The 114362-nt window shown below is 52.7% G+C and carries 110 protein-coding genes and 5 tRNA genes (2 of these 115 running past the window's edge); 62 read left to right on the top strand and 53 right to left on the bottom strand.

Going from position 1 to position 114362, the window contains the following annotated elements; translation table 11 throughout:
- The 23 genes from nrdA to ACW44H_RS09205 form a co-directional block, all read right to left on the bottom strand.
- On the bottom strand, positions 1-639 hold the 5' portion of the coding sequence (nrdA, locus tag ACW44H_RS09095; RefSeq protein ID WP_457508658.1) for a class 1a ribonucleoside-diphosphate reductase subunit alpha. The gene continues 1731 nt to the left of window position 1, outside the view; the window shows 639 of its 2370 coding nt (coding positions 1-639); the start codon lies at positions 637-639; its stop codon lies off the left edge, out of view.
- 127 nt (positions 640-766) lie between these two features.
- On the bottom strand, positions 767-1342 hold the full coding sequence (locus tag ACW44H_RS09100) for a hypothetical protein (RefSeq protein WP_457508660.1): 576 nt from the start codon (positions 1340-1342) through the stop codon (positions 767-769).
- An 8-nt stretch (positions 1343-1350) separates the two neighbouring features.
- Complete coding sequence (locus tag ACW44H_RS09105; RefSeq protein WP_457508662.1) at positions 1351-2076, bottom strand: hypothetical protein; 726 nt, start codon at positions 2074-2076, stop codon at positions 1351-1353.
- A 68-nt stretch (positions 2077-2144) separates the two neighbouring features.
- Positions 2145-2555 (bottom strand): hypothetical protein, encoded by a 411-nt coding sequence (locus ACW44H_RS09110; RefSeq protein WP_457508664.1) that lies wholly within the window; start codon positions 2553-2555, stop codon positions 2145-2147.
- Positions 2556-2559: 4 nt separating this feature from the next.
- Positions 2560-4473: an AAA family ATPase gene (locus ACW44H_RS09115; protein ID WP_457508666.1), complete on the bottom strand. Its 1914-nt coding sequence runs from the start codon at positions 4471-4473 to the stop codon at positions 2560-2562.
- Complete coding sequence (locus tag ACW44H_RS09120; protein ID WP_457508668.1) at positions 4463-5551, bottom strand: metallophosphoesterase; 1089 nt, start codon at positions 5549-5551, stop codon at positions 4463-4465. Before ACW44H_RS09120 ends, ACW44H_RS09115 begins: the two co-directional genes overlap by 11 nt.
- Before the next feature lie 13 nt (positions 5552-5564).
- A complete protein-coding gene (locus ACW44H_RS09125; RefSeq protein ID WP_457508670.1) occupies positions 5565-5966 on the bottom strand; it encodes a hypothetical protein in 402 nt (133 codons plus the stop codon).
- Positions 5967-6053: 87 nt separating this feature from the next.
- On the bottom strand, positions 6054-6272 hold the full coding sequence (locus tag ACW44H_RS09130; RefSeq protein WP_457508671.1) for a hypothetical protein: 219 nt from the start codon (positions 6270-6272) through the stop codon (positions 6054-6056).
- 24 nt (positions 6273-6296) lie between these two features.
- Positions 6297-6431: a hypothetical protein gene (locus ACW44H_RS09135; RefSeq protein WP_457508673.1), complete on the bottom strand. Its 135-nt coding sequence runs from the start codon at positions 6429-6431 to the stop codon at positions 6297-6299.
- Positions 6432-6444: 13 nt separating this feature from the next.
- The gene (locus ACW44H_RS09140; protein ID WP_457508675.1) at positions 6445-6852 is read right to left on the bottom strand and encodes a hypothetical protein; all 408 of its coding nucleotides are present in this window, start codon (positions 6850-6852) and stop codon (positions 6445-6447) included.
- The gene (locus ACW44H_RS09145; RefSeq protein WP_457508677.1) at positions 6800-7393 is read right to left on the bottom strand and encodes a hypothetical protein; all 594 of its coding nucleotides are present in this window, start codon (positions 7391-7393) and stop codon (positions 6800-6802) included. Before ACW44H_RS09145 ends, ACW44H_RS09140 begins: the two co-directional genes overlap by 53 nt.
- Before the next feature lie 68 nt (positions 7394-7461).
- Positions 7462-8532 carry a hypothetical protein gene (locus ACW44H_RS09150; protein ID WP_457508679.1) on the bottom strand — a complete coding sequence of 357 codons (1071 nt, stop codon included), beginning with the start codon at positions 8530-8532 and terminating at the stop codon, positions 7462-7464.
- Positions 8529-9488 carry a 5'-3' exonuclease H3TH domain-containing protein gene (locus ACW44H_RS09155; RefSeq protein ID WP_457508680.1) on the bottom strand — a complete coding sequence of 320 codons (960 nt, stop codon included), beginning with the start codon at positions 9486-9488 and terminating at the stop codon, positions 8529-8531. The genes ACW44H_RS09150 and ACW44H_RS09155 overlap by 4 nt, the downstream gene beginning before the upstream one ends.
- A 53-nt stretch (positions 9489-9541) precedes the next feature.
- A complete protein-coding gene (locus ACW44H_RS09160) occupies positions 9542-10603 on the bottom strand; it encodes a hypothetical protein (protein WP_457508682.1) in 1062 nt (353 codons plus the stop codon).
- Positions 10604-10703: 100 nt separating this feature from the next.
- Positions 10704-11228: a hypothetical protein gene (locus ACW44H_RS09165; protein ID WP_457508684.1), complete on the bottom strand. Its 525-nt coding sequence runs from the start codon at positions 11226-11228 to the stop codon at positions 10704-10706.
- A gap of 128 nt (positions 11229-11356) precedes the next feature.
- Entirely contained in the window at positions 11357-11752 is a 396-nt protein-coding gene (locus tag ACW44H_RS09170) for a hypothetical protein (RefSeq protein ID WP_457508686.1), read from the bottom strand.
- Complete coding sequence (locus tag ACW44H_RS09175) at positions 11749-12018, bottom strand: hypothetical protein (RefSeq protein WP_457508688.1); 270 nt, start codon at positions 12016-12018, stop codon at positions 11749-11751. Before ACW44H_RS09175 ends, ACW44H_RS09170 begins: the two co-directional genes overlap by 4 nt.
- A 279-nt stretch (positions 12019-12297) precedes the next feature.
- Positions 12298-12660, bottom strand: coding sequence for a hypothetical protein (locus ACW44H_RS09180; protein WP_457508690.1), 363 nt, complete (start codon positions 12658-12660; stop codon positions 12298-12300).
- Positions 12661-13095: 435 nt separating this feature from the next.
- Positions 13096-16443, bottom strand: coding sequence for a DNA polymerase III subunit alpha (gene dnaE, locus ACW44H_RS09185; RefSeq protein ID WP_457508692.1), 3348 nt, complete (start codon positions 16441-16443; stop codon positions 13096-13098).
- The gene (locus tag ACW44H_RS09190; protein ID WP_457508694.1) at positions 16427-16828 is read right to left on the bottom strand and encodes a hypothetical protein; all 402 of its coding nucleotides are present in this window, start codon (positions 16826-16828) and stop codon (positions 16427-16429) included. The genes dnaE and ACW44H_RS09190 overlap by 17 nt, the downstream gene beginning before the upstream one ends.
- 161 nt (positions 16829-16989) lie before the next feature.
- Positions 16990-18237, bottom strand: coding sequence for an AAA family ATPase (locus tag ACW44H_RS09195; protein ID WP_457508696.1), 1248 nt, complete (start codon positions 18235-18237; stop codon positions 16990-16992).
- 98 nt (positions 18238-18335) lie between these two features.
- A complete protein-coding gene (locus ACW44H_RS09200; RefSeq protein WP_457508698.1) occupies positions 18336-20696 on the bottom strand; it encodes a cobaltochelatase CobT-related protein in 2361 nt (786 codons plus the stop codon).
- Positions 20697-20805: 109 nt separating this feature from the next.
- Complete coding sequence (locus tag ACW44H_RS09205) at positions 20806-20976, bottom strand: hypothetical protein (RefSeq protein ID WP_457508700.1); 171 nt, start codon at positions 20974-20976, stop codon at positions 20806-20808.
- 372 nt (positions 20977-21348) lie between these two features.
- Here ACW44H_RS09205 and ACW44H_RS09210 point away from each other — a divergent pair, with 372 nt between their 5' ends.
- Complete coding sequence (locus ACW44H_RS09210; RefSeq protein WP_457508702.1) at positions 21349-21756, top strand: helix-turn-helix domain-containing protein; 408 nt, start codon at positions 21349-21351, stop codon at positions 21754-21756.
- Positions 21757-22144: 388 nt separating this feature from the next.
- Positions 22145-22221 (top strand) — tRNA-Pro (locus ACW44H_RS09215).
- Between the two features lie 757 nt (positions 22222-22978).
- Here ACW44H_RS09215 and ACW44H_RS09220 read toward each other — a convergent pair.
- Positions 22979-23998, bottom strand: a complete 1020-nt coding sequence (locus ACW44H_RS09220) for an SDR family oxidoreductase (protein ID WP_457508704.1) — start codon at positions 23996-23998, stop codon at positions 22979-22981.
- 1618 nt (positions 23999-25616) lie between these two features.
- Between ACW44H_RS09220 and ACW44H_RS09225 the strand changes: the two genes are divergently transcribed.
- Positions 25617-27908 (top strand): KAP family P-loop NTPase fold protein, encoded by a 2292-nt coding sequence (locus ACW44H_RS09225; protein WP_457508705.1) that lies wholly within the window; start codon positions 25617-25619, stop codon positions 27906-27908.
- Positions 27909-28265: 357 nt separating this feature from the next.
- On the opposite strand, the gene ACW44H_RS09230 is transcribed toward ACW44H_RS09225, so the two are convergent.
- The 8 genes from ACW44H_RS09230 to ACW44H_RS09265 form a co-directional block, all read right to left on the bottom strand.
- On the bottom strand, positions 28266-30395 hold the full coding sequence (locus tag ACW44H_RS09230; protein ID WP_457508707.1) for a M16 family metallopeptidase: 2130 nt from the start codon (positions 30393-30395) through the stop codon (positions 28266-28268).
- Between the two features lie 3 nt (positions 30396-30398).
- A complete protein-coding gene (locus ACW44H_RS09235) occupies positions 30399-32207 on the bottom strand; it encodes an alpha/beta hydrolase family protein (RefSeq protein WP_457508709.1) in 1809 nt (602 codons plus the stop codon).
- Between the two features lie 15 nt (positions 32208-32222).
- Positions 32223-33350, bottom strand: coding sequence for a pyrroloquinoline quinone biosynthesis protein PqqE (gene pqqE, locus ACW44H_RS09240; RefSeq protein WP_457508711.1), 1128 nt, complete (start codon positions 33348-33350; stop codon positions 32223-32225).
- 3 nt (positions 33351-33353) lie between these two features.
- Positions 33354-33626, bottom strand: coding sequence for a pyrroloquinoline quinone biosynthesis peptide chaperone PqqD (pqqD, locus tag ACW44H_RS09245; protein WP_457508713.1), 273 nt, complete (start codon positions 33624-33626; stop codon positions 33354-33356).
- The gene (gene pqqC / locus ACW44H_RS09250; protein ID WP_457508715.1) at positions 33616-34422 is read right to left on the bottom strand and encodes a pyrroloquinoline-quinone synthase PqqC; all 807 of its coding nucleotides are present in this window, start codon (positions 34420-34422) and stop codon (positions 33616-33618) included. The genes pqqD and pqqC overlap by 11 nt, the downstream gene beginning before the upstream one ends.
- 102 nt (positions 34423-34524) lie before the next feature.
- On the bottom strand, positions 34525-35451 hold the full coding sequence (gene pqqB, locus ACW44H_RS09255) for a pyrroloquinoline quinone biosynthesis protein PqqB (RefSeq protein WP_457508979.1): 927 nt from the start codon (positions 35449-35451) through the stop codon (positions 34525-34527).
- Between the two features lie 116 nt (positions 35452-35567).
- Positions 35568-35639: a pyrroloquinoline quinone precursor peptide PqqA gene (gene pqqA / locus ACW44H_RS09260; protein WP_113268409.1), complete on the bottom strand. Its 72-nt coding sequence runs from the start codon at positions 35637-35639 to the stop codon at positions 35568-35570.
- Positions 35640-35929: 290 nt separating this feature from the next.
- Positions 35930-36130 (bottom strand): hypothetical protein, encoded by a 201-nt coding sequence (locus ACW44H_RS09265; RefSeq protein WP_457508717.1) that lies wholly within the window; start codon positions 36128-36130, stop codon positions 35930-35932.
- 217 nt (positions 36131-36347) lie between these two features.
- Between ACW44H_RS09265 and ACW44H_RS09270 the strand changes: the two genes are divergently transcribed.
- From ACW44H_RS09270 to ACW44H_RS09280, 3 genes are all read left to right on the top strand, one after another.
- Entirely contained in the window at positions 36348-37535 is a 1188-nt protein-coding gene (locus ACW44H_RS09270; RefSeq protein WP_457508718.1) for an alpha/beta hydrolase family protein, read from the top strand.
- Positions 37536-37614: 79 nt separating this feature from the next.
- On the top strand, positions 37615-38403 hold the full coding sequence (mepA, locus tag ACW44H_RS09275; protein WP_457508720.1) for a penicillin-insensitive murein endopeptidase: 789 nt from the start codon (positions 37615-37617) through the stop codon (positions 38401-38403).
- Positions 38404-38510: 107 nt separating this feature from the next.
- Positions 38511-39347 (top strand): DUF6694 family lipoprotein, encoded by an 837-nt coding sequence (locus ACW44H_RS09280; protein WP_457508722.1) that lies wholly within the window; start codon positions 38511-38513, stop codon positions 39345-39347.
- Between the two features lie 76 nt (positions 39348-39423).
- On the opposite strand, the gene ACW44H_RS09285 is transcribed toward ACW44H_RS09280, so the two are convergent.
- Positions 39424-39624, bottom strand: a complete 201-nt coding sequence (locus ACW44H_RS09285) for a hypothetical protein (RefSeq protein ID WP_113267920.1) — start codon at positions 39622-39624, stop codon at positions 39424-39426.
- Between the two features lie 210 nt (positions 39625-39834).
- On the bottom strand, positions 39835-41217 hold the full coding sequence (gene ppnN / locus ACW44H_RS09290) for a nucleotide 5'-monophosphate nucleosidase PpnN (RefSeq protein WP_113267919.1): 1383 nt from the start codon (positions 41215-41217) through the stop codon (positions 39835-39837).
- Between the two features lie 268 nt (positions 41218-41485).
- Here ppnN and ACW44H_RS09295 point away from each other — a divergent pair, with 268 nt between their 5' ends.
- Complete coding sequence (locus ACW44H_RS09295; protein ID WP_457508725.1) at positions 41486-42394, top strand: LysR family transcriptional regulator; 909 nt, start codon at positions 41486-41488, stop codon at positions 42392-42394.
- 34 nt (positions 42395-42428) lie between these two features.
- On the opposite strand, the gene gcvP is transcribed toward ACW44H_RS09295, so the two are convergent.
- A complete protein-coding gene (gcvP, locus tag ACW44H_RS09300; RefSeq protein ID WP_457508727.1) occupies positions 42429-45323 on the bottom strand; it encodes an aminomethyl-transferring glycine dehydrogenase in 2895 nt (964 codons plus the stop codon).
- A gap of 84 nt (positions 45324-45407) precedes the next feature.
- The gene (gene gcvH, locus ACW44H_RS09305) at positions 45408-45797 is read right to left on the bottom strand and encodes a glycine cleavage system protein GcvH (protein ID WP_457508729.1); all 390 of its coding nucleotides are present in this window, start codon (positions 45795-45797) and stop codon (positions 45408-45410) included.
- A gap of 401 nt (positions 45798-46198) precedes the next feature.
- On the opposite strand from gcvH, the gene ACW44H_RS09310 reads away from it, so the two are divergent.
- The gene (locus ACW44H_RS09310) at positions 46199-47608 is read left to right on the top strand and encodes an alanine/glycine:cation symporter family protein (RefSeq protein ID WP_457508731.1); all 1410 of its coding nucleotides are present in this window, start codon (positions 46199-46201) and stop codon (positions 47606-47608) included.
- Positions 47609-47734: 126 nt separating this feature from the next.
- Complete coding sequence (gcvT, locus tag ACW44H_RS09315) at positions 47735-48847, top strand: glycine cleavage system aminomethyltransferase GcvT (RefSeq protein WP_457508733.1); 1113 nt, start codon at positions 47735-47737, stop codon at positions 48845-48847.
- A 91-nt stretch (positions 48848-48938) separates the two neighbouring features.
- Here the strand turns inward: gcvT and ACW44H_RS09320 are convergent, their stop codons facing one another.
- The 3 genes from ACW44H_RS09320 to ACW44H_RS09330 form a co-directional block, all read right to left on the bottom strand.
- Positions 48939-49739 (bottom strand): LysM peptidoglycan-binding domain-containing protein, encoded by an 801-nt coding sequence (locus tag ACW44H_RS09320; protein WP_457508981.1) that lies wholly within the window; start codon positions 49737-49739, stop codon positions 48939-48941.
- Positions 49740-49864: 125 nt separating this feature from the next.
- On the bottom strand, positions 49865-50746 hold the full coding sequence (locus tag ACW44H_RS09325) for an acyltransferase (protein ID WP_457508735.1): 882 nt from the start codon (positions 50744-50746) through the stop codon (positions 49865-49867).
- A gap of 111 nt (positions 50747-50857) precedes the next feature.
- Positions 50858-51748, bottom strand: coding sequence for a LysR family transcriptional regulator (locus tag ACW44H_RS09330; protein WP_457508737.1), 891 nt, complete (start codon positions 51746-51748; stop codon positions 50858-50860).
- Positions 51749-51912: 164 nt separating this feature from the next.
- Here ACW44H_RS09330 and ACW44H_RS09335 point away from each other — a divergent pair, with 164 nt between their 5' ends.
- Together ACW44H_RS09335 and ACW44H_RS09340 are read left to right on the top strand one after the other, a co-directional pair.
- Positions 51913-52611, top strand: coding sequence for a CoA transferase subunit A (locus ACW44H_RS09335; RefSeq protein WP_113267912.1), 699 nt, complete (start codon positions 51913-51915; stop codon positions 52609-52611).
- Positions 52612-52671: 60 nt separating this feature from the next.
- On the top strand, positions 52672-53337 hold the full coding sequence (locus ACW44H_RS09340; protein ID WP_457508739.1) for a CoA transferase subunit B: 666 nt from the start codon (positions 52672-52674) through the stop codon (positions 53335-53337).
- 71 nt (positions 53338-53408) lie between these two features.
- Here ACW44H_RS09340 and ACW44H_RS09345 read toward each other — a convergent pair whose 3' ends face one another.
- Together ACW44H_RS09345 and ACW44H_RS09350 are read right to left on the bottom strand one after the other, a co-directional pair.
- Positions 53409-54176 (bottom strand): DUF1338 domain-containing protein, encoded by a 768-nt coding sequence (locus tag ACW44H_RS09345; protein WP_457508741.1) that lies wholly within the window; start codon positions 54174-54176, stop codon positions 53409-53411.
- 155 nt (positions 54177-54331) lie between these two features.
- Positions 54332-54595: a GrxA family glutaredoxin gene (locus ACW44H_RS09350; protein ID WP_457508743.1), complete on the bottom strand. Its 264-nt coding sequence runs from the start codon at positions 54593-54595 to the stop codon at positions 54332-54334.
- A gap of 183 nt (positions 54596-54778) precedes the next feature.
- Here ACW44H_RS09350 and hybE point away from each other — a divergent pair, with 183 nt between their 5' ends.
- Together hybE and ACW44H_RS09360 are read left to right on the top strand one after the other, a co-directional pair.
- A complete protein-coding gene (gene hybE, locus ACW44H_RS09355; protein ID WP_457508745.1) occupies positions 54779-55204 on the top strand; it encodes a [NiFe]-hydrogenase assembly chaperone HybE in 426 nt (141 codons plus the stop codon).
- Positions 55205-55321: 117 nt separating this feature from the next.
- Complete coding sequence (locus ACW44H_RS09360) at positions 55322-56095, top strand: 3-hydroxybutyrate dehydrogenase (protein WP_113267907.1); 774 nt, start codon at positions 55322-55324, stop codon at positions 56093-56095.
- Between the two features lie 74 nt (positions 56096-56169).
- On the opposite strand, the gene ACW44H_RS09365 is transcribed toward ACW44H_RS09360, so the two are convergent.
- Genes ACW44H_RS09365 through ACW44H_RS09375 form a run of 3 tightly spaced genes read right to left on the bottom strand, consistent with a single transcriptional unit; the run spans position 56170 to position 58448 of the window.
- Positions 56170-56709 carry a response regulator transcription factor gene (locus tag ACW44H_RS09365; RefSeq protein WP_457508747.1) on the bottom strand — a complete coding sequence of 180 codons (540 nt, stop codon included), beginning with the start codon at positions 56707-56709 and terminating at the stop codon, positions 56170-56172.
- 43 nt (positions 56710-56752) lie between these two features.
- Positions 56753-58024 carry an ATP-binding protein gene (locus tag ACW44H_RS09370; RefSeq protein WP_113268406.1) on the bottom strand — a complete coding sequence of 424 codons (1272 nt, stop codon included), beginning with the start codon at positions 58022-58024 and terminating at the stop codon, positions 56753-56755.
- 7 nt (positions 58025-58031) lie between these two features.
- Positions 58032-58448 (bottom strand): hypothetical protein, encoded by a 417-nt coding sequence (locus tag ACW44H_RS09375; RefSeq protein ID WP_457508750.1) that lies wholly within the window; start codon positions 58446-58448, stop codon positions 58032-58034.
- Positions 58449-58617: 169 nt separating this feature from the next.
- Here ACW44H_RS09375 and pyrC point away from each other — a divergent pair, with 169 nt between their 5' ends.
- Complete coding sequence (gene pyrC, locus ACW44H_RS09380; RefSeq protein ID WP_457508752.1) at positions 58618-59655, top strand: dihydroorotase; 1038 nt, start codon at positions 58618-58620, stop codon at positions 59653-59655.
- A gap of 89 nt (positions 59656-59744) precedes the next feature.
- Here the strand turns inward: pyrC and mtnN are convergent, their stop codons facing one another.
- Together mtnN and folD are read right to left on the bottom strand one after the other, a co-directional pair.
- The gene (gene mtnN / locus ACW44H_RS09385; protein WP_113268405.1) at positions 59745-60452 is read right to left on the bottom strand and encodes a 5'-methylthioadenosine/S-adenosylhomocysteine nucleosidase; all 708 of its coding nucleotides are present in this window, start codon (positions 60450-60452) and stop codon (positions 59745-59747) included.
- 39 nt (positions 60453-60491) lie between these two features.
- Positions 60492-61364 (bottom strand): bifunctional methylenetetrahydrofolate dehydrogenase/methenyltetrahydrofolate cyclohydrolase FolD, encoded by an 873-nt coding sequence (gene folD / locus ACW44H_RS09390; RefSeq protein WP_457508754.1) that lies wholly within the window; start codon positions 61362-61364, stop codon positions 60492-60494.
- Positions 61365-61566: 202 nt separating this feature from the next.
- Here folD and ACW44H_RS09395 point away from each other — a divergent pair.
- The 8 genes from ACW44H_RS09395 (at position 61567) to ACW44H_RS09430 (ending at position 66633) form a co-directional block, all read left to right on the top strand.
- Positions 61567-61643: transfer RNA gene (locus ACW44H_RS09395), tRNA-Pro, on the top strand.
- 90 nt (positions 61644-61733) lie between these two features.
- Positions 61734-61810 (top strand) — tRNA-Arg (locus ACW44H_RS09400).
- A gap of 77 nt (positions 61811-61887) precedes the next feature.
- Positions 61888-61962 (top strand) — tRNA-His (locus ACW44H_RS09405).
- Between the two features lie 35 nt (positions 61963-61997).
- A tRNA-His gene (locus ACW44H_RS09410) sits at positions 61998-62072 on the top strand.
- A 372-nt stretch (positions 62073-62444) separates the two neighbouring features.
- The gene (locus ACW44H_RS09415; RefSeq protein ID WP_457508756.1) at positions 62445-63686 is read left to right on the top strand and encodes an NAD(P)/FAD-dependent oxidoreductase; all 1242 of its coding nucleotides are present in this window, start codon (positions 62445-62447) and stop codon (positions 63684-63686) included.
- A 141-nt stretch (positions 63687-63827) separates the two neighbouring features.
- On the top strand, positions 63828-64037 hold the full coding sequence (locus ACW44H_RS09420) for a putative motility protein (protein WP_113267902.1): 210 nt from the start codon (positions 63828-63830) through the stop codon (positions 64035-64037).
- Positions 64038-64276: 239 nt separating this feature from the next.
- Positions 64277-65866 carry a peptide chain release factor 3 gene (locus tag ACW44H_RS09425; protein ID WP_113267901.1) on the top strand — a complete coding sequence of 530 codons (1590 nt, stop codon included), beginning with the start codon at positions 64277-64279 and terminating at the stop codon, positions 65864-65866.
- Positions 65867-65874: 8 nt separating this feature from the next.
- Positions 65875-66633, top strand: a complete 759-nt coding sequence (locus tag ACW44H_RS09430) for a TatD family hydrolase (RefSeq protein ID WP_457508759.1) — start codon at positions 65875-65877, stop codon at positions 66631-66633.
- A 58-nt stretch (positions 66634-66691) separates the two neighbouring features.
- Here ACW44H_RS09430 and ygfZ read toward each other — a convergent pair whose 3' ends face one another.
- The gene (gene ygfZ, locus ACW44H_RS09435; protein WP_457508761.1) at positions 66692-67687 is read right to left on the bottom strand and encodes a CAF17-like 4Fe-4S cluster assembly/insertion protein YgfZ; all 996 of its coding nucleotides are present in this window, start codon (positions 67685-67687) and stop codon (positions 66692-66694) included.
- 163 nt (positions 67688-67850) lie between these two features.
- On the opposite strand from ygfZ, the gene ACW44H_RS09440 reads away from it, so the two are divergent.
- From ACW44H_RS09440 to ACW44H_RS09470, 7 genes are all read left to right on the top strand, one after another.
- Positions 67851-68048, top strand: a complete 198-nt coding sequence (locus ACW44H_RS09440) for a hypothetical protein (RefSeq protein ID WP_113267898.1) — start codon at positions 67851-67853, stop codon at positions 68046-68048.
- Positions 68048-68455: an OsmC family protein gene (locus tag ACW44H_RS09445; protein ID WP_457508763.1), complete on the top strand. Its 408-nt coding sequence runs from the start codon at positions 68048-68050 to the stop codon at positions 68453-68455. The genes ACW44H_RS09440 and ACW44H_RS09445 overlap by 1 nt, the downstream gene beginning before the upstream one ends.
- A gap of 50 nt (positions 68456-68505) precedes the next feature.
- On the top strand, positions 68506-70530 hold the full coding sequence (gene uvrB, locus ACW44H_RS09450; RefSeq protein WP_457508765.1) for an excinuclease ABC subunit UvrB: 2025 nt from the start codon (positions 68506-68508) through the stop codon (positions 70528-70530).
- Between the two features lie 237 nt (positions 70531-70767).
- Positions 70768-70821, top strand: a complete 54-nt coding sequence (locus tag ACW44H_RS09455) for a hypothetical protein (RefSeq protein WP_457508983.1) — start codon at positions 70768-70770, stop codon at positions 70819-70821.
- 220 nt (positions 70822-71041) lie between these two features.
- Positions 71042-72547, top strand: coding sequence for a fumarate hydratase (locus ACW44H_RS09460; protein WP_113267895.1), 1506 nt, complete (start codon positions 71042-71044; stop codon positions 72545-72547).
- A 109-nt stretch (positions 72548-72656) separates the two neighbouring features.
- Positions 72657-74075: a cardiolipin synthase gene (gene cls / locus ACW44H_RS09465; RefSeq protein WP_457508768.1), complete on the top strand. Its 1419-nt coding sequence runs from the start codon at positions 72657-72659 to the stop codon at positions 74073-74075.
- 62 nt (positions 74076-74137) lie between these two features.
- Complete coding sequence (locus ACW44H_RS09470) at positions 74138-75055, top strand: LysR substrate-binding domain-containing protein (RefSeq protein ID WP_113267893.1); 918 nt, start codon at positions 74138-74140, stop codon at positions 75053-75055.
- 53 nt (positions 75056-75108) lie between these two features.
- Here the strand turns inward: ACW44H_RS09470 and ACW44H_RS09475 are convergent, their stop codons facing one another.
- Positions 75109-76203, bottom strand: coding sequence for a bifunctional nicotinamide-nucleotide adenylyltransferase/Nudix hydroxylase (locus ACW44H_RS09475; RefSeq protein ID WP_457508770.1), 1095 nt, complete (start codon positions 76201-76203; stop codon positions 75109-75111).
- 140 nt (positions 76204-76343) lie between these two features.
- On the opposite strand from ACW44H_RS09475, the gene ACW44H_RS09480 reads away from it, so the two are divergent.
- Both ACW44H_RS09480 and ACW44H_RS09485 read left to right on the top strand, forming a co-directional pair.
- Positions 76344-77243 (top strand): YihY/virulence factor BrkB family protein, encoded by a 900-nt coding sequence (locus tag ACW44H_RS09480; protein WP_113267892.1) that lies wholly within the window; start codon positions 76344-76346, stop codon positions 77241-77243.
- A 23-nt stretch (positions 77244-77266) separates the two neighbouring features.
- Positions 77267-77542 carry an acylphosphatase gene (locus ACW44H_RS09485; RefSeq protein ID WP_113267891.1) on the top strand — a complete coding sequence of 92 codons (276 nt, stop codon included), beginning with the start codon at positions 77267-77269 and terminating at the stop codon, positions 77540-77542.
- 48 nt (positions 77543-77590) lie between these two features.
- On the opposite strand, the gene ACW44H_RS09490 is transcribed toward ACW44H_RS09485, so the two are convergent.
- Together ACW44H_RS09490 and ACW44H_RS09495 are read right to left on the bottom strand one after the other, a co-directional pair.
- On the bottom strand, positions 77591-78529 hold the full coding sequence (locus ACW44H_RS09490; protein WP_457508773.1) for a D-2-hydroxyacid dehydrogenase: 939 nt from the start codon (positions 78527-78529) through the stop codon (positions 77591-77593).
- 13 nt (positions 78530-78542) lie between these two features.
- Positions 78543-78698 (bottom strand): hypothetical protein, encoded by a 156-nt coding sequence (locus ACW44H_RS09495; RefSeq protein ID WP_457508775.1) that lies wholly within the window; start codon positions 78696-78698, stop codon positions 78543-78545.
- Between the two features lie 80 nt (positions 78699-78778).
- Here ACW44H_RS09495 and ACW44H_RS09500 point away from each other — a divergent pair, with 80 nt between their 5' ends.
- The 13 genes from ACW44H_RS09500 to ACW44H_RS09560 all read left to right on the top strand — a co-directional run bounded on the left by ACW44H_RS09500 (position 78779) and on the right by ACW44H_RS09560 (position 89759).
- Positions 78779-79078: an FmdB family zinc ribbon protein gene (locus ACW44H_RS09500; RefSeq protein WP_113267889.1), complete on the top strand. Its 300-nt coding sequence runs from the start codon at positions 78779-78781 to the stop codon at positions 79076-79078.
- 65 nt (positions 79079-79143) lie between these two features.
- Positions 79144-80925 (top strand): aspartate--tRNA ligase, encoded by a 1782-nt coding sequence (gene aspS, locus ACW44H_RS09505; RefSeq protein ID WP_447044181.1) that lies wholly within the window; start codon positions 79144-79146, stop codon positions 80923-80925.
- Between the two features lie 102 nt (positions 80926-81027).
- Positions 81028-81591, top strand: coding sequence for a crossover junction endodeoxyribonuclease RuvC (gene ruvC, locus ACW44H_RS09510; protein WP_457508777.1), 564 nt, complete (start codon positions 81028-81030; stop codon positions 81589-81591).
- A 106-nt stretch (positions 81592-81697) separates the two neighbouring features.
- The gene (gene ruvA / locus ACW44H_RS09515; RefSeq protein WP_447044183.1) at positions 81698-82306 is read left to right on the top strand and encodes a Holliday junction branch migration protein RuvA; all 609 of its coding nucleotides are present in this window, start codon (positions 81698-81700) and stop codon (positions 82304-82306) included.
- Between the two features lie 98 nt (positions 82307-82404).
- Positions 82405-83442: a Holliday junction branch migration DNA helicase RuvB gene (gene ruvB / locus ACW44H_RS09520; protein WP_447044184.1), complete on the top strand. Its 1038-nt coding sequence runs from the start codon at positions 82405-82407 to the stop codon at positions 83440-83442.
- A gap of 44 nt (positions 83443-83486) precedes the next feature.
- Positions 83487-83852, top strand: coding sequence for a tol-pal system-associated acyl-CoA thioesterase (gene ybgC / locus ACW44H_RS09525; RefSeq protein ID WP_457508985.1), 366 nt, complete (start codon positions 83487-83489; stop codon positions 83850-83852).
- Between the two features lie 58 nt (positions 83853-83910).
- Positions 83911-84606, top strand: a complete 696-nt coding sequence (tolQ, locus tag ACW44H_RS09530; RefSeq protein WP_113267885.1) for a protein TolQ — start codon at positions 83911-83913, stop codon at positions 84604-84606.
- 11 nt (positions 84607-84617) lie between these two features.
- Positions 84618-85055 carry a protein TolR gene (tolR, locus tag ACW44H_RS09535; protein WP_113267884.1) on the top strand — a complete coding sequence of 146 codons (438 nt, stop codon included), beginning with the start codon at positions 84618-84620 and terminating at the stop codon, positions 85053-85055.
- A gap of 13 nt (positions 85056-85068) precedes the next feature.
- A complete protein-coding gene (gene tolA, locus ACW44H_RS09540; protein WP_457508779.1) occupies positions 85069-86235 on the top strand; it encodes a cell envelope integrity protein TolA in 1167 nt (388 codons plus the stop codon).
- Positions 86235-87521, top strand: a complete 1287-nt coding sequence (tolB, locus tag ACW44H_RS09545) for a Tol-Pal system beta propeller repeat protein TolB (protein WP_457508781.1) — start codon at positions 86235-86237, stop codon at positions 87519-87521. Before tolA ends, tolB begins: the two co-directional genes overlap by 1 nt.
- Positions 87522-87574: 53 nt before the next feature.
- Entirely contained in the window at positions 87575-88114 is a 540-nt protein-coding gene (pal, locus tag ACW44H_RS09550; protein WP_113267881.1) for a peptidoglycan-associated lipoprotein Pal, read from the top strand.
- 47 nt (positions 88115-88161) lie between these two features.
- Positions 88162-88962 (top strand): tol-pal system protein YbgF, encoded by an 801-nt coding sequence (ybgF, locus tag ACW44H_RS09555; RefSeq protein WP_457508784.1) that lies wholly within the window; start codon positions 88162-88164, stop codon positions 88960-88962.
- A gap of 35 nt (positions 88963-88997) precedes the next feature.
- Positions 88998-89759: a YciK family oxidoreductase gene (locus tag ACW44H_RS09560; RefSeq protein WP_113267879.1), complete on the top strand. Its 762-nt coding sequence runs from the start codon at positions 88998-89000 to the stop codon at positions 89757-89759.
- 53 nt (positions 89760-89812) lie between these two features.
- Here the strand turns inward: ACW44H_RS09560 and ACW44H_RS09565 are convergent, their stop codons facing one another.
- On the bottom strand, positions 89813-90481 hold the full coding sequence (locus ACW44H_RS09565) for an HAD-IA family hydrolase (RefSeq protein WP_457508786.1): 669 nt from the start codon (positions 90479-90481) through the stop codon (positions 89813-89815).
- Positions 90482-91225: a bifunctional 2-polyprenyl-6-hydroxyphenol methylase/3-demethylubiquinol 3-O-methyltransferase UbiG gene (gene ubiG / locus ACW44H_RS09570; protein ID WP_113267877.1), complete on the bottom strand. Its 744-nt coding sequence runs from the start codon at positions 91223-91225 to the stop codon at positions 90482-90484. It lies immediately after the preceding gene.
- A gap of 272 nt (positions 91226-91497) precedes the next feature.
- Between ubiG and ACW44H_RS09575 the strand changes: the two genes are divergently transcribed.
- The 6 genes from ACW44H_RS09575 to ACW44H_RS09600 all read left to right on the top strand — a co-directional run bounded on the left by ACW44H_RS09575 (position 91498) and on the right by ACW44H_RS09600 (position 100785).
- On the top strand, positions 91498-92790 hold the full coding sequence (locus ACW44H_RS09575; RefSeq protein WP_457508788.1) for a nucleotide sugar dehydrogenase: 1293 nt from the start codon (positions 91498-91500) through the stop codon (positions 92788-92790).
- A gap of 9 nt (positions 92791-92799) precedes the next feature.
- Complete coding sequence (locus ACW44H_RS09580; RefSeq protein WP_457508790.1) at positions 92800-93621, top strand: hypothetical protein; 822 nt, start codon at positions 92800-92802, stop codon at positions 93619-93621.
- Between the two features lie 62 nt (positions 93622-93683).
- The gene (tamA, locus tag ACW44H_RS09585) at positions 93684-95537 is read left to right on the top strand and encodes an autotransporter assembly complex protein TamA (protein WP_457508792.1); all 1854 of its coding nucleotides are present in this window, start codon (positions 93684-93686) and stop codon (positions 95535-95537) included.
- Between the two features lie 9 nt (positions 95538-95546).
- Positions 95547-99596 carry an autotransporter assembly complex protein TamB gene (gene tamB / locus ACW44H_RS09590; protein WP_457508794.1) on the top strand — a complete coding sequence of 1350 codons (4050 nt, stop codon included), beginning with the start codon at positions 95547-95549 and terminating at the stop codon, positions 99594-99596.
- A gap of 11 nt (positions 99597-99607) precedes the next feature.
- Entirely contained in the window at positions 99608-100240 is a 633-nt protein-coding gene (msrA, locus tag ACW44H_RS09595; protein ID WP_457508796.1) for a peptide-methionine (S)-S-oxide reductase MsrA, read from the top strand.
- Complete coding sequence (locus ACW44H_RS09600; protein WP_457508797.1) at positions 100225-100785, top strand: c-type cytochrome; 561 nt, start codon at positions 100225-100227, stop codon at positions 100783-100785. The genes msrA and ACW44H_RS09600 overlap by 16 nt, the downstream gene beginning before the upstream one ends.
- A gap of 27 nt (positions 100786-100812) precedes the next feature.
- On the opposite strand, the gene can is transcribed toward ACW44H_RS09600, so the two are convergent.
- Positions 100813-101460 carry a carbonate dehydratase gene (gene can / locus ACW44H_RS09605; RefSeq protein ID WP_457508799.1) on the bottom strand — a complete coding sequence of 216 codons (648 nt, stop codon included), beginning with the start codon at positions 101458-101460 and terminating at the stop codon, positions 100813-100815.
- Positions 101461-101647: 187 nt separating this feature from the next.
- Between can and gorA the strand changes: the two genes are divergently transcribed.
- The 12 genes from gorA to hisI all read left to right on the top strand — a co-directional run.
- Complete coding sequence (gorA, locus tag ACW44H_RS09610) at positions 101648-103030, top strand: glutathione-disulfide reductase (RefSeq protein WP_457508801.1); 1383 nt, start codon at positions 101648-101650, stop codon at positions 103028-103030.
- Between the two features lie 256 nt (positions 103031-103286).
- Complete coding sequence (gene ectA / locus ACW44H_RS09615) at positions 103287-103865, top strand: diaminobutyrate acetyltransferase (protein WP_035579286.1); 579 nt, start codon at positions 103287-103289, stop codon at positions 103863-103865.
- A 105-nt stretch (positions 103866-103970) separates the two neighbouring features.
- The gene (gene ectB, locus ACW44H_RS09620) at positions 103971-105239 is read left to right on the top strand and encodes a diaminobutyrate--2-oxoglutarate transaminase (protein ID WP_457508803.1); all 1269 of its coding nucleotides are present in this window, start codon (positions 103971-103973) and stop codon (positions 105237-105239) included.
- Positions 105240-105331: 92 nt separating this feature from the next.
- Entirely contained in the window at positions 105332-105721 is a 390-nt protein-coding gene (locus ACW44H_RS09625; RefSeq protein WP_113267868.1) for an ectoine synthase, read from the top strand.
- A gap of 713 nt (positions 105722-106434) precedes the next feature.
- Positions 106435-107742 carry an ergothioneine biosynthesis protein EgtB gene (gene egtB / locus ACW44H_RS09630; RefSeq protein WP_457508805.1) on the top strand — a complete coding sequence of 436 codons (1308 nt, stop codon included), beginning with the start codon at positions 106435-106437 and terminating at the stop codon, positions 107740-107742.
- A gap of 2 nt (positions 107743-107744) precedes the next feature.
- On the top strand, positions 107745-108707 hold the full coding sequence (egtD, locus tag ACW44H_RS09635) for an L-histidine N(alpha)-methyltransferase (protein ID WP_457508807.1): 963 nt from the start codon (positions 107745-107747) through the stop codon (positions 108705-108707).
- Positions 108708-108921: 214 nt separating this feature from the next.
- Positions 108922-109662, top strand: a complete 741-nt coding sequence (locus ACW44H_RS09640; RefSeq protein WP_457508809.1) for a ZIP family metal transporter — start codon at positions 108922-108924, stop codon at positions 109660-109662.
- Between the two features lie 347 nt (positions 109663-110009).
- Positions 110010-110846, top strand: a complete 837-nt coding sequence (locus tag ACW44H_RS09645) for an ATP-dependent zinc protease family protein (RefSeq protein WP_457508811.1) — start codon at positions 110010-110012, stop codon at positions 110844-110846.
- Positions 110847-110884: 38 nt separating this feature from the next.
- A complete protein-coding gene (locus ACW44H_RS09650; protein WP_113267863.1) occupies positions 110885-112408 on the top strand; it encodes an inactive transglutaminase family protein in 1524 nt (507 codons plus the stop codon).
- Positions 112405-113403, top strand: a complete 999-nt coding sequence (locus ACW44H_RS09655) for an alpha-L-glutamate ligase-like protein (RefSeq protein ID WP_113267862.1) — start codon at positions 112405-112407, stop codon at positions 113401-113403. Before ACW44H_RS09650 ends, ACW44H_RS09655 begins: the two co-directional genes overlap by 4 nt.
- Before the next feature lie 54 nt (positions 113404-113457).
- Positions 113458-113898 (top strand): transcriptional repressor, encoded by a 441-nt coding sequence (locus ACW44H_RS09660; RefSeq protein WP_113267861.1) that lies wholly within the window; start codon positions 113458-113460, stop codon positions 113896-113898.
- 28 nt (positions 113899-113926) lie between these two features.
- Positions 113927-114362 carry the 5' portion of a phosphoribosyl-AMP cyclohydrolase gene (hisI, locus tag ACW44H_RS09665; protein WP_457508814.1) on the top strand. 41 nt of this gene lie beyond the right edge of the window, so 436 of the gene's 477 nt are visible here — the first part of the coding sequence; its start codon is at positions 113927-113929; its stop codon lies off the right edge, out of view.

Genomic DNA, 114362 nt, shown 5'->3' on the forward strand with positions numbered 1-114362 from the left:
ACCCCAGATAGGCGTTGGCAAAGAGCCTTCGAACGTCGACACCACGTCGTAGAAGTCTTTCACCTGTTGGATTAAATCGTCGCCCTGGTAGCGCGTCGGCAAAACAGCCATGCCAATCAACATAGCGGCGTGCTGAGGGGCGTCGTAGATGCGACCAGTTACCCGATTCTTGATCAGGTATTTGGTGGTCATCTGCATTGAACCCGCGTAATGGAAGTTCATATCGCGGTCAGAGCGCACGTAGGCGTTGAGTTCTTCGAGCTGGTCGTCGGTGAAGGGCTCAAGCAATTGCTTGTCGTAGATGCCCGCTTCAATCAGCTTTCGCGTGTGATGGGCGAGGTGCGGGTAGTCGTATTGACCGTAGGCTTCTTTGCGCGCCCGGAACATTTCTAACCGACCAGCCACGAGCGAGTAGCTTGGCGATTGGCCAGCTTCTACCCCGATAAGTTGGGCAGCGGCCTGTGTAACAACGGTGTGCAGTTGAGCGGTAGTGATACCGTCAAAGAGATTGGCTTCGGCGATATTAACGATCGCCTGGACGCTGGCATTTTTCAGCTCACCAACTGCCCAAAAAACGACACGCTCGATCTTTTCTCGATTGAATGGCAGACGGGCGCCGTCGCGTTTAATAACGTGCATGAAAATACTTCCTGATGATGGGTGGTGCGTCAATGATAAGTAAGTTGTTACTTACTAGCTAGGCTTGACAGCATAGAAATATGCCATCAAGCCCAATATCTTGTGTAAGAAGGGTGGTGCGGCTACCTCATGCAGCAGCCTTTAGGAAGGAGGCAATGCGCTGGAACTCTGCGGTGGCCATACCAGCATAGATGGCTGCGATTGCGTCAGCCATGTGCTCAGCCTTGCCCTCGATCACCGTGGAGACGCCTTTTTTCTTCTGCATGGGCCAGGGGGCTTCGGGGTGCTTGGCCATTGCCCAGGCGATCATTTCCTCTTTGGTGGCCGTCTTCTTGCCTACAGAGGTCACTTTGACTTCCGTCGGGGTCACTTCGAAGAACGGAGTGCCTGATGCTCGAAGTCCGCCCAGAACGCCCACACAGACGCCGTAGGACGCCATTGCTCGTGCGCTCTTGCTACCGACAGGGACTTCGACAAAACACGCCTTAGCGCCTAATCCAGCCGTTATAGCGCCTTCATAAAGCTGGCGTGCCACGTCAACATCAGTAGAGTTCTGACGCACCTGTTTACCTTCCAACTTGTTGGGCTGAATGACGTCGAGGTGGTCGATCGTCAGTGCGCCCGTGTTGAGGTTCAGTAGCCCAACGGCCAATCCCCAATTGCGCAACGATGGGTCTTGGCCCACCACTCGGATGATACTCATGGCTTCTCCTAAAATTTCAGAACGCCGTAGTTGGGGTTGATGTTGCGAAACTCGGCAACCTCAGCAGCAATTGAGTCGTCGAGTTCGGGAATGCTAACGTCCTCTTGGCTCGTGTTTACGTTGACCACGCAACCGTCCACCAAGAACGGTAGCTTCAGTTCAGTGAGAATACTTTCGGCGATAATCGAAGGGCTATGGTTGTTGAAGTTGACATTCATTGGGTGCAGAGAGTCCGAGAGGTCACGACTTATCGCCTGCGGCCAGATGAAGCCAGATTTCCGATACTTATCCTGCTGGACCCGGCTGATATAGGTCAGAAAGTCTTCCAAATTCCGACCGTCACCCATGCGACCCGAGTAGATGCGCTCTGCGTCATACTCGGTCAGGTAGATCAACTCGTTACCTCTTGTTCTGACTCCAAAAGCCAATTGCGGTGAATCCCCTACGCGCAAGTTGGCAGTAATGAACTCAAACCGCTCGATGTCGGAAACCATAATGGTCTTTTCGGTAACTGACTCCAGCCAAGGAGTCGACCCTTCCATCGAGGGGCTGTATGTCGAGGCGTCGACTCCAGGCAAGCGATAGATCATGTGCCGATCTAAGAGAAGGTTTCGGAACTGGTCGTTGAAGAACGGGTATTCGTCGAGCTTAACGCCTAGCATCAGCATCCATTTGAGAAAGCCGTTTGCATCCACATGTCGACGCTGTGATTCACGGGTTGGTGTATAGGGCATATCTTTACCAGAAGTAAGCTGTTACTTACATTATGACGCGCACGTAGAGGCTACGCACGCATCTTTTGCTAGGCCGACCGATACAGAGGGTCGGCGCCAATGAACACTTCTTCGGGTGCCTCCGGCCAATCTCTGCGAATGTCGTCAAAGTCAGCCTCATACCAGCAGCGCAAGAAGGCCAGACCGTCGTCGGTTTCGAGGGCGAACTTGATCGCCGCAACACAAGATTCGGTTCCCTGCGTGGCTTCCCCATCAAGGTCGAAATGTCCCGCCTCCAGCGCCTTCTTGCCTAGATGAGTGATCTGCCATGCTTTGCCCGTCTCCGGGTAACACACGTTGGCCAGCCCGTTATTGCACAGCGACTTAATGGTTGATCCGTTGGCTCCCACCTTAATCAGGTCAAAGTAGTCACATGGGCCGTCTTTCATTCTCTGAAGCCCGGCGAGCTGCGATGCGGTGAGCTGTTTTGTTTTGCTCATGGTATTAATCCTCAATACGGCTCAGGCCGTGTTCTTTGACGACGGTGATGGCGTCGGAAATGTAATGATTAAGATCGTTATGGCTGATGACCAACACGGTGCCGGACTTCGTTGCCTTTTCCTTCATGATCGACATCAGACGCTCAAGACCATTTGAATCCAGGGCGTGGTCAATCTCGTCGAAGATGAATAGCGGCAGAGACTTGGCCGAACGGGTAGCCACAAGGTCTTGCAAAGCCATTGCTGTCGCGATTCGCACTTTGCGCTTCTCGCCGCCAGACAGACCGCCGAACGACTTGGCTCCTTTGGTGTTGGTGACGTGGATCGCAAACTTATCGCGCAGCTCACCGGCTTTAGTCGCACTGATCGTTTGCCACGTAGCGGTGATCTCGCCTTCGGATAACTGCCCCAGGTAGTGACCGGTGCGGTCATTGAGAATGGGGGTGACGTGGTCGAGGATATGCGCTCGCACCCCGGACGTTCCCAGCACCTCGACAGCCAGGTTAGCGACACTAAGGCGACGCTCGACTTCGCTCATTTTGGCCACTTCGCCAGTGCGATCAGCCACCAGCTTCTCGATTGCCTCTTGCGTCTCAGCCAGCATCTTGGCGTAGGGGCTGGTTTCAGCCTGGATACGCTTAAACTCTGCGATTGCTGACTCGACTTGTCGCTTGAGCCCCGATGCGCGTGCTAAATCGCTATCAACAGCAGCCATCAGACTTCGAATTTCGCGTTCTAAGCTCGTTTCGTCTGCAATGCTAGTCATCGCATCTTCGAAGTTGGTAAGCGTCTCCTGAGCGATTTTTAAGCGTTCCCGCGTATCTTCCATCTTCGTCTGCAAAGACTTGTATTCAGCGACGGCTTCCGTGAGCGACTTTTTGCGGAGAGCGCGAGCGTCTTCCAGGTCGTTCTCGTGATAAGGCTTGCCACATTCGCCACACGGCTTGCCAGCCAATTCACCCACTTCCTGATAGGCTTTCTTACCAGCCTTGACTCGCTCACCGGAATAACGAATATCCGTATCGAGACTGGCGATTTGGCGATCTATCGTGGCGACTTTGGCTTGTAGGTCTTTCTGAACGTCGCGCTCTTTGCCAGTGGCATCGATGCGCTTACGCACTTCAGCAAGGCGCTTATCCAGTTCCTTCTTGCGATCCTGAATAGACTTCACATCGAGGGCATCAAACTGACCCTTTAGATCAACGGCGTCTTTTTTCACCGTCTCAGCTTTGGCTTTCTGGTCAACATGCCACTGCTTATTGGCCTCTTCGTAGCGGGTGAGCTGTTCACGCTGTCCCTGAAGGCGAATATCTAGCTTCTCGATGGCGGTTTGCTGCAATTCCGCTTCGCGTTTTACCAAGTTGGCTTTTTCGCGCTGAAGTTTATACGCCTCATTGAGTCGATCGATGCCCGCCGCTTCCTCAACCAGCGCTTTCAGTTCCTTGTCAGTGCGCATCGGAAGGTCGGGCATGGCCTCCTGTCCCGCGTAAACCGAGTTGGCGAACACCGACTCAGACGATCCGACGATCTTATTGACCAGCTCTTGGGTCTGCTTATCGGTGCCAAGCGTAATGTCCGTGCCGTTATGCTCAACGGTCAGGCGATTCTTGCCCTTGCTGTGCTTACGGTGCCGGGTGACGAGGTAAACGTCTGCGTCATCCTTGATGGTCAATATGACACGGCACTCTTTGCCAGCAGCGTCATTGATCACATCGTCGGTGCCCACGCCACGCGCTGTTTTGCCGTAGAGGCACCAGAACACGGCGTCCACCAGGGAAGACTTACCGGCACCGTTGGAACTGGCCCCGCCATTCTCTAAATTCTTTCCCTGAATCAGCATCAAGCCGCGATTGGCCAGGGAGACTTCCGCTTCACCAATGGAAAGGAAGTTTTCGATCTGTAGGTGATCAAACTGCATGGTCGACCTCCGCTAAAGTTGTAAGCACGGCGGCGTTCACATCGGCCTTGAGGTCGGCATCAATGGAGCTGCTTGCGGAAATGAAATGGGTAACGCTGTCTTCGAGGCGATCCAGGCTGGTCTTCGCTGCGCCCTTGCGGGTGACTGCCTTTTCCTTACGAACTGGCAGGATCAACGCAGCGGCAGCACCAAGCTCGTCGACTAACAGCTCGCGGTAAGCCACGACCTCTTTGTCTTCGTCGATTTCAATCCGAGCCCGAACGTAGTTGCCCGCGACACGGTCGGCGTCATCGACCTCTATGTCTTCCATATCAATGAACTTCGGTGCGTCGGTCTCGAAATGCTGAACGTCGCTGACGGTGCCCTTGTCTTGGACGATCAGGTAGCCCGCCTTGCTATTAACGTCGCCCCAGTTTTGATGCGTCAGCGCGCCTACAGAGAACACGCCAGGACGAACGCGCTTGAAGTTGTGGTAGTGACCAACGAAGACGTTCTTGAAGCCAAAGCAAGCCAGCACGTCTGGATCGATACCGTGATCCGGTAAGCCAGGGATGATCTCGTTGACGGGGGCGTGGATCATCAGCGTCACTTCCTCCGCCTTAACCCCAAAGCGAGCAGGTGCCTCCTTTAGCCACGCTTCGATGGTCGCCAGCAGGTCTTTCTGCTTCGCGTGCCAGGGGATCATCAAAACGTTGTGGACTGGCTGAAAGAAGGGCTCATCCGAAACAACAGTGATGCCATCGCCAGTCAGGGCAGTGCCCGAGTTGCCGATACGATTGGAGTTTTCGAATTCAAGGTCGTGGTTTCCGGCCAGGGCAAAGATCGGCATGCCTAACTCTTCAGCGATTTCTTTGAAGAGGTCAGCAACCGGATTAAGCACTGACGGAGCCACACGACCGCGGACATGGAAGATGTCGCCGCAGTGATAGAGTGCGGTGCATCCGGCGTCCTTCATGTGAACCGCTGCTTTGCGCGTTTCATCCATGGCGATCTGAAGACGGGAGTTGATCAACCCGTCCTGTTTCGCAAAGGCAGTGAAAGGGTGGTAGTGCGTGTCGGAAATTATTCCAAATTTCATGTTAATACCTAAGTCAGTTGTTACTTACTACTACAGGCAAAATTGTAAGCCCATAGTCTCGAATCAAACGCACCTCATCGGCAGCGTATTGATTAGCGTTGACCCGCAGGTCACTCAAAAACGTGGGAAGGGCGCGTCTGGAGAAGGTGCAATGAATATAAGAAGGGCGGGTGAGTCCGCGTGAGTCCTTGATGTTATAGGTCAGGTCTACGCGCATGCCGCTGTCTGTGAACCGCTTTCCTGCCCGGATCAATCGAAGTGAGTCACTTTCGTTCACGGTTCGATGTGCTGTATGCCAGCACGTTTTAATCTGACTATCGAAGTAGGCAAGGTAACGATCGCCATTGGCAAAGTAGCTACCGAACGCGAGTCCTACGGCAGCAGCGGTAACGATCAGTGGTGTCTTTAGTTTCATCGGAAAGCCCCTGTGTGGAATCGATCTTGTTGCTTGATGTAGTCATGCTAACGCGAGCGATACAGGGGCTCTACGCGCCGCTTATCGCTACTGTTGAGCCATCTCGTTAATGACGTTCAGGTCATCGCCTGCCCAGGTTTTTCCGTATACCTCCAAAAATTCCAGCATGGGTCTGTCGCCCACCCATTGTTCCTCTTCGCCGAAGTCGCAATCAGCGTAGGTGCTGGTTTTGACGCCATCTTTGTCTGTATAGCCAAACTCGATACTCAGGTCGCCGAAGTAGTTGGTGCCGACCTTCTGGACCATTCCCACCTTACCTTCCCGCATCACTTACTTGGCTGCATTCCAGCACTGCGCGCCGTGTGGATCGATATACGCCTTATAGCGGTCGTTATGTATTGCGAAGCCAGCGGCAGCAGTGGACAAAGTAAGTCCCGCAATCAGCACGATGGTCTTGATCTTCATGAAGTGATCCCCGTTAGAATTTTTTGACTACAGCTCTACGATATTTGAAATGTTGAAGGGGCAAAAATCGCTGAAGCGACCCCCCGCGAGCGCTGTAGTTGAGAATTCTAATCTTGGTTTTATCAAAGTAGTTATCAATTTTAGTGACGTAACGATCACCCGTATCACGCACAAAAACGCCCACGACAGTAATGCCGTGAGCGCGCATCATGCTGAGGGTGTCATCGTCCATTGCCCAGGCTGCCACTCCCTTCTTAATGGCTTCCCCGACTCTTACCTCACCAGCCCGGTATATCTCGCTTCGCTTGCGATACGCCATATAGACCTTCTGGCCGGTATCGAGCGTTACTATTGCGCCATAGAGACGCTTATCCTTCTTGACCAGCTCCAGATGCTTCTCTGGGCATAACACGTAAGCCATGTTCCAGTCTCCGCAAGTAGATAGCGGTTAGAGTGGAGTTCTCGCTGAGAAAGTGGCCGTGTGCCTTCTGCATGATATGCCCGACGTAGTCGACCGCAGACTGATTGGTGTCGCGGAAGGGAGCGCAGTGATTGAACGCTGCGTGCCGTTCGAGCATTTCACCGTAGACACCGTGATGCAGACGAGTGACTTCGGCATAGCCTTCGATTTCCGCCGTCTTGGTATTCACCATTGCCACTTTGTCACCTACCTTCAGTCGCTCATACCACCCTTTGCCTACTCGGAGAGTGTTGAACTGACGCTCAAGACCAACGATAGGGGGCATAAAACCAACGGAAGGAATGTATTTCTCACAGTGGCGGACTGACAGGGTGACGAAGTGATCAGCCTTATCCATCATTTGCCTCACGGGACACTGATCGTTGATACCGCAGGTGTCGCAAAGAAGAACCTCACGCTTCTTCTCTGAGGCGGTTTCAATGGTAAAGCGACCTGATTCGGTGCGCTTCACCCAGCGAGAACGCTTCAAGTTGATTGCCATGCCAAAATCCCGTTTTGATTGATCCTGGCATGACTATAAACGCCCTACTGATAAGGCATCCAGTTATTTCAGGCGGCTGTATCGTCTTCGTCAGCGGTCAAATCGATGTTGATGTCATCGACCGATGCGCCGTCTAACAACGCTTTTATCGCAGCCGCTACGGCGGGATCACTCTTGATCATGCCAGCGAGTTTCTTCTTGGTGATCTTCTCGCCTTCCCAGTAGCAATACGCCGACTTCTTGCCGCCACCCTGTAGGATTTCATGCTCGCACATATACTCGACCAGGGAGCCTTCAACATCGAAGTTGCCGGTGCCGTCGTCGTTGAACATGAAGTTCCACTTGCACTTACGGAAGGGCGCAGAGACCTTGTTCTTGATGCACTCGGCGCCAATCTGCTGGCCGACTTTCGTGCTATCGCTGGCCGACTTCTTGATCATGGTGCGACCCAGGCGAATACGCACTGAGGCGTAGAACTTCACCGCGTCACCGCCAGGGGTGGTAGTCGGATCACCGAACATCACGCCAATTTTGGTGCGGGTCTGGTTCAACACGATCAAAAGGCAGTTGTAGTCGTCACACGCCTGAGCGATCAGCTTGAATGACGCCGACGTTGCCCGAGCAAGCGCCGTGTTGTCGTTCATGTTCATGGCGTCGGCAGACTTATCGGCGATCTGCTTGGGCACCATGGACGCTAGCGAGTCCCAAACCACGACGATGGGTGCCTTCGCATCGATCAATTTCTTCTCACGAACCACGCGCAGCAGGTTGATCGTTTCGACCACCGTCTGCTCGTAGGTCACACCCTTTTTGTAGACGAAGCGCCCGGGTGTTAGATCAAGACCACTCTTCTCGGCCTGTTCGGTGTCGAAGCTACGCTCATGGTCGAAGAACGCAGCGATACCGCCAGTCTTCTGAGCAGACTTCATGCACTCATTGGCGATCGCAGTCTTACCCGAAGACTCTGGGCCTGACAGCTCGACAACACGGCCGCAAGGCATTCCGCCGTCGTAACGTCCGCTCACGTTGCGGTTGAGGGGAGGGAAGCCAGTGTCGAGCCATACGGAGACGGTGGACACTGCGTCGTTTGCGCCAATAGCGGCCATGATTTCTTTGGCTAAGTCGGGTGTTTTGCTCATGATGCTTTTCTCATGTGTGAACGGGGGTTGTGGTCAAGGAACGGCTCAACGAAAGCGTCGAAGTCCGCCAGGATTGAGTTAAAGGCGAACTCGCGGCAAAACTCTCGGAACCCATCAAGGTCAAGGCTGTTGCGATAAAGCACCTGAACGTTTTCAGGGGTTGGCCCGCTGAGTAGGTTCATCAGCTTGACGTTGCGCTTGAAGACCTCGATGCGTGTCAAATCAGGCTCTTTAGGCGAAGGTTCGCCCATCGCAAAGTCGCGGTAGGCTTTCGGCACTTTCCGCTTGGCTTCTACGTCCGCACGAATACGGGTGATGAAGTTCTTTACGTCGCCATACTGGGCGAGGATTTCCGGTGCTGACTTTTCACCGATACGACCAACGCCAGGTATTTCGTCAGAATTGTCGCCGTGAAGCGCTTTGCCTTGAACAAACGCCACTGGTGATAGGTAGCCGGTGTTTTCCGCGAAGGTGACGCTATGCACCATCCGGCCATCTTTGTGATTTACCCAGGTCGCGTTTTCCTTGATCAATTGCTTCCAGTCGTGGTCGCCTGTGATCATGAAAACTTCGTGACCTTGATTGGTGTAAACCTTCACTAAATGGCCGGCCAAATCGTCCGCTTCAAAGTCTTCGGCGTAGATCGATGGCACGCCAAGCAGACCCAGCCCGCGCTTAATGTCTTCGCGGCATTCACGGAAGCATTTGCGCATGTGCTGAACGCGGGGATCAGGCTCTTTACCGCGCTTGGCTTTGTAGTCAGGGAACAGGTCGTAACGCCACTTGGCCTTGCCATCCCACAGCATCAGGGGGCGAGCCTTTAGCTCAACGATGTGGCGGCGGACACTGCGGATCGAGCCAAAGATCGATTGAATCTCGCGATCACCGACTGTCAGCTTGGTTCCATCCTGGGCGGCGTATCCGATAGCGTGGCTATCGAACAAAACGTATCTCATAGGGTATCTCCCAACGAAAGAAGGGGGCCGATTGGCCCCCTTTCGTGTCGCGCTTAGAGGTCGTCCAAACCGTTCAGGATGTCGTCTAGGTCATCGTCGGAGGCGGCAATCTCAGCAGCAAGATCAACAGCCGGAGCTGGGGTAGCGGCAGGGGCAGGAGTCGCAGCAGCTACAGGAGCCGGGTCTTCTTCCCAGGGCGCCTCTTCCATCAGCTCGCCTTCCAGTGCTTCCAGTTCTGCTTCTGCGGTATCAGCAGCAGTGGCAGCAGTATTCAGAAGGGCAGCGCCGCCAGTAGCAGCGGCGGTAGTAACGGTCGCAGCAACACCCACAGCAGCAGGGGCAGAAGCAGCGGCACCTTCTGGCGGAGTGAAGAACCCAGCAGGGCCATCAGTTCCGGTCGCCGCTACAGCAGGTGCGCTAAGACGTGCCATTGCAGGGGCGGGCAGACCAGTGACCGCAGTTGTTGCACGAACTGCCTTCAGCAAGCCTTGCTCGGATTCCTGAGAGCAGTAAGCAGCAAGATCAGTCACCGCTGACTTATCGTATTCGACAGCCGTAGATTTCGGGGAGACAGCAACCGAGTATTCGGTATCGATACCAGAGCCAGTCTTGGTGACGATGAAGTCGTAGCCAGACGCAGGGTTGGTGATTTCTTCGCCTTCGTCCAGATAGACCATCATCTGATCGACCATGGAGTCAAACACGCCAGCGGGCAACTCAACGACCACAGGCTTGTTGGGTTCAGCGCTATCACGCATCAGCGCGTTAACCAGAACACGACCGGAGGCTTTCGCCTGACCCAGCAGCTTCTCCATGCCCAAGTTGCCGGTGTCTTTGGCAACCTTGATGCCTTCGTAAATCGCCGAGCAGACAGGGCATTCCTTACCGTAAGTCTTATCGGTGCAAACGTAGACCGCAGCCAGTTTGCTTTCCTTGTCTTTGACGTAGTGCATGCCAAAGTCGTGGTAGAACACGTCAGGCTCCTTCCAACCCGGCAGAACACGGATGCGGTTCTTACCAGCCTGGAAACGGACGGGTTTGATGTATTGCGCTTTCTTAGCAGCCTGCTCAGCTTTACGGTTGTTCAGGCGGTTTTTAAGATCAGCCAGTGACATTGCATTTACCTCTATTTCAGTGTGGTATTTCGTTTTTTTTATTTCCGCTTCAGCGGAGTGACAATAATAAGTCAGCGCTTACTGGTATAAAAGCGCAAATTTATTCCGTTGCGACGGCGTCTTCTCGCTTCTGTTGACGCATTGCATCGGCCAGTTGAGAGCGTTGCTCGTCACGGGCAGCGCCGGTAGCAGCACCGCCTTTGAAACTATCCCGCATCACCATTTGTTCAAGGTGGTGCTTCGAAGCCTGCACGATCATATCTCGGCGTTGACGTAACGCTTCCAGCGACGTCTTGGCGAGGTTCAGTATCAGCACAGCCTTGTTGTGGTTCTCGAACGCTTCCAACATACGGGGGTGACTGGCGACGAACTCTTTTACTGTGCCTTCGGTGACTTTGACACCAGTCTTAGGCAGTTCTTCGCGAGCTAACTTGCCCAGTTCCGCCTCGATGATGCTGAGTCGGTTCTTGAAAGCGTTCGCTTGGTGCTCGGCGCGTGCAGCGATCACCCCATAACGGACGTAAAGTCCGGCCTGGGTCGACCACATGCCGTCAAGGTCGGTAGCGTTAAATGCCACGTCAGCCTTGAGCTGCACCGCGTCGAGTAGGTTTTTCACCTCACTCATATAGGTCTCCTTGTTAAAGAGCAGGCTGGATGCTGTCTTGTTCCAGCGCTGCAATCTTATACTTACGCTATTGGGTAAGTCATCACTTACTTATATAATTGATGAAAAAAATATCCGCAGCCTCTCTATCAAGCCTCATAGCAGTAGATCGAGTAGCGATGCCAATCACCTGACTGTTTGGTGCCAATGCCGTCGCTATGGAGTTTCCAGTGGGTGTCACCGAACTTTTCATTGAAGTGGTCGTGAACCGCCTTGCGCTGATCTTCTTTGTTGAGGGACTTCACGCACTCACAGCTCACATGCTCTACACGGCGCGCTCTGCCGATATATTCGACATTTTCGCCATCTATGACTTGACGCAGATTGCCCTTGCAAAAGGAAAGGCCGGTCACGCAGTCACCGAACATTTCCGGCGTCATCGACACTTCCACGATTTGAAGACGCGAGGCTTCATCGGCAATACGAATGCTAATATCGCCATGATTTGACCGGCTGATGCTCACATTGAGAGTGGTTTCGCTCATTTATCTTTAGCCTTTGCTTTACTTTTACTGTTGCCATTCTGAGCAGCCCGCGCTCTTTGAATGTCCGCTTCAGTGACGTAGGGCTTCGATAGCAACTGGTCTATCGCGCCACTAAGTTCATCAATTCGGGCGTCACGCCATGCCAATTCAGCAGCTATGTCGGATTTATCATGGAGCTGCTCGCCGGTCATCGCGCTCAAGTGGCGGCTGTAGTAGTTACCCTGGCGATCCAGACCCATGATGTCGCGTTCGGTGTATTCGTCCATTAGTCGAGCATCCAATAGGTGGTGTGCATGTAGTGTTATCCCAGATACACGTTGCGAGTAAAGAGGCGTGGATTGGTTAGCGCCCCTAGTGAGCAAAAGCCAAGATATGAGATTTGTGTTGCCATAAAGCCTTCCTTCTAGCTCTTAAAAATCACACAGTGCTTATAGTAAGCTGTTACTTAATGGGCTGCATATTGAAAAGTTGCAGAGACGGTAAGGTTTTTCGAGCAGGCATGAAAAAGCCCGCATGGTAGCGGGCTTCTGGGGCTTATAGATAAGCTATGTGTTTTCCTTCGTCGATGGTCGATGACCGACGGTCGATCTCATTCTTTCGGTTTCGGTCTCTAAAAGCTCAAATGCACCAGTAAATATACCAACGGGTGGGAGGCCGGGATTAATGGCTTCCTCATCGCTTGTGGTTTGGGCGGGTTTGTAAGTCGCCGCCGTGTAGAAATAAGGTGATACTGATTCACCGATGCTTTCGGCATTTATGCCATGAGCGGCCTCGTTCCTCTTGCGCCTTTGAACGGCGACAAGTTTCGCGTATTTTTTATTGGCCTTAGTGACAACCGGAATTAGAGCCACTGCGACCAATAGCAGTAGTAGCATGGGTGAAATCATCAGCCAATTTTGAGCAGTCATGATCCGTCCTCTTTGGGTTTGGCCTTGCTGGCTTCGGTCTCAGTCTCTTCAGCCTTTCCGCTTAACACCTCTCGGACATTTTTCAGTATAGCGTCGACTCTATCTTTTAGATAACCGCCTACCAATATTGCAAACAGACCTATGCTTACGCCTGTCCAAGCCGCTGTTGACGTCATGGCGTTGGTTACAGGGGCTAGTAGGCCACCTATCACGCTTACTGCAACAATCGTGGCGCCAACTCTGTCGAGACCATCCAAAAAGACTCTCGCCAATAGCCATAGGCGTTCGTTTCTCCTGTGAGTCTTCATTGGGTCTTTAGACATATCGGCCGACCGGAAAGTTTAATTGCCTTGAGACTGCCACAGTGTAGCCGGTTAGCCAATAAACGAAGAGGGCAGGCTTACCAAAGCCACTGGATCGCCTGCCATTGGAACTTTAGATGCCTGCCGCCTCGATCACCTTGCTGAGACAGGCTTTCAGATCGGCGGCCATTTCTGGGTTAAAGTAGATGCGCCCCTGGCTGAAGCCGTAGACAATCGTGCGGTCAGCTCCGGCGTCATAGCGACTCTTGCCAATCAAATCACCTGCTTTCTTCTTCTGGTCGTCATTGAAGTGGCGAGTCGCAAGCGAACCCATCGACAGGATCACTGGCGGATCGAGTTCGGCGACTTCGCGGTCAAGAAACTCGGCACACGCGCTGATTTCGTCATTACTAAAGCCATCGACGTCACCTTCTTCTTGCGCTTTCGGCTTCACGAACTTCATCAACGTGGTGTAGTAGAAATTCTCGTGCGTCAGCCCGGCAGCCTTGATTGCCTCGTTCCATGAAGTGTAGGGCTTGCCCGACACCAGCTTGCCATCGTTCTCGTCCGACCAAGAGGGCGCATCGAAAACCACCATGATCTTTGACTTCTTGCCGATGCGGGGAACGCAGGTCCAGCGGTCGTCGAACAGGTCGGCATATTCGTTCACGATGCTCAGCAGCCGCGCATGAGTCCCTTTATCCACGATCATATCGCGGTCGATCGTGGCCACCTTCTGGATTACACCTGGCATTAGCGTTAGTTGGTCTTTAAGGCGTGATTTATCAGTAGCAGGGGGTGAGCCAGGGGTGATCGTTGCAAAGGCTCCTACGCGCTCCAAATGGTCGATAACGCGCTTGTTTACGATGCGACGATTAACCGAGAGGCTGAACTGCGTCATATCAGTGAAGTGGCCGCCAGCTTTGTCACGACCCTCGACAATCGCTGCCGCTCCCTTCTCGCTAATGTTGGCCACGGAGTTGAACGGGGCAACCAACATATCCTTACCGGAAACAGCATCACGGCGGACTTCGTAGCGGTGGGTCGATGTGTTGACGTCAGGTGGGCCAATGCGCAGATTGTATTTAGCCGCGTCACCTACCAGAGCAGGCATACGGTCGCTATCCAGCACCGACATACAGGAAGCGAAGAACTCCGCTGGGTAGCGCACCTTGAGCAGCATCGTCCAGTAGGAAAGCAGGGTGTAGGCAACGGAGTGACTGGCGTTAAAGCCGTAGCCAGCGAACTTCTCGATCTTGTCGAACAGCGCCTCAGAGTCCACCGCGATCATTCCTGAGTGGTCACGGCAGCCATCGACCCACTGTTGACGCACTTTGGCCATCATATCGGCGTCTTTCTTACCCATCGCTTTCCGCAACCCGTCGGCTTGAGCCATCGTGAACCCGGCAAGCTCCTGAGCGGCCTTCATGACCTGCTCCTGGTAAACAAATACCCCCTTTGTGCTTTCAAGCACTGGGATCAGGCTGGGGTGAGGGTAAGAGGGCGCTTCGAACCCCTTTGTGACCGAGACATATTGCTCCAACATGCCTGATTCCATTGGGCCAGGGCGATACAGAGCGGTCGCTGCGACCAGATTGTCGAACGTGAGGCGCCCAGCGTAAGCAAGGCTGGTCAGCAACCCCTTCATACCTGCCGATTCGAACTGGAAGATGGCGGTTGTCTGGCCAGCGGAGAACGCATCCAGCACGTCCGGCTGATCCAGCGGTTCACGCAGTAGGTTAATCTCAACCCCGTGCCGTGTTTTCACCCGCTCGACGGTCTGCTGAATGATGTCCAGGTTCGAGAGACCCAGAATATCCAGCTTCACCATGCCCATGTCCTCACAGACGCGCTTGTCCCAGTTAATGACTGGCTCACCGTCGCGGGATTCAACCACTGCCATTTCACGTAGGGGCCGGCCACCGACAATGACACCCGCAGCGTGTTTGCCGTAAGAGCGCATTGCTCCTTGTAACTTGACGCTATGGTCGAACAGAGCAGGATGAGCTTTGGCATACGCTTGAACTTCGGCAACTGCTTCGTAAGCGGATTCGAGCGTGGCGTCAGCGGGGATATGCTTTGAAACCGCAATCTCCATCGACGAAAGCCCATGGACACGGCCAACGTCACGCAATGCAGACGCCGCACCAAGCTGGGAGTAGTTACTGATACCAGCGACACGATCCATGCCGAACGTCTCACGCAAGTAGCGGATCACTTCATCACGGCGAGAACTCATAAAGTCGAGGTCAGCGTCGGGCAAGTCCAGACGGTCGGGGTTAATGAATCGTTCGAAGATCAGGCCAAAGCGGATCGGGTCGACGTCGGTGATGCCCACGAGATAAGCGACCAGCGAACCGCCCACAGAACCCCGTCCTGGCCCAACAGCGATGCCATTATCTTTTGACCAAGCCACGATCTGTCGCACCAGTAGGAAGTAACCGGCAAAGCCCATGCTACTGAGAACGTTCAGTTCGAACTTGAGGCGATCACGATAGACCGCGACTTCAGCTCCAGTAGGGCGATGGCCCATGACGGGCATCGAGAAGCGCTCTTTCCAGCCTTCTTTGCTGAGACGAACCAGCTCGGCGTTCTCATCTTCAGCCAGTGTGGGTAGCGAAATCGGCAGCTTGTGCCACTCATAGGTGACTTGTTCCTTCAGCCACTCATGATCACGTAACAGGGCGCTGTTGATCGTGCAGTCGGTGCGCTCTGAAAAGCTCTTGAGAGCGCCTGCTAGGTCACGAAGGGTTTTAGGGTGATGATCACGCACGTAGGGCTTCTTGGCCGCCCAGTGGTCAACTTGCGTGTTTTCAGTGACAACGCGGTAAACATCGCGTGCGTCCGCCTCGCCATCCTTGTAGTAGCTGGGCAAATACGCGATAACGCGCTGCCCCGTTGTCGCTGCTAACTCCATCACACGCCGATTGACGCTATCGTAATACGGAGTATGGATTGGGTGCAGTGCTAAAACGCTCAAATCTGCGTTCTGAGCGTTGGGAATTTGTGAGACTACTTCCGCATAGTTCGGAGCGTGAAACACGCTGTAAGAGTCGCTATTGAGCGATACCACGTTGCCCCGACCAATCACTGCGTTCAGCTCTGCAAATCCGGTGCGTGCTTTGTAGTAGAAGAACTCCTGGCTGTAGGCTTGCGACAGCATATCGAAAACGTCAACCAAGCCCTTGTCATTCTTGATGATCAGGTCGTGGTAGCTCTCTGGATTCGGCTTGTCTTCGTGGGTATCACCCTTCTTGGGCTTACGATGCCGTGGATCAGGCACAATGCGCACTCGAATACCGATCATCGGCTTGATTCCAGCGTCTTTGGCGGCCTTGGAAAAGGCAATCATGCCGCTGATATTCATGGTGTCGATTAAGCAGGCGGCGTCATAGCCGAGTGCTACGGCCCGGTCGACGATGTCTTTGGGCTTCAATGTCGACTCACCGACACTGAAATGGCTTCTACCGAACAGAATCATGGCTTTCCTTGATGGTTAGTGTGGCGATAAAGCGGGTAAGGGTTACGACGCCTAGAAGCACGCCAATTCCGAGGGCATCGGAGACGAGCCCTGATGCGGTGGAACGGCTGCAACGGTGCTTCTGCATGACGTTTTCCACGAGGTCTCGCTTACGAGCGGAGCCTTGCTGTAACAGGTCTCGGAATACGTCGGCATAGGCGGCTTGGGTGCGGAACTCTTCGAAAGGATTTTTGCCAGCGCGTAGTTGCTCGCGAGCATTGGCGAAGGTGAACCCCTTCCGATTGAGAAGTAGGGCTTGGTCTTTGATGCGATCACTGACATCGGCCAATGCAATGTGAATCTGGTCATCCTGATCGGGATTGACCGTCGCAAAACTGACTGACAAAAACGCCGCTCGAGCCTTTGGACGTAATAACTTTGTCCTGGTCTGAGCGGCGGTATGACAGCCCCCTTGACGGGGGCAGTTGCGACAGGTGCTCGATTCAGGCGAATAAACGACAGCGCTTGTGTGACAACCGAGCATAATAAGTCACCTATTACTTACTGTTAAGAACCGAAGATACGATCAGCAATTTCACTTACGGCCACTGATGACGTGGAAGGCATCTTGTTGATGAACGCCCGCATGATGCCTGCTTTAAAATCACCACCGAACAGGGCACCCAACTTGGCTGCGTAGAGCAGTTCGCGGGGGCCGATGGTGTTGGTGATCTCTCCGCGGTCATAGGACTGACGCACACGGTCGGCGAACGTCACCAGCTCTTTAGCTTTCGCCTCTGGAATCTTGGCTTTACGCTCCAGCATTTGAGCCTCGTCGTCCTTGTCCATGTAGCTGGTCTTAGTGACGATGCCGAAACGCGAGTAGTTAGCGGCGTTCTGGAGGTTGGTGCCTTGATACAGACCCGTCTCATCGCCAGCGCCGTTCGTGTTTCCAGTGGCAACAAAGCGGAACTGCGGGTGCGGATCAACACGACGCCAGTCATGGGGCGCTTCTTTGATGATTAACGGCTTACCTTCGAGAACGGGCTGATAAACGCCCAATACTTGTGGGAAAGCGAAGTCGTATTCGTCAGCCAAGTAAACCCAACCAAAGCGCATGGCCATTGCCAGTGGACCCGGCTCGAAGTAGGTGCCCGATTCGTTAGCAAGCATCTGGCCAATGATGTGTGCCTCTTCCGTGTTCGCGGTGTGCTGAATACGGATGAAGGGGCGGTTGGTGTAGGCTGCATACTGTTCCCAAGCAGTCGACTTACCCGTGCCAGCGTGACCCCAGAACATCGCAGGAATGTTGTGATCTAGCGCGGCGATACAGTCACGTAGTAGTTCCGGCATCCAGATAAACTCTTCATCAACCTCCGGCACCATATCCTGGGCATCGTGAGTCTCGAACACCGCAACTGGGATCGAAACAGAAGAGGGCAAGCCCTGGATATTGGGGATCAGCTTCACAACGTCCGCTGTGCGGATACCGTAGTCAGCACCGCGCTTCTTGAGCGGCACAACACGGGGAGAAGCTGGTGAAACGCCTGCCATGTGGGCTTTGATACCCTCACCGCTGGCCGCTTCTTCAGCCTTCTTCTTCTCCAGTGCCTTCTTAGCTTGCTCAGAGAGCATAGGGGCGCCTGGGAAGCGCTCTTGGTATTCCGACAGGCTCACTGAAGGGTGATTCTTCTTCAGGTAAGTCTGGATGATGTGAACAGCAGTGCCGTCCAACTGACAGATCGGCCGGCCATCCTCAGAAGTCAGAGGGTAAGGAAAGGCTTCAGAAGTAGCAGCAGTAGCAGTAGTGGTCATTGTGCGGGTCTCAAATAAGTAATGGGTGACTTATGTCGCGTTACAAGTGAATGATACGACACGCAGCGCTGGTGTAAAACGCTACGTGTCACGGTTACTCAATTCAGCAGCATTGCCGAGAGTTCGGTGATGATCTTCGTGGGCAGCTCGGACACGTTATCGATCACGATATGTTTTGGGTAATACTGCTTAACATCGTGGGTCTCGATGCCGATACCCAGTGTCTCAATACCCACGCTTTCAAGCTCAGTTACCACGTTCTTCAGGTGTTCATCTGCGCGTCCGTCATGGCCATAGGAAGTGTAAGCGGAAGCCATTGCGGGCTGACCATCTGAAAGCACAATCATGATCTTGCGTTCTTCCTGGCGTCCACGAAGGATATTACCGGCAATCTCCACGCTCTCACCGTCGGCGTTGTTACGCATCGAGACGTAGGGGATGGCGGCTACACGCATTTCCGCTGTGGGCGTTAGGCGTTCATCAAAAGATTTGAAGATGGGCATGAATAGCGGTTCGACACGATCAAAGCCACCAGCAAACTTGGGGTTCTTCTTCAGCACGGCTTCCAGTTGATTGTAAGCGTCACGGTGCATATCGCCGTCTGTGCCGGTGGTGAAGCCCATTACCTGTGTCTTGATATTAATGCGTTCCAGGGCGTGGCATAGGGCGTAGGCGGCGTCTCCCGCTTTGACGATTCGGTCACGCGAGTTCATCGAGCCTGAGCAGTCCACCAACAGCATGACAGCGGTGTTCTTGGTGCGAATCTCTTCCTTGCGGCGAAAAACCCGGGTGTCTCCTGTCTGGAGCTTGTAAAGCCCCGCGCTGTGCAGGCGTCCACTGCGGAAACCAGGCACAAACATCGAGCGGTTACGGGCGACCAGCAGTCGCTCCAGGGACTTCGACATTACCCCGATACGGTCGCTGTTTTCCTCGCGTAGTCTCCGCTGGCGGTTCTTGGCGTATTCTGTGCGAGCGGTAGGGATTTTGAAGGTTTCGATTACATCCTTCTCACTCGAAAAGGGCATATAGCCAGCTTGTTCCAGTGAGGATGCGGCCCCGTCGCTGATTACGCTTTCTAGTGCCGAGTCGTAGGTCTCAACCTTCTCGATTTCCTCTAACAGCTTTTCATGCTCGCCTTCGGTTCCATCATTGGTAACAAAGTCGGGCGTGGGTGGGGGAGAGCTGTCGGCGCGCTCGTGTTTATCCGTGGTGGATTTCTTGTCGCGGCTTTCGTCTTCGTCATCATCACCTTCGAAGTCGTCGTCATCATCGCCATCTTCATCATCGAATGAGCCCCAATCGCTATCGTCATCGTCAGGCTCACCCTCAGCGTCATCATCGCCATCAGACTCGGAGTCTTCTGCTTCGCCTTCTTCATCACTGTCGCCGCTTGAACTTGAGCCTGACGCATCAGCTTCCTCGTCGCCTTCCTCTTCGGAATCAGATTCGCCGTCCGAGTCACCATCGTCTTCACTTTCTTCAGGCTCATCGTCAGAATCACTTGAAGACCCACTGCCGCCAGAATGGTCGGACTTCTCGGTGGATTCTTCACAATCACTACCGTCGGACTTCTCAGGCTTTTCCTCGCTCTCTTTCTCAGGCTCATCAAAAATACTGTCGCCGGAGTAGCCTTCTGATTCTTCAGACTTCGATTCACCAGTAGTAGCACCAGGGGCGTCATCACCCTCGTCGCCTTCTTCGCCATCATCAGACTCGCTAGGCTTGGATGGCTTCTCCATCGGATCAGCTTTCTTGGCTTTCTCTTTCTTAGCCTTACGCTCGTTGGTTTCAACGTCTGCCAGAATCTCGCGGATCGTGTTGGCCAACTTGAGGGATTGCAGTGATGAATTGATGCTCTCCAGGCTTTCAGCGAGCGGAGCAAGACCCTCATACACCTCTGGAATCAGCTCCCATTTGTCAGCCATAAACTCTTGAGCGGCTTCCTGTCCAGACAATGCGCGAATGCCCGGTGTAGCAAGCGCACGAACGAAGAACCGAGCCTGTGAGCTATCATCAGCCTCCGTGTCGTAGCCCTTAATGTGCTTGTCGAAAGACCGCTGAAAGAAATGCTTAATGGCGAATTCCAGGGTCTTGTCGATGTTACGAGTGGAGCCAGCAAAGGCGTTCTTCATCTTCCGTTCAATGAAGGTGTCTTCTACGATATTGTGGAGATTGGCGATGCGCTCTTTGTGGGCACGTTCGATAATTTTGGCGTCAGTGAAGAGTAGGTGAGCGACCTCGTGATCGACAAAACCCTTGATCGCTGTCACCAATTCAGGGGGAGACTGATCGCTGATAGAGGGGATATTGACGCGCTTGGCTTCGAGGGTGCGTTCGTCGTATTCAACAAATGCCTGGATGCCAACCTGAGTCACTTTGATGCCCTTGTTAGCGAGCATCTTAACGACCAGCGCAAGTGAACTACGTAGCTCACCGATATTTGTGTGCTTCTTGGCCATGTCTTTTCCCGTTTTAGATAATTAAGTAATTTGTTACTTACTATCGATTATATAGAAAAAGGACTGGCGGAATACGCTCAGTCCTTTTGTCTATCCTATCCTGCGCCTCTTAGGAGGAGTAGATAAGGCATCCCTCACCTGATATAGCACTGAAATGAGCCACGCGACCCTCGCTCAGAATGGCGATCTGACCACCGTCTGACAAGAATACCATCTGCTCGGCTTCTTCCAGAAAGTCAATGAACTGCTCATGGTTGATGCTTGTTGTATCTTTCGCCATTCTTGCGGCCAACTCCAGTAGACCTATGGAAAAACAGAGTAAGCAATGACTTACTCATGTCACTTATAGTAAGACGTTTTAGGCAACGCTTGCAACGATTTTCTTAGCAAGAAAATACATTCAATTGAGGCGATTAGCTGTATGTATAAATGGCTTTCGGGCTCAAAAACTTAGACCCCTTTGTTAGCGCACAAACAAATTCCACTTGAAACGCAGCTCCCGAGACTAGATTTCTAATCATCATAATTAATTTTAATAAATATATGAAAAAATAAGTAACGGCTTCTTGACTCAGTAAGTCGTTACTATAAGAATAGATAACAAGCAGGGTGTCACGAGAACCCGGCCTATCAAACCTACGGGAGAAGAGCTATGGCAGCTCGCAAGAAGATCGAAGAGTTCATCACCGAGCGACAGCTAGACCTTGGACTCACCAATCAAGATATAGCGACAGGTATCGGTTACGCTAACCAGAATGTTATCAGCATGATCAAGAAGGGACGCACCAAGCTCCCGATCGACAAAGTAGAGAAGTTGGCCCGCGTGCTTTCAGTAGATGAAAGTAAGCTGATGCGAATGGCATTGAATGAATACATGCCCGACACCTTGAAAGTCATCGAGCGTTGCTTAGGCGCTACCGTAACTAAAAACGAATTGGCTCTTCTGGAAATATGGCGTGATGCTACTAACCACGAAGACCCCTCAATCCCTGAACATAAAATTCGCGGCTTACGTGCTGGCTTCGTCCAGACAATGGCAGATCAATCAGTCACCGAATAAGTCGACGTATATATAAAAGGCGGCCCTTGAGCCGCCTTTCTTTTATGGACGCTATTCTAAATAGTGTATCGCTTTGACGGCTATACGCGAAATCTGAGGAAGAAGTCGCGGCTAATTACCCAGAAATTCATCGTTGCAAGGGCCAAATAAAGGGGGGGTTGGATGAATCCAGTATTTACGTTTTTGAACATTTAAATCAATAGCTTACGGTCAAAGTCGTGAATCCCTCCTGAATCCAAAATCACTGAAAACCCCCTGTTTCAGGGCTGTGAATCCATCGTGAATCCGGTAATATGAGTGTAGGGCGCTTTGACAACTTATTTAGTTAAATCACGTAAACTATTGATTACCATTGTTTTGTGGTGAGAAGAGCGGCCAAGAAAGACAGCGGAGCGTGGCGCAGCTTGGTAGCGCGTTGCAATGGGGTTGCAAAGGTCGCAGGTTCGAATCCTGTCGCTCCGACCAAAAAATACATATAAAACGGCCACTTAGCTAATTGCTACAGTGGCCGTTTTTGTTTGGAAAAGTTCTAGCTGAGATATAGGTGACACTCCTCGGGCGGAGTTTTTTGATGAAGTCACTTCATCATTTACTAAAAAATCGGATCATGGTCTGTACGTTTTACTGCACAGAAAGCCCATAATCGTCACGACTCGGGGAACGCTTTTGGAGGGTGGCCTAAAGGTAAAGGCTTCAACGGCTTTATACGCAGCTGCCTGTAATCCTGGCGCTGCAACATTGCCAGCCCACATTAATAGACTATCCTCTGATTCGCCTTCACTAACTCTATCTCTAACCTCAATTGCCATTTCGGTAAGTTTCTGGCGATCCCTGCATTCGCTAATTGTTTGGCCGAAAGCTATAGAGGGCAATAAAACGAGACACAAGCCCATTATTAACTTTTTCTTCATCATTGCGCTCCACTTCAACCCCCCTGCGTACTTGGCCTTTTCAGGGCCCAAGCAGTGGATTGAATATTCTCGGCAGTAGTCAGTCACAACAAATTCCCCTTTAAGTCACGCCAGCAGGGAACGTATCGCACTTAGGTGAGGAATTACAGTGTTCAAACTCATGGAGTCAGTTCATTGGCGGGGTTTTTTATTCACCCGCAGGCAGATCGGTGCACGGAAAATGCAGCCGCCTAGTCTTGCTGTGCTGTTTTAACTGCCCACTGATAAAACCGTGGCGGCTGCCTGCGTAATGAACGATGCGCTATCGTGCGTCAGTTCTTCGAACCCCGCCCGGCCAGGGCAACGGCGCCGATCAATGCTCCAGCCAATACGGTCGTGGTCAGTACCGGGTGCATCGAGGCATTGGTGTATAAGCTGGTCTTGGAAACGTGGCGGGAGTAGCGGGTGCGTTCGCGCATATCGGTGGATGGCTCTTGCAGCGCGAAGTGGCGGCGATGCTCGGGGTTGTCGGTCTGCTGCTGTCCTATGACCTTCGCTGACATGATCTTGTCCATCAACCGTGGTGCGCAGTGTCCCATCGCGGCCATGAGCCTTCCGCCGCCACCGACATACATGTCACGTCGCGGGTGTTCGGCGCAGTAAAGGATGCTGCGCGCCACGATGCGGGGTTCATAGAGGGGTGGCGGGAGTGTCGGTTCCGTGTCCATCACGTTGCCAGCATGTTCGGGGTAGGGTGTAGCGATGCTGGCTGGCTTGATTAACGTGACCGAAATGGGCGCGCCAGCATGTTCAAGTTCCATGCGCAGGGCATCGGTGAAGCCCTTGACGGCATGCTTGGCGGCCGAATACATGCCCTGATAGGGAATGGCTTGGTCCGAGGCGACCGAACCGATATTGATGATTGCACCGGCGTAACCATCGCGGCGTTTGCTCAGGTAGCGTGCCGCTTCCAGCGAACCATACACGACGCCCCAGTAAGTCGTATCGAACAAGCGGTGGTAATCCTCCTCGTCGATATCGAGCATGTTGCCATAAAGGGATACGCCGGCATTGTTGATCCAGGTATCGAAGCCGCCGAACGTATTGATGGCGGTTTGCGTTATCCTGTGAACTTGCGCGTTATCGCCGACATCCACCGCAACGTGGACGGCCGAACCTCCGGCGTTGTTGATCTCGTCACAAAGCTCACGCAACGACTTCTCGTCACGTGCCACCAGAACTAGGCGTGCCCCATGCTCGGCGGCCATGCGCGCCGTTGCCAGGCCAATGCCCGAGGTTGCGCCTGTGATGATCACCCTCTGGTTTTCCAAGTTTTTCAAATGCAGTGCCATTTCGCGCTCCTTGCTTGTGTCTGCGGTTTTCGGTTAAGAACTGTTGAACTCAGCTTGTCAGTTCGAACCGTTCTCTCAGAATAGACGCTCTGCAAGGATTGCAACATGCGTTGACGCAACGGGCATGGGGCTGGAATCGGTACGAAAAGCGTGAAACGCAGCTATCAACGCTGACCGAGCTATCATGACGAACTTCGGTAAACGCAAGCGAAATGACGAGAGCAGGGACGCTTTAGCCTGTAATTAGCTATGGTTAGCGATGTGAAACGTCAACAGTCCTTAGGTGTTAAGGGTAAAACTATTACGATTCTGCACTTAGCGATGACGTAAGAAGATGTTAGATAAACACGTCACTCAATTACTACCTAAGCAACACCCCATCGTATATAGATTTGTCTGCTGCCACCTGGCGTCATGCCCATCTAGATAGTGCATTAACAGATACTTGGGACCAATGGGCTTTGGCATTGCATTTGTAAGCGTGCTGGAACATGCGATGTACGATCTAAAGGCAGAAAGCTCCACAACGAAGATGATCGCTCGCACCAGCTTGCTTGGCTTGCGGTTTATGACATCCACTCCAGCGCTGTGGGGCGTTCATAGGTTAGGGCTTAGCGAGAGAAGGGCAGCTGCTGAACGCGACCAAAGAACGATGTTGCCAACCTCATACCCGCAGCGACTCACGGCACGCACTCGACAGCTCACCAACGCGCTAAATGTGTTGGTTTTTATGCATCCCTGCACACGCCGCCAAGCTACGCTATTGCTGGGCTGGCTGGTGAAAAATAGGTGCATGACAATCATGCGGGTTTACGCACTGTAGTACGGTACGTGTGACTAATCAGGCTTGGAAGCTCGCTCTTACCTTACTGATAGCGAAAAAGAGCGTTCTTGAGCAGTCCTCGCAAAGCCTTACTGCACATTTCATAGGAAATGCTAGTAATTAAGTGTGGGGAATGTCTCTTTATGAGGCTTTGTTGTCATGGAGTAGGGGCAGTGCTTATGGCGGCATTCAAAGGTATTCTGAGAGTCTTCCATTGGCAATCCACAAGACCCTCGCCCAGCGCGCGTTGCCCCCTCGCCTGCGATGTTCGCTTGTCGGGCAGTTCTTCATACACGCTGAAAAATTTGCCAAAGCCCGCCATTACTGGGCTTTAGGTGGGTTTTTGCTGAATGGGAGTAATGCTAAATCATGCAGATTTATGTGTTTTTCATGTGCGATAGAAAGGCTAAGCCACAAAGCGAAAATTTTAATCTCCTGACAGCCAAGAAAGGCATTCCTGATAAAACCTTGTAGTGCTAAAGTGTTCCACAATGAGTAGGTATCAATTGATCTAAAGATTTAAAATATTAGGCAGTAAATTATCAAAGATATAGTTAATAAAAATGAATATTTAATAACTTTGGGCTGTATTTTATGAAAAATAGAAAAAATATAATTTATCTGGTTAAGTTGCTGAAGTTCCCGCATTTAGTTTTTTAATGAGGCAGGGTATTCAGCTGCAAAGATAGTATCTAACGGTCCAGTGATGCCAGTATAGTCGTCAGTAATTTTACGGTGGTCAGTTTGTTAAAGTGTATATCGGAGTGGTTAGCCCATCGCGCTAAAAAGTACTGCGTGAAGGATATAAAGATCGAACTGAATGATAGCGGAATTGGAGCAGAAGCGCCTATTCGTGCTGCGTCTCAAGATTGCTTAAGAAGGGTAAACTTCGCTGAGCGAATAGCGAACGTGCTCTCGGAAACCAATCTAAGTGAGGGCAGAGTGTTCGCAATCCGCGGGGGATGGGGATTTGGAAAGTCCTCTCTTAAAAATCTAATCACCGAAAAACTTGACGCTGAAAGTGATGGAGCGGACTGGCTTGATTTCAATCCTTGGCAATGGGGTGACAGCGATGCCATTGCCCGCGCGCTCTTTAGTCAGATCGCAGATCGTCTTGGGAGCGAACATTCGAAAGCAGCTCTCGCCCGAGCCAGAGCATTACGACGTTACGGCGCGGCTCTAACGGGAAGCAGTGCACCTCTCAAGAAAGCCGGGAACAAGTCCGGCGCTATCTCTGCAATACTGACTAATGGCTCGGTGATTGCAATCGCATCAGCCATTAGTTTAGATATCCCTACCGTAGCTAAAGTAGCAGCATTTCTTGCTTTACTTTCAGTAAGCGTATATTTGCTGGGTAGCATGCTGTCATATCTCGGGCGTGATCGTAGTGGTGATTCGCTCGATAAAATTCGCGAAGCATTAGAGTCTCGACTTCAAGAACTCGAACGGCCGCTTATCGTCTTTGTAGATGATATAGATCGGCTTGAGCCTGACCAGATTCGAATGCTTCTTCGACAAGTGAAGGCAAATGCTAACTTACCGAACATCATATTTGTGTTGTTGTTCCAACCGAGCATTGTTGAGCAAGCACTCGAACCGATCGCAAATGGAGATGGTCGCGCCTTTCTTGAGAAAATTGTACAAATTAGCTTCGACTTACCTGCAGTTCCTGTGGCGACTGTACATAATATCTTGGGGATGGAGCTCAGCAAGGTAGCGGGAGCTTATGCAACAGAGGCTAACGGGTTCTCGCACCAGCGATGGGGAAACGCTTTCGCCGGATGTATCCAGCCTCTAGTTCGTAACTTGCGCGACTCTCGGCGACTAATTTCTTCAATTGCTGCGCACCTGCCGATGCATTTAGCTGACGACGTTTTTGAAGTGAACATTGTCGACTTCCTTGTATTGGAAACACTTCGAGTTTTTGAGCCAAGGCTGCATGAGATATTGTTTCAAGAGAGAGAGCTGCTTTTACAGGAGCGACGGTTCCAAGGTGACGGTAAACACGATGCAGATAAGATCGCGGCCGGTCAGCTTCTTGAAATCGTATCTGAGAGCCGTCGTACCATCATTCAGGACATTCTCAAGGATCTTTTCCCGTCTTTCGAGCAAGCCTATGGGAGAGTAACTTACGATAGCGGTTTTCGTTCCATATGGTTAGCCCAAAAGCGGATTTGCACTTCAAGATACTTTCCAAGGTATTTCGAACTCCAAACAGCCGTAGGCGAAATGTCAGAACGTCGGTTCGTCGAATTCCTCGGTGCTACTGCGGATGAGCGCTCACTTTCAGAATCTATTAATGGTATAGAGGCAGACTGCTTGCTGCCCTCGCTCGCCGCAAGACTCGATGAGTCTGTTGATCGCCTCCCTGTTGATAACGCCGCCGTGTTACTTCCGGGAATGTTCCGAATTGCTGAGAAACTAGCAGGTTTAGGAGAAGCAGATCCATTTAGTTCGCCTTGGCTATCTGCATGGCGCTCTACTAGTTGGTTCTTGGCAAAAATTCCCCGGGAGCAAAATAGAGATCTTTTTTTAAAGGCTCTTCTTGAAACTAGAGCGCTAACCGTTGCTGTAATTTTGATCCATCTTAACGATCCATCAGATCAACCAGAGAACAGGACCGGCACATTTAATCCGTCATTGAGTGTTGAAGATATTGAGAAGATTAAGAGCGAATGGTTGCGATTAATCAGAGGCCTTGCTGAAAACGATGACTCACTAAAGGTTAAGCCAGATATCGTGTCCCTACTCTATGGATGGAGGAAATATTCAGGTTCACTGGAGGAACCGAGGGCTTGGGTGTCGCAAGCGATCAAGAACGACGAAGATTTTGTCAGCATGGTTGCACGTATGGTAAGCCGGGGCACTAGTCACTCAGCAGGTGATCGGGTCGCCACACCCCTTAACAAGTTCAACAGAGAAACGATAGCTGACTTCATCGGTATTGATGTGGCGAAAACTAGATGTGATGCGATTAACCCAGCCGAATATCCTGAGCACGAAGAAATCCTGAGGACATTGCATACTTCTCTTGAGGTATGGCTCGGGCTTAGAGAACCTAGCCCACTTGATCTTCCTTACCTTTGAGCATCTTGAGGCTTAGGCGGAAAATACTTATTGCTGGCTTTAAATCCGCAGTCGACTGGTCACTGCTTTTGGCCTTAAGTATTCCATGTGTGTGTCGCACAAGATAACCAAGGTTGAATGACTTCTAGCCGGAAACTGCGAATTAATTGCAAATATGGGTAATGGCATACTAGCTGGTATATTTTAATTACTAAAATGAATAGCTAAAGATTTTTTATGATCCTGTCAGGCCCATTTCACTTCTTTTACCCCTCTCAAGCCACAATTCCATGTTCTAGGCCTAAATCTCCCCAATACCCAGCCCACTAATCAGCCCCATCAGTAATACTCCGCAATCTCTATTACTGATTCAAGCCTTTACCCAGCTCGCTGCCACCACGTCCATAGGTCGGGGTCGGCAAGCCATCTTCGCCAATCGTCAACCAAAAAGCTTGAAGGAGCAGGGCGTGAGAGCTGGTAAAGCGGTGTATGGCTTGCGTTAAGGTGGGCGTGCCAGTGGGCGACCAGCACCGCGGTAGGTGTCTCGGGGATATCGAGCCCCGTAAACTCCTGACGGGATAGCGGCCACTCGGCGGCCAGGTCTGTCAGCAGTTGCGCCCATAAACGGTCGATCTCTTCCTGAATCAGCAATTTGGCTTGTGCGATGTCGGCCTGCGAGCACTGCACAATGTATGCCACGCTTGCCGGGTCGCCATCGATAAAGCGGACAGCGGCGATATAGCCCAGTTGGTGGGTTTGCCGCATGGTGTGAAAGAAAGGCGCGCTATGGCGTTTGGCCGCGAATGCCATTACCTGGCGATGGGTAGTGCTGCCCGGTAGCGTTAGCGTGCGCATCAACGTTACACGTTGTGACGGCGTGGCCGGGCCTTCAGCTGTACAGGGAGTGGGTACTTCGGGAAGCGCTGCCAGTAGCGGTGAAAGGGCGCGTGCTGCTTCGGTGCTGTCTGTCCAGAGAAGTGGCATGGCGGGGCTGGGCGTAAGCTCGGCAAGCAGGCGGTGCGCTTGCAAGCCCGTTGGCGCAGGCAGTGGCGTCAGCCAGGCTTTCAGCATTATCTGGCTTAGCGCATTGGCAAGCGGCTGTTCCCCATGGGCACACAGCCAGCTTCCATGCGCGGTGGTGTGCTGTAAAAGCCCGATACCCTGAGCGGCCAAGTGCTTTTGGGCAAGTGCTGGTAGCGCTATTTTTCTTTCAGGATAAAAACAGGCAAGCCAGTGCGCGGGCAGGCCAGTGCCGCCGCTATCGCCCACTTTACTGATGACACTGGCTGAAGGCGTGGTGGGGTTTTGAGTTGCCACCTTATGGGCCTTGGCATCCAGGGGCATGGTTAAAAGTGCGTAAGGGAACTGGTTGGCCAGCAGCCCCGGGCCGCTTATTTCTGATCCGGTAGCGCCAAATCGCTGGGCTAGGGCCTGCTGGCGCGTCTGGGTAAATAGCCACTCGGCAAGCGAGGGCCGGTCAACGGTGACCAGGGCGCGGTCGGTATGCGCTTCTAGCACGCGGTTAATCACTTGGGTAATGCCCGCGCTGCGCGTTAAAAGCTCACGCTGTTTATCTGCCGGTAGGTGAACCGTCACGGCAAGCGTATCGGTGGCGCCGCTTGGGCAAAGCGTTACTTCGTAGTCGTCGGCTACGTCGACCAACAGCTCTGTCAGGGCGCCTGCATTGAGAGCTTGCTCGCTTGCTTTCAACACCTCCATGTTGTGGGCAAGGCCTGCAGCAGCAAGCGGCCAGAGCAGCTCTACTGAAGACGCCGGACCCTCGATCTCTACCGGTTGCGCGATAGGGCGCCAGCGCCTGCTCAGGGGCTTGGTGTCAGGCGACGTTGAAGGGTCATCACTGGGCAGAAAGGCGTCGATCAGTGCCTGCTGTTGCACCCGGGGTAGCGGTGCCGAAAGGCCCACGCTGATGCGTGAAGGCGTATAGCAACGACTGTGGAAGTGCTTGAGTTCGTCTTTGAGTGTTTCAGGCGGGCGCCCCAGGCTACGGCATGATCCGTGGTGGCAGAACGCACCGGGGTGGGTAGCCTCGGAGAGCGTTTGAAGGCCAGCCAGGCGGCGCATGGCGGGTGTGCCCAGGCGGGCCTGGTACTCGGCGTCAATCGCGGCGCTTTCGCTGGCAATGGTGTCTTCATCGAATCTTGGCGCAAAAAGCGCTTGGTGTAGGTAGGTCAGAAACTGTGAAAGCGACCCGGCAGGCAAGCTAGCGTGAATATCGGTCATCAGGTCATCGGTGCGCGCATTTAGTTTGCCCCCCAACTGCTCGGTCAACGTGAGCAGCGAGCTGCCTTGCTCAACGGGCTGGGTGAGCAGTACGTGCTCCAGCAGATGGGCAAGGCCAGGGATCGATTCAGGCTCATCAAGATACCCCGCGCCAACCACGATGATGATATGGACAAGCGGCGTTGACTGGCGGGTATGAAAAAGGCCCTGGGCACCGCCTTTCAAGGCGGCCAGCGTGTAGGGGGAAGTGAGCGTGAGAGGGGCCATGGCCTAGGGTGAAAGCGTTTGGTAGAAGGCGAGTTCTTGCTTAATCATCGTCATGCGGTTCTGAGGATTTTGCATACCGTGACTCTCGTTATCAAAAATCAGCACCTCGGCGCGTCCGCCGCTCTTTTCGAGCTGGCGAGCCAGCCGATGGGCTTGCTCAGGCACCACGACTTTATCAAGCTCGCCCTGAATCAGCAGCACATTGACTTGATGAGCGCTCTGGGCAAGCGCATGCATGGGGCTGCGCTGCTGCTTTTGCGTTTCATCGCCGAGGAGCCAGTCCAGGTAGCCGGATTCAAAGCGGTGGGTCTGCTGTGCCAGGCTGACCGCATCGGTAACGCCGTAAAGGCTGGTGCCTGCCAAAAACCGCCTGGAGCTGGCGAGTGCATTGAGCACCGTAAAACCACCGGCGCTTTGGCCGCGAATAAAGCAGCACCGCGGGCAGATACGCCCCTGGGCAATCAGCGCGTCGGCAAGCGTCTCGACATCCTCGGTATCCAGCACGCCCCACTGCTGGTGCAGCGCCTGACGATAGGCCCGCCCAAAATTGCCGCTGCCACGCGGGTTGATATCCACCACGTTGAAGCCTTGCGCCACCCAGTAGTGAATCAGCGGGTCATACACCGGGTAGCAGGCCGAGGTAGGGCCACCGTGTACGCGCATGATCATCGGGGCAGGGGCATCTTGCGCCGTTTGGCTTGCAGAATATAAAAACCCCTGCACGCGTTGCTCGCCATCACCCAGCGCAATGCTGAGGGTTTCGGGTTGGGGTGGATTGTCGATGGGGGCGGCACCCCTTAATACTTCATTGGGCTTGCCGTGCTTTCCCAGTTTGATCAGCTGCGTCGTGGTCGCCTGACTTTGGGCCAACACGTACTGCCCGTGCGAAGCCTGGGCAAGGCTCACCACGCGGCCGGTATTCAGCGCAACGGGGTCGCTTTGGGTGGGAGTGATGCGGTAAAGCCGGGCGGCACCTTGCTCAACGTGCAGGCAAAGCCCTGCCTGGTTGCCCCACGTGTGCTGCCGCTCGCCTAGCTGCCAGGGGGTGGTGATGTGGTCAAAGGGCGCGTCGCTCAGACAGTGCAGGCTGTCTTGAGCAACACGCCAGGGCTGCCACCAGCCCGCGTGGTCGCTCATCACGATAAGCGCGTTATCCGCGGTGAAGGTAGGTTGGCTGACGGCGGCCCCGAAATCGAAGGTATCGATGATGTCAAGCGAGCCGTCACCGGTGATAGCGGCAAGCGTTAGCCGACTGAGTTGCCAGGGCATGTCAGGCAGAGACCATTCGACCCAGGCCATCAAGGCGCCGTTAGGCGAAATAGCCGGGGCGCCGTAAAAGTCGGCGCCTTCGGCAAGCACCTGCTGGCGGGTTTGGTCGATGGCGACCAGGCGCTGCTGGGTGACCGCTACGCGTCGATCCTCCACGGCGATGATGCGCTGACGCAGCGGGTCGGCGCACAGCCCGCCCAGGCTGCCCTGTGCGGGGGTGTACCAGGTGTGGGTTTCTAGGGCAGCGCCATTTGAATCCAGGCCCTGCCAATAGCGAAGCGACTGATCGCCCTGGCGTACCCAGGCCGCGCCCTCATCAAGAGGTACGTGGCTGCCGCCACCGTATTGGTTGACCCGGCTACCCACGCTCTCTTCACTGCTCAAGCAGTGGGCCTTCGCCATATCGCCCGCCGGGCAGCGCCACAGGTGAGTGGTACCGCTTTCGGCATGGCGTTCCAGCCAGAAAAGTGCCGATTCAGTGCAGTGTAGTTCGGCCATCCGCTCTGGCGGTGTTGCCGCCTCTTCAAGCGAGGGAGTCAGCATGGGCGCTCCTTATGCTCAGGTTTGACGACAAATGATTTGCGACTGGCGATGCTGGCGCGGTATGAGCGCCTGCTCGTCGGTCTGGGTACTCTTCAGGCTGGCGACCAGCGCCTCGTGTTGCGCCGAGTATTGGCACACCGGATCGGTGGCGGCCGGGTCGCCGGTGAGAAGGTACGCCTGGCAGCGGCAGCCGCCGTGGTCGGTATGGCGCTCGTCGCAGGATTGGCAGAGCGGCGACATCCAGTCTTCGCCGCGAAACGCGTTGAACGCATCGCTTGATCGCCAGATGTCGGCAAGCGGCGTATCTCGTGTATTGGGGAAATTGAGCGGCAGCTCGCGGGCGCTATGACAGGGCAGTGCCGTGCCGTCCGGCGCCACGGCCATGAAGATGCTGCCCCAACCGCCCATGCACGGCTTGGGTTTATTTTCGAAATAATCGGGCACCACAAACAGCAACGACATCTGGCGGCCCTGCCGGGCGAGCTTATCGCGCCAGCGTTCGGTAACGGCTTCGGCATGAATGAGCTGCTCCTGGGTGGGCAGCAGCGCATGGCGATTGAGAAACGCCCAGCCGTAGTACTGGCAGTTGGCCAGTTCCACCGCGTCTGCGCCAAGCTCGTCACACAGGGCGATAAGTTCATCGATCTGGTCGATGTTGTGGCGGTGCAATACCACGTTGAGCACCATGGGGTAGCCGGCCGCCTTGACCGCACGCGCCATGGCAAGCTTGTTGGCGTGGGCCTTTTGCGAGCCCGCCAGAATCGCCGAAAGCTCAGGGTCGGCGGCTTGCAGGCTGATCTGGATATGATCCAGCCCTGCTTCTGCCAGGGTGTTGACGCGCTTTTCGGTCAAGCCCACTCCGGAGGTCAGAAGGTTGGTATAAAAACCCAGCTCACGGGCGTGGCTGACCAGGGTCTCCAGGTCACGCCTGACCAGCGGTTCGCCCCCGGAGAAGCCAAGTTGGGCGGCCCCCATTTCGCGGGCCTGGCGCAGCACACTCAACCACTCATCGGTATTCAGCTCGTTGCGGTACTTGCTAAAATCCAGCGGATTGGAGCAGTAAGCGCACTGCAGCGGGCACAGGTAGGTAAGCTCTGCGAGTAGCCAGAGCGGCCCGTGGGAGGGAAATTTCGCCGTCGGCATACGTTACGCCTCCTTGGTTAGCCAGCCATTTTGCTGCGCCTCGCTAAGAAATTCGAGCACATCGCCTTCAAGCGCACCTGCCTCGGGGTAGAGCGCTTCAAGGTTTTTGATGATCGATGACACGCTGCGTTCACCGTCGATTTGATTCAGGATCGCCCCGGCGGTTTCGTTGAGCTTGACCATGCCTTCAGGGTAGAGCAGTACGAAACAGTCCTGGGTGGGCTCCCACTGGAACCGCCAGCCTCGCCGCCATTGGGGAATCGTCTCAAGCTTCATTTAACGCTCCCTTCAGCGAGCGGGTGCCAAGGCCGCGATGGTAGACCCGCTCGTTCGTGACGGTATGGTAGGGCGGGCGGTCGAGCTGGTAGGCCAATGTCATGGCATCGAGCATACTCCACAGCACATCCAGCTTGAACTGGAGGATCTCGAGGGCGCGCGCCTGACGCGCGGCGGTTGTGCATACCTCCAAGGCGATCTCCAGGCCGTGGTCCACATCCCGCCGGGCTTCGCCCAAGCGCTTGCGAAAATAGCGGTACCCCTGCTCGTCAATCCAGGGGTAGTGGGTAGGCCATGTATCGAGCCGGCTCTGGTGCGCCTCGGGGGCAAAAAGCTCGGTCAACGATGAGATCGCCGCCTCTTCCCAGCTCGCCTGACGTACAAAATTGAGGTAGGCATCAACGGCAAAACGCACGCCGGGGAGCACATGCTCCTGGGCCACAAGCTCTTCACGCGTAAGGCCCACTGCCTGGCCAAGCGCTATCCAGGCTTCAATGCCGCCTTCATCATCCTGGTCGCCATCGTGGTCGAGTAAACGCTGCACCCACTGCCTGCGCACTGCCGCGTCGGGACAGTTGGCCAGCAGCGCCGCGTCTTTTTGCGGAATCATGAGCTGGTAGTAAAAGCGGTTGGCGACCCAGCCTTGAAGCTGCGTTTTGGAAAGCTCACCCTTGGCCATGGCTTGCTGAAAAGGGTGGTGAAGATGATAAAACTGCCCTTTAGCCATCAGCGCCTCTTTAAACGCCTGCTGAGTAAGCGGCGCTGCGGGCTCAAGGGTGGAAGTGTTCGATAACATGGTAGGCCTCTTGAAAAGCGGCTTCGTGATGGTGTTCACCTGCGGCAAACGTGCCTTGGCAGCGCGAGCTTGTTCACAGGATTTCAAAACAGGGCGTAAGCATCAAAGCGTCAGACGCATTCCATCGAACGCCACTTCGATATGCTCTTGGGTCAAGAGCGCGCGCTCCTCGCTTGCCTCATCAAGAATGGGGTTGGTGTTGTTGATATGGATAAGAATCTTTCGTGTAGCAGCGGGCAGCGTGGCTAAATATTCGCGCATCCCGCCCAGGCCGTTCAACGCCAAGTGCCCCATTTGCTGGCCGGTTGAGGTACCCACCCCGGTGCGTATTAGCTCGTCATCTTCCCAAACGGTGCCGTCCACCATGACAACATCGGCCTTTTTTAAATAGCCCATGACCTCTTCGGTGGGCTGGCCCAGCCCCGGCGCGTAGCAAAGCGACTTGCCGGTGGTTTCATCGGTAATGAAAAGCCCCAGGTTGTCGCCGTTAGAGGGCTGGCCGCGACGGGGCGAATAGGGGGGGGCATTACTCGCCAGGGCAAAGGCGGTAAAGTGAAGGCCCTCGCAGCTGGGTACATCAAAATCGATGGTCGAAGCGGTTTCATCGAGCCCGAGGGCGCGCCATTGAAGACCACCGTTCCAGTGACTTAGCATATTGAAAAGCGGAAACCCGCTGGTTAAATCGCTATGGGCGTTGGGGGTGCACCAGATATCCAGCGGGCAGCCTTCACGTAGCGATAAAAGCCCTGTCACGTGGTCTACCTGGGCATCTACCAGCAGCACTTCGGCGATACCGCTGCCGCGAAGCGTATTGGGCCACAGTTCAGGTGTGGCGTTTAGCTGGCTGCGAATATCCGGGGAAGCGTTGCAAAGTAGCCAGCGTTTGCCGTCGCTGCTGATGGCAATCGATGATTGGGTGCGGGCCGTATACCCTTCACGATTCTGGCGAACGCTTTCGCAGTTGGTGCAGTTGCAGTTCCACTGAGGAAAACCGCCGCCGGCTGCCGAACCAAGCACTAATACCTGCATAAGCGTAACGCTCCATGTCTTGCGGCTCACGTATATCCATGACGCAGCCTTTACATCAAAAAATATTCAGCGAGAAAAACAAATGCCTGCCATATAAGGCAGGCATTAAGACGATCTTAACGGTTTGAGATGTACAGGGTTACTTCAAACCCGAGACGAATATCCTGGTAAGCAGGTTTTTTCCACATAATGCGCTCCTTGATAGAAAGACAGGGGAAGATGCTGAGTCTACAAACAATCTTCACTCTACAGCCTAGACCCTAACACAAGGTTTTGTGGATTTTTTAAAGCCTCTTTATTGAACAAATGATGCAGATACCTTGATGATGGCTACCCACGACCTATAAATCATTGCCGACATCTATAAATACATTATTATGACAGCAACCGATGTCAAAGAAGGGGGCATCTATCCTTATTACCCCATCAGCCAGTTCGCTGCTTAAAAGACGTTTCCTGCTGTGCCGATGTAGGCGCGCTAGCTTTTTAAAAGGGCGTTATCGCGTGCCTCGTCTAAACGCCTAAACAGTTCTGCCACGGTAATGTCCTCAAGGTCGCGAGGCCTTTCAAAAGATACCGATAGGCTCGCTTGCTTCTCTTCATTGATGTATCTGCCCTCTACAAAACCGCCATGACTCATAACATTGACGGAAAAGTCCGCTAGCTCCCAGTGACTCATTCGTGGCTCCTATCTTTTTAAGGATGTCTTGCAGGTAATCAATATGGTGATCATTACAAGATAGGCCAACCCCTGCGCTTTCTACTACCTTGTTAGCAAGGTGTTGAATATATTTTTTCGAGAGGCAATAAATCATGACCTCGGCGCCATGAGCAATGGTCGTCACGGGGCATAGAATACGGGGCAAAGAACAAAGACATACTCAGGAGAAGCTGTCATGGAAAAGACAACGAAAACGGAAGCCATTTCACCTTGTTACCCATTCCCTAACACTGAACAGCTGCCCAGGCGCACTGATTGGCAAGCGCTAATGGCGCTTTTGCTCGGCGTTGCGGCCATGGGTATTCCGTACCCCAGTGCCGCTCAGGCTGAACAGCCAGAGTCAGGCACTTTGGCAGGTGCCGTGGATCCCGTAGAGGTAACGTTCGAACATCCCAGCGAGTATCTTCTCGTCAGCGATTTCCCAGGCTCCCTCATCGATGCCGATCTATCTACCTGGCAGGAATATATACCCGATATTCAGGATATCGAAATTACGTCTTCGGCTGATGAGTCGAGTCAGCCAGCCCTCTACTATAACTCCGGCTCTGATGAAGAGAAGCCGCTGCTGATGGTGCTACACAGCTGGAGTATCGGTTACCTGCAAAATATTGATATTCCTTTGGGTGAGTTCGCCGTCGCCAATGATTGGGTGTTCATACACCCTGATTTCCGTGGTCAGAATGATGGTCGCCCCGAGTCGACGGCCTCGGAGCTGGTGATATCCGACATGGAAGATGCGCTTGAGTACGCGCGTGAAAACGCCAACATCGACGAGTCACGCATTTATCTACTCGGCTATTCGGGTGGCGCCATGAATGCGCTGCACTTTGCCAGCCGTCACCCAGAGACATTTGCGGGGGTTGCCGCATGGGTGCCGGTCTATGATCTGGTGACGTGGTACCAATGGAATGCTGAACGCGGTGAGCCGTACGCTGACGAGATCACCGGTGCTTGTGGTGGGGTCCCTACCGAAGACAGCGAAGCCAGGGAAGAGTGTGCCCAGCGAAGTGTTAGCGCCCACCTGCCTGAGGTGGCGGGAGAGCTTCGAGTGCTCCTGGCACACGGTATCAACGATAATACCGTGCCGCCCGAGCAAGCACTTCATGCTTTTAATGATTTGGCCGCCGAAGAGGATCAAATTCCTCAGGAACAAATCGATCAGCTTATGGAGCACCGTGAAGTGCCTGAAGCACTGGCCGAGCGCTCGACGCATGAAGAGCGCAATTTCAAGTATTTCGATGAAGCCGATGCCTCGGTGCAGCTCTATCTTCAGTCGGGTCCTGCCGAGCTAGTGCTCTTCGAGGGCGAGCATGAAATGCTTTATCGCCCTGGGCTTGAGTGGCTTGCTCGCCAACAGCGCTGAGTGAAACAACGTCATTAACAAGGATGCTTTCGTTATGCCCCGTTTTTGCTCCACGAGATATCTATTACGCATAACCGTCATGCTGCTTGCCTTGACCGCCGTCTGCGGCTTTTGGAGTGTAAGCGCCATCGCTGCTGACGATTGGGCCGATATCACCGAGCCGCTGCCCGGTGAGCCACGTATCATCGGCCATCATGGCGGAGCTTGCTTGGTGGGGGCCGAGCAACTTCCTCCCGAAGGAGACGGCTACCAAGCGGTGGATCTGGGCCGCAATCGCCACTACGGTCATCCTACCTTGATCGATTATATCCAAAGGCTCGGCCAGCGCGTCGATGCATCCGGCTTCGGTCCTATGCTGGTGGGTGATATGGCCCAGCCACGTGGTGGCCCAATGCCGTATGGGCATGTGAGCCATCAGAGTGGGCTGGATGTCGATATCTGGTTCCGGCTCGATCTGCCACCACTGGAGCGCAGCGAGCGCGAAGGGCTTGAACAGCCAATTCTAGTCGACCCTGTCACTCATCGGGTTGATGAGCGTTGGAATAAACATCATGCCATGCTGATTCGTCTTGCTGCGGATGATCAACGAGTCGCGCGTATCTTTGTTGATAGCGCGGTCAAGCGCGATTTGTGTGAGCGAGAATGGGATGATCGCTCCTGGCTGCGCCGGGTCCGCCCCTGGCACTCTCATGACGAACACCTACATGTACGCCTTCGCTGCCCACCGGGTGCCTCCGAGTGTGTTGACCAGCCCGAACCGCCGCCAGGGGAGGGTTGCGATACTTTCGCACCCACACCGCGCCCAGAGGTCTATCCAAGCCCAGGACGTAGCTTGCCACCGGCCTGTAATGCCGTATTGAACCCATAGCTTGCAACGGCTAAAGTGGTTTTTTTGCAACACTAACAGTAGAGGTTGATGACTGTTTCGATTAAGCTCCTCAGCAAATTTACTGGCCACCTACCTAAGGTGATTGTATGGGGAGCCTTCTACGGCTGTTTGCGTTAACGCTATCAGTTTTAATGATAGCGGGTTGTTCAGATCCTAAAATTGATACCAGCTCAATGCCAGCGTCGATTGTATCTATCGAGAAGGTGCGCAACTCGCTGCCTAGTTATAAGCGCAACGATTTCGATCAAGGGCTGATTATCATTGCGACGACGTCAACCTTTGGCGGGGTCGATCTTCTAAATCCTCATCGTATGAATGCAGCTGAGATCGCCGAAGCAGCGAATGTTCAAATGCATGGATTGACGGGTAATCAAATTATTCAGCGTGCTGATGAGATTTTGCGCGAGCGTCGGTCACGCGAGCGAGAACACGCAATTCGTACGTTAAAGCGTTTAGAAGATAAACAAACCAAAGCTGAAAGCGACCAGCAGCAATTAACGCGGTTTATCATTGATAGCGCACGCTATTATATGGGGATGAGTCCTTTCGGTGCTCCTGAGCCGGTAATTGATCTTAAAGTAACGAACGGTACCGATCAGGCCATTTCCGAACTGATTTTAAGGGGCGTTGTCACCAGCCCAGATCGTACCGTGCCCTGGGTGGATGAGACTTTCTACTATGTTATCGAAGGTGGCATTGAGCCGGAAGAAACACTGCAATGGAGCCTTGCACCCAACCGCTTTGGTCCGTGGGGAAATGCTCAAATACCCAATGACGCAGTATTGACGTTAACGTTGGAAGGGCTAAAGGGGATTGATAAGCAGCCATTATGGGACTCCCCTGAGCTAACTGAGCGTGAACAGGCCAGGCTTGAGCGTCTTCGGGAAGAATACGGCGGTATTGCTTTCTCTCGTGTGGATTGAGCTATAAGAGTGGCGAAACGCAAGCGCCCTGTCAGCTTTCTGATAGGGCGCTGCTGGTTTGCATAGTCTGGGTTATTTATTCGTTAGCTTCATGATCGGCTAAAGCGGCAGCAATTGCCTCTTCCCACTGCCCTTCGGTTAACCCCCAGTGCTCCATTTCTGCTTGATCGGCGCTGCCTTCAGCCGCATCGCGAAGTTTCTCGACACTGCTGGACTCATAGCAGTGCTTGGCAAAATCTTTCATATTTCCATCTTTTAACTGATTTATCATCGACATGCTGAGTTCCTTTCAATGGAGCATAGTGAGGTAGCATTCTCTATGCGTAATTTTTAAGCGTAGCTATTAAGTATAGTTTTCAAGAGTAGCTTTTAAGTGCAGCTATTCAGGCCATTCTTTTCTTTTATGGTTCCCATTGTTTGGGAATGCCCATGTCGATAGCCCACAGCCGCCCCCTAATAGGGGCAGCTCTAGCTCGTTTTAGCACGCTTATTTGAGGACGTAGCAGGGCGTATAATGTTGGCCGTCGAGTTTCATCCGCCCTTGTGCGACAAAGGAAGTCAAAAGCTCATCCAAACGCTGCATCAGTTCGGGTTCGGCTGTCAGTACGAAGGGGCCGTGAGCTTCGATGGCGCGAATGCCGGCCTCTTTGACGTTGCCCGCTACAATGCCAGAGAACGCGCGGCGAAGATTGGCAGCAAGCTCATGGGTGGGTTGTTGGCGGTGAAGCGCTAGTGAACGCATCGCTTCATGGCTCGGCTCAAACGTGGCCTGGAAATCACGCGCAATGGTCATCCGCCAGTTGTAATAAAAAGCGTCCTGATGGGTGCGCCTGAATTCAGCGATTTCATCAATACCCTGGCGCATGGTCCGAGCAACGGCCACGGGGTCACCGGTGATGATGGTGTAATAGCGGCGAATCTCCTCACCTAAGGTATAAACGAGGAATTCATCGATTTTCTGGAAGTAGGCTGCAGAATCGGCTGGGCCGGTGAAAATTAATGGAAAGGGAATATCTTGGTTACTTGGGTGTAGCAAAATGCCCAGCAGATAGAGAATCTCTTCTGCGGTGCCGACGCCACCGGGAAAAACAATAATGCCATGGCCTAGGCGGACAAAAGCTTCGAGGCGCTTTTCGATGTCCGGCATGACGACCAGTTCATTAACGATGGGATTAGGCGCTTCGGCGGCGATAATGCCTGGCTCGGAAATGCCTAAGTAGCGACTTTCCTTGCGCCGTTGCTTGGCATGCGCAACGTTAGCGCCTTTCATGGGGCCTTTCATTGCGCCGGGCCCACAACCGGTACAGATATCTAAATCACGAAGTCCTAAGTGGTAACCCACATCTTTGGTATATTCGTACTCTTCTCGGGAAATGGAATGACCGCCCCAACACACCACAAGGCTAGGGTCGCGGCCGGGTTTTAACGTACCTGCTTTACGCAAAATGTGAAAGACGGCATTGGTGGTGCCTTCGCCGGTGCTAAGGTCGAAGCGATTATGATGTTGAATTTCATTGTAGACATAAACAATGTCACGAATTATCGACGATAAATGTTCGCGGATACCGCGTATCATGCGGCCATCTACAAACGCTTCGGCTGGCGCGTTAGTTAGCTTTAAGCGTATGCCGCGGTCTTGCTGTAGTACTTCAATATCAAAATCTTTATAAGCTTCTAAAATAGCCAGGCTATCGTCGCTGGGGTTACCACAATTGAGTACCGCCAACGCACATCGCCGCAGCAGATCATGCAGACCGCTTTGAGACGTTTTGTGTAGCCGATTAACTTCATGCTGAGACAGTACTTCGAGGCTACCCTCGGGGGAAATAATGCTGGAAAGAGTAGCGCGAGGTTGAACATTTTCGGTCATTAGCGGGGCTGTCCCTAATCGTTAGATGGCTTTTTGCATACTACCACGCCGACGCGGTGGGTACAGCGCAACGGCTGCCCAGCTTGGCTGTGCTATGATTAGCTGTATTTCACATGACGGCGACTAAACAACCTATTGTTTACTAAAGGCTGTTCTCAAGCGCTGTCTTCACAGAATGTCCTCAAAGGCAGTTGAGGGAATTTGTTTCCAAAGACTGTTTCTAAAGACTGCCTCTAAAATCAGTTTCTCAAGACTACGGCGCTTAATTATGTTCAATGCCCATTATTTTCGTACGTTTATTACGCTTGTAGAAACAGGGAGTTTTACACGTACCGCGCAACGTTTAGAAATGACCCAGCCCGGCGTAAGCCAACATGTACGCAAGTTAGAGCATTATTTAAGCAAAGAGCTGCTGGAGCGAAAGGGACGCAGTTTTACCTTAACTGAATCGGGCCGACGTGCTTATGATTACGCCTTAAAGCTATTTGCTGAGCATGAGCAGTTTCGACACGGGCTAGATGATGACTCGTTAGACAGTGGCGACTGTCGTATTGCTTCTCCGGGCAGCGTCGGCTTGATGTTCTATCCGTTCATATTGGGACAGCAGCAAATGCATCCTAATTTAACGGTCAACTATAGTTTTGCGTTTAATCACGAGATTGTGAATGATCTGCTTGAAGGGCGCTACGATATCGGCATAGTGACCGAGGCAATGAGCCATCCAGAGCTACATTGCAGTATTTGGCATCAGGAACCGCTTTGCTTGGTTGTCCCTGCGGATTTTGCGGGCGGTACGCTGTCAGATTTAATGGGCATCGGCTTTCTCAACTATTACGACGGCATCAACCACGCCAACGCGTTATTGCGCGCAAATTATCCCGACGAGTTTCGTTCCATGACGCATTTCCGTCACCAGGGGTTTACCAATGAGGTCAGCATGGTGTTGGATGCGGTAGCCAGGGGGTTAGGGTTTACCGTGGTATCGAGGCTCGTACTGGAAACATCCCCTTGGCAGCGACAAGTAAAAGAACTGAACTTACCCAACGCCGTCAACGAAGTGCTTTACCTACTGCGCCGTCGTGACTCTGTATTACCGAAGCGCTACGAGAAGCTGTTAGACGGTTTTCACGCGCAGCGTATGCAAGAAAAAACGCCCCTGATGCTATCGAACGGTTAAGGCAGCAGGGGCGTTACTCTATTTTTCAGCGAGATTAATCACGATACTCATCAATACTTGGGCACGAGCAAATCAGCTGTCGGTCGCCAAACACGTTATCGACGCGGTTAACGGCAGGCCAGTATTTAGCAGCTTGCACGGCAGCAGAGGGGAACGCTGCTAATTGGCGATCATAAGGTCGCTTCCAGTCGCTATCCATCAGGTCTGCTTGCGTATGGGGTGCATTCACCAGCGGATTATTATCCAGCGGCCATTCACCACTTTCGACTCGTGCGATCTCCTTCCGAATCGCAATCATGGCATCGCAAAACCGATCTATTTCATACAGCGACTCAGATTCTGTCGGCTCGATCATCAGTGTGCCTGGTACGGGGAACGACATGGTAGGCGCATGGAAGCCGTAATCCATTAAACGCTTGGCAATATCTTCTTCACTGATCCCTGAAGCAGCTTTGAGCGGACGAATATCGATAATGCATTCGTGGGCGACGGTGCCGTTCTGGCCTCGATAGAGGATCGGGAATGATGCTTCCAAACGCTTGGCAATATAATTAGCGTTGAGGATGGCAAGCTCTGTGGCTTCCCGCAGCCCGCGTGCGCCCATCATTTTAATATAGGCCCATGAAATGGGCAGAATAGAGGCACTGCCAAAGGCTGCCGCGGACACCGCGCCGCTGTCGCTATTCACACCGTTGATCGGCGTTACCACATGGTTAGAAACGTAGGGCGCAAGGTGCGCTTTAACGCCGATAGGGCCCATGCCTGGGCCGCCGCCACCATGGGGGATGCAGAACGTTTTGTGCAGGTTAAGGTGAGACACATCACCGCCAAAATCGCCGGGCCGGGTTAATCCAACCTGGGCATTCATGTTGGCGCCATCGATGTAGACCTGACCACCATTGTCATGCACGACTTTGCACGCTTCACGCACGCTGGTTTCAAACACACCATGGGTGGATGGGTAGGTCAGCATAATGGCCGACAGCTGATCACGGTGTTGCTCGGCTTTAGCACGCAAATCCGCCATATCAATGTTGCCGTTATGATCGCACTCAACGACGACCACCTTCATTTGCACCATGGCCGCTGAGGCAGGATTGGTGCCGTGAGCGGAGCTGGGAATCAAGCAGACATCACGATGCCCCTCACCTTGGGCAGCTTGGTAACGGCGAATCGCCACTAATCCCGCATATTCCCCCTGCGCGCCCGAGTTGGGCTGCATAGAAAGGTGATCATAGCCGGTGACTTCGACCAAAAAGGCCGAGAGTTCGTCGATCATCTGTTGATAGCCGGCAACTTGGTCGCGAGGCGCGAAGGGATGCAGGTGCGCAAACGAGGGCCAGGAAACAGGGATCATTTCGCTAGTGGCGTTGAGCTTCATGGTGCAGGAGCCGAGCGGGATCATTGCATGAGCAAGCGACAGATCCTTATTCTCCAGCCGTTTCAAGTAACGCAGCATTTCGGTTTCGCTGCGGTAGCGGCTAAAGGTGGGGTGGCTCAAAAAGTCACTTTCGCGCTGGCAGGCGGCAGGAATACCAGAAACGCCGTCAGCAACCACCTGTTCGTCCAATACCGCAACGGAAAGGCCGTGCTCATTGCCTAGCAGCACGTCAAACAGCGTTGCTACGTCGTGGGCGGTGGTGGTTTCATCCAGGCTGATGCTTACATCACCATTGGCGAAGTAGTGCAGGTTAATATCATGCGTCATGGCGCGGCCATGAATCTTACCTGCATCCACGCCCGTTAAACAAAGCGTATCAAACCAGCTATCATGCGCGAGTGTTACGCCTGCCTGTTTAAGGCCCTGAGCGAGCAGGGTTGCCAAGCGGTGTACGCGCCCAGCGATTTTACGTAACCCTTCAGCCCCATGATACGTAGCATAAAAGCCTGCGATATTGGCCAGTAGCGCCTGAGCCGTGCAGATGTTGGACGTCGCTTTCTCGCGGCGAATATGCTGTTCACGCGTTTGCATCGCCATGCGCAGGGCGGTATTGCCACGGCTATCTTTAGATACACCGATAATGCGACCAGGAATAGAGCGCTTGAGCTTATCGGATGTCGCAAAGAATGCAGCATGCGGGCCACCAAAACCCATCGGCACCCCAAAACGTTGGGAGTTACCGACCACAATGTCAGCGCCCAGTGTGCCGGGTTCCTTTAGTAACACCAGGCTCAATAGGTCGGTAGCCACGCAGGTCATGATATTGCGTTCAGACGCAGCGCTTAATAGCGGTGCTAAGTCACGTACTTCGCCGCTGGCAGACGGGTACTGGACAAGAGCACCAAAAACATCGTGGTTGGCCAACTCTTCGGCAGGGCCTGTGATCAAATCAAAACCAAAAAATTCGGCGCGGGTTTTGACCACATCCAGCGTTTGCGGGAAAACGTCGTCAGCAACGAAGAAAGCGTTGGATTTGCTTTTTTTATTGCCACGCTTGCACAACGCCATCGCTTCGGCGGCGGCGGTGGCTTCGTCGAGCAGTGAGGCGTTCGCAAGCTCCATACCGGTCAGGTCCATGATGACTTGCTGGAAGTTAAGCAAGCCTTCCAAGCGCCCTTGAGAAATCTCCGGTTGGTAGGGCGTGTAAGCCGTATACCAACCGGGATTCTCTAATACGTTGCGCTGGATCACCGCCGGCATATGGGTGCCGTAATAGCCCTGGCCGATATAGCTTTTAGCGATACGGTTTTGTCGGGCCAGCTGTGCTAGGTATTCTAACGCTTCTGCCTCACTCCGAGGTTCTTCAAGTGCCAGTTCTCGGCCAAGGCGGATATCGCTCGGCACGGTCTGCTCGATCAGATCTTCCATGTGCTGCATGTTGAGCGCTTTTAACATCGTGGCTATATCATCGCGGCTAGGGCCGTTATGACGTTTGATAAAAGCATCGTGGTCGGCCAGCTCGGCCAGGCGGCGTGTTTCAAGAGGCATGAAGAAGATTCCGAACGTTAAGAGAGAACCGTGCAGGGTAATAAGCGAAGCGCCTGCCTGAAAAGGCAGGCACCTGTATACGTTTTATTCGTCAGCGCTAAGAGTCGCTTGATAGGCATCTGCATCTAGCAAGCCGTCAAGGGAATTGCCATCTAGGCGTACTTTCATGATCCAGCCGCCTTGATAAGGCGCTTCATTGACTGTTTCAGGGGCATCTTCAAGCGATTCGTTGACTTCGATGACTTCACCATTAACGGGCGAGTAAAGGTCCGAAGCGGCCTTAACGGATTCTATAACGCCAAACTCTTGGCCTTTGCTCAGTTCTGTACCCACTTCAGGTAACTCAACAAACACCACATCGCCTAGCGCTTGCTGGGCATGATCAGTGATACCGACAGTAACGGTGCCATCTTTATTATCGAGCACCCATTCGTGGCTTTCAGCGTAATGGAGATTGGCGGGAAGATTGCTCATGATGTTTTCCTATATGAAACAGTTTTCTGGACCCGAGCATACTAGCGGTTGTCGCTTGGCTTGGCGACTAGCAGTTGATGCAATGTCTGTTGCTTAGCTGGGTACCGAGCCGAGTAAATGATAGCGCATGTTAACGTGTTTCCGATCGGAAACAAATTTCTTGATTACTCCATTGGTGCGCCAATGCCGTAAACTGTTTTGGTAATGTAGCGCATAGAATTTGGTTATGAGAAAAGCGGCATCCTCTATGCACAAGCGACATCACCGTAGATGCTTACTAAGTTTATGGTGTAAAACATTCGAATCGTACGCTAGCCACTAGTAGCGACGTCAGAACTAACCGTAATCGCAATAAACCAACAATACACACCATTAGTTACCAACAAAGCGAGGAGATAGTCGTGGAAACATTAACCAGCCTGTTAGGGGCGATCAATGGCGTGGTCTGGGGCCCCGTCATGTTGATTCTGCTACTCGGTGTGGGGATTTACCTGCAGCTTGGCTTGAAACTGATGCCGATTAGAAAGCTCGGCATGGGTTTCAAGCTAATGTGGGCAGGGCGAGAAGCCAAGCCTGGGGTGGGCAAAGCGGCCGTTGCTAAAGAGGGAGATGAAGGGGAAATATCTCCCTTCGACGCTTTGATGACCGCACTCTCTGCGACCATCGGTACCGGTAATATCGCCGGTGTCGCTACGGCCATTGCCCTTGGTGGGCCTGGCGCTGTGTTTTGGATGTGGATTACCGCGCTGGTGGGGATGGCAACTAAGTTTGCCGAAGCGGTGCTGGCCGTGCGCTATCGCGAAACAGATAGTACTGGCTTTCACGTCGGTGGGCCGATGTTTTATATCAAAAACGGCTTGGGCAAAAAGTGGCTTTGGCTAGGGGGTGTGTTTGCTTTCTTTGGTGCGGTAGCCGCCTTCGGTATTGGTAATACCGTACAGTCAAACTCGGTTGCTGATGCTATGGACGCTACTTTTGGTATCCCCACATGGTTGAGTGGCGTCGTCATTATGGTGCTGGCCGGGGCGGTGATACTCGGCGGCATTAAGCGTATTGCCAAGGTGGCGGGTAAGCTGGTTCCCATCATGGGCATTGCTTATGTAGTGGCAGGCCTGCTGGTATTGATTATAAATGCCGGACAGATCGGTGAAGCCTTTGGGTTGATCTTCTACTACGCCTTTAACCCCATGGCCGCTGCCGGTGGATTCGCCGGCGCTGCGGTGATGGCGGCGATTCGTTTTGGTGTTGCACGCGGTATCTTCTCCAACGAAGCGGGCTTGGGGAGCGCGCCGATCGCACACGCAGCGGCGAAAACCAAAAATCCGGTGCGCCAAGGCTTAATCGCGATGCTGGGCACCTTTATCGATACCATCATTGTCTGCACGATTACTGCGTTGGTCATTTTGACCTCCACCGTTTGGATAGAGGGCGAAGCGGGGGCATCGCTGACCGCGCTCTCTTTTGACGCCGCGCTGCCTGGCTTTGGTAATCAAATCGTAGCGGTCGCCTTGGCGATTTTCGCTTTTACCACCATCCTAGGTTGGTCATTTTACGGTGAGAAGTGCTGCCAGTTCCTGTTTGGTACTCGCTCTATTATGATCTATCGGGTGCTGTTCGTACTGGCTATCCCGCTGGGCGCTATCGCTCAACTGGGCTTTATCTGGCTCATGGCGGATACCTTCAACGCTATGATGGCGATCCCAAACCTGATTGCCCTGGCACTGCTTTCGCCGGTAGTCTTTAAGCTAACCAAGGACTATTTCGACGGTAAAGACGTATTGCCGGGTGAAGAACTGGAACATGATCAATAAAACTTCTCCGCTTGTTATGTGCGTTGTAAGTGAATAATTGATTTGAAGACAAATAGAGTCGGGAAGACACGCAGGTGGCTTCCCGTTCTCTTTTTAGTGACGAATTTTTAAGTGAGGAAAGCCCCCATGACTGAATTAAAGCAAACGCCGCTGCACGCGCTGCACCTCAAGCTGGGCGCCAAGATGGTCCCTTTTGCAGGCTACGATATGCCGGTGCAGTATCCGTTGGGGGTCAAAAAAGAGCATGAGCACACCCGCCAGCAGTGCGGGTTGTTTGATGTGTCTCATATGGGGCAAATCTGTGTTTCTGGTGACAACGTTGCCGAAGCCCTGGAAACGCTGATACCTGCAGATTTGGTAGGGCTGGAGAAAGGCGCGCAGCGATACGGGCTATTCACCAGCACCGAAGGCGGCATTATTGACGATCTAATGGTGGTTAACGCGGGTGATCATTTCTATTTAGTGGTAAACGCGGCCTGCAAAGACCAAGACTTGGCTCACTTGCGCCTTAACTTGGCGGCAACGCATACCATTGAGCCGTTGGATCGTGGCTTGTTGGCGCTGCAGGGACCGCAGGCCAAGGATGTGATGCAGCGGCTGTGCCCAGAAGCCTGTGAGCTTGTGTTTATGCAACATGGCCGCTTCACCATTGCAGGCCAGGAAGTGTGGGTAAGTCGCAGTGGCTATACGGGCGAAGACGGGTTTGAGATTTCAGTTGCTGCTGATGCCTGTGAAGCGTTCGCCCAGCAGTTGTTAGCCGAGCCAGAGGTAGAGGCGATCGGTTTGGGCGCGCGTGACTCACTACGTTTAGAAGCCGGTTTATGCCTCTACGGGCACGATATGGATATGCAGACTACCCCTGTAGAAGCTGGCCTTATATGGGCGATTGGCAAACCTCGGCGCCATGGCGGTGATCGCGCCGGTGGTTTTCCTGGCGCTGATGTAATTCTTCATCAAGTCGATGCCAAAGATCATACCCGTAAGCGCGTTGGGCTGTTGGCTGAAGGCCGTGCGCCGGTGCGCGAAGGCGCGCCATTAGTGGATGAAGCGGGCAATGATGTTGGGGTGGTTACTTCCGGGAGCTTTGGCCCAAGTGTGGGTAAGCCGGTGGCCATGGGTTACGTGAGTCGCGAACTGGAAGCACCGCAAACCAATGTGTTCGCCGTCGTTCGCGGTAAACAGTTACCCATGGTAGTCACCCCCATGCCCTTCGTGAAACCTGGCTATTTCCGTGGTTAAAAGGGCGCTTAAGCAGCGTTCTTAATGCGTACTGTCAAACCACAGCGGCCCCTGCACTTATAGGGGCCGCGAGGTTAATAAGCGAAGCGTTCTAGCGCAGAACCTGCTTGGGATCGATGGGTTTGCCGCCTTGGCGCAGATCAAAAAGCAGATCATAACGCTGGGTGGCACTGCTTTTTCCTACCTCACAAAGTGGATCTCCCGCGCTTACCTGCTTTCCTACCGCGACTAAAATGCGCTCGCAAAGGGCGTACACGGTTTGCAGGTTATCGGCATGGTGCACGATCACAACTTCGCCTAGCTGGCGCATGCCATCGGCAAAGCGTACCTCGCCGGGGGCGACGGACTTAGCCTGTGCACCAGCCTGCGTTGCAAGCAGCATGGGCTGCAGTGTGCCACGACTGTCTGGTCCAAAACGACGTACCACGCGGTAATCATCCAACGGCCATTGCCAGCGCCGAGCTGACGAAGGCAGTGGCTGGCTAGGTGCGCTACTCGTGGGAGCAGCGGCAGGGCGATTAGCACTCGATGAGCCACTAGTGCTAGCAGCGGTTCGCGTCGCTGAACTGCGCGCCCCCGAACTCCCCAGCGGAAGACTAATCACTTGGCCTATTCTCAAATGGGTGGGTGAGGCACTGGGGTTGGCGCTCTGAATGCGGCCGCTCGTTGTACCGAAATGGCGCGCGACGCTTGAAAATGTATCGCCAGGGCGAATTTGGTAGCGATAAGGGCCCCCGGAAGGCGCGCGCTCTTGTTGGCTGGGAATCAACAAGCGTTGTCCCACTTTAAGCTTGCGTGCATCCACTCCTGGGTTAAAACGTTGCAAACGTTCTAACGGGACGTTAGCCCGGGTCGCCAGCTTGCCTAGTGTATCGCCACGCTGAACCTGCACCCAACTACCGCTAATCTGGTTGGCACTAGGTACCACCGCACGTTGAGAGGGTGAGTGGGGGGCGCTGGAACAGCCGGTCATTATGGCCACAACGCCTACTAGCAAGCAGTTGGTTAACCAGCCGATTAGTCGTGATCGGTTCGATTGTCCAACAAACCATCTTTTTCCAGCCAGAGCGAATTGATCCATGTGTGGAAGCGTTCCTTATGCTGCTTTTCTTCGTGGTTATCTGGTGCATACATCCACTCAGGAATGCTGAGTTGCCGTACCTGCAACGTAACGGGCGCTTCCTTGCCGCACAAAAAGCCCCAAAATGTCGGGGACGGGTTGGCATAGCTGATTGTCACATCCAGGATACCATTTAGTTGGCTTCCAAGCAGGCTAAGTACTTGGGCAACACCCCCCGCTTTAGGGCGTAATAAGTGACGGTAAGGGCTCTGCTGCGCATTGCGCTTATCAATCGTAAAGCGGGTGCCCTCGACAAAGTTAAAAATCGCAATCGGCGAATGTTGTGCCTGTCGACACATCCGCTGGGTAGCGGTGCGATCAATGGTGACTAAGCGAGGATTTTTGGCAATTTGTTCACGGCTAAAGCGGCGCATAAACGGGAACTCAAGTGCCCAGAAAGCCAACCCTACAATGGGAATCCAGATTAATTGCCGCTTTAGGAAAAACCGCGGCATGGGAATTCGACGATGCAAAGCCATTAACAGCATAAAAATATCAGTCCAACTACGGTGATTAGATATCACCAGCCACCACTGCTGCGGGCTTAAATTATCAGGCACACTGGCATGCAGTTCTGGCTTAAGCCAGTGACGCATCCACCACAGATTGACGCCTATCCAGTTGAGCGCGACGCCGTTAAGCCCGCGTAATACGACCTGCTTTAAACGTTGCCCTGGGGCAATAATTTTAAGTAGGGTCAGCATAATAAGGGGGACGCCCCAGAATAGCGTATTGAGCGTCAGCAGTAGCGCGCTAACCAGCCCCTTTAAAATAGGCATACCGCTTTTCCTTACTGTCAGGCCAATAGCTTAGGAGTGAATGCTAAAGGATCATAGCCACGCTGCCCAGTATAAACCTAACAAGCGTGAGGATGTTTTATGGCGTTAGTCCTAAGTCAATGAGGGCGCTTGCACGGTCTTAAGTAGAACGGTGCGTAGTGCGTGGGCGGCTACGGAAAGCTCTTGATGAGTCAAAATGCCCACTCGGCAAGAAATGGCGGGCGCTGTCAGTGGTATGCAGCGTGCCCCTAGCTCATGCATCTGGCGAATGCACATGGAAGGTACCGCGCTCACGCCTAGGCCGTCCGCCACCATCCTCCCTACGGTGGAAAGCTGGTGGCTTTCAAAAGCGACAGGCAGTTCCATATGCTGTTTACGCAGTTCTTGCTCAAGTAGGCGGCGGACCATGGAAGGACGTTGCAATGTAATAAAATCGTGACTGAGCAGTGTCGACCAAGCGAGTTGCGTGGACTGAATTAATTTGGATGTCGGCGGGACGACTGCGACGAAATGATCTTCAAACAGTGGCGTAAACAGTAGGCTGCCGGTACCTTCTGGGGAAAAAGCAATGCCCATTTCCACTTGGCGGGAGCGCACCATTTCGGTGACTTCCTCATTGATAACATCGTGCACGGTAATGTTGATTTTAGGATACTGCTGGCGAAATTTAACCAATGCTGCAGGCAACAGGTTGCATGCAAAAGCGGGCATTGCCGCGACACTGAGCCGCCCCAACTGAAGTGTAAAGCGCTGGCGCAAACGCTCTTCGGTATTGTCCCACTGGGCGAGTAGATGTTTGGCTAACGGTAGCAGCGACTCGCCTTCTGGGGTTAATCTGACGCTGCGGGTGCTGCGAATCAATAATTTGCCACCCAGAGACTCTTCCAGGCCTTTTATCGCCAGACTCAGCGCCGGTTGCGATAGGTGTAGCCGCTCACAGGCCTGTGTAAAACTAAGCGTTTGAGCGACTGCCAGAAAGGCGCGTAGCTGTTTGACGGTCATGGAAAGCCTTTTATAAGTTTTAAAAATAAATTGATAAGAAAAACAAACTTAACAAATATATCTTCTCGCACAACACTGGCACTATCGCAACATGCGGTTCATCTTTTACCGACAGCACTTATTACGAATAGCACTTATCACCGACAACAATGCGAGGCATAACAATGGCAGGATTCGATAAGCGTGTAGCTTCCTATGAAGAAGCAATGGAAGGTATCGAGAGCGGTATGACCGTAATTGCCGGCGGCTTCGGCCTATGCGGTATTCCCGAGAACCTGATTGCTGAAATCAAACGACGAGGTGTTAAGGACTTGACCGTGGTGTCCAATAACTGCGGTGTTGATGGCTTCGGCCTCGGGTTGCTTCTTGAAGACCGTCAAATTAGTAAAATTCTCGCTTCGTATGTCGGTGAGAATGCGCTGTTTGAGCAGCAAATGCTTAATAACGAAATTGATGTCGTATTGACCCCACAGGGTACCCTGGCCGAAAAAATGCGCGCTGGTGGCGCGGGTATTCCCGCCTTTTACACCGCTACGGGTTACGGCACGCCGATTGGCGAGGGCAAAGAAGTGCGCGTGTTTAATGACCGGCACTATATTCTAGAAGAAGCGATCATTGGTGACTTCGCTATTGTGAAGGGCTGGAAAGCAGATCGCTATGGCAATGTGATGTATCGCCATACGGCACAAAATTTTAATCCCATGGCCGCCACCGCTGGGAAAATCACGGTGGTGGAAGTTGAGGAGATCGTTGAGCCGGGTGAGCTTGAGCCTAGCCAGATCCATACGCCGGGTATTTATGTGGATCGGGTGATTCAAGGCACGTTTGAAAAACGTATTGAAAAACGCACGGTGCACAGCTAACAGGCACCTATTTCAAACGTCTTACTTGCTTACTCAACGATTCAACAAGAGGTAGTCACCATGGCTTTAACACGCGAACAAATGGCTCAACGAGTCGCCCGCGAACTCGAAGATGGATTTTACGTCAACTTGGGCATTGGCATCCCCACGCTGGTGGCCAACTACATTCCTGATGGCATTGATGTCATGTTGCAATCTGAAAATGGATTGCTCGGGATGGGGCGCTTTCCTACGGAAGATGAGCTTGATCCCGATATGATTAATGCGGGTAAACAAACCGTCACGGCTCGCCCAGGTGCGGCTATTTTCTCTTCAGCAGAATCCTTTGCGATGATCCGAGGCGGCCATGTCGACCTGACTGTATTGGGTGCTTTTGAAGTAGATCAAGAGGGCAACATTGCTTCGTGGATGATCCCTGGCAAGTTAATTAAGGGTATGGGCGGGGCGATGGATCTAGTCGCTGGCGCTGAAAATATTATCTGCACTATGACCCACGCTTCTAAGCATGGTGAATCCAAACTATTGGAGAAGTGCGAGTTGCCGTTGACCGGTGCTGGCTGCATCAACCGTGTATTGACGGATTTGGCGTACCTTGAAATCAAAGACGGTGCCTTTATCCTCAAGGAGTGCGCCCCAGGCGTTAGCGTAGAAGAAATCATCGAAAAAACAGCGGGTAAACTGATAGTGCCCGATCATGTTCCAGAGATGACGTTTGATGCCGTATAAGCCCTGACTGCTCCTAACAAACGAGTAGACAAACCCTGCAGTGAGACGCTAGCTAATTTGCTGCTAGCGTCTCACGCCATTTCGCAGCGTGTATGTTGGGGTAGTAGGACTTCGGCAATGCGCTCATGGTTATCCTCAAACTGCTTTTGGACGAGTGCCAAGCCGCCGAAGCAGAGACGATGTTCGTCACCATCAGCGAAAACTGTTTTCTGTGGCGTTGAAGGATAGAAACGATGATCCAGCAACGATGAGACGGTAAAGACACCGTTTTGATGCCCCTGAAGGCAGGGCATTCCCACTTCCTCTAAGCGATGATCCAGGTCAGCCAAGCAATCGCCTAGCTGGCCACAATCATAGCCAACATGGTGCAAGCGGGGTCCCATCACCGCCAGCCAAGCCGCCAGAGGGTGGGCATGCTGCAGCTGTTGGTAAAGCGCCCATGACGGCATCGGCCAAGGCCGACCGCGGCAGAGTAGGTTATGGCCTTTACAGTCTTGGGGATGTGATTGCTGCACAAGCCCTTCAATGGCTTCTCGGGGTGCCTTGGATAACGTACCTATTTGCAATTCTGCTAACACCAGCCAGCTACTGCCGTCGCTGGGTGCTAGTAGGTGCACAAGTAGGCCCTTGTCTGCCATGGCGTAATGGCCCATTGAACGATAGCCCATGTGGGCTAAATTACCGTTAAGAGCGGTAGCCGAAAAGGGGCCGTAATTCAGCGTCACTAGCGTTAAATACTCGGCCGCGGTCGAAAGCGGCCACAACCTCAGTGCGCCGATATCGGGATGTGTGTGTACATAATCAAGCCACAGCTGCTGAACAAACTCCTGGCGCTGCATGGTGAACTCCTTGCCTAAAAACTGGCACACCTGGCGTGAGCCGTTGAGTAAGTGCTCAGTATAGGCAAGCGAGGACGACAAGGGTTCAACGGCGATTAACGACCTTTTTAACGGCACGAGCGTTTTAACGGCGCGCCTATTTAATGGCCTGGAGATTAAGCGCCGAGTAGCTGCTTACTGCGGACAAATTGATCAAACTCGGTAAAGCCGCCTACATGGGTTTGGTCAACAAACACCTGCGGTACGGTATGAATGGGTTTGCCTGCTGTTTTGGCGATATCTTCTTTAGTAACGCCCTCAGAAGGCATATCAATATAGCGATAACCTTCAATTTTTCCGGCTTTTTCCAACTGGTCGGCAAGGTGTTTCGCACGCACGCAGAATGGGCATGACATCCGGCCAAAAATAACCACGAACATAGGTGGCACTCCTTTACGATAAGCAAAATAAGTTACAGAGTGGCGAGTAACTGAGAGCTAAATAGTAGTTAGCTAGACGATAGCTTACAAATTATTGTGGCTGAGCAGTGCACGTTTCGCCAATAGCAGCTCACTACTTGGCCCATTAAAGCCTGTTATGACCTAGGGTAAATCTATAAGCCTATGCAAACGCTCACTGCTGACGAATATAATTTTCTCGCTGAACTGGCGAAGGCATACCGTGATGTTCATCTGCCTTCTTTGAAACAGAGCGGGAATTGGAACCCGCGTTTAGGGGTCGATGCGCTATGCTTTCAACACCACAGCGCTAAATGCATGGTGGGTGCGTTGATTACGCCTTGCGAGCTTTGGTTAGTCCTGGTGCCTGAGCAGCACCGTGTGACTGAACCGTTGGCAGATTCGCTTACGCTATCACTCCCTTCAGGCGCCTATCGGCTATCCCTTGAGCGGCTGCCTGGCGGATATGAGTTTTATAAACGCGCAATTTTGCGCGATTTAAGTGATCTTGGAAGTTTGCAGGAGGCCGCTAGGCTCGCGCAGCAAATGATGGGGCGTTTAATGCAGCCTGCCGAAGAGTCCAATATCTAGGCATTATGAATCAGGCTGACATTGTTTTTAGCTAACATTGTTTTTAGCTAACATTATTTTTAGCTGACATTATTTTTAAGACACTATCTTCCCTACAACAGTAAAAAGGAACTGCTTATGACCACCCAAGCCGTTACAACCCCGCGAGTCGCGCTGGTTACCGGAACTAGCAGTGGCATCGGTGCTGCTGTCGTTAAGCACTTTTGCGCATTAGGCTACCAAGTGCTTGCTGTCGATTTCAATCCGGCCGGCAAAGCCATTGCTGAGCAGGCTGGCGCCGCCTTTTTTGAAGCTGACTTGACTGACCCTGACGCCTGTCGCGCGGCGGTGGCCGATGCGGTTAAGCGCTTTGGCGGCGTCGATATATTGGTAAATAATGCTGGCATTCAACATGTTGCTTCGATTGAGACGTTTCCTGAAGAGAAATGGCGTCAAATTATGGACCTGATGCTCACGGCCCCATTTTTGCTTTCTCAAGCGGCATGGCCCCATATGCGTAAAAAGGGCTGGGGTCGGATTGTTAATGTGGCTTCGATACATGCTCAAGTGGCTTCACCGGGTAAAGCGGCTTACATCAGTGCCAAGCATGGCATGATTGGATTGACCAAAACGGCGGCGTTAGAGGGTGGGGAACAAGGCATTACGGCTAATGCGGTCTGCCCTGCTTATGTGAAAACCCCGCTGGTGGATAACCAAATTGCCGATCAGGCTAAATTGCACGGCATGGATGAGCAGGAAGTAATCGAAAAAGTCATGCTCAAGCAGGCAGCAATCAAGCGCTTAATCGAGCCTGATGAGGTCGCACAATTAGTCGTTTATCTAGCCTCCGATGCCGCCGGTGCCGTGACCGGGTCAAGCTTTAATATTGATCTAGGCTGGACAGCGCATTAAGCCAGCCTCTATCCCCCACCATGAACATTTATTAGTTTGGTGGGGGGTGACTAACCGAGACCTTAACAAACGGCCTAGCGGCGTACGGGGCGTTTTTGTAATTTGCGCTGCAGGGTCCGGCGATGCATGCCCAATGCCCGAGCAGTCGCCGATATATTGCCATCGTGTTCCTGAAGGACTTTCTGAATATGTTCCCAGGTAATGCGGTTAATCGAAGGCGGGTTATCAGCCAGCTCGATATCCGGATCGCCACTCTGGCGCTCAAACGCGATTAATACATCGTCTGCATCCACCGGTTTACACAGGTAATTGACGGCGCCGAGTTTAATCGCCTCAACCGCTGTGGCAATGCTGGAGTAGCCTGTTAACACCACGATGCGACAGTGCGGCGAGGTGGTCAGCAACTCAGGAAGCAGCTTTAAACCTGAGCTGTTCTCCAGTTTCAGGTCAAGGGTCGCCATGGAAGGTGAATACTGCGCGGCCATCGTCAGGGCTTGCTCTGCATCATGGGCGACGATCACTTCATACCCGCGACGCGTTAGGGCACGACTCAGCACATGGCAAAAAACTTCGTCGTCATCAATGATCAGCAGGCGTTCTTCTCGCGTTTGCATGATGTCCTCAATCTATTGCTGGAGGTGCTTAGGACGGCCGCGTTTAAATAGGCGCCGCGCAGCGAGGTAGCTTAACTTCTGTTAGCGTACCTCCTTCGGGGTGATTATACAGGCTTACACCGCCTCCTAAGCGATTGATGGTGGCATGCGTTAAAAACAGGCCGATCCCCATACCTTTGCTTTTAGTGGAGATAAAGGTTTCACCAAGCTGATCAGCAATTGACATGGCGACACCTGGGCCGTGATCTCGAATATCAATGACTACGCTTTCATCTTGCCAGTCTAAGCGAATGGCAATCTGTTCAGGATTAGCGTCGGCTGCGTTGTTGAGCAGATTGGTCAATGCTTGGTCAAGTGTGGCGTCTACTGCCAGCCATGGTTTTCCACGTTTTTCCGCCACGTCAAAACGATGGCTCACATCAGGTCGTAGCACTAGCCAGCGCTGGACAACCCCTGCTAGCCATACTTCTGCATCAAGCACTTCAGGCTCGGCCATTCGCCTTCGATCAGCGTTAGAAACTAAATTTTGCAGGCGAGATTTGCATACATCTACCTGCTGGCGCAGTAAATTAATGTCCTGGTCAAGCGGTGAGTCAGCAGGTGCGTCGGCCTGCATTTCCTTGAGTAGCACCGCCATGGTCGAAAGGGGAGTGCCCAATTCGTGAGCAGTGCCCGCAGCTTGGGTAGCCACCGCCAACACCTGTTCATTGCGTAACGCGGCTTCCCTTGTTCGAGATAGCGCCTGGTCACGGCTACGTAGCGCGTGGGCCATTTTGTAGATAAAAAACGTTACCAGGCCTGCTGAAAGACCGAAGTTTAGCCACATCCCTAATATGTGTAGGCTTAAGGGGCTATCGCTATTGATATGGCCCAGCTGTGGGATGGGGTAATAGGCAAACATTAAAAAGGTATATCCCGCCATAGAGCACGCGGCAATGATCCAGGCGTGGCGCCAGGGCAGGGTGGCGGCAGCGATAGTCACCGGCACCAAGTAGTAAGTAATAAACGGGTTGGTAGAGCCGCCCGAAAAATAAAATAGCAGCGTTAAACCGGTAATGTCGGCGAGTAAATGCAGCAAGTACTCAAGGTGGGTAACGGCGCGTGGCCGCCCCAGCCGCCACCAGGTAGCAATATTAAGCACGCCCATCGCTATCACAACGCTTACCACGGCAATGACCGGCAAATCGAAGGCAAGCAGCTCAATACCAACAATAATGGCCAGTAAAAAACCTGTCCAAGTGATGCCGCGCACGATAGTGAGCCGCACTAAGTTGCGGTTGGGCGTGGAGAGAGGAAGGGGCAAAGCGGTTGCCATAATGAGCTTACTTCGTTTTGGCTTTAAAGCCGTGAATGACAAACTTGATAAACAGGGTCATAACGTAAGTCGTCCAACCCGCGGTAGCCAGAATATTGAACAGCAGCATCTTGGGTGGAAGCCACGCGCTGCCCAGTAGGGCTTCAAGCATGATGTGAAAGAACATCGCCAGGAGCAACGGCAGGGCGAGAATATGAATCCACATATCGGTTCGCCGTTTGCGGATATGGTAGCGCGCCAGTAAATAACGCAGTGGCCGATGTGCCCAACAGAAAACCACCAAGGCGCCAATGGCCAATAGGCTGGCGAGAGAGGGTTCCGTGCTACCGATGTGGACGGAAAGTGAAATCGACCAAGCGAGGCTTAGCCACATCAGCCCTTCCAAGCTGGCAATAATATCCGCATAGCGTCGCACGTTCTGCATAAATGACCGGACCCTTACCGCAAAAAGAATAACAATGTAAAAAGTGCCGCCATGATACGACAATTGGACAATGCTGTGGTGGCTCACGTAGCGGATTTATCCAATCACGCAATTGCGTATACTGTGCACACTGTTTTGGATCCGACTTAACTTCAGTACAGGAATTGCCGTGGACACTGTGACACTGATACGCCCCGATGATTGGCATCTTCACTTACGCGACGATGAAGCGCTAAAAGCGGTGGTAGGCCATACCGCCGCTCAAATGGGGCGCGCCATTATTATGCCCAATCTCACCCCGCCGATTACCACAACGGCCCAGGCGCTTGAATATCGTCAGCGTATTCTTGATGCCTTACCAGCGGGAAGTGCTTTTGAGCCTTTGATGGTTTTATACCTTACCGATACCACTCCGCCGGAAGAAATTGAGCGCGCAGCACAGAGTGGCATTGTGAAAGCGGTGAAGCTTTACCCAGCCGGGGCCACAACGAATTCTGACTCAGGTGTCACTGACTTGGCCCATTGCGATGCCACCATTGCCATGATGGTGAAGGTGGGTATGCCCCTGTTGGTCCATGGGGAGGTTACCCATGCCGAGATCGATATTTTCGACCGCGAAGCGGTGTTTATCGAAAAAGTGATGAAGCCGTTGCTGGCGCGCCACCCCGGCCTGAAAGTGGTATTTGAACATATCACTACCCAGCAAGCGGCGGAGTTTGTCGCGCAAGCACCGGACAATGTGGCAGCCACCATTACCGCCCATCATTTGCTGTTTAATCGCAATAAAATGCTGGTCGGGGGCATTCGCCCGCACTATTACTGCCTGCCTGTTCTTAAGCGCGAGCAGCATCGTCAGGCGTTACTAAAAGCGGCTACTAGCGGTAGTCACAAGTTCTTTTTAGGTACCGACAGCGCCCCTCACTCGCAAGGTGCGAAAGAGTCAAGCTGTGGCTGTGCCGGTGCTTATACAGCGCCTGCGGCCATTGAGCTTTACGCGACTGCTTTCGATGAAATGAATGCCCTGGACAAACTGGAAGCGTTTGCCAGTCTTAACGGGCCGCGTTTTTATGGGCTCCCGCCTAATACAGAAAGCATAACGTTGGAACGACGTGAATGGCGGCTACCGGAAAGCTATCCCTATGCTCAGGGAGAGAAAATTGTTCCGCTATTGGCGGGGGAGTCGCTAGGCTGGGCCATTAAGGCATAGCTCTCGCGTATGGGTTGATAGCTTGATCGAACCCGCTGACATACGTTGTCAGCGGGTATTGTTAATACGGGAAAACAAACGTTCAACTGCTAACCATGGCTAAGCTGTTTAAGCATTTGATCGACCATTCGCGACGAGTGATCGGCAGCCACTTCCAAAAACTCATCAAAGGAAAGGTGATTGTCGCCGCTGCCTGGGATATCCGAGAGTGCGCGGATAACCACGAACGGGCACTGGTAGAGATAGCAGGCCTGAGCAATCGCGGCGCCTTCCATTTCCACGGCAAGCATGGTGGGAAATTGCGCCCGAGTTGCTTCTACTCGCGCTGGGTCAGCCATAAAGGCGTCTCCCGTGGCGATCAGCCCTTCGCGCACCTGGACTTCCCCTAATGTAGCAATTGCCTTACGCGCGATGTCTCGCAGTGCTGGGTCGGCCAGATAGGCGGCAGGCATTCCTGGCACCTGGCCTAACTCATAACCAAACACCACGGCGTCAACATCGTGATGGCGCACTTCATCAGAGATGATCACATCGCCAATGGTTAAATCGGTGGCAAACCCACCGGCTGATCCGGTGTTGATAATGGCGTCTGGCTGATGGCGCTCTAATAAAATAGCAGTGCCCACCGCTGCGTTGACTTTACCGATTCCTGACTGCAGCACAATGACCTCAAGGCCATAGCGTGTGCCGGTATGGAATACAAACCCCGCATGCTCATAGCGCTGGGGAGTGTCTAGCTGTTCCACTAAGGTGCTTACTTCCTGCGCCATTGCGCCAATAATACCAATACGCTTCACTGCGCCATGCTCCTGCATAAAAGAATAAAAATATATGAATCAGGCGTGATCCATAGGCGCTAAATCGTGCTGCTCAGCGGCTTCCAGGGTGTTTTCCAACAGAGTGGCAACGGTCATCGGGCCAACGCCTCCTGGGACGGGAGTGATAAAGCTGGCGCGTTCGGCAGCGATGGCAAAATCAAGGTCACCTTTTAATGTGCCATCCTCTTGGCGGTTGATGCCGACATCAATCACGATAGCCCCTGGCTTAATCCATTCCCCTTGGACGATGCCCGGCTTGCCGACAGCCACGACCAGAATGTCGGCGCGGCTAACGTGGTCTTTGAGGTTATGGGTGAAGCGGTGGCATACGGTGGTTGTGCACCCGGCCAGCATCAGTTCAAGCGCCATAGGGCGGCCGACAATGTTAGAAGCGCCCACCACGGTGGCGTCCAAGCCCCGTAGCGCTATATCGCTCTGTTCTAGTAGCGTCATAATCCCTTTAGGGGTACAGGGCCGCAGGGCGGGCATGCGTTGCGCTAAGCGCCCGATGTTATAAGGGTGAAAGCCATCCACATCCTTGTCGGGGCGGATGCGTTCTAAAATGGGCTCTGCATCCAGGTGTTTAGGCAATGGCAGTTGAACCAATATGCCATCGACGGCAGGATCGCTATTGAGCTGGTCAACAAGTGCCTCCAGATCATGCTGTGAGGTTGTTGTCGGCAGGGCATGCTGAAAGGAAAGAATGCCTGCCTGCTCGCAGGCACGGTGCTTATTATTGACATAGACTTGAGAGGCGGGATCGTCCCCGACCACAACCACGGCTAGTCCCGGTGCCCGTCCGCCTGCTTGACGGCGTGCGACGATCTTTTCGGCAACCTGTTGGCGGACAGTAGCAGCGATGGCTTTGCCATCGATTAGTTGGGCGGTCATTTACTGGAATCCCTGTGGACGTTGAAAGGGCAGTGCCAGACGTTCATCTAAAGCACTTTAATAGCAGTAATTTTCGCACGCTAGGGCATCCAGGCAAAGTGCCTTCACTAACAATCACTTTAATGGTTGACTTTAAAATTAAAAATAGTAATATATGCCTCGCTTGAGACGGGCCATGCGGTAGCGTCTAGGGTGATAAAATCGGGATGTAGCGCAGCCTGGTAGCGCGCCTGCTTTGGGAGCAGGATGTCGGGGGTTCGAATCCCTCCATCCCGACCACACCTAACGCGAAAGGTAGTAGTTTGCTTTTCCAAGCTTTGGTTGTGGTCTAGTGCTCATCAGTATTCGTATCTTCTGAATGCTTTTTGTGCGCCCATAGCTCAACCGGATAGAGCAACGGCCTTCTAAGCCGTAGGTTGCGGGTTCGATTCCTGCTGGGCGTGCCATCTAATTCAGTGGTAACAACCTGTCAGAATCCTATCTTCAAGCACGTACTGCTTGTTTTTTCGTAAGATTGTCTATGGTGGGTGTAGCTCAGGGGTAGAGCCCCGGATTGTGACTCCGGTGGTCGTGGGTTCAAATCCCATCATCCACCCCAGTGACAATATTTGCGTTTCCAGTTTTTAGGTTGTGGTGGGTGTAGCTCAGTGGTAGAGCCCCGGATTGTGACTCCGGTGGTCGTGGGTTCAAGTCCCATCATCCACCCCATTACCTACCCCTTCTTTATATTTCTTTTCTTTGCTTTAATCTCTACTATTTATTGATCAGTAATTTATGCCCTTAATTGGGTTTTTTTCGTTTTCAATTTCTGATGCGTTAGCGCTAACGTTGCATGGTAGATATGTAGCTAAAGGCATGCAGCTAGCGTTCCCGGCTATTTGTAATAAATTACTAGTAAGTAATGGCTCTATCATTTGTAGTAATGTTCTTAACATTCTTCGTTTTCAGCGACATAAATTACTGTTTTAATGCTCTAAAATAGCGCTTTCCACTCTATAAATGCAGTATATTTGGTGATATTTTTCAAATAGTTATTATCATCCATTGTGTTTGCGAATCGATCAAAGGGAGTGCATCAAAATGGCACGTCAAACGGTAGTTTTGGGAGCAGGCATGGTGGGTGTCAGCATTGCTTGGCATCTACGCCAGCGCGGTCATGACGTCACAATCGTGGACCGCCAACAACCTGGTCGCGAAACGTCGTTTGGCAATGCGGGCATTATTCAGCGTGAGGCAGTTAGACCTTACCCTTTTCCACGTGATGTCAAAACGCTGTTAAGCGTTTTGCCTAACCGCCGCGTCGATATTCGCTATCGCCCAGCGGGTATGGTTAATGCCGCCTCTCCGCTACTGCGCTATTGGATGAATTCGGCACCCAAGGCTTACCAGAAAATCGTGCCGGAATACGCGTCGTTGATCCAACTTTCACTGAAGACCCATGGGCCCATGATTGAGGCCGCCGGTGCAGAACACCTTGTGCGCCGGCAGGGATGGCTTGAACTCTACAGAACATCTGAAAAACTTGCGGCGCGGTTAAAAGATGCCGAAGAGGCCCGGCGCCTTTATGGCGTTCAGTTTGAGCAATTGGACCGAGCGGCACTTGCAGAGAAAGAGCCTTCTCTGAGTGACGCCATTATAGGTGCAATTCACTGGCTAGATCCCTGGACTGTAGCTGACCCAGGCGCACTGGTCGCGGCTTACGCACAATCATTTAGTGAGAGTGGTGGACGCATTTTGCAGGCCGACATTAAGTCGGTTCAGCAGGTGCGTGACCGATGGCAGGTAAATACAGCCTCTGAAACGGTTGAGGCGGACGAGGTGGTGGTGGCTCTGGGGCCCTGGGCGGGTAGCTGGCTGAAAGAGCTTGGCTATCACTTTCCGACTTTTGTAAAGCGTGGCTACCACATGCACTACGCTTCTCAGGCCTCAGCAAAACTCAATTTTTGGGTGATGGATGCAGAAGTTGGCTATTTGCTGGCGCCGATGAATGCCGGCATCCGATTGACCACTGGGGCAGAGTTGGATCGCTTGGATGCTCCCGCTGACGTTAACCAGTTGGGCGCTGCAGAGAAGGTCGCACGCAGTGTCTTTCCATTAGGGGAGCGCCGTGATGAAGTCCCTTGGAAAGGCGCACGGCCCTGTTTGCCCGATATGAAGCCTGTGATTGGGCCTGCGCCGAGGCATCCCGGGCTATGGCTTGCCTTTGGCCATGGCCATCAAGGCTTTACTCTAGGTCCGGCCACCGGTCATCTGATGGCGGAGATGATGGAAGGGCAACCTACGAGCATTGATATGGCACCATTTCGCGCTGACAGGTTCTAGCTAGCGCTATATCCATTAATGATCAGGTAAAATAAGCCGATAGTGGTAGATGCTGGTACTAGTAATAGGGAACGATATCTTTGCGCGTAATCTAATGCTTTGCTAGTTTAAAAGCACATTTGCACACCATGAGGTGGATATATGGATGTAGGCATCAGCAGTTCAGTTAGCGCGTCGCTTTACATGAACCAAGCGCAAACGCCTGAGCAAGCACAAATGCAGGTGTTTAAACAAGCGCTAGATACACAGGCGCAGCAAGTGACCGAAATCATGGCCTCTGCAGACACTGGCGCTCAGCCGGATTTGGCCAAAGAGGGCAATGTAGGTACGCAGGTTAATACCTACGCCTAGAGTCCAGTACCAATAGCGGCTGACTGGCAACGGTCATAACCGTTAGTACGATAAAACGCTGACTTGCTCAGCGTTTTTTTTTGGTCTTTTTCAAGGGCGTCACGTTTGACGACACCCGCGACAACAGCCGTCTCCAAGCGTTACAATTGCCGCAATGAACATTGCTCATTGCGTAGAGGCTAGTTAGCGAGAGCTGCTGATTGGGTGCTGCGCTGAGACCCTATATTTGAAGAGGCACAATGAAAGAGACACAGCTGGCCCATGAAGCAGGGCTTAGACGCACCTTTGCTATTATTTCGCACCCCGACGCCGGTAAAACCACTATTACCGAAAAGATGCTGCTGTTTGGTAACGCTATTCAGTTGGCGGGGTCGGTTAAAAGTAAGCGTAATGACCGTCATGCCACGTCGGATTGGATGAAGATGGAGCAGGAGCGGGGTATCTCTGTCACCACTTCGGTCATGCAGTTCCCCTACGGTGGCCGTATCGTCAACCTGCTGGATACACCCGGTCACGAAGACTTTTCTGAAGATACCTACCGCACGCTCACGGCGGTTGACTCTGCCTTGATGGTGATCGACGGCGCCAAAGGTGTTGAGGATCGCACCATTAAGTTGATGGAAGTGTGTCGTCTGCGCACCACGCCGATTCTCACCTTCATCAATAAAATGGACCGCGATATCCGCGACCCGATTGAAGTCATGGATGAAGTTGAGACGGTGCTGAATATCCAGTGCGCGCCGATGACCTGGCCGATTGGTATGGGTCGTCACTTTAAGGGCGTTTATCACCTCTATAATGACGTGATTCATCTTTACACCCAGGGGCAGGGTAGCCGCATTCCCGAGGATAAGCGTATTGAGGGGTTAGATAGCCCCGAAGTGGATGCCGTGCTTGGGGAAGATCAGGCTGAAGAGCTGCGTATGGAAGTAGAGCTGGTGCGTGGTGCATCGCATGAATTCGATCTGGAGGCTTACCGCCGGGGTGAGCTTTCGCCGGTCTATTTCGGTACCGCCATGGGCAACTTTGGTGTGCGCGAGATGATGGACGGCTTTGTCGAATATGCGCCGCCGCCCCAGGCCCACGAAACTGATACTCGGGTAGTCACTTCCGATGATGATCGCTTCACCGGCTTTGTGTTTAAAATCCAGGCCAATATGGATCCCAATCACCGCGACCGTATCGCCTTTTTGCGGGTCTGTTCAGGCAAGTACGAAAAGAACATGAAGATGCGCCATGTGCGTATTGGCAAGGACGTTAAAATTGCCGATGCATTGACCTTTATGGCCTCCGACCGCTCACAAGTCGAAGAGGCTTGGCCCGGCGATATTATCGGTTTGCACAACCACGGTACGATTCAGATCGGCGATACCTTTACCGTGGGTGAGGATATGCGCTTTACCGGCATACCGCACTTTGCGCCCGAGTTATTTAAACGCGTACGCTTAAAAGACCCGTTAAAAATGAAGGCGCTACAAAAGGGGCTGCAGCAACTTTCTGAAGAAGGCGCAACCCAGGTCTTTATGCCCATGGATAATAACGACCTGATTCTCGGCGCCGTGGGTACTCTGCAGTTTGACGTTGTCGCCCACCGTCTCAAAGAAGAGTACAAGGTCGACTGCCTGTACGAAGGTGTCAATGTCCAGACCGCCCGCTGGGTTTACTGTGAAGATGCCAAAAAGCTGGAAGAGTTTAAGCGCAAGGCCAGCGCTAACCTGGCGATTGATGGCGGTGGCTATCTCACCTATATTGCACCTACCCGGGTTAACTTACAGATGACCCAGGAGCGCTGGCCGGAAATACGCTTCCAACCCACCCGCGAGCACTAAGTATTCCCATGTTAATTGACGCACATTGCCATCTCGATTTTACGCAGTTCGATGATGATCGGCCTGAGGTCTTTGAGGCCGCTAAGGCAGTGGGCGTCGGGCATTTTATTGTGCCTGGCACGACCCGTGACCGATGGCAGCATGTACTGACGTTAGGTGGGCGGGAGGATACGTCAGTATGCCTGGGCCTTCATCCTTACTTTATTGATCAGCATCAGGAATCGGATGTTGAGGCACTTGATCAGCAACTCAGCGAACACCCTGAGCTCGTGGCGTTGGGTGAGTGTGGCATTGATGCCCGGTTTACAGACACGCTTGACGCGCAGTGGCGCTATTTTGATGCTCAACTGAAACTCGCGAAGCGCCACTCTCTGCCGGTGGTAGTGCACTGCGTCCACGCTAACGATAAGGTCGCAAAGCGTCTTCGTCAGCTTGAGCTTCCTCAAGCCGGACTCATTCATGCTTTTTCAGGTTCCATTGAACAAGCAACGAAGTTTCTTGACCTGGGGTTCAAGCTAGGCCTGGGCGGCGCAGTCACCTATGAGCGTGCCAAGCGGTTACAGCGAACCGTTGAGGCGTTACCTAACGATGCTTTTGTGCTGGAAACCGACAGCCCTGACATGCCGCTTAGCGGCTATCAAGGGAAGCGAAATGAACCGTGCAGGGTAGCCGAGGTTTGTGACGTCGTGGCTACCCTGCGTGGTCAAACAACTGAGCAAGTTGCGGCTCAGAGCAGTAATGCCGCCGCAAAACTATTTGGCCTATAATAGCGACTAAGGCATTTGCCTCTGAATTATTACCCTCGGAGCCATTAGCCGTTATGCGTTATGCGTTAAGGCTAACCGCTAGCTGTTCTGGATCAACGCGCTCAATAGCGTAGGGTAACGATAGAAGGGTAGCGGGTTCTCCCGCGAGAAAAACGGGCATTGCTTCTTCTGTTACCTTGGTATTCATCACCGCCAATAACTCGACATGACCTTGTTCATCAAAAGCGCTGACGACCACTTCGCCCACCGTTTTATCGTCATTACTGACGAGGCTGGCGCCCACTTCGGGTAGCGCTTTTGTGTCTACGCTGACGCGCATCAAGCGCTTTTTAACTTGCCCCCGGAAGTGCGCCCGTGCGACCACTTCTTGGCCGGTATAGCAGCCCTTTTTAAAACTAATGCCGCCCAATGCTTCCCAGTTAAGCATTTGAGGCAAAAAGTGATCCTGCTGCGCATCGGTAAGCCATGCCAGGCCGCTGCGAATATCTTCAAGCTGCCAAGCGTTGCGACTCGCTTCGTCGTCCTTGATCTCGGCAGCATCGCTATCACTATGGTTGTCGAAACCGTCGTCGAAACCGTCGTCGAAACATAATAGCCAACGTGGTGTCTCACTGGGGTAGCGCAGTGCACAGGTGTGGCCATTAGTGGTGTGGGTGCCTATTTGCTCAGGGAGCCGCAGGGCCATCTGATCAGCAATCGCTTGGGCTTTATCGCTGGCGCCGATAAAGGTGAGGTTGGGCAGGGCGATCAACTCGGTCTTATAGAAAGCGGCGAATTTTTTAAGATGGTTGGCTAAGCTATCCAATAGGGTACTGCTCAGTAGCAGCCGGAAATGGTTTTCACCCATGCGGAGTAGATAGGCGTTGGCTAACATACGGCCCTTGGGCGTGCAAAAGCAGGTTAGCGGTGCGAAATTGCCATCGGCTAAGCTGACTTGGGCGCTGGTCTGCCCTTGAAGAAACTTTTCAGCGTCCGCACCTTTTACATCAAGCGCGGCTAAATGGCTAAGGCGGACGCTGCCAAGGTCGGGGTTGCTAGTGGGAACGGTCGCCATAAAAAACTCCTGGTATAGGTAGCAGTAGAGAATCTGCTAGAAAATAATCGACGAATATTGCCATTAAGTGCGGGCAGCAGGCATTAATTGCAAGGCACCATTAGCGTGCTAGACTCGTTGCTTTGCAGGAAGTCTTGCACAGGTCAATAAGCAGGGAAACGTCATGGCGCAGCAGTCGTTAACATTTCAAGGTGTAAAAACGGTCGAGCAAGTCAACAAAATTACCACAGCGCTCATGATGCTTGATGGCGTCGATAGTGCTGAAGTGGGCCGCCATGGTGCAGATATAGACGGTCGAGCAAAGCGCGAAACGCTGATTAATGCCATCGAAAAACTCAAATTAGGTGTGAAAATCTCTTAATGCACATACCTATTACTGTCATCAGTGAACGCAACCGCGTATTTAGGCAGCGTGTAGATGTTGATGGCTTAGAGGCGCTGTATGCCGATGTGCCGCCGATCGTCGGTGGGGATGGCAGTGCTCCTGACCCGCATGACTATTTCGATATTGCCTTAGGTACTTGCAAAGCCATTACGGTACAGATGTACGCAAAGCGCAAGGCGTGGCCGCTTGAGGGTGTGACCGTCACGGTGCAGCGCGATGATAGTCAGGAAAAAAAGGGGGTATACAAGCTAACCGTCGTATTGGCATTGCATGGTATTGATGACCCTGCTCAGCGCGCTAGGCTTGAAGAGATTAGTCATCGCTGCCCCATCCAACGTTTGATGACGGTATCCACGGTCGAGATCGCCACACTTCTTGTTTAGTTATTATTTGTTTAGTTATCCCTTATCTAGTTTCTCTTTTTGGAGCACCGATGAGCAAAGCCTTTCGCTTACAGTCAAAATTTCAGCCTGCAGGCGATCAGCCTGCCGCCATTAAAGGACTGATTAGTGGGCTGGAATCAGGGCTTGCCCATCAAACGTTGTTGGGCGTAACCGGGTCGGGCAAAACCTTCACCATGGCTAATGTGGTTGAGCAGCAGCAGCGCCCGACTATTGTCATGGCGCCGAACAAGACTCTTGCTGCTCAGCTTTACGGGGAGTTCAAGTCGTTTTTCCCTGATAACGCAGTTGAGTATTTTGTCTCCTACTACGATTACTATCAGCCGGAAGCCTATGTGCCTTCGTCAGATACCTTCATCGAGAAAGATGCCTCGATAAATGATCATATAGAGCAGATGCGCCTTTCGGCCACAAAAGCATTATTAGAACGGCGCGATGCGCTGATCGTCGTATCAGTCTCGGCCATTTATGGCCTGGGTGATCCCGATCAATATCTTAAAATGCGTCTTCACTTCACCCGCGGTGAGCTAATTGATCAGCGCGCCTTTCTACGACGCTTGGCCGAGCTACAGTATACCCGCAATGATATGGATTTTCGGCGCGGTACCTATCGAGTGCGCGGTGATGTGATCGACATCTTCCCCGCTGACTCCGACGAGGAAGCGGTACGCGTCGAGCTATTTGACAGCGAAATCGATACGATCCGCCTATTTGATCCGTTGACCGGTGCCGTTCGTGGGGAAGTCCCGCGTATGACCATCTACCCCAAATCGCATTACGTTACGCCGCGGGAAACCATCCTAGGGGCCATTGATGCGATCAAAGAAGAGCTAAAAGGTCGCCTTGAGTGGATGCGCAAGCACGAACGGCTGGTAGAAGCGCAGCGTCTGGAGCAGCGTACGCTTTATGATATCGAGATGATGCTGGAGCTGGGTTACTGCAACGGTATTGAAAACTATTCACGCTATCTCTCGGGGCGGACACCCGGCGAGCCGCCGCCCACGTTTTTCGACTACTTACCCGATGACGCACTGCTATTTATCGATGAGTCTCACGTTAGTGTGCCCCAGGTAGGCGGTATGTATAAAGGCGACCGGTCGCGTAAAGAGACGCTGGTCGAGTACGGTTTCCGGTTGCCCTCAGCACTGGATAACCGGCCAATGAAATTTGAAGAGTGGGAGGCGATTTCCCCGCAAACCATCTTTGTCTCTGCCACCCCAGGCCGTTATGAAGGCGAGCACGCTAGCCAAACCGTCGAGCAGGTGGTGCGTCCCACAGGTCTACTGGATCCTGAAATTGAGGTGCGTCCGGCCAGTACTCAGGTCGATGATCTGCTTTCGGAGATTGGCCTACGCACCGCGGTAGGTGAGCGGGTGCTGGTGACCACGCTCACCAAGCGTATGGCGGAAGACTTGACCGAGTATTTTGACGAGCACGGCATACGGGTTCGCTACCTACACTCGGATATCGATACCGTCGAGCGTGTCGAGATCATTCGTGATTTACGACTGGGCAAGTTTGATGTGCTGGTAGGCATTAACTTGCTGCGTGAAGGGTTGGATATTCCCGAAGTCTCGCTGGTGGCCATTTTGGATGCCGATAAAGAGGGCTTTCTGCGCGCGGAGCGCTCGTTAATACAGACCATTGGCCGCGCTGCTCGTAACGCGCATGGTAAGGCGATTCTGTACGGCGACCGGATTACCGACTCGATGCGTAAAGCCATCGATGAAACCGAACGTCGACGGGCCAAGCAGACCGCTCATAATGAAGAACATGGTATTACGCCAACAACGGTTACCCGCTCGGTGGCTGATATCCTTGAAGCTGCCCAGGCGCCGGGTAAGAAAAGCAGTCGTCGGCGTGGTAGTGAACGTAAAGTGGCGGAAAGTGGCGCCGAGTATGATGTGTCGACCATGAACAAACAGGACCTGCTGGGCGCGATCAGCAAGCTTGAAGATGCCATGTTTGAAGCAGCGCAAAACCTGGAGTTTGAGGAAGCGGCCCGACTTCGCGATCAACTCCATCAAATGAAAGAAAAACAGCTGGCGCTGGGCTAACGGATGCCAGAAGGGCCAGAAAAACATCGCGCAGCAGACCTTATTCAGGAGCAGATAGACGGGCGGGTAATTGAACAAGCGTTGGTGGCAGGGCTGGGCAATTATCTTGGCTCTGAAATTCTTTTTTTGTACTCAGTTGTCCTCTAGCGCTCGATCGTTAGATCTCACTCCTAATCAGCAACAATCGCTGGGGCAGTGCTTGGGTGCCACCGCTGTAATTCGGTGATCGAGCGCAAAATGGTCGGATCACGAAGGCTCTATTATTGCCCCCACTGCCAAGCCAATGGTTAGATTTCTGACGAGCAGTCGATCATGTTTTTTTAGATTTTATACCGTTATCTTGATTATTATAAAACAACCACTAAAACACTAAACTTATAAAATAGTTAGCCAGCGAGGAATGCTGCCGGCGGCAGGGCAATACGGTATACTTGGCCACACGCTAAGACGGCACTTGCGCCGATGCGCAAAAATGTCGCTGACTAGACGATAACCTAGGAGCTGTTAGTCCATGACCGTGATTCGCCAGGACGACGTTATTCAAAGCGTTGCCGATGCTCTGCAGTACATCTCTTACTATCATCCTAAAGATTTTATTGACGCCATGGCGGCCGCCTACGAGCGTGAAGAGAACCCCGCTGCTAAAGACGCTATTGCGCAAATTCTGATTAATTCGCGCATGTGTGCCACAGGGCACCGCCCGATTTGCCAGGACACCGGTATCGTCACCGTGTTTGTTCACGTGGGTATGAACGTTACCTGGGAAGCGGACATGAGCCTGGACGACATGATCAACGAAGGTGTTCGTCGCGCTTATCTATTGCCTGACAATGTCCTTCGTGCCTCAGTACTGGCAGATCCTGACGGTAAACGGGCTAACACCAAAGACAACACCCCCGCGATTATTCATCACCAGATTGTGCCTGGCGACAGCGTGGATATTCACGTAGCCGCAAAAGGCGGGGGGAGTGAAGCCAAGTCTAAATTTGCCATGCTTAACCCTTCCGACAGTGTCGTCGATTGGGTAATGGAACAACTGCCGAAGATGGGCGCAGGCTGGTGTCCGCCTGGGATGCTGGGTATTGGTATCGGTGGCACTGCTGAAAAAGCCATGATGATTGCCAAAGAGGCGCTGCTTGATCCTATCGATATCCAGGATTTACAGGCGCGAGGCCCCAGTAATCGCGCCGAAGAGATACGCTTGGAACTGTTTGATAAAGTCAATAAGAGCGGTATTGGCGCGCAAGGGTTAGGCGGTTTAACCACCGTGCTGGATATTAAAGTTAAAGATTATCCTACCCATGCGGCCAACAAGCCCGTCGCAATTATTCCCAACTGTGCGGCGACGCGTCACGCCCACTTTACCCTTGATGGGTCAGGGCCTGCGTCATTAAAAGCGCCGAAGCTTGAAGACTGGCCGGAAATCACCCGCGAAGCAGGTGACAACGTTAAACGTGTCAATCTCGACACCGTGACGCCTGCTGAAGTTAAAACCTGGCAGCCCGGTGATACGCTGCTATTGAACGGTAAGTTACTAACCGGCCGCGATGCTGCGCACAAGCGTATGGTCGATATGCTGGCTAAGGGTGAGCCGTTGCCAGTCGACATGAGAGGTCGATTTATTTACTACGTCGGCCCGGTTGATCCTATCAGAGATGAAGTTGTTGGCCCTGCTGGCCCGACCACCGCCACACGGATGGATAAGTTTACCCGCACGATGTTAGAAGAGACCGGCCTGCTAGGCATGGTAGGCAAGGCAGAACGTGGTCAAGCCGCCATTGATGCTATCCGTGACAATGAAGCAGTTTACTTAATGGCTGTAGGTGGGTCAGCCTATCTGGTCGCCCAAGCAATTAAGAAATCGCGAGTAGTGGGTTTTGAAGACCTGGGCATGGAGGCGATCTACGAGTTTGAAGTGGAAGATATGCCGGTGACCGTTGCCGTTGATAGCCAGGGGACTTCAGTCCATCAAACTGGGCCTGCCAAATGGAAAGAGATTATTGCTCAGTCGGCATAGCGGGAATGGTAAGATTGATTAGGCTTTAAGCGCATAGGTTTTTAAGCGCATAAGGGCCTCGCTAACGGCGAGGCCTTGTTCTTTGTGAGGGCTTTATGAGGGTGTAGCTATGACCTCCTGGTTGCTGGGGACCAGTATCTTATTGATACACCTGTTGGGTGTTGTTTCAGCCATTATGGCATTGATGTCTAGTCGCACCTCACAGGGGGCCGTGGCGTGGATTATATCCCTGCTTACGTTCCCCTATGCTGCGGTACCCGCTTACTGGTTCTTTGGTCGCCCGCGATTTTATGGTTATGTATCTGCCCGAGGACAACGTGACAACGTACTGCGCCGGGTGCTGGTTCGTTACCGTGCCAATGTAGAACCGCATGTTGCGCCCTCTGGTAATGCAGATGTACAGGCGGTTGAGCAACTTGCCATGATGCCCTTAACCCTTGGCAACCATGCGAAGCTGTTAATTGATGGCCCCGAGACGTTTGAAAGTCTGTTTGAGGGTATTGCTCGCGCTGAAGATTATGTTCTGCTGCAGTTTTTTATTGTTCGCGATGATGCGCTTGGACAACAATTAAAGGATCACTTACAGCGCGCTGCCCAGCGCGGCGTCCGCGTTTATTTTCTCTACGATGAAGTGGGGAGTCGTAAATTACCCGATAGTTACCTTAATGATTTAACCAATGATGGTGTGGCCGTCAGCGCCTTTCGCTCCTCGCGTGGCCTAAAACATCGCTTTCAGCTTAATTTTCGCAACCACCGCAAAGTAACGGTAATTGATGGCAAAGAGGGCTGGATAGGCGGTTTTAATGTTGGCGTCGAATACTTGGGGGAGGACGCTCGACATGGACCTTGGCGAGATACTCATCTGAAGCTTGAAGGCCCCAGTGTATTGGGCTTGCAGGAAGCGTTTTGGGAAGATTGGCACTGGGCTACCGATGAGGTGATTAGCCTGAATTGGATGGCAAAGGCTTCTTCCTCAAAAAACCATCATGTTGTTATTGTGCCCTCGGGGCCTGCTGATCGGCAGGACACCGCTAGCCTGTTAGTTCAACAGGTTATCCATAGTGCCAAGCATCGATTATGGGTAACCAGCCCTTATTTTGTCCCCGACCAGGGGGTTCAAGATGCACTGCGCCTTGCGGCAATGCGTGGGGTAGATGTTCGAGTGATGATCCCTGAACGTCCAGATCATTTGCTGGTTTTTCTGTCAGCATTCTCATTCTTACCCGATATGTTAAGAGCTGGTGTTAAAATATACCGTTATCTTCCAGGTTTCTTACATCAAAAAGTAATTCTTGTAGACAACGAAACAGCCACTGTTGGCACAGTAAACTTAGATAATCGCTCGTTTCGATTAAATTTTGAAATTACCGCGTTTATTCCTAGTCGAGATTTTGCAGCCAGCGTGCAGGTTATGCTGGAAAATGATTTTGCACAGTGCCGTCGTTTGAATATTGATGAAATTAACCAGCGTCCAATGTGGAAGAAAGTGATCTCACGGGCTGCCTATTTACTGGCTCCAGTTCAATAGTAAAGAAAGCGTAATAAGGGAACCAATATGCGTGCACGATGGGTAAAACAAGGAGCCTTGGGGTGAATCTTGAAACAAAATGGCTGGAAGATTTTGTCGCGCTCGCCAATACGCGTAGCTTTTCTGCCTCTGCACGCCAGCGACATGTCACACAGCCGGCGTTTAGTCGACGTATCCGGGCATTAGAGCAAGCTGTTGATGTTACCTTGGTAGACCGTTCAACCACCCCCATTGGGTTAACGCCGGAAGGGCAGTTATTTTTGGTGACTGCGCGCAATTTGGTCGAACAATTAAATGAATCGCTTAGCCATTTACGCGGTCTTTCTATTGCCAATGAGGCATTGGACATCGTTGCAGCTCACTCCCTGGCGTTGAGTTTTTACCCGCCATGGATTTCACGCCTGCAGCAAGGTTTGGGGGAACTGCCAACTCGCTTAGTGGCCATGAACGTGGGCGAAGCGATACATGTGCTCCGCGAGGGCAACTGTGATCTTATGCTCGCCTATTACGACCCGTTTGCCACTATGCAACTGGATGCCGAGGTGTTTCCCTCTTTTTCCATTGGTAAGGTCAATATGCTGCCCGTCTCGTTGCCAGATGCGCAGGGAAAAGCAAAGTTTTCACTCCAGCATGACACTTCCATACCGTATCTTTCCTATACGCAGGGGGCTTTCTTAGGGCGCAGTGTGCGTATGTTGCTAAAGAATGATCCGTTGCGTATGAAATTGCGTACCGTGTATGAAACGGCCATGGCCGAAGGACTGAAGGGAATGGTACTGCAAGGCGTTGGAGTGGCGTGGATACCTGATTTTTGCATTCGTGAAGAGTTGAAGAGTGGGCGACTGGTGAGAGCGGGTGACCAGAGTTGGGATATACCCTTGGAAATTCGCTTATATCGTTGCGCGATGGTGCATAAACCCGGAGTAGAGCGTTTGTGGCGGCAAATGATGAAGCTGCCACGTGACTTTCTTCAAGCCTAATATTCACAGGTCTATCGGTCACAAAGATAAATATTGTCGACCGCTTACTCCGTTTAGCTACTGCCAAAATCGGCGGGCAAACCCAAAAAGTTTTGGATAATAAAAAAATGATCTTCAAACAGGCTGTCAGGCTCTAGATCAGCCAACGCCACCCAGCGTGCATGGTCGCCGCCTTTGATAGGCTTTAAACGGGGTAATTGTTGATCCGGGCGTAGTGCAAAATAGAAGGCTTCCGCCAATGTGCGACCGCGCCAACTGCGGTGAGGCTCATCGAATAAGCGCTGGCCACGCAGAGAGCCTTTGAGCACAGGCTCGGGAACCTTTAGGCGTATGCGTTCACGAAGCTCACGCAAACAAGCATCTAGTAACCGCTCGTGGGGGTTAATGAATCCTCCCGGCAAGGCATAAAGCCCTTCACCCGGTGCCGCTGTGCGCCGCACTAGCAAGACGTGCCCCGACTGAACCACTACCGCATTAACCGTTACAAAAATAGGTGGGTAGGGGGCTTGAGCCCACGCCTGGCGGTATTGTTCCAATAGCTGTTGTTCTTCGAGCAGTCGCTGGTAGGCGCCTGCGTGGCAGAATTTTTTAACCCTCTCGACAACGCCGGGCGGTAAATCGTGGTAGGCGCCAGTGCTCAGGTAGTCATCTGTTGAACTGGGGGAGCGAAATAGGCGCTCTCGAATTTGGCTCGCTGAAATCCCTTCCACCGGCGGCACACTGACCGACTCCCACTGAGGAAACAGCGAAAGATAGTAGCTTGACTGACCTCGGCTGGCACCAATCAAACCAATGCGGGGCAGGCGTGCATTGGCCGGGGCGGCCAAATCGCGTACTTTGCGCTGAACGTCGCGTACCCAAACATCATCATTGTAGAGAGCGTCCAATAACGGGGTAATTTCTAAGCGCTGATTATCCGCGTCGCCAAACCCTGCACGGAGCATTGCCTGACGCTCATCAAATTGCCAAGGATTTCGCAATGAACGCGCTTGCCAAGATGAACCTACCAATACAATCACTTGCCGAGCGCGCTTCAATGCCTCACGAATGATCGCCAAGTGACCTAGGTGAGGAGGCTGAAAGCGCCCAATAAACACCAAACAGTCGAAATCGCAGGCAGCAGCGGAGCGCGAAACGTCGATGACCATCCAAGCTTCCTTTGTTTGGTCGTGTTAATGATGCAACGTACCAGAAAACTGCGCTCAACGCTGTGGTTCGGTATGCTAGAAAAATAGAAGATTGATAATGTTTATAAAAGGCCTCCATACCTACGGCACAGGACGTGAATATGATTAAACGCACAGCTATCTTTTGGTGGAATGTCGTGCAAGACGCCACGTCACTATGGTTGGAGCGAAATGCCTTTAGTTATGCAGGCTCACTTGCGTTTTATACGCTTTTCTCACTGGCTCCTACGATTATTATTGCGGTCACGGTGATCGGTGTTGTTATGGGTGAAGAAGCAGCTCAGGGGCAAATCGTCGCTCAACTGCAGGGCACCTTAGGCATGGATGCCGCTATCGCCATTCAAGAAGCCGTTGCTCAGTCGAGAATTGAAGAGTCAGGCCTATTGCCCACGCTGTTAGGTGTCGGAGCGCTGGTGATCGGTGCGACGACTGTGTTCGCTCAAATGCAGTTTTCACTTAATACCATTTGGGGGGTAACGGCGAAGCCAACCTCTAACAGCGTATTACGCTTTATTCAAAGCCGGCTGTTGTCGCTAACGGTCGTGCTCTCCATTGGATTTATATTGTTGGTCTCATTAGTGATGGGGGTGGTGCTGCGGGGAATGCTGCAAGCTGCCGATAACCTAGTGCCTTATGCCAGTTTGTTAACGACGTCGGTTGAGTCGCTGATCTCGCTGGGTGTCGTCACCTTACTGTTTGCGACCATTTTTAAGGTGCTTCCCGACGTCATGCTTCGCTGGCAAGATGTGCTGATTGGTGCCGTTGTAACTGCCGTGCTGTTTACCATTGGCCGCAGTGTGATCGCGATTTATCTGGCTTATACGGCTACGGCGTCTACCTATGGTGCTGCTGGGTCGGTCGTGATGATCTTGCTGTGGGTTTACTACAGTTCATTGATCCTGCTGTTTGGTGCAGCGTTTACACGATCGTTGTTGTTGCGTCGTGGTCGCCCGCTGATACCGCGCAACAGTGCAGTGATAGTAAAGCGCGAGTTTGTTTAACATTCTGGTGCGAGGAGAAAGAGATGACCGATTGCTGTGTGCGTGCCCTGGTTACCGGTAAAGTACAGGGTGTTTGTTATCGCCGCGCTACCCATGAAAAGGCACTTCAGCAGGGTGTTACCGGCTACGCTAAGAACCTTCCCGATGGGCGCGTTGAGGTCTTAATGTGCGGGCATCCTGAGGCCGTCAAACGACTAAGCGAATGGCTATGGCAAGGCTCAGAAGGGGCGCAGGTAACCCACGTCGAACTTGATGTACTGGATAACTGCCGTCCCCCCAGCCATTTCGCTACTCACTAGGGCCTGGTCAAGCCCTAGTGGTAGCATGAGATAGGGTAAATCTCCTACTTAAGCGCTTTTCCATTCGCGGATATTAGTAGCCGTTAGGCTGACAATATTCTGACGTGCTTCGGGGGTAATCCAGGCGTTGTGAGGCGTGACAATTAGATTGAGCGGCTCACTGAGCGCTTCTAATAGCGGGTGGCCTTCTTTAGGCGGTTCTGAGGGTAATACATCAACACCCAAGCCGCCCAATTGGCCGCTGCGCAGCGCTTCAAGCGCAGCGACCTCGTCGATAACCCCGCCGCGAGCGCAGTTAACCAACAGTAAGGACGGCTTGGCCCTGGCCAAGCGCTCTCGATTAATCAAATGTTTGGTGGCATCACTGAGGGGGCAGTGCAAACTAATCACGTCAGCGTCGGCTAGCAGGTCGTCCAGTGCGGGGCGCTGGTCGTTGGCTTCATTGCCCGGCCTAGCCGCAAACGTCACGCGCATGCCGAACGCTTCCGCCAGCCGTGCCACTTCAGTGCCCAGCTCGCCTTGCCCCACCATAACCAAATGTTTGTCGGACAGTTGCAGCGTGGGGTAATCCTGCAAACAAAAAAAGTCGCTGCGCTGCCATTCGCCAGCCGCGACATCGCGTTGATAGCGGGGTAGGCGGTTGGCTAAGGCGAGTATCAGCATCAATGTATGCTGTGACACGCTGGCGGTACCGTAAGCCGCCACGTTTTTAACCTCGATGTTTTGTGCTTTAGCCGTTTCGAGATCGATATTATTGAGCCCCGTGGCGAGCACGCATATCAGTTTGAGATTAGGCAGTTGCTGCAACGTTTCAGCGTCTAGCACTACCTTGTTAACAATCGCAATGTCTGCCTGTGTTAAGCGCTCAAGCGCCTGCTGGGTGGTGCTTTGCTCAAACACCTCTAGGTGTGTGACCGACGCCCTAATAGCGCTTAAATCTATCCCAGGGCCTAAGCTTTGGGCGTCCAGTATGACGGCATGCGACATTTTATTCTCTCCATTAACTGCCGAAGGCTGCATAACCTTGCTCGGCAGGGGTCACAAAAGGGTATAATGGCGGCGCTTTATCAACCGCAGCCTTGGAATTTATTCCAACTGGCCACATATTGGTTGCCTGGCAGCGTTTGTGTTCGCCATTGTTCTTTTCTTTCAGCACTTGGTTTTCCAGGATTGTGTCTAGGACTGTGTCTGTCAGTACTGAATCTGTCAGGGTTGAGCTTTTTAGGAGCCAATAACATGCCCATCTATGAATATGAGTGCAAGGCCTGTGGCCATCGCCTAGAAAAATTGCAAAAAATTAGCGCCGATCCGTTGAAGGATTGTCCCGCCTGCCAGAGCGAAGGCTTGGAAAGGCTAGTCTCGGCGGCGGGTTTCCGCCTGGCTGGCGGCGGTTGGTACGAAACCGATTTCAAAACGGGTAGCAAAAAGAACTTGGTCGCTGACGGTAAGACTGCCTCTGCAGATACTGCTAAATCAAGTGATTCCAGTGCTACTCCCAAGAGCGTTACTCCCAGTGACAAAGGCGCCGCAGCATAACTGCGGCAGTCAGGGTCGGGACGCCCGCGACATTTTAATTGCCACGTAACAGAACAGGATTTGACATGCGCAGCCATTATTGCGGCCAGCTTAACGAAACTTTGGTGGATCAAACAGTGACGGTATGCGGGTGGGTTCACCGTCGCCGTGATCACGGTGGGGTTATTTTCCTCGACATGCGCGATCGCGACGGCATCGCTCAATTCGTGGTCGACCCTGATACCGCCGAGGCGTTCGCTAATGCCGACCGTGCCCGCAGTGAGTATGTCCTGCGTATCACTGGTCGCGTACGGCTGCGTCCTGAAGGTACACAAAATCCCAACATGCCCACGGGTATGATTGAAGTGCTGGCGAAAGAGGTGGAAGTCCTCAATACGGCGATTACACCGCCTTTCCAGCTGGATGAACATGGCAAGGTAGGTGAAGAGGTACGCTTAAAGCACCGTTACATCGACCTTCGTCGTCCCGATATGATCGAGAAGCTGCGCTTGCGTTCGAGCATTTCTCACAACGTGCGTGCTTACCTGGAAAGCCAGGGCTTCCTCGATATCGAAACACCGGTACTCACGCGCGCCACCCCAGAAGGCGCCCGTGATTACCTGGTACCTAGCCGTACTCACGCGGGCAGTTTCTTTGCACTGCCCCAGTCGCCGCAGCTGTTTAAGCAACTGTTGATGGTGGCCGGTTTTGACCGCTATTACCAAATTGCCAAGTGTTTCCGCGATGAAGACCTGCGCGCCGATCGCCAGCCTGAGTTTACTCAGATTGATATCGAAGCGTCTTTCGTGGAAGAGAGCGACATCATGGGCATTACGGAATCCATGATTCGTCAGTTGTTCCAAGATGTGCTTAACGCTGAATTGCCTGAATTCCCACGCATGACTTGGCAGGAAGCGATGGACCGTTTCGGCTCTGATAAGCCGGATCTGCGCATTCCGCTCGAATTGACCGATGTCGACGACCTGATGCAGCAAGTCGATTTCAAAGTCTTCTCTGGCCCGGCCAGTGCTGATGATGGTCGTGTCGCGGCATTGAAAGTACCCGGTGGCGCCAAGCTGTCGCGTAAAGAGATCGACGAATACACCAAGTTTGTCGGCATTTATGGTGCCAAGGGCTTGGCGTGGATCAAGGTCAACGAGCGTGCTAAAGGGCTTGAGGGCCTGCAGTCGCCGATCGTTAAGTTCATGGAAAATATCGTTGAAGAGTTGCTCGATCGGGTGGGCGCTAAAGATGGCGACATTATTTTCTTCGGTGCGGATAAAACCCGTATCGTCAACGAAGCCATTGGTGCGCTACGCGTCAAGCTAGGCGCAGATCTGGAGCTTTACACCCAGGAATGGGCGCCGCTTTGGGTCGTCGATTTCCCGATGTTTGAAGCTGACGACAACGGCCGCCTTAGCCCGCTTCACCACCCGTTCACTGCGCCTTCTTGCACACCGGAAGAGCTGAAAGCGGACCCTGCGAACGCATTGTCACGCGCTTACGATATGGTGCTCAACGGTACCGAATTGGGCGGAGGCTCCATTCGTATCCACGATCAGACCATGCAGAGCACTGTGTTTGAGATATTGGGTATTGGCGAAGAGGAAGCCCAGGAAAAATTCGGCTTCTTGCTGGATGCGCTTCAGTACGGCGCGCCGCCCCATGGCGGTTTAGCCTTCGGTTTGGATCGTCTGGTCATGTTGATGGTCGGTGCTAAGACCATTCGTGAAGTCATCGCCTTCCCGAAAACCCAAAGTGCCGCCTGCTTAATGACCAATGCACCGGGCGAAGTAAGCCCCGAGCAGTTGAAGGATTTGAATATCCGTCTACGTCAGAAAGCCAAGCCGGAAACAGCAGCCGAATAAGACGCTTGATCGTTTAGCCAACACCGACGCCACGGCGTCGGTGTTTTTGTATGTTACTCCGTTCTAAGCCTATAAGACTAAGCCTACAAGAGCCCCATCGAGATGGATAAAAAAAAGCCTGCCGCACCCATTCGTATTTTGGGCATTGACCCAGGGTCCCGGATAACGGGCTATGGCGTCATTGATATGGTTGGTGTTAAACCCTGCTATGTGGCAAGTGGCTGTATTCGGACGGCTGAAGGAGCGTTAGAACAGCGATTGGCACAAATCTATGCAGGACTTAGCGAAGTTGTCGGTTTGCATCGTCCTTCTCAGGTGGCTATCGAGCGGGTATTTATGGCCAAGAACCCTGACTCTGCACTGAAACTGGGACAAGCTCGTGGGGCGGCGCTGGTGTGCATGGCCAACCATGGTTTAACCCTTGCCGAGTACGCCGCGCGGCAAATCAAACAAGCGGTGACTGGTCAAGGTGGGGCGGATAAAGAACAGGTCCAGCATATGGTGACGGCTATTCTGCTGCTTTCTGCCGCCCCTCAAGCCGATGCCGCTGATGCGTTAGCCATTGCGCTAACTCATGCTTATAGCGGCCATGCCTATAGCGGCAATGGGCTGCTGGCTACGCCTTCACGGGCACGGCGACGTTCCACCGGACGCTGGCGTCTTTAATTCCCTCTGTTCCGGCCGCTACACAACTGGTCACATGTACAGAGTAGCTTTATAGTAAACGTCTGTTTTACACCCTATTGTTTTTCACCTCAGCATGAGCGTATTTATGATTGGACGGCTAAGTGGCCAGATAATGGCAAAGCAACCTCCCTGGATTGTGATCGACGTCCATGGTGTTGGTTATGAGCTGGAAACCTCGATGAATACGCTGGTGGCATTACCCAATGTCGGCGAACAAGTTTCGTTATTCACACACCTCACCATTCGTGACGATGCGCACCTACTGTATGGATTTGGTAGAGAGCATGAGCGTGCTCTTTTTCGTGCGTTGATAAAAGTAAACGGCGTCGGACCTAAGCTTGCACTTGCGATACTGTCCGGCATGGATGAAGACGCCTTTATGCGCTGCGTGCGTGACGACGACAGTAAAGCACTCACTAAACTACCCGGGGTGGGTAAGAAAACCGCCGAGCGGCTGATTATTGAAATGCGTGATCGTTTTCCCGAGTGGGAAGATGGCAGCAACGCGCTACTGCCCCTTGAGGCCGCCAATGGCCGCGTGCCTGCCCGCGATAGCCTTGCCGATGCGGAAGCCGCGCTAGTTAGTTTGGGGTATAAACTGACTGAGGCGTCGAAAATGCTTGCCGATATCGATCCCAATCAGTCTACCGAAGCGCTTATTAAAGCCGCGCTCACCCAACGTATGAGTGGCTAAGCCGAGCGGGATAAGTACGCAATTGCTGGTAGCGGATAGACCTTGGTAAACAGACCTTTGTAAATCGCCCATTTGAATCGCCATAAAGAAGAGCACCTATGTTAGAACACGATCGGCTGATCGCCGCTGAGCCTGAACAAGGAGAGGGGCGCTTTGATTACGCGATTCGCCCTAAGCGGCTGGACGATTATATTGGCCAGCCGCGTGTCCGCGAACAGTTGGAAATCTTTATTGGCGCCGCACGACTGCGCGATGAGAGCCTGGATCACACCCTGGTATTCGGCCCTCCGGGGCTGGGTAAAACGACCCTTGCACATATCATTGCCACCGAGATGGGGGTAGGGATGAAATCTACCTCTGGGCCGGTGCTTGAGCGCGCGGGCGACTTAGCCGCCATGCTGACCAATCTCGAGCCGGGAGATGTACTTTTTATCGACGAGATTCATCGCCTGTCACCGGTGGTCGAGGAAGTGCTTTACCCCGCCATGGAAGATTTCCAACTGGATATTATGATTGGCGAAGGGCCCGCGGCACGTTCTATTAAGCTGGATCTTCCCCGCTTTACGCTGGTGGGGGCAACCACCCGGGCCGGTTTATTGACCTCGCCATTGCGAGACCGGTTTGGGATCGTTCAGCGGCTCGAGTTCTATAACCTTGAAGAGCTGACCGAAATTGTTTCCCGCTCGGCGCGATTGTTGGGTGTAGAAACCAGCCAAGAAGGGGCGATTGAAGTCGCCCGACGTTCACGCGGTACGCCACGAATCGCTAACCGGCTGCTACGGCGCGTACGTGATTATGCGGAAATGAAAGGTAACGGCGTTGTGGATGTCGCCATGGCCGACGCCGCACTCAATATGCTCAATGTTGATCACCACGGCCTGGATCACATGGATCGGCGGTTACTGCTGGCCATGATCGATAAATTCGATGGCGGGCCGGTGGGGATTGATTCGCTATCAGCTGCCATCAGTGAAGAGCGCGACACGATCGAGGATGTCATTGAGCCCTATCTGATTCAGCAGGGCTTGATAATGCGCACGCCACGTGGGCGCGTCGTCACTCGCCAGGCGTGGCTGCACTTTGAACGTGTACCCCACGAACAGGCAACCGACATGGAAGGAGAGCGCCGTCCTTGAGTGATTCGATTAATAATGGTTATCGTCTGCCGCTGCGCGTTTATATGGAAGATACTGACGCAGGTGGTATTGTTTACTACGTTAACTATTTGAAGTTTATGGAGCGTGCGCGCAGCGAATGGCTACGCCAGCTGGGCTTTGACCAACAAACGCTGCTAGACGAAGGCACGCAGCTAGTGGTATACCGCTTGGCCTGTCATTACGCGAAACCGGCCTGTCTGGATGATGCGTTGGAAATTAGTGCGCATGTTACAGATGTGGGGCGCTGCCGGATGACATTTGAACAGCAAGTTTGGCGTGATGAGGAACTCCTCTGCTCCGCTACAGTCGAGATAGCCTGCTTGAGCGCCGAGCATATGCGGCCTAAAGCATGGCCAGCATCGCTTAATAGTTTGACACGGGCCTCTTAGCCAAGAGGTCACCCATTGCGTCGGCAATGCCGACTCTAATAGATTGATGAGGGCACCTGTGAACGATAACGCCATGTCCATTCCCCACCTAATAATGAATGCCAGCACCGTGGTGCAGCTGGTGATGTTGCTACTGTTGGTGGGGTCGATCCTCTCTTGGGTAGTGATTTTCCAACGTAGTATTGCACTGCGAAATGCCAAGCAAGAGTACAACCAATTTGAAGAATCTTTTTGGTCAGGTGTCGACTTAAACGAGCTTTACCGCGAGATCCCAGCCGATGATCCGCGCCATGGCGCTGAGCACATTTTTCAAGCGGGTTTTCGCGAATTTAATCGTTTGATGCCCAAGACCCGCGATCCAGGCACCGTTTTGGAGGGTGTCCAGCGCAGCATGCGTGTTGCATGGTCACGGGAAGAAGATCGCTTAACCCAACATTTAATATTTCTTGCTACCGTGGCATCCGCTAGCCCATATATCGGTCTCTTCGGCACGGTGTGGGGCATTATGGGTTCGTTTCAGGCTCTCTCGCTGACGCAGCAAGCCACGCTTGCTACGGTCGCTCCTTGGATTGCAGAAGCATTAATTGCAACAGCGATGGGCTTATTTGCAGCCATTCCGGCGGTTATTTTTTATAACCGCCTGTCCAATGCATCTTCTCGCTTGCTCGGGAAATATGAGGATTTTGCCGAAGAGTTTCACGCTATCTTGCATCGAAATCTGCAAGGTCGTGACGGCAAATCGAGCGTGAGTTAAGGGAGAGAACCATGCAAGGACCGTTCAATCGTAGTGGTAAAAGCAAACCGATGGCGGAAATTAACGTCGTTCCTTTCATTGACGTTATGCTAGTGCTGCTGGTGGTTTTTATGATCACCGCGCCTATGTTGACTCAGGGCGTACAAGTTGAGTTACCGCAGGTAACCTCCGAGCCCATTGAGACTCAGGAAGATAATGATCCTATTGTCATCTCGGTTGACAGCGAAGGGGGCTACTTCATCACGCTCGGGGAAGATTCTTCATCTGTCACGCTGGAAGAGATGTCCGATCGCGTCATGACCATTTTGCAACGGCGTCCTGGCACTCCGGTCATGGTACGTGGCGACCGCAATGTGGCCTATGGTCAGATTGTCGTCTTGATGAGCACACTACAAGGCGCCGGTGTAGCTAACGTAGGGCTGCTTTCTGAGCCGCCGCAAGATGGGTAAGGGCAACGCGAACATGGCAGTAAAATCCTCTCGCGATCCTCAGGATGTTGGCTATAAGTGGCCGACGGTTCTGGCCATAGCCGTACACGTCGCGATTGTAGCGTTCAGCTTGATTAGCCTGCCTAGTCGAGTTGCAGAACCGGATAGCTCTTCGATTGTCCAAGCCACCTTGGTAAGTACCGAGACGTTTACCAATCAGGCCCAACAGTCAACGGAAGAGCAGGCGGCGATGAATGCACCTGCTGAAGCGCCTGTCGAGCCCGATGCGCCAGACGAACCGTCGGCCAGTGAAGCGCAAGCTGCCGCTGAGCAACAAGCTGCTGAAGAGGCTGCTCAGCAGGCAGCGGAAGCAGAGGCGCAAGCACTAGAAGCTGCGCGTGAGGCAGCGGAAGCAGACGCACAGCGCCGTGCGCAAGAAGCGGCAGAGCAGGCGGAGCAGCAGGCTGCCGAGGCGGCTGAACGTGAGGCAGAAGCGCAAGCCGTTGCTGAGCGTCAGCGTGAAGTAGAAGAAGCGCGTCGCCAGCAAGAAGCTGCCGAACAACAACGCCGTGAGGAAGCTGAAGCTGAGCGCCAGCGTGAAGCAGAGGAACAGCAGCGTCGCGAAGAGGAAGAGGCTGAACGCCAGCGCGAAGCCGAAGAACAGCAACGCCGTGAAGAAGCCGAAGCCGAGCGTCAGCGTGAAGCCGAAGAGCAACGTCTTCGTGAGCAAGAGGAAGCCCAACGACAGCGGGAAGCCGAAGCACAACGCCAACGTGAAGCGGAAGAGCAGCAGCGCCGTGAAGCGGAAGCCGAGAGCCAACGCCAAGCTGCGGAAGCTGCTGAGGCGGCCATGCAGCGCCAGTTGGCAGGTGAGGCCGAAGCGGCTGCCAATGCCCAGCAGGCTGAGCAGGCGGCCAATAGCTTTATCAATATTGTTCGCCGTGCCGTTGAGCAGGCATGGGTGATTCCGCCCGGTGCAAGTGATTCGATGAGTGCTACCCTGCAAGTAAGGCTAGGACCATCAGGAGAAGTACTGGCAACGTCGATTGTGACTTCAAGTGGCGATAGTGCTTTTGATAGGTCTGTGATGCAGGCCGTGGAACATGCTGCACCGTTTGGTGAATTGCGAGATTTACCAGCCGACCAGCAACGTAATTTACGTCAGTTTAATCTGCGATTTACTCCGGGAGATGTTCGCTGATGCAAAGCTTGAGCAAAGTATGGCTGTTCTGTGTGCTGCTGCTAATCAGCAGCGTGGCGAGTGCCAACTTAACCATTGAAATCACGCGTGGCAGCGACCAGGCGCTGCCCATTGGCGTAGTGCCCTTCGAAGGATCAGAAGGGTTACCAGAAGATGTAGCGCAGATAGTGCAAGATGACCTTGAGCGCAGTGGCTACTTCGACCCGTTAGAACGCAGTGCTATGTTTGAACAGCCTAGCCAGTCTGACGATGTGCAGTTTGGTACTTGGCGATCGCTGGATGTCCGCTATCTGGTTGTAGGTAAGGCAGAGCAAACTGAGGGTGGTTTCCAGCTACAGTTCGAGCTGATGGATATTAGCGGCCAGCGCCGCATGATCGGCGAAACCGTGACAGTGAGAGGCAACGACCTACGCGGTGCCGCCCATTATATTAGCGATCAAATTTTCGAAGAGATCACTGATATTCGTGGTGCCTTCTCTACTAAAATCGCTTACGTAACGGCACAAGGTATCGGTGACGACATGCAGTTTGGCTTGTATGTTGCAGACGCCGATGGGCGCCGCAGCGAGCAGGTATTGACCTCCGACGAGCCGATCATGTCGCCAGCGTGGTCGCCTGATGGCACCAAACTTGCCTATGTCTCGTTTGAGACAGAGCGTCCGGCGATCTATATCCAGGATGTGGCGACAGGGCAGCGTGTCCAAGCGACCTCGTTCGAAGGCATCAATGGCGCACCCGTCTGGTCGCCGGATGGCCGGCGTATCGCGATGTCGTTGTCCAAAGATGGCCAGCCTGAAATTTATATTATGGATGTCGGCAGCCGCTCATTAGAACGCATTACCAACAATAACAGCATTGATACGGAGCCCGCTTGGTCGCCGGATGGACAAAGTTTACTGTTTACCTCTGACCGCAGTGGAGGCCCCCAGCTTTATCAATATTCAATGGGCGGCGGTGAAGCCGAGCGTCTAACGTTTACGGGCAACTACAATGCCCGGGGACGCTATTCGCCGGACGGTGAGCAGATCTTTTTGATCCACCGCTCTAGCCGTGGTTATCAAGTAGCAAGGCAGGATCTAAGCGGCGATCGCTTAGTAGTACTAAGTGAATCAACAAGAGATGAATCTCCTAGTGTTGCGCCGAACGGGACCATGGTAATCTTCGCTACCCAACAGGGTAATAGCGGGGTGCTTAGTGCTGTTTCTGCCGATGGCCGCTCTTCATTTAGGCTCCCATCCGCACAAGGCGATGTACGTGATCCAGCATGGTCACCCTTCTTAAATTGATCAACACCATTGATTAATATTGAATTTTTTGTTTTCAGGCAAGGAGTCTGATTATGCAACTTAAGCCGTTGGCTCGCTCATTAGCAGCAGCGCTATCTATCGTGGTAATCGCTGGCTGTTCCAGCACCGGCGGAACCCAAGACGGTGACTCGTACGGTAGCCAGGATGGCAGTACTACCGGTTCTAGCACCTCAGGTACTGGCACAGGTAGTCAGTATGGTTCTACTTCTGGCTCAGGCGCTGGTCAGCAGGCTGATTCACGTATCCCTGAAGTGCGCACCATTTATTTCGATTACGATCGCGATACAATCAAGAGCGACTATGAGTCTGTTGTGATGGCTCATGCGCGTTATTTGCGTGCCAACCCGAATGCTCAGGTGGTTCTACACGGGCATACGGATGAGCGCGGTACCCGTGAATACAACATGGCACTGGGTGAGCGTCGTGCCGATGCGGTAGAGCGCTTCCTGAACATTCAAGGTGTATCTCCTTCACAAATGAGTGTTGTTAGCTATGGTGAGGAGCGTCCGGCAGCCAGTGGCCAAGACGAGAGCGCCTATGCACAGAACCGTCGTGTTGTGTTTAACTATTGATGAAGGTGGCGTGCTAACCGCACGCCGTTTTTATCTACGGAGTCATCATGAATCACAGTCTCAAGCGTTACGTTGAGAGGCTGTGCGGTGCGGGAGCCTTAGTGCTCCCGCTGTCCGTATTGCCTCTCACGGCCGCCGCTCAACAGCCGCTCGTTCAAGATCTTTCTGATTCTTCCAATAGCAATAGTAGCTTCTATCAGCAGACGCAGCGCCAGGAAGCATCCAGCGGTAACCTGGTACTCTTTAATCAGGTGCAGGAGCATCAGCAGGAAATACAACAGCTGCGCGGACAGATTGAAGAGTTACGTCATCAGTTGGAACAGCTGCGTCGCCAATCACAGCAGCAGTACCTTGATATTGAAGATCGCCTGATGAGCAGTGGGCCAACGCAGATTGAACAGTCAACTCCAGCGGTTGAGCCAGAAGCTGCCGAGGAAGTCGTGAATGCTCCCTCAAGGAGCAATGTCAGCGAAGATGCCCAAGCCGACTACCAAGCGGCTTTTGCGCATGTCCAAGCACGCCGCTTTGATGAAGCGATTGCGGCATTTGATGCCTTTGTTACCGATCACCCTGATACCAGTCTAACCGCCAATGGCCACTACTGGCTGGGCGAGTTGTACGCGGCAGAAGGCGAGTTGGATGCAGCTGATCAAGCCTTTAGCCGGGTAATTGACGATTATAGCGGTAGCAGTAAAGTACCTGATGCGATCTATAAGTTAGGGTTGGTGAAGGCGCGCAAAGGTGAAGCGGAGCTCAGCCGTGAGTTACTCGAACGTGTGCGTGACGACTACCCGCAAAGCAGTGCCGCAGGCCTTGCCAATGACTTTTTGCGCCAATCAGCGGGTTAATATTTTTTGATCTATTTTTGCTTCAGGGAATCAGCATGAGCTGCAAGATCGACTATCAACCAGCGCCCAACCTATTGGAAAATCGCGTCGTGTTGGTAACCGGCGCAGGCGACGGGATTGGCCGCGCGGCAGCATTGAGCTATGCCAATCACGGGGCAACCGTGATTCTATTAGGGCGGACCATTGCTAAGTTAGAGCGTGTTTACGATGAAATCGAAGCGGCTGGTGGTCCCCAGCCAGCGATTTTTCCGCTTAACTTTGAAGGCGCCACGCTAAAAGATTTTCATGATATGGCCGAAACGTTGGATAAAGAGTTTGGCCGCTTGGATGGCCTGCTGCATAACGCAGGATTGTTAGGCCGGATTACGCCTTTTGAGCAGTATAATCCAGAGCTCTGGCAGCAGGTGATGCAGGTTAATATCAACGGCCCCATCTGGATGACCCAGGCGCTGTTACCTCTATTACAGGCGTCTGAGGATGCCTCGATAATTTTCACATCTTCAAGTGTGGGCCGTAAAGGACGTGCGTATTGGGGCGCGTATTCGGTTTCTAAGTTTGCCACTGAAGGTTTTGTTGACGTGTTAGCCGATGAGCTGGATAACCAATCGAATATCCGTGTCAATTCGCTTAATCCAGGTGCCACTCGTACGCAAATGCGGCGTACGGCGTTTCCTGGGGAAGACCCCTTTACGCTGCGTACACCGGAAGACATTATGCCTACCTATTTATGGTTAATGGGCCCAGATAGTGCAGGCACCAACGGTCAAAAGCTTGATGCTCAGCCGCCTCGCGTATAAGCGCTTGTTTCTATAACGCTGCCGGGTTTGTCGATGCCCGAAACGGTAAGGACCTAACGCTTGAACGCGCCCAGGGCATCGACGAGTGCTTCACACTCTTCAAACCAAAGATCAGCAGGCCACTGCTGGTAATTGTCCGCTTCACTAATATAGCCATAGCCAACGGCAACTGCGGTCATTCCAGCGGCCACTGCTGCTTCTATATCACGTACATGATCACCGATATACCAGCATTGCTCGGGCTTAACGCCGAGGCGTCGGGCTGCTTCCCAGAGCGGCTCAGGGGCAGGCTTTTTTACGCTTAGATCATCAGCGCACAACAGTGCCCCAGGCTGTAGAGCCAATGCTTCCAGTAAGGGAAGCGTATAGCGCCGTGGCTTATTGGTCACTATCCCCCAAAGTCGCTGGTCGCCATGCCACTCTTTTAGCCACCTATCCAGGGGGGGGAATACCCGGCTATGAACGGCTACCGCTTGCTCATAGGCATCGAGCAGAAACTGCCGCGCCAGCGTATGCTCGGCAGAGTTAACTTCTAGCCCTAGCGCCAGAGTAACCAGCGCACTACCGCCGTTAGAGACTTGACCGCGAATTACCTCATAGGGTAGCGGCGACAGCCCATGGTGGGCTCGCAGTGCATTGGTTGCCTTGGCCAAGTCCGGTGCCGTATCTACCAGCGTTCCATCCAGGTCGAAGAGTATTGCTTGGGGGGCTTGCATCGACATTTAATCGCTCACCTTGCGGCAGTACATCATGTAATTGACCGAGACATCATGGCTGACTAAACGGTAATGACGCGTTAACGGGTTATAAGTAAGCCCTGTTTGTTCGCGCACTTCTAAACCACTGTTACGCGACCAAGCTGCCATTTCAGAAGGACGAATAAATTTCGCATAGTTATGGGTACCCCGTGGTAGTAACTTAAGCACGTACTCAGCGCCTAAAATGGCAAACGCATAGGATTTAGCGGTGCGGTTTAGGGTAGAGAAAAAAACATAACCACCTGGCCGAACAAGGGCACTGCAGGCACGAATGACAGAGGCTGGATCGGGGACGTGTTCAAGCATTTCCATGCAGGTCACCACATCGTAAAAGCCGGGCTTTTGAACCGCCATGGCTTCTACGCTGATGTGTTGGTAATCAACCTTAACGCCGCGCTCCTCTGCGTGCAGCCGAGCCACCGCTAAGGGGGCTTCACCGAGATCAATGCCCGTCACCGTAGCCCCGCGGTGCGTCATTGACTCGCTCAAAATACCGCCTCCACAACCTACATCAAGCACTTTTTTGCCCGCTAGGCCTGCCCGTGCATCAATAAAATCAAGGCGCAAGGGGTTGATGTCATGGAGCGGTTTAAATTCACCCCGCGGGTCCCACCAGCGGCTAGCGAGTGCTTCAAATTTAGCGACTTCCGCTGCATCGACGTTGCCTTGATTGTGATTAGCAGTGCTATCCTGTGGTATCGCTTGCATGTCGTGACTCCCGTTGTCAGTGAGCATTAAATAAAATGTCGGCGCCTAATCACTATTTATTGTCTATTACACTCGGTTTCATCCGTTAGCGAGGTGGCATCCACTCACGCCTTCAGTATTATGGACATTCTAACCACTCCTGTGTCGGAACGCATGAAAAGGACCTCGCTATGATTTGTAAGGCATTACTTCGTGTCGCTGGTTTTGGCCAGCAGCAAACGGCAGACGCTTTCCAAGCGATGTTGTCACGCTACCAGCTGGGAGAGTAACGGATGAGGGTGTTAGTTTACGGTAGCGAGTTAAGTGCAGCGACGGCCGCTGCTGCACTGGCCTGGGTTGGCCATCATGTGCAATGGTTACCTCATTCCGATGCGCCTTGGTCAGTTCTCTCCAAGGTAGACTGGTTACGCAGTGAACCTCAGTTAATAACCCATCTTGAGCAAGGCTTAGCTGACGGAACACTGCAGATCCTGGAACGATTGGAAAATGCCGATATTCCTGAAGTGATCTGGCTGGCGTTATCGCCGGCACAGCGTAGCTCGGCCAGTAAATTGCTTGAAGATCCATTGCTCGCGGATCAGCGCGGTATTGTGCTCATTAATAATTCGACGTTTCCAGTAGGGGAGACCGAGCGCCTGCATGCGCTGATGGGCACTCAGCATACTAGTGTGGCGCTTCCAGATACGTTGGAAGAGGGCCGGGCATGGGACTCTTTTACACGCCCAGCCCGGCGGTTATTAGGGTGCGATGATGCGCCTGGAGAGCAGATAACCCGTGAGCTGCTACGCGCCTTTAATCGGCGCAGTGAAGTGTTTCAATGTATGCCACGCCGTGCTGCAGAACTCACCAAGCTGGCCATTAACGGCATGCTGGCCACCCGTATCAGCTATATGAATGAAATTGCCGGTTTGGCTGACACGCTAGGCGTCGATGTAGAGCATGTTCGACAGGGTATGGGGGGCGATTCGCGTATAGGGTTTGAATATCTATACCCAGGATGTGGATTTGGTGGACCTAACTTCTCCCGCGACTTGATACGCTTGGCCGATGTACAGCTGCAAAGTGGCCGTTATTCCGCGCTGCTTGAGCAAGTGATGGATATTAATGAACAGAAAAAAGAGACTCTGTTTCGCAAATTATGGTCGCATTTTGATGGCGAACTGGCCGGTAAAACCGTGGCGATTTGGGGCGCCGCGTTTAAACCCGGCACAGCACGCATTGACCATGCGCCTGTATTGACATTACTTGAAGCGCTTTGGGCGCAGGGGGCCAGGGTGCAATTACACGACCCAGCCGCGGTGCCTGCGCTCCACGCCTTGGTAGGCGAGCATGACGATCTGAAAACATACACGCATGACCCCTATTTGGCCTGCGAAGGCGCTGATGTATTGATGCTGGTCACGGAATGGAAGACCTATTGGAACCCTGACTGGCACCGACTTGGTTCGTTATTAAACGCTAAGCTCGTATTAGATGGGCGCAATATTTATGACCCGGAGTTCGTTGCCAGCTGTGGATTAATGTACCGAGGTATAGGCCGTCGTGCCGACCCGAAGACTCTTTGAGGAAATGTTATGCCAGACGCCACCGCATCCTCTCGTATTGTGCCTGATGTGGATCAAAGCCTGACGGCGCAACATTTGCGCCACCGAAAAAGGACTAAACTATGGCCAATATGGCTATGCTTACTATTCGTTATTGCGCTATTGGGAGCGGCGGCAGCTGGACTTTGGTACGAACGTGAACGACTGTTGAGTGAGCTTCATCGAGTGAGCGGTGAAGTGTCCAATGTACATGCCCGTTTGGATTCGGGTGACAGTGGCGTACAAGATGCGATAACCTTTGTACAAGCTCAGATGGCGACACTTTTCCAAGAGCAAGAGCAGCTATCTATTTCGCTGGCTAATACTCGAGAAGAGTTATACAGCTTACTCACTATGAATGAGGATATGGCCTCTAGCGATTCGATTAATACACTGCTGCAGCAGTTGGAGCAGCTCAGCGAGCAAGCTGAGTTGCGCGACAGCCAACTAATGGCGATGCGTGAATCCCTTGATGCACTGGAACAAACGGGAACGTCTGGACGTCAAAACCTCATTGAGGAAGTTTCCCACCTGGAGCAACTGACCGAGCAGCGTCTCGCCGTACTGGATAACCAGATAAGTAACGTTAGCAGTGCATGGGAGGAGCAGTTAGCAGAGCAAAGAGAAGCGATTGAGAGCCGCGTTGATGAACTGGAGTCAGCCATTGCAGAGGCTGATACGCCAGCAGAACAAGAAGCCCTGGAGGCATTAGAGCAAGAGTGGTCTCAACGTCTTAATGCGTTGGAGAGTGATGTACGTCAAGTGCGCCAAGCACAGCTTGCCTTCAGTGCCCAATTAGAAATGTTGCGTTAACAAGTTACGTCAAATGAATACTTAAGTGATAAAGCCGCTGATTCAGGGTGGGATAAAAATGTATGGGAAGACAACGGAGATGGACATCCGCAACCGGCGGCACGCTTTTTGTAATGCTGCCCTTGTTATGCGTAGCACCGGGGGCATGGGCGCTAGAGGCGTCCATTACAGGTGTCCCCGATGAGGTCGAAGGTAATATCCAAGACTACTTACAAAACATCGATGCCGAGCAATACACCAAGGTACGACTGGAAGGCGAAATACGCAGCCGGACTCAGGAAGCAATGCGTGTTTATGGCTATTACGAACCTGAAGTAAGCATTGAGCGCGTCACCGATGAGCGCGTAAGGCTTGATATCGAGCCGGGGCCTCAAGTTGAGATTGAAATTTTGTCGATTAATGTGGACGGCGATGCGAGTAACGACCCGCCGTTTCAACAGGCAATAGAAAACTTTCCCCTGGAAGAAGGGGATGCATTGCGACATGCCCCGTGGGAGCAGCTGCGTGGCCAGTTCTCGGGGTTGGCTATCGAGCGCGGCTATTTTGATTGGGGATTTACCGATCGACGTATGGAGGTACGCCCGTATTTGCAAAGTGCGCGTCTCTACATGGATTTTGACAGCGGCCCCCGCTACAAATTTGGTAAAGCATTCATCACCGGTAGTCATATTGAATTAGACCGCTTGCGCCGCATGCAGCCATTTGAGACGGGCGATCCTTACTTAGCGCAAACGCTAGCAGAATATAGTCAATCACTGGCGGAAACAGGCTGGTTTAGTTCTGTCTCAGTGCGCCCGCGTTTAGAAACCGCCCAAGAACTCACGATTGCGCCTTCAGGAGGCGGAGACCCGTGGTGGAGTGAAGCTACCGCTTCGCAACCAGAGCGCCCCCGAGTCACTAGTGCCGCTTTGAGCAGCGCACTGAGTCTTAATAAATCCAGTGATACGCAGTTACCTATTGATGTCAGCGTCGAACCGGCTGATCGACATCAATTCGAAGTAGGTATTGGTTATGCCACTGATGTGGGCCCACGACTGCGCTTTGGCTGGGAGCAGCCATGGATCAATCGCTATGGCCACAGCCTTGACCATGATCTTTATTTATCCGCTCCCGAGCAGCGCTTTACGGGGGTCTATAACGTGCCTCTCGAAGACCCCCTTCGCAATAGTTATAGGCTTCAATACGGCGTTCGTAATGTCGACGATAGCGATACCCAGTCGCTAGAAGGCACCGTTGAGATCGCTCGGCGTTGGGAGTTCGATAACGATTGGGTCCAAACGGTCTATTTCCGCACTACCTATGAGGATTTTGAACAAGGGGGAGAGGCGGATCAGGTATGGCTGTTCTACCCGGGAATTCAGTGGTCTCGCACGCGCACACGCCCTCAGCGCTTTCCCTTGTGGGGCGACCGTCAGCAGCTCTCCCTAGAGTACTCGGATAAAATGTGGGGATCAGATGCTCAGTTTGCCCGCGTCACGGCAGATACCGAATGGATCCGTACTATCGGCAATGATAACCGGTTCTTGGCACGCCTTGGTTTAGGCGCTATTGAAACCGATGACTTTGACAAAATACCGCCATCGCTGCGCTTTTTTGCGGGCGGTGACCGCAGTGTGCGCGGCTACTCCTATGAAAGTCTTTCGCCGCGTAACGAAGAAGGCCGGCTACGTGGTGGCCAGCAAATGTTGACTTCATCTATTGAGTATCAACGCCGCGTGACAGGGGATTGGTGGGCAGCCACTTTTATGGACAGTGGCGATGCGTTTGACAATTGGGGGCCAAATGATTTGAAAACCGGTGCCGGGGCAGGAGTAAGGTGGGTTTCACCGGTGGGGCCAATTAGCTTAGACATCGCGCACCCTTTCGATCACGAAGACGATTGGCGTTTGCACTTTTCCATAGGGCCGGAATTCTAGGAGAGAGACTTGCCTCAAGCTGAACCATCTACGTCTGATAACCGCCAGATATTGTCTCCTAAATATCGCGCTTGGCTCCTAATTTGGAGCCTTTTACGCCTTATTATCGTACTGCCAATTTGGCTGTTTGCGCTTGTGGCGTTAGTTGCCGGGGTAGCACTATCTCCTTGGGGCACTGGGGTGTTGCTTTCGCAGGGCGAACAACGTGATTTTTTCTCCTATGCCCATCATGAAGGCGGCCTTCTTGATGATTTCCTGATTGAAGACTTCCAATTGCAGTTAGGAGAAACACGAATCGGCGTGGATGAATTTGAGCTTCAGTGGTCGGATGACTGTGTTTTATCGGGGCGTTTATGTATCGACACACTCCGTGCCGTGGGCGCCGATATCCGCCTGGGCACATCAAGTGAGGAGGAACCTCCACCCGAAGAGGGCGGAGCACCGCTGGAGATTCGTTTTCCCTTTCCCATTGAGGTACGGTCACTTCAGCTCGATGATGTTAACTTACGCCTTGCTGACGGCACCGAAGTGGCATGGCGTTCTTTAAGCTCCGCGGTCGTTGCGGAAGGCAATGACGTGCGGCTTGCGCCGACTCACTTGGAGCAACCTCGCCTTTATTTGCCGCCATCAGCAGGTGTACTGCTAACGCAAGCCACTGAAACACCTCTTTCTGCTGAGGCTATCGATGCCGCTATATTGCTCCGTGAACCGCAAGACGAAGCCGTACTGGCAGTAGAGTCTCCAGAAGAGCAGTTAGAAGCACGAGAACGGCTGGAATTGCCTGACATCACCTTGCCGGTGGATATTCAAATACCCGAATTTACGCTTAACGATTTTCGCCTGGAAGGCGCCACTGAGTATCGAGTGGAACGTCTACACCTTGGACTGATAACCGAGGGCGACCGCGTTGAGTTAACCGAGCTTGCTGTCGTTACGCCAGACGCTGAGGCTGAATTAACCGCAAAGGCGACCTTAAGCGGCAGTTACCCACTTGAAGCTCGTTTGAACGTAGAACTTTTTTTAGCTGAGAGGTTTCCTGAGCTCGATGGCGAGACCTTGACGTTAACGCTGTCTGGCCCACTCGATGCACTGGAAGCCCAGCTTGAAGCGTCAGGGGCAGTAAATGCGTCATTAAACGCTCAAGTAGACGCGCTAGCCCCCACGCTGCCGTTTCAACTAGAGCTACAAAGCGATCAAATTCAGTGGCCGCTGCCCGAAAGCGAAGCGGACAACCCAGAAGAAAAGACGGCGCAAGCCAATGGTGATGCTGCCTCCGACCCTTACGTGGTCGATGATCTTGATTTGCAGGTAACGGGAAGCCTTAGTGATTATAACGCTCAACTGGCGATGGCGGTCGAAGGGCCTAGCTTGCCGCTCACTCAGATAAATGTAAGCGGCGAGGGTGATCTTGAGCAGTTTAGCTGGCAACCGCTCACCCTCGCGGTCGACGAAAGCTCCTTGCGCAGCGAAGGCAGCATTAGCTGGGTAGCCCCGCTACAGGTCAATACGTCTATTCGTCTGGATCAGTTTAACCCTGCCCATTTCGTTGACCAGCTAGAGGGTAATTTAAACGGCGACATTGAGCTTACGTTGCGTCAGCAAGAGGAGCAGTGGGCGATTAGCGTGCCCAATTTAGCGATTGACGGAGAATTGCGCGATTATCCCTTAACCCTACAAGCGGCCTTTGATGCTAACAGCGACTTGGAGCTGGATATTGAGGAGATGCTGTTCACGCAGGGGGATAATCGCTTAGAAGCAGTGGGGCAAATCAGCGAAGAAGCCATGTCGTTAAATGCAGACATTGCGCTACGTCAGTTGCAAACCCTCTCGCCGGACTTGGCGGGTAATATCGTTGGCACGCTAGAGGCCAGCGGTAGTTTTAGTCAGCCGCAGTTACTCGCTAACTTGCAAGGCAATGGCGTGCGATTTGGCGAAAACCGCATCGAACAGCTCGTTCTAGATGCCGATATTCAGGGCATTGACGATCCCGCCCTTGACGTGCAACTGGCGCTGCAGAACGTCAATGCTGGCGGTCAGGCGCTTTCCACCATGAATGCGAACCTGACCGGGCGCCTCTCAGACCATCGCCTTGAGCTTACCGCACAAGGTGAAAATAACAGCGTTTTAAGTCGAGCATTAATCGCCCTTGATGGTCGTTTTGATCAGCAGGGCCAGCTATATCAGGCGCGCGTCACGCCGCTGGAAATTGATTCTGACGCGGGTGATATCCGTCTTGAAGCGCCCCTGGACTTACGCTACAACTTGGCCAATGGTCAGGCGAGCCTGTCGTCGTTCTGCCTGCGGCGAGAACAGGGGGGAGTAGTCTGCTCTGAACAGGAAATTAGCGCCTCTGCTCAGCAGGGTAATGCCGTGCTCTCGCTACGTGAAGTCCCCATGGAAATGTTGGAGCCATTTCTGCCAGAAAACTGGCAGTTAACGGGCGATACGACAGCGGACCTTGATGCCAATTGGCGGCAGGGGGGCACGCAGTGGCAGACCAATCTACAGATATTAAGCGATCTCGAGATTACGGCTGTTAATGATTATGGTCAGCCCGTCCAATTGCCAGAGATCAGTTTAGACGCACAGATTGAGGCCACTCAAGCCCAGGCGGAAGCCAATGTGTCGCTCTCGCTTGCTGAGGCAGGAGATCTCAACCTAGCCTTGTCGGTCAATGACCCATTAGGGGCGGGCGCGTTGTCAGGAGAGCTACGCGCAGAAAATGTATCGCTGCAACCCTACCGGCCTATGTTGGTAGGTATGGACCAACTGGAAGGTGAGCTAACCGGCAGTGTACAAATTAACGGCACGACCTCGCAGCCTGATTTACAGGGCCAGCTTGCGCTTCGCAATATTCGTGTTAATGGGCCGGATATTCCAGTCGATGTTCAAGATGGTGAATTGGTTGTCTCTTTCGATGGTGAGCAGGGTGATATCGTTGGTTATCTAGCCGCCGAACGTGGGCGTTTGGAAATCACCGGTGATGCTTACTGGCCAAGCGGTGACGATTGGCGCATTGGCGTCGACCTGAACGCAGTTCAAGAGCCAATCTTAGTCGTATTACCCCAGTTTGGCCGTCTTGAGGTGGCGCCTGATCTCCGTATTCGGGTAACCCCGGAAATGCTGCAAGTGCGAGGTGATGTTAATTTACCCTGGGCACGGCTTGAGATTGGCGACATGCCGTCATCGGCCATCACACCGAGTGGTGATGAGGTGATTATCACCGAGCGCGATGACCGGCAGGCTGAAATCGAGGCGCAGCGTGCTGCTACCAATGATGGGCCCAGTGCGGCGGATGAACTTGCTGCCACCGGTATGGCGCTTGATGTGCTGGTGACCCTAACGTTGGGCAGTGATATGCAGCTATCCGCCTATGGCTTAGAGTCTGGACTGGGGGGCTCGTTGGAAGTTCGGCAAAGCAGCGGTGCGTTACAGTTGTTTGGAGATGTTAATTTAGTGGATGGTCGCTTCCAGGCATTTGGTCAAGACCTTATCATTCGCCGGGGTGAACTTCTGTTTAGCGGTCCTCCCGATCTGCCCACCCTTGACTTCGAAGCTATCCGCAACCCAGAGGTTACTGAAGATGACGTTATTGCGGGCCTACGTGTCACTGGCAGTGCCGAAGCGCCAAACGTACTGATCTTTTCTGAACCGCCTATGAATGAATCCCGCGCGCTCTCTTATTTATTGCGAGGCCGTGCTCCAGATGCTTCAGGTGGTGGAGTGGATAACGCCCTGACAACCGCGCTGATTGGTATGTCGCTAGGGCGCACCGGTGGCGCAGTCGGTTCGATTGGAGAAGCTTTCGGCATTGACGATTTAACGCTGGATACCTCGGGTGCAGGTGATGACAGTCAAGTCGCCGTCAGCGGCCAATTGACCGATGATCTGAGGATTAGTTATGGCGTGGGGATTTTCTCCCCCATTGCAGAGTTAACACTGCGCTACACTCTGTGGCGCAACCTCTACGTTCAAGCCGTATCGGGAACTAACCAAGCCGTGGATTTAATCTATACGTTTACTCGTTCCGGTGATCCAGAAATCATTCAGCAGCAATAAGTGAGGGCGATATGTCACTATTTTCAAAAGCTAACTCAAGTTCAGGGCGTGTGCTGCCTGGGCGAGATACGCCCATAGAAACAAGCCAGGTGCATACCATCAATGGGCATTCGATACATCCACCCTTTCCCAAAGGCCACGAAGAGATCGTGCTAGGGATGGGCTGCTTCTGGGGTGTGGAACGCCTTTTTTGGCAGCTGCCTGGGGTTTATGTCACCGCGGCTGGTTACGCTGGTGGTGAAACACCCAACCCAACCTATGAGGAGACTTGCACGGGACGTACCGGTCATACTGAGGTGGTGAGAGTGATTTATGATCCCCAGCAAGTTGATCTGGAAACCCTGTTACAAGTTTTTTGGGAACAGCACGATCCCACCCAGGGTAACCGTCAGGGTAATGACATTGGCTCACAGTATCGTTCTGCCATTTTTACAACAAGCCAAACTCAACAAGCTGTAGCCGAGCAGAGCGCCGCAGCGTATCAACAAGCGCTCGATAAGGCAGGTAGAGGGCCAATCACCACCGAAATAAAACCGCTGGAAACGTTTTATTATGCGGAGGCTTACCACCAGCAGTATCTTGATAAAAACCCTAACGGCTACTGCGGCTTGAAAGGCACGGGTGTTACATGTCCCATTGGTTAAGTAATCTAATCGGTCAACCGCAGCGTTCTCAGCGAATGCTGGCTTTCCAGCATGGCGCGATAGGCAGTGCCTTGACGCTCATGCTCTGTGTATCGCCCGCCTGGGCAGGTGAAGAAACCGTTACCGAACTGGCGATGCCTCAAACCGTTGACGACACATCATTCGCAAGCGAACGTGAAGCAGTGATGTGGCGTCAGCAAGAGCTTAAAGATATAGAAAGCCTGGTTCGTCAGTTGCGCTTTGACTTAGTTAATAACCAAGATCTGGAGGCTGCCGCACCGCGCTTAACGGAACTGCAAGAACGTGCCAGCGCCCAACGCTTACTCCCTGCATTTATCGCGGGCACGCATGGTGGTGGCTCCGATGCGCGGGCCTCTATTTGGGAGGAGTGGGATAAGTTTGCCGGCGGTTTTGACGACCTTGAAGATAAAATCGCCAATTTGATTGATGTGGCAGAGCAAGAAAACCCTCGTAATACAGCTCGCGCACTTTCGGAAGTAGGCAAAAGCTGTAAAAGTTGTCATCGCGCCTACCGCTATGACTAGCGTATCAGCAGGCGCGGGGAAGGGCGCTTAATCGCCTTGTTGGACACGATCAATGCGGTAAAGCGTCTCCACTTGCTCTAAACCACTAATGGTGCAATTTAGGTCTTTAACGCGACCATCACTTAAACCATAAACCCAGCCATGTACTGAAATTTGTTGGCCACGTTGCCAAGCGCGCTGCAAAATTTTGGTACGGCACAAACTATTAACCTGTGCTTTGACGTTGAGCTCACACATACGATCAATTTGATCTTCTAGCGGGAGATGCTCTAGAGAACTTCGGTGATGATTATATTGCTCACGTACCGAATGCAGCCAGTAATCAACGACGCCGCATTCACCTCCCATCATAGCGGCTTTGATACCACCGCAACCGTAATGACCGACAATCATGATATGGCTAACTTTCAGTACGTCCACGGCGAACTGTACTACCGATAGCGCATTCATATCCGTATGGTGGAGTAAGTTAGCGACGTTGCGATGTACGAACACCTCTCCGGGAGGGAGAGCAATAATTTGATTGGCTGGTACGCGGCTATCGGAACAGCCAATCCATAAATAATCCGGGTTTTGCTGATTCGAGAGGCGTTTAAAGTAATCGGGGTCCTCTTCGCACATACGTTCAGCCCAGGCGCGATTGTTATCAAGCAGCGTCGCAATAGCGTCAGACATAAATTCTCCAGACAGGTTGGATAGAGGTAAATTGCTGATCAGAAAGCGGAATGTCGAATTTTAGTCAGTATAAATTATCAGGCAGTATAAAATAACAACAAAAGGTTTTAACCTCCTCCGACAGTCAGGTCAATATCCATGTTTGGCCGTCAAGGTACACGAATATTTAACTCCACAGGAGCAAGCGATGGCAGACATTTCTGAATACGAATATGACCTCTTGGTCATTGGAGCAGGCTCTGGTGGCGTCCGTGTTGCTCGTACGGCAGCAGCCACCGGTGCCAGGGTGGCGATTGCCGAAGATCGTTACTTGGGCGGAACCTGTGTCAACGTCGGCTGTGTCCCAAAAAAACTTTACTCGTACGCGGCCCATTTTCACGACAGCTTTGACGATTCGGCAGGTTTTGGCTGGCAATTGCCTGGCCCGGCCAGCTTTGATTGGGCCACGCTACGAGACAACAAAATCAGCGAAATAAAGCGCCTAAACGGCATTTATCAGCGCATGCTTGAGGGTGCGGGGGTCACGTTGTTTAACGCTCGTGCACGACTCGTTGACGCTAACACGGTGGCGTTAAGTGGTGAGCATGGCAATATATTGCTGACAGCCCGAAAAATCGTACTTGCCACGGGTGGTTGGCCCTGGGTTCCCGATTTTCCCGGCAGTGAATTCGCATTAGATTCCAACCAGATTTTTGATTTAGATACCTTCCCCAAGCGGTTTTTAGTGCTCGGTGGTGGTTATATTGCCGTAGAATTTTCCAGTATTTTTAATGGGTTGGGCAGCGAGACACACCTTATCTACCGCGGCGAGCTGTTTTTGAAAGGGTTTGATCAACAGGTTCGCGAGTTCACCTGTGCTGAAATGGAGAGGAAGGGGGTGAACCTCCACTTCAACAAGAACATTGAGCGCATTGAAGCTACCCCAGAGGCCTACAATGTTCACCTCACCAATGGCGAGGTGCTTGAGGTTGATGTGGTCTTAGCGGCCACTGGGCGTAAAGCCAATATTAAAGATTTAGGCTTAGAGGCGCTGGGTCTGGATCTGAACGAACAGGGCAAAATCCCTGTTAATGAGCGCTTTGAAACGGCGATACCGTCAGTCCTTGCCCTGGGTGACTTAATCGCTGGTCCTGAACTAACGCCAGTGGCGTTAGCAGAAGCCATGCAACTTGTTGATATTCATTTTACCAATACCATTCCCCAACCGTTGGATTACGCCACGATTCCAACCGCCGTTTTTTGCCACCCCAACATCGGGACAGTGGGACTTTCCGAAGAAGCTGCCAGGGAAAAGTTTACTAACATCCGTGTCTATAGCACCAATTTCCGTGCTATGAAACACACATTGTCAGGTAGCCAAGAGCGCACATTGATGAAATTGGTGGTAGACGATGCCACTGATGTGGTGGTGGGGGCTCATATGGTTGGAGAGGACGCAGGTGAAATTATTCAGGGCATTGCCATTGCGGTGAGAGCGGGTCTTACCAAACATGATTTTGACCGTACCGTAGGCATTCACCCTACGGGGGCAGAGGAATTTGTGACGCTACGTACGCTCACGCGCACTTGAATCCCATTTGTCGTTCAAGGCCCTCAGGGTTTTCCTTGAGACTGTTTTAGGCGTGCCTTTGGCACGCCTTTTTTTGTCGTCTACTTGCGCTATTCTTAAAGCAGAAGCGATGTAACCAGCTATGTATGCAGCGATTTTGCTTCGCCTCATTATAACGAAAAATTATGGAAATCAGGGTGGTGAATAATATGGCTTTTGAATTGCTCATAATCAGCTGTTATAATGATCATCAAATTCGCTACAGCGAAGCATAACTATGAGTACGCCGACACAACCTTTTACTCCTTCTGCTGACTTGGCACGACCCACAGTGGCTGATGCTGTTGTGGGCCATGCAGAGACGCCGCTGTTTATTCGCAAACCCAATGCGGATGATGGCTGGGGAGTCTATGAGCTTATTAAAGCCTGCCCACCTCTGGATGTGAATTCCGCCTATGCTTACCTGCTGCTTGCGACACAATTTCGTGACACCTGTGCAGTAGCCACCAATGAAGAAGGCGAGGTCGTTGGTTTTGTGTCTGGCTACGTTAAGGACAATGCGCCAGATACCTACTTCCTATGGCAGGTGGCAGTAGGCGAGAAGGCCCGCGGTACAGGGCTAGCGCGCCGGTTGGTCGAGGCGATCATGTCTCGTCCAGAACTTGACGATGTGCATCACCTAGAAACCACCATTACGCCTGACAATCTAGCCTCATGGGGCTTATTTCGTCGCTTGGCTGCACGCTGGCATGCACCGCTCAATAGCCGCGAATACTTTTCTACCGAACAGCTGGGTGGAGAGCATGACCCGGAAAACCTAGTTCGTATTGGTCCGTTCCAAACTGACCGTATCTAATGCGCTGATTTTTGAGTACGCGCTTTGAACGTACTGTTTTTCCCGCTCATGTTGCTCCCGGCTAGCAACGCTTAATGGCAATATGATCAACTAAGGAGGTCGCTAATGCAGACCCAGACGCTTGAACGCATGGAATCCAATGTACGTACTTATTCTCGTTCATTTCCGGTGGTGTTTACCAAAGCGCAAAATGCGCGCTTAACCGATGAGAACGGCCGTGAGTACATTGATTTCCTCGCCGGCGCGGGCACTCTTAACTACGGTCACAATAACCCGCACATGAAGCAGGCAATGATTGATTACCTGTCAACGGATGGTGTGGTGCACGGCCTAGACATGTGGACCAATGCCAAGCGTGATTATTTGGAAACGCTCGAAGAAGTTATCTTCAAGCCACGCGGCCTTGACTACAAAGTGCATCTGCCTGGGCCAACAGGCACCAATGCGGTAGAGGCCGCTATCCGTCTCGCCCGTGTTGCTAAAGGCCGCCACAATATCGTGACGTTTACCAATGGGTTCCATGGCGTCACTATGGGTGCGCTGGCGACTACCGGTAACCGTAAGTTCCGTGAAGCCACTGGTGGCATACTTACTCAAGGCGCGAGCTTCCTGCCTTATGATGGCTATATGGGCGAGCATACCGACACGCTGGATTACTTTGAAAAACTGCTGAGCGACAAGTCTGGTGGGCTGGATATTCCAGCTGGTGTCATCATTGAAACCGTGCAAGGCGAGGGCGGCATCAATGTGGCAGGGCTGGATTGGCTTAAGCGCCTGGAAAGCATTTGCCGTGCCCACGATATTTTGCTGATTATTGATGATATCCAAGCTGGCTGTGGTCGAACAGGTAAATTCTTTAGCTTCGAACATGCCGGTATTACGCCCGACATTATTACTAACTCGAAGTCACTCTCCGGTTTTGGCCTGCCGTTTGCGCATGTGCTGATGCGCCCAGAGTTGGATAAATGGAAACCCGGTCAATATAACGGCACCTTCCGTGGTTTCAGCCTAGCAATGGTGACAGCGACCGCAGCGTTAAAAAAATACTGGTCCAATGACACTTTTGAGCGTGATGTTCAGCGTAAAGGGCATATTGTAGAAGAGCGATTCCAGAAACTGGCGGCGCTATTGACGGAAAGTGGTAAGCCTGCCACTGAGCGTGGCCGTGGTCTAATGCGCGGCATTGACGTAGTGTCTGGCGATATCGCTGATAAAATTACCAGCAAAGCCTTTGAGCATGGCCTAGTGATCGAGACCAGTGGTCAGGATGGCGAGGTGGTTAAGTGTCTTTGCCCGCTTACTATCAGCGATGAAGACTTGCTGGAAGGCCTGGATATTCTTGAAATGTGCGTGAAAGCAGTTGCTAGCGAGTAATTTGAGGCTAGGATAAAGGGTAAGCCCTTAATGTTTTAAATTAGGGATACAGCGGCTGGTAGTCGCCAGCCGCTCTGATACGGAGTACTTCTATGATCGTTCGTAATCTTGAAGAAGCGCGCAAAACAGAACGTCTCGTTACCGCTGAAAATGGTAACTGGGACAGCACGCGCCTGGTGTTGGCCAACGACGGTGGACAGTTTTCTTTCCATATCACTCGAATTTTCGAAGGCACTGAGACACATATTCATTACAAACATCACTATGAGTCTGTGTACTGCATTGAAGGCGAAGGCGAGGTAGAAACACTCGCTGATGGCAAGATTTGGCCTATCAAACCGGGTGATATCTATATCCTCGACCAGCATGATGAACATCTGCTGCGTGCGCATAAAACCATGCACCTAGCATGTGTGTTTACACCGCCGATTACCGGTAACGAAGTTCACCAGGAAGATGGCTCCTACGCAGCTTCAGAATAATAAAGCATTTAAAACTCGACAGCTTGACATGGGAAAGCAGCCTGAAAACAGAGGCTGCTTTTTTTATAGCTGAACGAATTCAGGCTGGAGGCCTAGATGACCACTCAAAAGAATGATTATCGCACAACGTATATCAATATCTTACAGTCGCAAGTTCACACAAAGTACTTAATTAATTCAAAAAAGACTTTCATCGAGGGCTCCCACTGAATTACCCACGCAAAATACTTAATTCGGCATATAGCAATACGCTTAAATAGATGCAGGCGTAGTTAGGGTTATAGGGCTGGAAACAGGATAACCGTAAAACGACATAAAGAATTCACTCTAAAGCGAGTCACAGATCGTTAGTATCCTAAATGAGATTGTTGAGCTAATTGACTGATCTAATAAGTGTTATTGGTGAAGCACCATGAAACCCAGCCGCCGTCTATTATGTAGTGTTGCACTCAGAGACAGCACCCACCTTGCAGTTTGTTACTTTTTGTACCATGTTTTAGGCAGCATATTCAGTCTACATTCAGGTTTGATATCTACGCTCGTATAAATGTGCTGGTCAAGCCTACTACGTTGTAATTTACGGCAAGGATTTGCTGGCCAATGAGGCGAGGGATTCGCATGAAGCTGTTGACTCTGCTTTTTGTTTTATTACTGAGCCTAGGTGCCGGCCTGCTAATCAAGCTAACCGGAGTAAAACTTGGAGGGAGTCAGCTATGTCAGGTATTCAAGATTTAGCTATCGAAACAGCCGATAGTATTCATACCAAGGAGTGGCTGCGTGCGTACCAGCGGGTCCGTGCCGCCACCGAGGCAATATGTGAGCCTCTGTATAAGGAAGACTACATGGTGCAGAGCATGCCAGACGTCAGTCCCCCCAAATGGCACATTGCTCATGTTAGTTGGTTCTTCGAAGCATTCATCCTGAAGCCGTTTCATCCCACCTACCAAACCCTCGACCCCGCATACGATTATCTTTTCAACTCTTATTATGAGACCCACGGTACGCCGTTTCCTCGTCCAGAACGCGGCATGATTTCGCGGCCCACGGTGGATGACGTCTATCGCTATCGTGCGCATATTGACCGGGCTATCGAAGAGTTGCTCAATGACCCTCCGCAGGAACACGTGCAGGAAATCCTACATCGTCTGCAACTGGGGTTGCCTCACGAGCAGCAACATCAGGAACTGCTGTTCATGGATATCAAGCATATTCTGGCCCAGAACCCGCTCTGCCCAGTCTATCGAGGTGATCTTGTGTCGGCACCCGCCGATGAGGTCGGTGAGCTCGGTTGGCACGCCTATCCAGCCGGCGTGCGGCAGATAGGCCATGACGCCGCCGATAGCAATTTTGCCTACGACAACGAAATGGGGCGTCATCGTCAATTCATTGAGGCTTTCCAGATCGCTGACCGTCCAGTTACCAATGGCGAATTCCTCACGTTCATACAGGCGGGGGGATACGACAAACCTGACTATTGGCTGTCGGATGGCTGGGCCACGGTCAAGGCGGAAGGCTGGAAGGCGCCACTTTACTGGGTCGAGCGGGACGGCGTCTGGCATCATTATACGTTAGGCGGGCTGGTGCCAGTGGACGTGAATGCGCCGGTTTGCCATGTCAGCTTCTACGAGGCCGATGCCTATGCCCAATGGGCCGGAGCACGCCTGCCTACCGAGGCCGAGTGGGAGACGGTCGCTCGACAAGTCCCCCTGCAAGGCAACTTCGTCGAACAAGGCCATCTTCAGCCGGTCGCGGCTTCCCCGGTCGGATCCAGCGAGGGGCCGAGACAGATGTTCGGTGATGTTTGGGAGTGGACCGGCAGTGCCTATCGGCCCTATCCAGGGTTTCGCAAGTTGCCGGGCAGCTTAGGTGAATACAACGGCAAGTTCATGTCGGGGCAGATGGTACTTCGAGGAGGCTGTTGTGCCACCCCGGAAGATCACATCCGCGCTACCTATCGTAATTTTTTCCCACCTCATGCCCGTTGGGCATTTTCCGGTTTTCGTCTTGCTAAGGAGAGCTGATCATGAGCCTGGCCGTACAATTCCACGACTTGCACCCGACCCCAGCCTCGACATCGCTTCGCGATGAGATACTGACGGGATTCAGAGCCGATCAGAAATTCGCCTCGCCAAAGTTCTTCTATGATCAGCGTGGTTCTGAGTTATTCGATCGCATTTGTAAGCAACCGGAGTACTATCCGACACGGACCGAGGAGACGATACTCGCTGAGGCCGCCGATGAGATAGCGACGATAGCCGGGCATGAGGCGACGTTGATCGAGCTTGGCAGCGGGGCGAGCCGTAAAGTACGGCTTCTATTGGAAGCCATGCGTCCTACCAGTTATCTGGGAATCGATATCTCACGGGATTTCCTGCTCGACAGCACACGACGGCTGGCTGCTGACTACCCATGGCTTGAAGTGCATGCAGCCTGTGCCGATTTCTCCTGCAACATGGAGTTACCGGACGGACTATGCTGTGAACGACCGGTCGGCTTCTTTCCTGGCTCCAGTATCGGCAACTTCGACCCACAAGCCGCTGAAGATTTCCTGCGCGGGCTGCATTCTTTATTGCCCACCGGCAGTGGATTGTTGGTAGGAATCGACCTGGTCAAAGACAAGGCGACTCTTGAAGCCGCCTACAACGATGCAGCAGGTGTGACGGCAGCATTCAACCTGAATCTACTGGAAAGGGTGCGGCATGAGCTGCACGCTAAAATAGATCCCGCAAATTTTGCCCATCAGGCGTTCTTCAACGAAGAGCATTCCCGTATCGAGATGCATCTGGTCAGTCAGTTGCCTCAAGTCGTCACTATTGAAGGGGAGCGCTTCAGTTTTCTGGAAGGGGAAACGATTCACACTGAAAACTCTTACAAATACACGGTCGAGGGGTTTCAGGCGTTGGCGGGTCGTGCGGGATTTGAGGCGCTCTCGTCCTGGACCGATGCGAATAGTTTGTTTAGCGTCCACTACCTGACGCGTGCATAAGGGACACTAATAGCGCGGCCACTACAACTCCGCATCAAGCGCTGATAGGGAAGGCCGAGGACAGGCCAATTCCGCTACACACATAAGGGGGCACGCCAGCTCGCGGTGTCACTTCGGCGCTGGGAGCAGCCGTTGGGCTTGTAATACTTGTTCTGATATCACTCCTTGTCGTCGTTTGGAGTGACGACGATCTGGTGATGACCTGGAGAGGCTGATGCAAGAAATATGGACAGTGCTCGGCCTGGCGTTACTCCCTGCGGTAGGGAACCTAGCCGGCGGTCTAATAGCAGAATTTACCGGGACGCCAAAGGCTCGACTAAACAAAGCATTACATGCTGCATCCGGAATAGTCCTCGCGGTTGTTTCCATTGAAATCATGCCGGGGGCCCTGTCTGTTCTCTCAGGTTGGGCCGTAGGAGTGGCGTTTGGGCTGGGTGGGATCGCGTATATCGTTATCGAAGCAGCCGTGGACAGAGTGCAACAATCTCAAGGCCAGACGAGCAATGCCAGCCGAGGCATATGGATGATCTATATCGCAGTGTCCATCGACCTGTTCAGTGACGGTCTGTTGATAGGTACTGGTTCAGCGGTTGCTTTGTCGATGGCAGTTGTGCTCGCGTTGGGGCAAGTTCTGGCAGATGCCCCGGAAGGATACGCGACCATTGCGAATATGAAAGAAAAGGGGGTTCCGCGGACGCAGCGGATGATGCTCTCGGCTCTGTTCTTCATCCCCGTGCTTAGTGCAGCGATAGTTGCTTATTATCTCCTTCGGAATCAGAGCGAAGCATTACAAATGACGGGGCTTGTCTTTGCGGCAGGCCTACTCACTGTTGCCGCCGTAGAAGACATGCTTAATGAAGCGCACGAGACCGCGGGCGACACACATGGATCCATCGTGGCGTTTATTGGTGGGTTCGTACTGTTCACTTTCGTCTCAGCGGGCTTGGGAAGTTAGGTTTACGAATAAACTTGGGCTAAAGCCAATCCAAGACGGCACTTGTTTTAGCATTTCATAAATGTAGGACCATACAAAGTACTTAATCACATAAAATTTAGAACCTTAGGTGGCAATACGCCTGTTAAGTAGTTTTTGTGGAAATTAAGCGCTTTGTGTGGAAGCACACAGGCTCGATACCTTCGCTGTTTCGGATTCCCTGGGTTCGCTTAATATATATTATGTTAAATAAGATAATAATTAAACTATGTGATTGTAATTGTTCAACGAAAATCTGTGATGGCGTTGGACACTAGTCTCCCTTCTCCTTATCATTCCCCCACCTATTTCCAAGGATATCTCTCGTTATGCGCCCAGGTGTTTTGTGGCTAATAGCTGGCTTGTCGCTTTCAATCGCAGGTTGCGCAGCAACCCAGCCGGAAACTAATCAACCGCCACCTCTCAGCGAAGCCTCATTCAACTCCCGTATCCTAGAGCTAGAAAGCCAGCTAGCGCATCAATGCACTGTTCATTCTGATCAGCAGGCACGCCAGCTTGATCAACAACAAGTACTCACTGCGGACATACGTGAGGTCGGCAGTTTATTGCGCTCACTACGCCAAAATGTCCAGCAGTTAGAAGCCCGTGGTGCAGAACCTGTCATCATTCGTGAAGAGTGTGAAGTTGATGAAACGCTAAGCACCAAAACACTCCTTGGTCGTAGTGAATGGGTAGGCCTGCCGAGTTTGGGGACTTATCTAAAAGCGCGCGTCGATTCCGGGGCTAATACGTCATCACTGTCAGCCGCCGAAATCACCCGCTTTGAACGTGATGGTGAAGACTGGGTGCGTTTTAAGCTAGCCCTCAATGATGACGATGTGGCCGTTGAGTCGCAGCGTGATGAATGGGTTGAGGCGCCTATTGTGCGCAGAGTTCGCATTCTTCAGGCCTCCGGTGAGGAATCGCGCCCAGTAATTTCGCTATTAATGACGTTAGGCCCCATCCGTGAAAACGTCGAGTTCACTCTTAATGACCGCTCACATTTAGAGTACCCGGTTTTACTTGGGCGGCGCTTCTTAATGGATATCGCGGTCATTGACGTTGCAGACACCTATTTACATGACCGCCCCGAGTTTCCTGGTGGCGAGCCAGCCGATCAAGCTGCTGAAGATGAAGCAGTAGACGAAGACGATACTGAAGAATAACTGCTCTCCCCTGGCGCTTTACGCAGAAAGGAATCTCCATGTCACGGTTAATGTTTTATATTATTGTCGGCCTTTTGATGGTTGCCGGTATTGCTACCAGCGTTCATCGCCATGTGCAGTTTGAAATTCCTTGGCTGCCCGGTGAGCAGCGCCAAGTATGGGAGATTGAAGCGGGCATTACTTTTAATGCCCAGGATGGCCCTGTTCAGGTCGATCTGGCGCTGCCTTCTCATCAGGCAGGCTACCGTGTATTAACTGAAAATACAGCATCATCAGGGTATGGTCTTGCCTACCAGGCGGATGAATTCGGCCGTACCGCACAGTGGACTATTCGCGAGGCGGCAGGCAGCCAAACGCTTTACTATTCCGTACAAATGCTGGTATCACAAGATGCCCGTTCTCCTGCTCAAACGCCGCCTGAGATGCCTCCCTCAACACCTTGGGAAAGCCCCTACGATACAGCGGCTAGCCAACTCATTGAACAAGCCTGGGCGCGCAGCGCGAATAACGCTACCTTCGCCCGAGAGCTGATCCGAGATATCAATGGCGAGGGGCAATCTGAGAACGCCCGCCTACTTCTATCTCAAGAGAATCCTGCCGCTCTGGTAGTACGCTTGCTAAATCAAGCCGGCGTACTAGCGCGTGAAGTAAGCGGTCTATTATTGGAAGATGGCCGTCGTCGCCAAACACTGAGTAGCTGGATTCAGGTGTTTGACGAGTCTGGCGAGCAGTGGTCAATTTTCCATCCATTGACTGGCGAACAAGGCAAACCAGATAACTTGTTGTTGTGGGAAACAGGCGGTCGAGCCGTTCTAGAAGTCCAAGGGGGTACTAATTCCCGTGTGACTTTCTCGATGATGACTCATGAACAGCCAGCATCGGCGGCCGTGCGCAATCACTACTCTGAAGATACGCTGTTGAATTTCTCGATTCACAGCCTGCCTTTGGAAGAGCAAGCACTGTTCCAAACCATCCTGCTGATTCCGATTGGTGCGTTAATGGTGGTGTTTTTGCGCGTACTGGTGGGTATTAAAACGTCCGGTACCTTTATGCCGGTATTGATCGCCCTCGCCTTCATTCAAACCACTCTACCTACCGGCTTGATTGGCTTTCTGCTTATCGTCGCTATCGGTTTGATTATTCGGAACTACCTCTCTTATTTGAACTTGCTACTGGTCGCCAGGGTCTCGGCGGTAATCATAACGGTGATTGCCATTATCTCGATTTTTACGGTTTTAGCCTACCGTATGGGGCTAAGTGCCGGTTTAACGATCACGTTCTTCCCGATGATTATTCTTGCCTGGACGATTGAAAGGATGTCGATCCTGTGGGAGGAAGAGGGTCCGAAGCAGGTATTAATACAAGGTGGTGGCAGCTTGATCACCGCTGTACTTGCTTACCTGGCGATGAATAACCCGTGGGTGCGCCATATCACGTTCAACTTCCTAGGCGTTCAGTTGATACTAATGGCGTTGATATTGCTATTAGGTAATTACACCGGCTACCGCTTATTGGAACTGCGTCGTTTCAAGCCCATTACTGATGATGAGAAACTCTCATGAGCTGGTTGAAAAACTGGACCTGGCCAACGCGCTTGCGCGATAAGGGCATCATCGGCATGAACCGGCGTAATATTCGCTATATTGGACGCTATAATAAACGCCGCCTTTACCCTTTAGTGGATGACAAACTTAAAACCAAGCTGCTGGCCCAGCAGTATGGGATAACGTCGCCAGAATTGATCGGCACCGTGACAACGCAGTTCGGGGTTAAACACATTGGGGCAATGCTCACTGGCCACGCGGGTTTTGTGATTAAGCCTGCCAAGGGGAGCGGTGGTAAGGGCATTTTGGTGATTGAAAAGGTGGAAGATAATGCCTTTATCAAGCCCAGTGGCGCCAAGCTAACGCTTCCCGATATTGAGCGACACGTATCGAATATCCTTTCGGGCCTCTATTCGTTGGGCGGCTCGCCCGATGTCGCAGTGATTGAAACGCTGATTAATTTCGATGAAAGCCTGATGGATTACACCTATGAAGGGGTTCCTGATATTCGGGTTATCGTCTTCAAAGGGTATCCCGTCATGGCCATGATGCGTCTTTCCACCGCTGCCTCTGACGGCAAGGCCAACTTGCACCAAGGCGCGGTAGGTGTGGGCTTAAACATTGCGACAGGTGCTGCGCTGCGCGCCGTTCAGTTTGACCGGCCCTGCTTTAGCCACCCTGATACCGGACACGACCTAGCAAGCCTGGTAGTGCCGCAGTGGGAAACGCTGCTCAACTTGGCTGCGGGCTGTTACGAGATGACTGGCCTGGGTTATCTCGGTACCGATATGGTGTTGGATCGCAAGTATGGTCCGATGCTGCTTGAGCTCAACGCACGCCCAGGCCTCGCCATTCAAATGACCAATGGTGAAGGCCTCCGTCGGCGCCTTGACCTCATTGAACGACAGCCAGATGGCGTACCGCCAAAACAGCGTGTCGCTTTCGCCCAGCACCATTTTGCTCGGCAAAGTGAGTTGGTAGAAAACCCTGACACCACCTCTGCCAACGCGTAGACTGATGTTTGCAAAAAACGAGAGCCCAGGCTAACAACGTTCAACGAGTTGCCCATGACCCAAGCGAATACCCTCTTGCAGCAGGCGGAGTCTCAGTGTCACATCCGCGGCGTTCGTTTTACCCCCATTCGCCGACGCGTGTTAGAGCTGATTGCCGAAAATGGTGGCGGGCTGAAGGCGTATGATCTGCTGGATAAGCTGTCGACCGAACACGCAGCCGCTCGGCCCCCGACGGTTTATCGAGCACTCGAATTCTTAATCGATCAAGGCTTGGTACATCGTATTGAGTCGCAGAACTCCTATGTAGCCTGTGCTTGTCCTGAGCATGCGCATGGTTTTCAGCTGCTTATTTGCCGTCATTGCGGTTATGTAGAAGAGCTGCATTTGGATGAGATCAGTGATCAGTTGGCGGCACTGGCAAAAAGCCAAGGGTTTAACGTTGAACGCCAAACCATCGAGCTTCAAGGCCTTTGCCAGGATTGTCGAGCAGGCTAAATTGCCAACCAGCTAGCGAGTAAATTGTATGTCCCGGTTTGACCAAGTAGCTCCAGACGCCCTATTTAAGCAGCTTGAACGTGCCACCCCGGAAGATAACCTGCCTAATGTCGCAACCCTGCTTGCGGCCGTACGTTTTAATGCCGATGGCTTGATCCCTGCGATTGCCCAGCAGCACGATTCAAAAGAAGTGTTGATGATGGCGTGGATGAATCGTCAAGCGCTGGATGAAACGTTAGCCACGCAGCGTGTTTGTTACTACTCACGTTCGCGGGGAAAGCTATGGCGTAAAGGCGAGTCATCGGGTCAGCAGCAGCAACTCGTTTCCGCCGCGCTTGATTGCGATGGCGACACGTTACTGCTGCAAGTCGAACAAACGGGCCCCGCTTGTCACACCGGGCGTCGTAGCTGTTTTTATATTGGTGTGGATCAAGAGCAGGCATCAATTACCAGTACGCCGCTGA

This window comes from Vreelandella sulfidaeris Esulfide1 (assembly GCF_054072535.1).

Bases quoted from the DNA above. Each gene is read 5' to 3' on its own strand.
- gcvH (WP_457508729.1), bottom strand. From the start codon at position 45,797: ATGAGCAATCTTCCCGCCAATCTCCATTACGCTGAAAGCCACGAATGG.
- gorA (WP_457508801.1), top strand. From the start codon at position 101,648: ATGGCAGACATTTCTGAATACGAATATGACCTCTTGGTCATTGGAGCA.
- tamA (WP_457508792.1), top strand. From the start codon at position 93,684: ATGGGAAGACAACGGAGATGGACATCCGCAACCGGCGGCACGCTTTTT.
- ACW44H_RS09430 (WP_457508759.1), top strand. From the start codon at position 65,875: ATGTTAATTGACGCACATTGCCATCTCGATTTTACGCAGTTCGATGAT.
- ACW44H_RS09220 (WP_457508704.1), bottom strand. From the start codon at position 23,998: ATGGCACTGCATTTGAAAAACTTGGAAAACCAGAGGGTGATCATCACA.
- ACW44H_RS09195 (WP_457508696.1), bottom strand. From the start codon at position 18,237: ATGACCACTACTGCTACTGCTGCTACTTCTGAAGCCTTTCCTTACCCT.
- ACW44H_RS09325 (WP_457508735.1), bottom strand. From the start codon at position 50,746: ATGCCTATTTTAAAGGGGCTGGTTAGCGCGCTACTGCTGACGCTCAAT.
- ACW44H_RS09175 (WP_457508688.1), bottom strand. From the start codon at position 12,018: ATGGACGAATACACCGAACGCGACATCATGGGTCTGGATCGCCAGGGT.
- ybgF (WP_457508784.1), top strand. From the start codon at position 88,162: ATGAATCACAGTCTCAAGCGTTACGTTGAGAGGCTGTGCGGTGCGGGA.
- ACW44H_RS09575 (WP_457508788.1), top strand. From the start codon at position 91,498: ATGAGGGTGTTAGTTTACGGTAGCGAGTTAAGTGCAGCGACGGCCGCT.
- ACW44H_RS09350 (WP_457508743.1), bottom strand. From the start codon at position 54,595: ATGTTCGTGGTTATTTTTGGCCGGATGTCATGCCCATTCTGCGTGCGT.
- ACW44H_RS09330 (WP_457508737.1), bottom strand. From the start codon at position 51,748: ATGACCGTCAAACAGCTACGCGCCTTTCTGGCAGTCGCTCAAACGCTT.
- ACW44H_RS09560 (WP_113267879.1), top strand. From the start codon at position 88,998: ATGAGCTGCAAGATCGACTATCAACCAGCGCCCAACCTATTGGAAAAT.
- ACW44H_RS09475 (WP_457508770.1), bottom strand. From the start codon at position 76,203: ATGGTCATCGACGTTTCGCGCTCCGCTGCTGCCTGCGATTTCGACTGT.
- ACW44H_RS09270 (WP_457508718.1), top strand. From the start codon at position 36,348: ATGGAAAAGACAACGAAAACGGAAGCCATTTCACCTTGTTACCCATTC.
- ACW44H_RS09105 (WP_457508662.1), bottom strand. From the start codon at position 2,076: ATGCCCTATACACCAACCCGTGAATCACAGCGTCGACATGTGGATGCA.
- ACW44H_RS09640 (WP_457508809.1), top strand. From the start codon at position 108,922: ATGCAAGAAATATGGACAGTGCTCGGCCTGGCGTTACTCCCTGCGGTA.
- tolA (WP_457508779.1), top strand. From the start codon at position 85,069: ATGGCAGTAAAATCCTCTCGCGATCCTCAGGATGTTGGCTATAAGTGG.
- ACW44H_RS09415 (WP_457508756.1), top strand. From the start codon at position 62,445: ATGGCACGTCAAACGGTAGTTTTGGGAGCAGGCATGGTGGGTGTCAGC.
- ACW44H_RS09340 (WP_457508739.1), top strand. From the start codon at position 52,672: ATGGCTTTAACACGCGAACAAATGGCTCAACGAGTCGCCCGCGAACTC.
- ACW44H_RS09165 (WP_457508684.1), bottom strand. From the start codon at position 11,228: ATGAGTGAGGTGAAAAACCTACTCGACGCGGTGCAGCTCAAGGCTGAC.
- ygfZ (WP_457508761.1), bottom strand. From the start codon at position 67,687: ATGGCGACCGTTCCCACTAGCAACCCCGACCTTGGCAGCGTCCGCCTT.
- ACW44H_RS09365 (WP_457508747.1), bottom strand. From the start codon at position 56,709: ATGCAAACGCGAGAAGAACGCCTGCTGATCATTGATGACGACGAAGTT.
- hybE (WP_457508745.1), top strand. From the start codon at position 54,779: ATGCAAACGCTCACTGCTGACGAATATAATTTTCTCGCTGAACTGGCG.
- ACW44H_RS09120 (WP_457508668.1), bottom strand. From the start codon at position 5,551: ATGAAATTTGGAATAATTTCCGACACGCACTACCACCCTTTCACTGCC.
- pqqE (WP_457508711.1), bottom strand. From the start codon at position 33,350: ATGCCGACGGCGAAATTTCCCTCCCACGGGCCGCTCTGGCTACTCGCA.
- egtB (WP_457508805.1), top strand. From the start codon at position 106,435: ATGTCAGGTATTCAAGATTTAGCTATCGAAACAGCCGATAGTATTCAT.
- ACW44H_RS09205 (WP_457508700.1), bottom strand. From the start codon at position 20,976: ATGGCGAAAGATACAACAAGCATCAACCATGAGCAGTTCATTGACTTT.
- ACW44H_RS09200 (WP_457508698.1), bottom strand. From the start codon at position 20,696: ATGGCCAAGAAGCACACAAATATCGGTGAGCTACGTAGTTCACTTGCG.
- ACW44H_RS09150 (WP_457508679.1), bottom strand. From the start codon at position 8,532: ATGAGCAAAACACCCGACTTAGCCAAAGAAATCATGGCCGCTATTGGC.
- ruvB (WP_447044184.1), top strand. From the start codon at position 82,405: ATGTTAGAACACGATCGGCTGATCGCCGCTGAGCCTGAACAAGGAGAG.
- ACW44H_RS09230 (WP_457508707.1), bottom strand. From the start codon at position 30,395: ATGGCCCCTCTCACGCTCACTTCCCCCTACACGCTGGCCGCCTTGAAA.
- tolR (WP_113267884.1), top strand. From the start codon at position 84,618: ATGCAAGGACCGTTCAATCGTAGTGGTAAAAGCAAACCGATGGCGGAA.
- aspS (WP_447044181.1), top strand. From the start codon at position 79,144: ATGCGCAGCCATTATTGCGGCCAGCTTAACGAAACTTTGGTGGATCAA.
- ACW44H_RS09115 (WP_457508666.1), bottom strand. From the start codon at position 4,473: ATGCAGTTTGATCACCTACAGATCGAAAACTTCCTTTCCATTGGTGAA.
- pqqD (WP_457508713.1), bottom strand. From the start codon at position 33,626: ATGAAGCTTGAGACGATTCCCCAATGGCGGCGAGGCTGGCGGTTCCAG.
- ACW44H_RS09445 (WP_457508763.1), top strand. From the start codon at position 68,048: ATGCACATACCTATTACTGTCATCAGTGAACGCAACCGCGTATTTAGG.
- ACW44H_RS09420 (WP_113267902.1), top strand. From the start codon at position 63,828: ATGGATGTAGGCATCAGCAGTTCAGTTAGCGCGTCGCTTTACATGAAC.
- ACW44H_RS09345 (WP_457508741.1), bottom strand. From the start codon at position 54,176: ATGCAGCGCCAGGAGTTTGTTCAGCAGCTGTGGCTTGATTATGTACAC.
- pqqC (WP_457508715.1), bottom strand. From the start codon at position 34,422: ATGTTATCGAACACTTCCACCCTTGAGCCCGCAGCGCCGCTTACTCAG.
- ACW44H_RS09285 (WP_113267920.1), bottom strand. From the start codon at position 39,624: ATGTCGATGATAAATCAGTTAAAAGATGGAAATATGAAAGATTTTGCC.
- ACW44H_RS09645 (WP_457508811.1), top strand. From the start codon at position 110,010: ATGCGCCCAGGTGTTTTGTGGCTAATAGCTGGCTTGTCGCTTTCAATC.
- uvrB (WP_457508765.1), top strand. From the start codon at position 68,506: ATGAGCAAAGCCTTTCGCTTACAGTCAAAATTTCAGCCTGCAGGCGAT.
- ACW44H_RS09425 (WP_113267901.1), top strand. From the start codon at position 64,277: ATGAAAGAGACACAGCTGGCCCATGAAGCAGGGCTTAGACGCACCTTT.
- ACW44H_RS09480 (WP_113267892.1), top strand. From the start codon at position 76,344: ATGATTAAACGCACAGCTATCTTTTGGTGGAATGTCGTGCAAGACGCC.
- ACW44H_RS09170 (WP_457508686.1), bottom strand. From the start codon at position 11,752: ATGAGCGAAACCACTCTCAATGTGAGCATCAGCCGGTCAAATCATGGC.
- folD (WP_457508754.1), bottom strand. From the start codon at position 61,364: ATGACCGCCCAACTAATCGATGGCAAAGCCATCGCTGCTACTGTCCGC.
- ybgC (WP_457508985.1), top strand. From the start codon at position 83,487: ATGGAAGATACTGACGCAGGTGGTATTGTTTACTACGTTAACTATTTG.
- ACW44H_RS09155 (WP_457508680.1), bottom strand. From the start codon at position 9,488: ATGAGATACGTTTTGTTCGATAGCCACGCTATCGGATACGCCGCCCAG.
- ppnN (WP_113267919.1), bottom strand. From the start codon at position 41,217: ATGACCGAAAATGTTCAACCTCGCGCTACTCTTTCCAGCATTATTTCC.
- ACW44H_RS09140 (WP_457508675.1), bottom strand. From the start codon at position 6,852: ATGGCTTACGTGTTATGCCCAGAGAAGCATCTGGAGCTGGTCAAGAAG.
- ACW44H_RS09295 (WP_457508725.1), top strand. From the start codon at position 41,486: ATGTTCAATGCCCATTATTTTCGTACGTTTATTACGCTTGTAGAAACA.
- ACW44H_RS09235 (WP_457508709.1), bottom strand. From the start codon at position 32,207: ATGCTGACTCCCTCGCTTGAAGAGGCGGCAACACCGCCAGAGCGGATG.
- ACW44H_RS09335 (WP_113267912.1), top strand. From the start codon at position 51,913: ATGGCAGGATTCGATAAGCGTGTAGCTTCCTATGAAGAAGCAATGGAA.
- ACW44H_RS09360 (WP_113267907.1), top strand. From the start codon at position 55,322: ATGACCACCCAAGCCGTTACAACCCCGCGAGTCGCGCTGGTTACCGGA.
- ACW44H_RS09580 (WP_457508790.1), top strand. From the start codon at position 92,800: ATGCCAGACGCCACCGCATCCTCTCGTATTGTGCCTGATGTGGATCAA.
- pal (WP_113267881.1), top strand. From the start codon at position 87,575: ATGCAACTTAAGCCGTTGGCTCGCTCATTAGCAGCAGCGCTATCTATC.
- ACW44H_RS09135 (WP_457508673.1), bottom strand. From the start codon at position 6,431: ATGAAGATCAAGACCATCGTGCTGATTGCGGGACTTACTTTGTCCACT.
- ectA (WP_035579286.1), top strand. From the start codon at position 103,287: ATGAGTACGCCGACACAACCTTTTACTCCTTCTGCTGACTTGGCACGA.
- ACW44H_RS09565 (WP_457508786.1), bottom strand. From the start codon at position 90,481: ATGTCGATGCAAGCCCCCCAAGCAATACTCTTCGACCTGGATGGAACG.
- ACW44H_RS09210 (WP_457508702.1), top strand. From the start codon at position 21,349: ATGGCAGCTCGCAAGAAGATCGAAGAGTTCATCACCGAGCGACAGCTA.
- ACW44H_RS09650 (WP_113267863.1), top strand. From the start codon at position 110,885: ATGTCACGGTTAATGTTTTATATTATTGTCGGCCTTTTGATGGTTGCC.
- ACW44H_RS09100 (WP_457508660.1), bottom strand. From the start codon at position 1,342: ATGAGTATCATCCGAGTGGTGGGCCAAGACCCATCGTTGCGCAATTGG.
- ruvA (WP_447044183.1), top strand. From the start codon at position 81,698: ATGATTGGACGGCTAAGTGGCCAGATAATGGCAAAGCAACCTCCCTGG.
- ACW44H_RS09265 (WP_457508717.1), bottom strand. From the start codon at position 36,130: ATGAGTCACTGGGAGCTAGCGGACTTTTCCGTCAATGTTATGAGTCAT.
- ACW44H_RS09460 (WP_113267895.1), top strand. From the start codon at position 71,042: ATGACCGTGATTCGCCAGGACGACGTTATTCAAAGCGTTGCCGATGCT.
- gcvT (WP_457508733.1), top strand. From the start codon at position 47,735: ATGACTGAATTAAAGCAAACGCCGCTGCACGCGCTGCACCTCAAGCTG.
- ACW44H_RS09655 (WP_113267862.1), top strand. From the start codon at position 112,405: ATGAGCTGGTTGAAAAACTGGACCTGGCCAACGCGCTTGCGCGATAAG.
- pqqB (WP_457508979.1), bottom strand. From the start codon at position 35,451: ATGCAGGTATTAGTGCTTGGTTCGGCAGCCGGCGGCGGTTTTCCTCAG.
- ACW44H_RS09370 (WP_113268406.1), bottom strand. From the start codon at position 58,024: ATGGCAACCGCTTTGCCCCTTCCTCTCTCCACGCCCAACCGCAACTTA.
- gcvP (WP_457508727.1), bottom strand. From the start codon at position 45,323: ATGCCTCTTGAAACACGCCGCCTGGCCGAGCTGGCCGACCACGATGCT.
- ubiG (WP_113267877.1), bottom strand. From the start codon at position 91,225: ATGCAAGCGATACCACAGGATAGCACTGCTAATCACAATCAAGGCAAC.
- ACW44H_RS09500 (WP_113267889.1), top strand. From the start codon at position 78,779: ATGCCCATCTATGAATATGAGTGCAAGGCCTGTGGCCATCGCCTAGAA.
- ACW44H_RS09145 (WP_457508677.1), bottom strand. From the start codon at position 7,393: ATGGCAATCAACTTGAAGCGTTCTCGCTGGGTGAAGCGCACCGAATCA.
- ACW44H_RS09375 (WP_457508750.1), bottom strand. From the start codon at position 58,448: ATGCAGAACGTGCGACGCTATGCGGATATTATTGCCAGCTTGGAAGGG.
- mepA (WP_457508720.1), top strand. From the start codon at position 37,615: ATGCTGCTTGCCTTGACCGCCGTCTGCGGCTTTTGGAGTGTAAGCGCC.
- ACW44H_RS09130 (WP_457508671.1), bottom strand. From the start codon at position 6,272: ATGGTCCAGAAGGTCGGCACCAACTACTTCGGCGACCTGAGTATCGAG.
- can (WP_457508799.1), bottom strand. From the start codon at position 101,460: ATGTCTGACGCTATTGCGACGCTGCTTGATAACAATCGCGCCTGGGCT.
- tolB (WP_457508781.1), top strand. From the start codon at position 86,235: ATGCAAAGCTTGAGCAAAGTATGGCTGTTCTGTGTGCTGCTGCTAATC.
- ectB (WP_457508803.1), top strand. From the start codon at position 103,971: ATGCAGACCCAGACGCTTGAACGCATGGAATCCAATGTACGTACTTAT.
- msrA (WP_457508796.1), top strand. From the start codon at position 99,608: ATGTCACTATTTTCAAAAGCTAACTCAAGTTCAGGGCGTGTGCTGCCT.
- ACW44H_RS09440 (WP_113267898.1), top strand. From the start codon at position 67,851: ATGGCGCAGCAGTCGTTAACATTTCAAGGTGTAAAAACGGTCGAGCAA.
- dnaE (WP_457508692.1), bottom strand. From the start codon at position 16,443: ATGATTCTGTTCGGTAGAAGCCATTTCAGTGTCGGTGAGTCGACATTG.
- ACW44H_RS09280 (WP_457508722.1), top strand. From the start codon at position 38,511: ATGGGGAGCCTTCTACGGCTGTTTGCGTTAACGCTATCAGTTTTAATG.
- ACW44H_RS09160 (WP_457508682.1), bottom strand. From the start codon at position 10,603: ATGTCACTGGCTGATCTTAAAAACCGCCTGAACAACCGTAAAGCTGAG.
- ACW44H_RS09485 (WP_113267891.1), top strand. From the start codon at position 77,267: ATGACCGATTGCTGTGTGCGTGCCCTGGTTACCGGTAAAGTACAGGGT.
- ruvC (WP_457508777.1), top strand. From the start codon at position 81,028: ATGGATAAAAAAAAGCCTGCCGCACCCATTCGTATTTTGGGCATTGAC.
- ACW44H_RS09600 (WP_457508797.1), top strand. From the start codon at position 100,225: ATGTCCCATTGGTTAAGTAATCTAATCGGTCAACCGCAGCGTTCTCAG.
- ACW44H_RS09110 (WP_457508664.1), bottom strand. From the start codon at position 2,555: ATGAGCAAAACAAAACAGCTCACCGCATCGCAGCTCGCCGGGCTTCAG.
- ACW44H_RS09625 (WP_113267868.1), top strand. From the start codon at position 105,332: ATGATCGTTCGTAATCTTGAAGAAGCGCGCAAAACAGAACGTCTCGTT.
- ACW44H_RS09125 (WP_457508670.1), bottom strand. From the start codon at position 5,966: ATGAAACTAAAGACACCACTGATCGTTACCGCTGCTGCCGTAGGACTC.
- ACW44H_RS09180 (WP_457508690.1), bottom strand. From the start codon at position 12,660: ATGACTGCTCAAAATTGGCTGATGATTTCACCCATGCTACTACTGCTA.
- egtD (WP_457508807.1), top strand. From the start codon at position 107,745: ATGAGCCTGGCCGTACAATTCCACGACTTGCACCCGACCCCAGCCTCG.
- cls (WP_457508768.1), top strand. From the start codon at position 72,657: ATGACCTCCTGGTTGCTGGGGACCAGTATCTTATTGATACACCTGTTG.
- ACW44H_RS09490 (WP_457508773.1), bottom strand. From the start codon at position 78,529: ATGTCGCATGCCGTCATACTGGACGCCCAAAGCTTAGGCCCTGGGATA.
- ACW44H_RS09660 (WP_113267861.1), top strand. From the start codon at position 113,458: ATGACCCAAGCGAATACCCTCTTGCAGCAGGCGGAGTCTCAGTGTCAC.